Raw genomic sequence first — 115,343 nt, forward strand, 5'->3', positions numbered from 1 at the left:
TGGCCGGCCGTCCTCTCAGACCGGCTACCGATCATCGCCTTGGTGGGCCATTACCCCACCAACTACCTGATAGGACGCAGGCCCATCCACAGGCGGTAGCCCCTGTAAGAGCCACCTTTAATCCCAGCATCATGCGACACCGGGACATCATCCGGTATTAGCACCGATTTCTCGGTGTTATCCCGAACCTGTGGGTAGGTTACCTACGCGTTACTCACCCGTGCGCCGGTCCACGATGTGTATTGCTACACACCGTGTCCCTGACTTGCATGTGTTAGGCACGCCGCCAGCGTTCGCCCTGAGCCACCATCAAACTCTCCGTTGTAAATAAAATTTACAACCGAGAGTCCTGCGGCTCTAATTCATAGAGCCACAAGGGTGAAACTCTGCTAAACTGACCTTAGCTCTGTGCACGCCCTTTTCCAAAGAACACTCTCAAACTTCAGGCAAATATAAATATAATAAATTTTTTCGTCTTTGTCAAGTTTCTCAAACCTGAATCTCTAAAACATCTCTAAAGGCAACCTTAAATATAAATCAAAAAAATCAAAAAGTCAAATTTCGCACAGAACACCAAAATTGCTTTTATAAAACCATTTTTTTATTTTTCGTAAAGCTTTACCAAAACAAAATACAAACAACCGCATCAACACTATGAGCATAAATGAAATCGTCAACGAACTATATGAACTCGCTTGCAACTTATGGTGGACCTACAACCCAAAAGCTCAAAAAATTTTTGAAACGCTCTCACCCCTAACTTGGAAAACCTCAAACCACAATGCTATACAAACCTTAAAGTCAATCTCAAAAGATGAACTCAAAGCAAGATTAGCAAATCCAAACTTCCTAACAGAAGTAGAGAATATACTAAACGAATTCAAAGAATATCTCAACACAAGAAAAAAACTTTCACAAGAAAAATTTCCAGAATTTATAAACAAACCTGTTGCCTACTTTACAGCTGAGTTCGGACTTCACGAATGTTTACCAATTTACTCAGGAGGACTCGGAATTCTATCAGGCGACCACGCAAAGTCAGCAAGCGATATCGGATTGCCTTTCGTCGGCATAAGCTTGTTCTACCGACATGGATATTTTGATCAAAAAATTTCTGAAAACGGATGGCAAATTGAAGAATATAATCCAGTACAACCAAACCTACTACCTATAAAACTTGTCCTAAACAAAAACAACGAACCATTAAAAATCAAACTCAACATCGCACACACGGAAATTTCCGTCCAAGCTTGGGAAATAAATGTAGGAATTTCAAAAATTTACCTACTTGACACAAATCTCCCAGAAAATGACTTTCACTTCAGAGATATAACAAGCAGAGTTTACGGCGGAGATTCAACAACACGAATCTTTCAAGAAATCATTCTCGGCATCGGAGGAGTTAGATTTTTAAAAGCACTTGGCATTGAACCATCCGTATATCATCTAAACGAAGGACATAGCGCATTTCTAACACTTGAACTTCTACGAGAAGAAATCAACAAAGGTAAATCCAAAGAAGAAGCTGAAAGAGCAGTAAAAGAAAAATGTATCTTCACAACTCACACACCTGTCCCAGCTGGACACGATAGATTCACACCAGATCTAATAGAATATGCATTGAGCGAATTTATAAAATCACTCGGATTTTCTATGAAAGAATTTCTCGCATATGGAAGAATCCATCCAGACAACGATCAAGAACCATTCTGTATGACCGTTCTCGCATTGAAATTATCAAGAAACGCAAACGCTGTCAGCGAACTTAACGGAATTGTGAGCAGAAAAATGTGGCAACCGCTTTTTAAAAGCAAATCCGAAAAAGATGTACCAATTGATCATATAACTAACGGAATACACACATTAACATGGCTTAACAGAATTACCTTTGAATTCTGGCGCCGAAAACTCGGAGAAAAATGGTACGAAGAAATTGAAAACCCTAACCTATGGCAAAGCGTCCTTGATGAGAAATTTATCACTGATGAAGAAATATGGGCTATCAGATACGAATTAAGAAGAAACTTAATTGAATTTGTTAGAGAAAAAATCTCCGCTCAACTTTCAAGAATGGGACTTGACTCGAGAATTAACATAAACACGATCCTGTCACCCGATGCACTAACGATCGGTTTTTCAAGAAGATTCGCAACATACAAAAGAGCACCTTTAATTTTTTATGACATGGAAAGAGCGAAAAGAATTTTCAACAACAAAGACAAACCAATTCAAATAATTTTCTCAGGAAAAGCTCATCCAAGAGATGACGCCGGAAAAGAATTCTTGCAAAAAATTGTCCAGATCTCAAAATTACCCGAATTTTACGGCAAAGTTATATTCCTTGAAAATTACGACATGAACATAGCAAGATATCTCGTCTCCGGTTGTGATCTTTGGCTGAATAATCCAAGAAGACCTCTTGAGGCAAGCGGAACAAGCGGGCAAAAAATAATTCTTAATTTCGGGCTCAATTTTAGCGTACTTGATGGATGGTGGCGCGAAGCATATAACGGAAAAAACGGATGGGCTATAGGAAAAGATGAATCGCTTGAAGACCCCAATATCCAAGATAAACTTGACGCAGAATCACTATATCAAACGCTTGAAAATGAAATTATACCAACCTTTTACAATCGTGATGCAAATGGAATTCCCAAAGAATGGATCAAGCGAATAAGGCATTCAATCGCAACCATAACTTACTTTTTTAATACGAACAGAATGGTCCGGGAATACGCAGAAAAATACTATAAATTACCCGCTTTTGCTTATTAGCAATTTATTCAGTATCTTAAGCCATAGATTTCAAACAATTTAGAAAATTTGCCATGGCACGAAGTTTAAATAAAGTTATGCTAATTGGACATCTCGGCGCCGATCCAGAATTAAGATATACCCCAAGCGGTGTCCCAGTTGCTACATTCAGAATTGCAACAAATGAAACATGGCGTGATGCCGACGGGAACTTGCAAGAGCGAACCGAATGGCATACAATAGTCGTATGGAGAAAGCTCGCGGAATTGACAAATGATTTATTAAAGAAAGGAAGCAGAGTTTATGTTGAAGGTCGCATTCAAAGCAGAACTTACGAAGATAAAAACGGAATAAGACGAACTGTAACAGAAATCGTAGCTGATGATATAATTCTGCTTGATTCAAAAACATCTTCTGACTCAAGTTTACAAGCACAACAAAGGGCATCTGCAGTACAAGATACTTCCGAAAATATAACAAACGATGAATTTAAAAGCTCTATTATTCCGCCTGAAATTTTATCCGATGATGAAACTTCACAAAAAGATGATGACTTACCATTTTAATAAAACCCTCATTTGATCCTTATGATGATTTACGATGCGCTTGCTTCTCTGCTTGCCGTTCTGGTGTTATTGATCTTTTCAGGGCTCGTATCCGCATCAGAAGTTTCGCTTTTTTCTCTTCCTTCGGAAACGATAAGAAAATTTGCCAAAAGCAAATCAAAAATTCATAAACTCGCCGCAAAACTCCTTGAAAATCCACAACGACTTCTTGTGACAATTCTGATCTCAAATAACTTTATAAACATCGGAATTGCCCTTCTCTCAACGCTCTTCACATTACGATTAAGTTATGCACTTAACATAAATCCTGAATACGCCCTCTCAGTTAGCATAATACTTACAACCACCCTCGTTCTTTTATTTGGGGAAATTTTTCCAAAATTATTTTCAGCGCAAAACCCGGAAAAAGTGGCGCTTATCGTCTCACCAGTTATAAATTTCTTCTCAATACTTTTCTATCCACTCGTTGAGATCTTCTTAATCATCACAAACGCATTCAAGCGAAAAATTCCAGTTTCAAAATCAAACCTACTGATTGAAGAAATAAAACCTCTAATTGAACTCGGAGGAAAATACGGAATCATAAGAAAAGAGGAAGAGGAAATAATAAAAAACCTGCTTCAATTCCCGACAAAAACAGTCAAAGATGTGATGACATCAAGAGTTGATATGGTCTCAATAGAAATTAACACTGACCTGAACCAGATAATCAAAACTATAAAGGAATCCGGCTTCTCACGCCTCCCAGTGTATCAAGAACAAATTGACAACATAGTTGGAATACTTTACGCAAAAGATATAATTCAATTCATAAGAAACAAAACCGCACGAAAAAAATTTGATATAAAAAAGTTTCTAAGGGAACCGATCTTCGTCCCAGAGACAATGAAGCTGGAAACACTACTTCAAGAATTCAAACAGAAAAAAATGCACATAGCCATAGTCGTTGATGAATTCGGCGGAACCGCAGGACTTGTGACATTGCAGGACATTATAACTGAAATTTTCGGAGAGATAGAAAGAGAAAAAACCGAAGAAAAACACTTTGAAAAGATAAGCGAAAATGAATTTCTACTTGATGCTGGACTTACAATTGAAGAAGTAAACGAACTTCTTGGAATAAATTTGGAAACAACGAAAAGCGACTACGACACCATCGGTGGATTCATACTTGATATAACTGGGAAGATTCCAAAGGAAAAAGATGTTATAAATTATGAAAACCTCCGTTTCACAATTGAAAAAGTTGAAAGCAGAAGAATCAAAAAAGTCAGAATACAAAAACTAAAGGAGCAGGAAAAATGATTAAAAAAATATCACATGTCGCAATCGCAGTTAAAAATCTTGAAGAGGCAATAAGCACATTCTCAAAACTTACTGGGATTGAAAATTATCACATTGAAACAGTTGAAGAACAAAAAGTCCGAGTGGCGATCTTTAAAGTCGGAGAATCAAGGATTGAACTAACAGAACCGACATCACCTGATTCACCAGTTGCAAAATTTATTGAAAAAAGAGGCGAGGGAATCCACCACATAGCTTTTGAAGTTGATGATATTGAAAAAGAGCTTGAAAGAGTCAAAGAAAAAAACTTTCAACTCGTTGATTCAACCCCAAGATACGGCGCAAACAATTGTTTGATAGCATTTATTCATCCGAAATCTGTAAACGGTGTACTGGTTGAACTAACACAGGAGATGTCGGAAAACAAAGATGAGAACAAACGAACTTGAAATAAAAATCCAAAATCTCCCACAACTTCCAGGCGTTTATCAATTTAAAGATGCTAACGGAAAAGTAATCTATGTAGGCAAGGCGAAAAACTTAAAAAACAGAGTGAAAAGTTATTTCGTTAAGTCACAGCCATTTAATCCTAAACTTTCAGCGCTCGTTTCAAAGATCCACGATGTTGATGTTATAGTCACACCTTCTGAAGTGGAAGCCTTAATTCTTGAAGCAAACTTGATAAAGAAGCTCAAACCACGATACAATGTAAGTTTGAAAGATGATAAAAGTTTCCCATACATCGTCGTAACTAACGAACCATTCCCGCGCGTCTTTTCAACAAGAAAAATAAAAATGGACGGCTCGCGCTATTTCGGTCCATATACTGACGCTTATTCACTAAAACAAACATTGAAGCTCATAAGAGACATTTTCATGGTGCGAAGTTGTAAATACCATATTGACGATGATGCGATTCAAAAGAAAAAAATTAAAGTTTGCCTTGACTATCACATAAAAAAATGCGGCGGTCCATGCGAAGGTCTTGTCTCAAAAGAAGAATACAATAAAATGATAGATCAAGTCGTTCAACTTCTTAACGGAAAAATTGACGACCTTGTTGAATCTTTGAAAAAACAGATGGAAAAACTTGCAGAGGAGTTAAAATTTGAGGAAGCAGCAATTTTAAGAGATAAAATTAAAGCACTTGAAATTTACACAGCAAAACAAAGCGTTGTGAGCGTTGAACCAATTGACAGAGATATCTTTGCAGTCGCTTATGAAGATGAAGACGCCTGCGGAGTGTTGTTTAAAGTTAGAGATGGGAAACTTATCGGTAGCCAGCAATTTTTCATGACGGGAGTTGCTTACAAAGAAGAGAAAGAAATACTTGAAACACTGCTAACTCAGTATTACCTAAACTCTGAATATATCCCATCGGAAATTTTGATCCCACAGCAGATTGAAGATCCTCACTCAATAGAGAAATGGCTCTCCGAGAGAAAGAAATCAAATGTAAAGTTAAAAACACCAGAAAACGAGGATGAATCGCGACTTATTTCAATGTGCAAGGTCAACGCAAAGTATCACCTTGACGAATACAGAATTCAAAAGATGAAATCTAAAGAAGAATTCGCTCCCAATGTTTTGAGGTCTTTGCAAAAAGAATTGCACCTTGATAGATTGCCTAAACGAATTGAATGTTTTGATATCTCAAACATTCAAGGTTCAGACATCGTTGCGTCCGTGGTCGTCTTTGAAAATGGGAAACCCAAGAAAAGTGAATATAGAAAGTTTAAAATAAGAAGCGTATCAGGCAAGCCAGATGATTTCGCAAGCATGGAAGAAGTAATTGAAAGAAGATATTCACGGCTTCTGAACGAAGGTGGAAAAATGCCCGATTTAATTGTAATTGATGGTGGCAAAGGTCAACTATCATCAGCAATTAAATCACTTGAAAAACTTGGGATTAAAAATCAACCGATAATAGCGCTTGCAAAAAAATTTGAAGAAATTTACTTTCCGAACATTGACCTTCCGCAGTCATTACCCAAGTCATCCCCTGCTTTACATCTGCTTCAAAGAATAAGAAATGAAGCTCATCGCTTCGCAATTACATTCCATCGGGAAGTCAGGGCAAAACGCACTTTCTCAACCCAGCTTCTTGAAGTTAAAGGAATTGGCGAAAAAAGAGCGAAACTTCTGCTTTCAAAATTTGGATCAATTGAAGGAATTAAACAAGCACCAGTTGAAGAACTTGAAAAAATTCTTGGCAAGACGGTCGCACAAAATTTGAAGGAATTTCTCTCAAAACAATAATCAAGCAAAATGACAGAAATTCAAAAAAGCATAATCAAAACGCTGACTTATTTTTCAATTTTCAAACATCCACTAAAAATAGATGAGCTTCACAGATACCTACTTTTCCAACGCTGTGCGATTGATGATCTTAAAAAGGAAGCGAACGAACTAAAAGATATTGGCAAAATTTTTGAGATAGAGAACTTCTACCTGATTGAAAATGACAAAAACTGGATACTAAACAGATACCACGGCGAAAAACTTGCATCAAAGTTTTGGAAAATCGCACAACTTATGGCTCATCTAATGAAAAGATTTCCATTTGTAAGAGGAATTTTTATCTCTGGCTCCCTTGCGAAATGGAATGTCACAATTCACACAGACATTGACTTTTTCATAATAACAAAACCCAGACGCTTATGGATGACAAGAAGCGCGTTGATAGCATTTAAAAAGATCTTCCTTTTCAACAGCAAAAAGTTTTTCTGTTTAAATTATTTCATCACCGATGACCACCTTGAAATTGAAGACAAGAACATATTCACCGCTATTGAAATTGCTTCTATCAAGCCGATATTTAATTTTGATCTTTACTTGAAATTTCTTGAAGCGAATTCTTGGATAAAAAACTTCGTTCCAAATTTCGTTCCAGCTCAATTACCAAACTTGATTTCAAAGCGATTTCCAGTTTCAAAACTTATTTTAGAAAAACTTGTTGAAATCTCATTTAACAAAAATACAAGCTCGCTTGATGACTTTGACTTGTTTTTAATGAACAAATGGGAAAAAATTTGGCAAAAGAGATATCCACACTTAACAAATGAAGAAAGAGATTTGATGTTTAGGTGCAGACCCTATGTCTCAAAAGCGCATCCAAATAATTTTCAAAACTTCGTTCTCACAAATTACGAAGAAAAATTGAAGATATTTCTGAACGATTCAGCACATAGTTAAACACATTAACAAGCAGATCTATAAAAATTTACTTCATCAACATCGTCTTCTTCACATCCACAAACTTTCCTGCTCTCATAACACAATAATAAACACCACTTGAAAAGTTTGAAGCATTAAACCTATTATACACATGCCATCCTGGTTCAAATCCCCTATCCACAGCAACAGCAAGAATTACCGTTATTTTCTTTAGGACATCAAATTCTATGTTTGTCTCCGCTTCCCGTTGATAACTTTGAGATGAGATCCATAAAATATGCCAGCATTTGCTTCGTTTATTTGACAATTCCAATAAACTTTTCTAAATTTTCTTTGAAACATAAAATAAGAGAATTCCCCGAGATGAAAGATAGAGTCGCACAAATTGTCGTAATTTTTTTACTCGCTTTTCTTTTAACGCTTTGTGAAGTAAATCGGTATTCAAAAGCGCAAGAAGCATATCAGCCGAAAAGCGCATTTAAAATTGGACGCCTAAAATATCGGGGCGGTGGAGATTGGTATAACGATCCGTCCGCTGAAATAAATCTTTTGAAATTTATAAAAGAAAACACCAACATTGATGTTATCCCAGTTTACGAGTTCGTTGACATTTCAAGCGATAACATTTTCTCTTATCCTTTCTTGTTTATGACAGGGCATGGAAATATAACCTTCAACGAAGACGAAGCAAAAAGGTTAAGAACATATCTTGAAAATGGTGGATTTCTTTACGCTGATGACGATTACGGAATGGATAAATCATTCAGAAGAGAAATAAAGAAAGTTTTCCCCGATAAAGAACTCGTTGAATTACCATTTTCTTATGGGCTTTTTAATTGCTATTTCAATTTCCCAAATGGAACGCCGAAAACTCACGAACACGACAATAAACCGCCACAAGCCTTTGGTATCTTTCATAACGGACGACTCGTCGTGCTTTACACCTATGAATCAAATCCGAGCGACGGTTGGGCTGACCCAGAGGTTCATCACGACCCAGAGGAAAAAAGACAAGAAGCACTAAAATTTGGGACAAATATAGTTGTTTGGGCTTTGACAAATTAATCTTCACACAAAAATGAGCGAAATTTATTTAAAGATAAAATCAAAGCTTGAGCGCTTAAGAAAATCCCTTGATCTTGAAGAGGCAAAGATAAAATTTTCCCAATGGCTTGCGGTTGCTGTAATTGTTTTAGCCCTGATCGGCATAATTGAAATGGAATTTTACTTTGATTCGCTGATTAGAAAATTTATCTTCTATTCCCTTGGCTTTGCTTTTGTGTTAAGTTTTTCCTTCTATGTCCTGCCACCGATATTAAAACTTTTTGGATTAATAAGATCAAAAAATGACATTGAACTTGCGAAACTCGTATGGATAAAACATCCAGAGGTTGGAGATAAACTTGTCAACGCACTACAAATTTACGAACAAAAACTCGCTTCAAATGTTATATATTCAACCGAATTAATTGACTCAGCGTTTGCACAACTTGCCGAAGATATCTTGAAAATTGATTGGGATAAAGTTGACACTTCAAAATCAAATAGAAAAATTCTAACATCGCTTTCAATTCTGGGGATTCTTGTCTTAGTTCTTACGCTTTTACCTGATTTCAGAAACTCGTTTGTTAGAATTCTAAACTACGACGAAAAATTTCTAAAACCGAGGGATTACATTGTCAAAGTTGAGCCCGGCGATACAACAATCGCAAAAGGTTCAAATGTCAAGATAAAAATTCACACAATCCCACAGAAACCATCCCTTCCCAATCCGTCAGAAATAGAACTTTACCTTGCGCAAGAAGGCGTGAAAAATTTTGAGAGCAAAAAAATCAAATCCGACGCAATTTCAGCTGGTAAATTTGAATATGAACTTTACAATGTGAGAACACCAATCAAGTATTTTGTTAAGGTCAAAGAATTGGAAACGGAAAAATTCAAAATTGAGGTCATTGAGCGACCGATCGTTAAACTTTTAAAAGTTCAACTTTCCTATCCATCATATACAGGGCTTGCGCCAGTTTATCTTGAGGATAACATCGGAGATATCACTGCAATAACTGGGACGATCGCAAAGTTTGAAATTTTATCAAACAAATCGCTTGATTCTGCGAAAATTGTCTTTAACGACGGTTTCACAACAAACCTCAATGTTTCTGGAACAAACGCAACAGGAAATGTCAAATTATTCCGAAGCGGGACATACTACATTGAACTTAAGAGCAAGGACGGCTTAAAAAATGACCAACCCGTTGAATACAAAGTAAACATAATTCAAGACGAATATCCAAAGGTCCAGATATTGAGACCAGAAAAAAGCATTGATATATCAAGGGATATGCAAGTTGGGATATTGGCAAAGATAAGTGATGACTTTGGTTTTACGAAGCTGCGACTTGCATATAGATTGAGCTTCTCAAGATATGTAAAAGCTTGGGATGAGTTTAAATTCATTGAAATACCGATTAACAAAAACAAGAGCGAGCAAGAGGTCCTGTATGTTTGGGATTTATCTGAACTTGAGCTTGCACCAGATGATGTCGTGAGTTTCTACCTTGAGGTATTTGATAATGACATCGTAAGCGGTCCTAAAGCAACGAAGACAGAAATTTACACAATCAGATTTCCATCTTTACACGAGATCTTAGCGCAAGTTGAGCAATCTCATACTGAAGTTTACCAGGATATGAAGGAAGTTTTTGAGATGGCAAAGAAGTTAAGAAGAGAAATGGACGAAATAGAAAAGGATTTGAAAAAAGGCACTTTCAAAGCCGATTGGCAAAGACAACAACAAATCCAAAACATCGCAAAACAATATGAAGAACTTCAAAAGAAAATAAAAGAAACGGGGCAGAAACTTCAAGATTTAATTCAAAGAATGGAAGAAAACAGATTGCTCTCTCCTGAAACGCTTGAAAAATACCTTGAACTTCAACAGTTGCTAAATCAGCTTGACATACCCGAGCTCAGGGAACTGATGAAAAGATTTGAACAAGCTATGCAAAATTTAAGCCCAGATATGATAAGACAAGCACTTGAGAAATTTCAATTTTCAGAGGAAAACTTCAGAAGAAGCATAGAGAGAACTTTGAACCTTCTCAAGAGAATTCAAGTTGAACAAAAGTTAAACGAGATTTTGAGACAGACGGAACAGTTAATTGAAAAGCAAGAAGAATTAAGAAAAAGAACAGCACAGACGAACCCGGAAAATAAATCCCAACTTAAACAGTTAAGCGATGAGCAAAAAGAACTAAGCAAAGAAATAGAAAAGATTGAGGAAAACCTCCAGAGCTTAAAAGAGAGGATGAACGAGTTTAGGAACGAAATGCCTATTGATTCCCTTGAAAAGATTTTAAATGAAATCAAAGAAAGAAAGTTTGGTGAAAAATTTGAAAAGGCGGGGGAAAGAATAATGTCGGGGAGTTTAAAAGAAGCAACGCAAATGCAATTTGAGCTTTCGCAAGGATTAATGCAAATGCAAAGTGATTTACAATCACTCCAACAACAACTGATGCAAAATCAACAACATCAAATAATTTCAAAGATGCAGAAAATTCAAAATGACTTACTTAATCTCTCAAAAGATCAAGAAGAAATAAAACGAGAAACCCAAACTTCTTCACCTGGCTCTCCGAAGCTTCGGGATCTCGCGCGCCGACAAATGGATTTGCTCACTGGGCTTAACTCCGTAACAGCAGAGATGATTGAACTTTCCCAAAAGACCTTCGCTATAACTCCCGACATGGGGCGCGAAATTGGTTCCGCATTGATGAACATGCACAAGGCAATTGAATCTCTCTCTTCAAGAGATAATTCAAACTCATCAAGATTTCAAAGCGAAGCAATGACTTCACTTAACAAAGCGATAATTCAACTGGGAAATGCAATGCAAGCGCTGATGCAAGGTGGAACTGGCGGCGGATTACAATTCTTATTACAGCAATTAAATCAACTTGCGATGCAACAACTTGGCTTAAATCAAGCTACACAAGAATTAATGCAACAACTCTCGCTCCAACAACAAGCCGAAATGGCAAGATTAGCAGCTCAACAGGAACTTATTCGGAAATCGCTACAAGAACTAATGAAAGAAGCAGAACTTTCCGGAAATAGAAGCAGAATACTTGGGGACTTAAACAAAATCGCAGAAGAAATGAAAGAAGTTGTAAGCGACCTTGAATCAGGAAACCTTAACGAGGAAACTTTGAGAAAACAGGATAGAATACTTTCCCGACTCCTTGATGCACAGCGTTCAATTCATGAGCGTGATTTTGAGAAACAGCGTGAATCAAGACCGGGACAAAACATCACAAGACAAAGCCCAGCGGAATTGAAATTTGACGAAGACAAAGAAAAAATCTTCCAAGATCTCCTCAATTCAATTCGCGAGAATTACCACAGAGATTATGAGACATTGATAAAAAAATACTTTGAACTCCTGCGCTCGCTTCAATAACTTAATCAAAATTTGCTCGCTTTTGCTTACCCATTCCAGCTTTCAAATTCGTTTTTCACCCGATTTATGTTTCACTTTTGCCACTACTTGAATTTTTTGAGACAAATTTAAACCCCACCGACTTTAAAAGTGATTGATTTACAATTCATTATTTTTGGCACGATTTTTTATTCACTTATTCTTAAAAACAAAATTGAAGGCAGAGGTTTTTCAGCGATGCTTGAAATAAGATGGCACGGTCGCGGAGGACAAGGAGCGAAAACAGCAGCAATGTTATTTGCAGAAACCGCAATAGAAGAAGGGAAATATGCCCAAGGTTTCCCCGAATATGGACCGGAAAGGATGGGCGCCCCAGTGAAAGGTTTTACAAGAATTGATGACAAACCGATAAGGATTCACAGTGGAATTGAAAATCCACAAGTCGTTGTTGTGCTCGATCAAACTTTGCTTGAGGCAATTGATGTGACTGAAGGAATGCCTGACGATGGAATTTTAATAATAAACACAGAAAAAAGCCCTGAACAAATTCGCAAGATGTTCGGAATAAAAAAGGGAAAGATTTACACCGTAAACGCAACAAAGATCGCCCTTGACACGATAGGAAGACCTATTCCAAATACCGTAATGCTTGGTGCCTTAATAAAAGTCACAGGTGTGCTTGACCTTGACACATTGTTGAAAAACCTAATTAAAAAGTTCAGAAAAAAATTTAACGACAAGCTCGTAGAAGGAAATATTCAAGCAATAAAAAAAGCATTTGAGGAGGTAAAAGGAGAATGAGCGAACTAAAAAAATGGTTTGAACTGCCCGTCGGAGCAGTGATTGATGAGCCGGGAAACGCAATAAGATACAAAACTGGATCTTGGAGAACATTTAAACCAATACTTGATAAATCAAAATGCAATGATTGTTTAATCTGTTGGATTTATTGCCCTGATAATTCAATTATAGTTCAAGACGGAAAACTCGTTGGATTTGACTATGATCATTGTAAAGGTTGCGGAATATGTGCGGAAGTTTGTCCAGATAAAAGCAAAGCAATAACAATGGTTCTTGAACACGATTAATCAAAAAAATTTTTTATGGAGGTAAAAAATGAAAATAATGGCTTTGACAGGAAATGAAGCTGCTGCTGAAGCAATGAGACAAATTAACCCTGATGTTGTCGCTGCTTATCCAATCACACCTCAAACGGAGTTGATGCACAAATTTGCGGAGTTTGTCGCTGATGGTCTTGTTGATACAGAGATGGTCCTTGTTGAGTCAGAACATAGTGCACTAAGTGCAACGGTTGGGGCAAGCGCAGCAGGAGCAAGAGCAATGACGGCAACCAGCGCTCAAGGGCTAGCTTTGATGTGGGAAATTCTTTACATCGCAGCTGGCCTAAGGTTGCCAATAGTTATGCCTGTGATAAACAGAGCTCTTAGCGCACCTATAAACATTCACGGCGATCACTCCGACACGATGGGAGCGAGGGACTCAGGCTGGATTCAAATTTTCTCCGAAAACGCTCAGGAAGTATATGACAACACGATCATAGCAATAAGAATTGCAGAACATCCAGATATCCTTCTACCTGTCATGATAACGATGGATGGTTTCATAATAAGCCATACTATGGAAAGGGTTGAGGTTCTTGATGACGATGTGGTTAAAAACTTCGTTGGTGAATATGATCCAAAATATAAACTTCTTGACATTAAAAATCCAATAACCGTCGGCCCGCTTGATCTGCAGGATTACTACTTTGAACATAAGAGAGCACAAGCCGAGGCGATGGAAAACGCTTACAAACTTATAAAAGAAATAGATGAGGAATACTACAAAATCAGCGGAAGAAGATATAGATATGTTGAACCCTATGAAATTGATGACGCTGAAATTGTTTTGATATCGCTTGGTTCAACTGCTGGGACGATAAAGGAAGTAATTGACGAATTGAGATTAAAAGGTATGAAAGTTGGAGGATTAAAGATACGAGTTTACAGACCATTTCCAAGGGAAGAGATAAAGGAATTTCTATCAAATGCGCTTGTGGTCGGAGTTATGGATAGATCCATTGCTTTCGGAGCCACTTGCGGTCCTGTTTGCCTTGATGTAAAAGCAACTCTACAAGGTACAAAACTTTCAAATCTTCCAATTGTAGATTACATTTACGGACTTGGCGGAAGAGATGTGACCCCGAAAGATATTGAGAAGATATTTGGAGAACTTGAAAGAATTAAAATTTCAGGCGAGGTTCCAAACCTTCCACGCTATATTGGAGTTCGCGGTGAAGAGGATTATCCAGAGCGAAAACCAAAATTCAAGATCAAAAATTAAGTTATGAATTGAGAAATGGCTAACTTAAAAGAACTTGCACAAAGAGAAGCGAAATTTACAGCAGGACATAGAGCATGTGCTGGCTGTTTACCAGCAGTTGCATTAAGACAAGTGACCCTTTCGGTTAATTATCCGTGTGTTGTTGGTTTTGCTACTGGTTGTATGGAGGTTGTTTCAACTATATTTCCTTACACCGCTTGGACTGTTCCATACATCCATGTTGCATTTGAAAATGTCGCTGCCGTTATGAGTGGCGTTGAATCTGCATATAAAGTTCTAAAAAGAAAAGGAAAAGTAAGTGACGATATAAAGGTCATAGCCTTCGCTGGAGATGGTGGAACTTACGATATCGGTTTCCAAGCTCTTTCTGGAATGGTTGAAAGAGGACACGATATTCTTTACATTTGCTACAACAATGAAGCATACATGAATACCGGAATCCAACGCTCAAGCGCAACTCCATTTGGTGCTCAAACTTCAACAACACCTGTGGGTTCGGTTGAGTTCGGCAAGAAACAATTTCCAAAGGATCTAACTCAGATAATGGCTGCACACAATATCCCATATGTAGCTCAAGCATCGGTTCATAACTGGAAAGATTTAAATATGAAAATTGAAAAGGCATTAAATATCAGGGGACCTAAATTTATAAACATACTTGCACCATGCACGCTTGGATGGCGATACCCGGCGGAGAAAGGAATTGAAATAGCCAAACTTGCTGTAGAAACTTGTGTTTGGCCACTTTATGAAGTTGAAAATGGGAAATACAAAATAAACTACAAGCCAAGGGAGAAAAAACCAGTTGTTGAGTGGCTGAAAAGTCAAGGTAGATTTTCACATCTTTTCAAACCTGAAAATCAACATCTCATAGAAGAAATTCAGAAAGAAGTTGACAGAAGATGGACACATCTTCTTGAATTAGCCAGCGCATGATGCCCTCCCTCCTAATTGACCTACGGTCGCCGCTGCCTCCCGGCGACCTTTTTATTTTTTGAATGTTTAGCAAAAATTAAATTTTTTTAATCATCTTTGATCAAGGATTTTTTGCTTGATTTTTCAACGTAAATAACTTACTTTGAAGATGATAACATAAAAACAAAATCCGTTTACTACTATGCGAACTTTTACAACTTTAGTCGCTTTGATTCTGTTTTTTTCCTACCTTATTTTCGCTCAAGGTAGTGGGACTTACACAGCATCTGTTACAGGGAAAATCGTTGATAATGAGGGCAAACCGATTCCAGATGTTGAGGTTATAGCGAAGAATGTTGAAACTGGCTTCATTAGAGGTGCTATAACAACTGCCGCAGGGATTTATAATATCTTATCTGTGCCGCCAGGAACTTACGAAATTAGCGCCCTCCATGTTGCTTATGGGAAACAGACGAAGATAGTTGAATTAGGAGTTGGTGAAAGAGTTACGGTTAATTTCTCTCTCGTCCCAAAAGAAATTCAAGTAGAAGAAGTTGTAGTAGTTGCTGAAGCAAGAGAATATGAGGTCAAAAAGACAGAACTTTCAACACCATTAAGACCTCAACAAATATCTGAGTTACCAATCAACACACGCAATTTCTTGGAACTTACTGCTCTTGTTCCAGGCTTGAAACCAATCGGTGCGACTTTCGGAAGTGGTTCGTTACAACCAACTTGGATTGGATTTTACTTTGAAGGAACAGAGTTCAAAAACGAAATTGTTGAAGGTGGACTCGCAGGACAGTTTTTAAGCGCAGGAAACCCGTTCCCACTTGATGCTGTGAAAGAAGCAAGAGCTATAACCCAGCTTTACAAAGCAGAATATGCAAAAGCTGCAGGCGGTGTTATAACAGCAGTATCAAAAACAGGAACAAATGAATTCCATGGGACAGCTTTCGTTACATATCGCGATAAGTCGTTAAATACCAGAGGACCTTTTGAAACAACCAAGCCTAATTTCAAACGTTTCCAAACAGGTGTTAGTTTAGGTGGACCAATTGTAAGAGACAAACTTCATTTCTTCGTCTCTTATGAGAGGACATCTATTGACAAGTTCGCAACTGTTGTAACTGGTGAACGCTTTGCTCAATATCGCGGAACCTTCAAAGTACCCTTTGCTGGACATGTCGGATTAGCAAGATTGACATTCCAACCAGCAATTAACCATTATTTTGATTTCACCTATTACGGAAGATTTGATAGAGATATCATTGGAGTTGGTGGTTTATCTGCATATGAAAGAGGTAGAATTTTCTATAATAGGGTTTACAACTATGTTTTGAAACATCAGTTCATAATCTCACCAAACTTAATGAACGAAGCGAGAGTTAATTTCCAACGCTACAATTGGGAAATTGCAAATATATCCCCATTCCCGACGCCAGGGAGAGTTTACCCAAGCGCACTTATAGGTGCCTTCTCTCATGCTCCACAAAATTGGTTTCAAGACAGATATGCGTTTTATAACGACATAACATATACAACTGGTAATCATGTGATAAAAGCTGGGATATCTATTCAAAGATTAAGATACGAAGCAAACCAAAAACTTTTCCTGCATCCAATTTTCTATTTCCGAACCGATGCCGATGCTACTCCATATCAAGCGAGAGTTGGAGTAGGTATTCCAACAGTTGAAAAATGGAACACTCAAATAGGCTTGTATCTCCAAGACGACTGGAATGTCACACCATATTTGACCTTGAATATCGGAATAAGATGGGATTATGAGTCAAATATGATTAATAATGATTTTGCTGTTCCAGACACAATTAGGAGAGATTTGATTGGATTTTTCGGCCCCAAATACTTCTCATCAGGCAAAGATAGAAAACCATATTTGAAAGCATTTCAACCAAGATTTGGAATTTCATATGACATTAGCAAAGAAGGTAAAACGGTAATTTTTGGTGGCGCTGGGGTATACTACGACAGACATGTTTGGAATGTTGCCTCTGATGAAATATTGCGATACACTTGGAAAGTATATTACATTGATTTTCCACCAGTACCTTGGGATGACAAATATTACAATAGAGATAGCCTCTTGACTCTGATTGCAAGAGGTAGAGTTCCTTCACCTGAGATATTCCTTATTCCGAATGATTTGAAACCTCCAATGACTATTCAGTTCAGCATTGGCTTGCGTCAAAGATTCGGAGATGTAGTAACAAGTATAAGCTACACTGGTGTTAGAGGATATAATGGAATAACAACTTACAATGCGAACTGGAGAAATAATTTAACAACTAAGTATGGACCGATTCAGGTTTGGACAGATGCTGGGAATTCCTGGTATGATGCGATTTATTTCACATTAGATAAACCATACAAACCTGGATCGTTTGGTCTAAACATCGCTTACACAGTGTCATGGACATATGACGAATTTGATAACACCATATACTATGGCTATACAAACTACACGAATCCGAATATGTTAACCAAAGCTTTCTCAACGCTTGATGAAAGGCATAGAATTTCAATAAACGGTATAATTGGCCTGCCTTTCGGCTTTAAATTAAGTGGATGGGGAACTTTTGCAACTGGAAGACCTTACTTGGTTATCACAGGAAACGATGACAACAGAGACGGAGTTTTAGGTAATGATTATCCAGCTGGTTTAGGAAGAAATGCCGGGAGAGTCCCAGGTCAAAGATTCATTGCAAAATATGTATTTGCCGAAAGAAACTTCAACTTGCGCCTCTCAAAGGACTTTTCATATCGTGGTGTTACATTGACACTTATGGTTGAAGCTTTCAATGTTTTCAACTGGACGAACTTTGGAAGCTATGTTGGTAATATGAGATCGGCGCTGTTCGGTAAGCCAACAACCGCAGGCGCACCAAGACAAGTTCAACTTGGAACAAGGATCAGCTTCTAAAACAAAAAACCCCGGGTCTTCCCGGGGTTTTTAATTTTTTAACTTACCCTATAACCTGTAAGTTCACGTCTTACCCCTCTTTCATTTCCTGATGCAGGTGTCTCATGTTTTATAGGACCGATCCCAGGAGAAAGCCAAATATAATCTCTTGAGCTGGAAGTTTGAACTACAACTCCCCCAACACTTACTGAACTTGTCATAATCGCTTCAAATTTATATGAAACAAATTTACCAGCAGGAGTTTGAACCTCCTCTTTTTTACTTATGTTTCCCGTTATATTTGCTTTTATATTTAGTGGTAGTTGTTGACCTTGGAAGCTAACCATAATAGTCGTGTCAAGGTTTAAAATAGTATAAGGTTCATTCAAATTCCCGCCCGTTTTTATAAATGGAACCCAGCGTTTATATGTAAATCTGATATCTGGAACACTTAAATCAATCCATGCATAAAGATAGTTGCCTTCAAAATAAACGAAAAGCGTATCAATTTCCACTCTTCTATCTGCATATTTAAATGAGTCAATAACAACAAAAGAATTTTTACCTTGAAATTGCTCTTGTCTAACTATCGTTGTTGATGAAGTGAAATCAGTCCCAGAAATTTTAGCTCCAGCGGTGTCAATTTCATAGCCAGAGTAATACCATACGTTTCCAACTCTTAGTGGGAAAAGATTTGATGGGATTGTTTCAATTGGAGCGGTTGTTTCTTTCTTGCAACCCCAGAAAGAAAAAGTTAGCAAAACCAAAATTGATATCATCAAGTTTATTTTCTTCATAATTTCCCCCTTTAAATTAGTTTTTAAAAATAAAAAAGCGGGCTTAATTGCCCGCTAAATTTTTTCTTAATCAAACTTAAGTGAATCAATGATCTTTTTCACTCTTGAAGCTGAAGCGTGAAGTGCCTGTTTTTCCTCATCAGTGAGCTTTAACTCAATAATTTCTTCAACTCCTTTCCTACCAAGTTTAACAGGAACACCAACAAAAACATCATTTAATTCATACTCGCCTTGGAGTAAAACTGAACACGGGAGAATTCGCTTCTTGTCTTTAACTATTGACTCAACCATTTCAACTATTGCTGCAGCTGGTGCATAATAAGCGCTTCCAGTTTTTAAATAACTTACGATTTCCGCTCCACCTTCGCGTGTTCTCTTGACAAGCTGATCAATCTTTTCCTTTGGCAACAATTCAGAAATTGGAATCCCAGCAACAGTAGTATATCTAACAAGCGGAACCATATCATCACCATGCCCACCGAGGACAAATGCGTAAACATCTTCAACTGATACATTTAATTCCATCGCTATAAATGTCCTAAACCTTGCAGTATCAAGGACACCAGCCATTCCGATCACCCTGTGCCTTTCAAAACCACTTACTTTCCATGCTGTATAAGCCATTACATCAAGTGGATTTGTAACCACTATTATAATTGCGTTTGGCGATTTCTCAATTGATTTTAATGTTGCTTCCTTAACAATTCCAAAATTTGTGTTCAAGAGATCTTCCCTGCTCATTCCAGGCTTTCTGGCAACGCCGGCAGTGATTATAACAATGTCGGAGTTAGCTGTTTCTTCATATCCATTTGTTCCAATAACTTTTACATCAACACCCATTATTGGTGTTGATTCATACATATCAAGTCCTTTGCCCTGAGGAATTCCCTCAACAATATCAACAAGCACAACTTCATTTGCAAGTTCATTATCAACAATTTTTTGTGCAGTCGTTGCACCTACATTTCCAGCTCCTACTATTGTGATTTTCATTTCAATAACCCTCCTAGTTTATTTTAAAGGTGCTAATTGCTCACACCGTCAACCGGATAAACGCTAACGATCTGCTTATCCTTTGTTAGATATTCAAATTTTACAATTCCATCAATTTTAGCAAATAGAGTATAATCTTTGCCCATCCCAACATTCAATCCAGGTTTAAATTTGGTTCCTCTCTGCCTGACAATTATATTTCCTGCTCTTACGAACTCACCACCGAATTTTTTTACACCAAGTCGTTTGGAATTACTATCTCTCCCGTTCTGTGAGGAACCTCCACCTTTTTTATGTGCCATATTAATTCACCTCCTTTTTGTTTTTTTATTTTATCAAACTTGCAACTTTTGATTCAAGTGCAGCAAGTCGCTTGAGCTCAACTTTAAGTCCATTAATTTCTGATTTTAACTCATTTTTAACTAAGTCAATCTTTTCATCAAGACGCTTGATCTCTGAATCAAATTTTGTCTTCAACTCGTTAACACTTGACTTAATCTCTTGAAGCTCCGGGACTATGAGCTCCTGAATTATTTTCTTAACATCAACTTTCGGCATTAACTCTCAAATGAAATTTTATTTATCTCAATTTGAGTGTAATTTTGACGATGTCCTTTTGTTACTTTATAGCCCTTGCGTCGTTTCTTTTTGAAAACAATTATCTTTTCTCCCTTCACATGGTCAAGGATAGTTGCCTCAACAAATGCTCCCGTTATATACGGGTTACCAACATAAGTCTTCCCTTCATCTTGGAGGAGCAAGACAGTTTCAAATTTAACCTTGCTTCCAGGTTCGGCTTCAAGTTTTTGAACGAAAATCTTATCATTCTCCTTTACCTTATACTGATGTCCTCCGATTTTTACAACAGCAAGCATCTTCTCCCTGTTTTTGTTTTGAATCAGATGTGTTTAAATTTAGCAAAACCATTATAAAAAAACAATTCAGGCATCTTTGCTTATCAAACATCTCTTTGTTAATTTTAAATAGGCTAATCAATTAAAACTGAAAATTGGGAAAATGGGAAAGAACATAGTTGCGATCGTAGGAAGACCAAATGTCGGCAAATCAACCCTTTTTAATAGGATAATCGGCGAAAGAGACGCTATTGTTGACCCTAAAAGTGGCGTTACACGGGATAGACACTACGGCACCGCCGAATGGAACGGGAAAAAATTTACCATCATAGACACAGGTGGTTATGTCCCAGATTCGGATGATATATTTGAATCAGCCATAAGAGAACAAGTACAAATCGCAATTGATGAAGCAGATGTTATTATTTTTTTAGTTGATGCGCTATCTGGCGTAACCCCGATTGATATTGAAATTGCAAAAATTTTAAGACAAACGAAGAAAAAAGTAATCCTTGCTGTAAATAAAATTGATAACGAAAAACTTGAAATTCTATCTTCCCAGTTTTATGAACTTGGTCTTGGTGACCCGTTCCCAATCTCCGCTATGCACGGTAGAAAAGTCGGTGATTTTCTTGACGAAGTTGTTAAAGATTTTGTAGAATCAAATGGGCAAGAAGAAGAAAACAAAAACCAAATAAAAGTTGCAATAGTTGGACAACCAAATGTTGGGAAATCATCCTTTGTAAATGCCGTCATAGGTGAAAATAGAATTATCGTAACTGATATCCCAGGAACAACACGCGATTCCATTGATACCGCTTTTAAATATAATGATTCCGAATTCATACTGATAGATACCGCTGGATTGAGGAAAAAAAGTAAAATTAAAGAAAGCATAGAATTTTACAGCGCCATAAGGGCTTTGAAAGCAATTGAAAGATGCGATGTCGCAGTCGTCATGCTTGATGCAACCTGTGGACTTGAAAGACAAGATCTGAGAATTATCGGGGAAGCCGCAGAACTAAAAAAAGGAATTATAATTGCCGTAAATAAATGGGATCTCGTCGAAAAAAATTCAAATACTGCCCTTGAATACGAACACGCTCTTAGAGAAAGATTAAAAGTTTTTGACTATGTCCCAATTATCTTCATTTCTGCCAAGACAAAACAAAGAATCTTCAAAGTTCTTGACCTTGCGAAAATTGTATACGAAGAAAGAAACAAAAGAATAAAAACGAGCGAACTTAACAAAGTTTTATTTCCGATTGTTAAAGAAACTCCACCACCTGCTGTTTCTGGCAAGGAAATAAAAATCAAATATGTAACGCAAGTTAAAACATCCCCTCCAGTATTTGCATTTTTTGCAAACTTTCCAGACGATATTCCAGAACATTATAAAAGATTTCTTGAAAACAAAATTCGCCAACATTTTGGATTTGTAGGTGTGCCGTTGACCATCGTCTTCAAAAAGAAATAATGATTTCATCTCTCTTTACTTTCAACCAGCAATGTCACAGGACCATCGTTTATTATCTCAACTATCATCATTGCTTTGAAAACCCCTGTTTTAACCTTTTCTTCACCAATTGCTTGCTTCAGGTATTCAACGAATTTATTATATAAAATTTCTGCTTCTTCGGCCTTTGATGCTTGTGTGAAATCTGGTCTGTTTCCATATCTTGTGTCTCCGTAAAGAGTAAACTGAGATACAACGAGCGCTTCGCCGTTTATGTCCTTGATAGATAAGTTCATCCTCCTGTTCTCATCATCAAAAATTCTCAAGTTTGCACATTTGTTCGCAAGGTATTTCGCATCTTCCTCAGTGTCCCCATTTTTAACGCCAAGCAAAATCACCATTCCTTTCCCAATTTGACTGTGAATTACTCCATCAATTGTAACGCTTCCGCGAACTACCCTTTGAACAAGCGCTCTCATGTTTTTTCAACTTTTATTTTTGCAACTCTTTCAATCCCAAGATAATCTTTAAAAACCTCAACTTGTTCATAACCCCTCTCAATAAAAATTTTTCTCACATGCTCAAACTGACCATATGCCATCTCTACAAATATAAACCCAACATCGCGAACGATCTCTCTTCCAGATTTTGCAATTCTATCATAAAAACTTAAACCATCCGCCCCATCTGTAATCGCAATTCTTGGTTCAAAAATTTTTATCTCATCTTGTAATTTTTCCACCTCATCAAGCGAAATATAAGGAGGATTTGATACAACTATGTCAAATTGACCTTTGAACTCGTAAACGAAATTTTCATCAAACAAATCAAACCGAACAAATTTTACATTATTAACTTTATTCAAATTCGCATTCTCCGTTGCTATTTCAATTGCTTCGTCGCTTACATCAATACCAACTACATCAACTCTGTCGCCGAGAAACTTCGCCAAGCTTATAGCAATGTTCCCACTCCCCGTCCCTATATCAAGTATGTTAATTTTCCCTTTGTCTTTGAAATTTTCCTTCACAGTTTCAATCACCCTTTCAACAAGAATTTCGGTTTCAGGTCTCGGTATGAAAACAGCGTTCGTAAGCTTAAACTCAAGTCCCATAAATTCAGTCTTACCAATGATGTATTGGATCGGCTCTTTTTTTAATCTCCTTTTTATCAATTCTCTTAAAATCTCAAGTTCGCCTTTGGTCAATGGCTTATCAAAATTTACATATAGATCAACCCGTTTGCATTTAAGGACATGACAAAGCAAAAGCTCAATCGTTAATCTTGCTTCATCAATTCCTTTTTGCTTAAAGTAATTTGTTCCCCAGTTTATTATGTCAATTATTCGCCAAGTTCTCGTTCCGATTTCATTCATTTTTGATTTCTTTCAAAAGTTTAAGAATTCTTGTTGTATGTGAACCATCCCAATAAATTTTCCCACACTTTGGACATTGATAAAACTCATCAAATGATTTCGCGGTTTCCTCAGGGATAAGGTTCATCACGCTTGATTTTTCAACCTCAACAATTTCGGTGTTGCAAATTGAACAGCGCGAAAACAAGTTTGTTTCCGTGTCAAGATTTAATTCCCTTACGATCTCAGTTAACTGCTCTTTAAACCTCTCTGACTTCACGATATAGAAATTTTTAGCACCAAGTTCTTCAGCAATTCTCCTGCTTCGCGTGATAAAGATCCGTCCTTCTTCATTTGCAATCTTTACAAGTTCCTTTGCCGAAAGATTTGGATCATAAATCGTGTCATATCCAATTAATCTTAACCATCTTGCAAGTTTGCCAAGCATAACATCTGCAACGAATTTCATGAATCTGAATTTTTTGTTTTTCAGGTTTAAAAATAAAAAATTAACAATGGATTTGCAACACACTGAATGAAAACTTATCTTCGGAAAAGATGCGAAAAACACACAAAACCGCCATCGTTATAATTCCACCTGAAGATGTATGGACGCCCATTCAAAAAATAAGAAAGCAATACGACAGACAATTCAGAAGATGGATGCCACATATAACTTTAATTTATCCGTTCAGACCTTTTGAAGAATTTGAGAAAGTTTACGCTGAATTTGAAGCTGTATGTAAAGAAATGCAAAGTTTTGAGATTGAGCTCGCGGAGTTTAGATTTTTTAGGCACTATGGTGAAAATTACACCTTGTGGCTTGCGCCTGAACCAAAAGATAAAATTGTAAAGTTACAGGAGAAATTGCAAAACATAGTTCCTGACTGTGATGATGTGCGAAAATTTGAAAATGGCTTTACACCTCACTTAAGCGTTGGGCAAGTTAAAGGAAGAGAGAACCTTGAAAAATTAATAAAAGAACTACAAACTGCGTGGGGAGAGCTGAAGTTTAAGGTTAATTCAATTTTCTTTATTTGGCGCAATGACCCGCCAGATGATGTTTTCAGAGTTTGGAGAGAAGTTAAATTTGGAAATTAAAATCAAGCGAAAGCCCCGACGACATAAAAAATCGGGGCTTCTTGATATTTAAAGCATCTACGAAAGTTCTTTTTTCAATATTCCAAGTTCAATTGAGATTGAGCCGGGACCGAAAACAAGAATTGCGAGCGCACAGGCAAAAAGCGCAAGGTCAAGTTCAGCACCTGTGCCTGGTTTATCCATCGGAGCAATAAGTCCAACTTTAACCTTTACGAGTAAAGTAGCAACGATCATATTAATTGCAATTAAAAGCGCAGCCCATCTTGAGAAAATTCCAAGTATCAAAACGATACCACCGACGAATTCAACCAAGGCAACGATGATAGCAAAAACCTCTGGCAAAGGAACACCGAGCCCTGACAAAAACTTAGCAAAACCCGGAATCCCAAAAACAAACAATTTCGGATAACCATGCGCTATAAAGATAACCCCAAGAATTACTCTTATAATTAACAAAGATATATCCGCCACAACTTTGTTTGAAAGTTTCGTTAACATAGAATTTCCCTCCTTTTATTTTTGTTTTTATATATCAATTGGCCTCTTTTTAACAAGCCGTCCAGTTTGATAATCCTCAATCGCCTGATAAATCTCTGCTTCCGTATTCATCACAAATGGACCCCAGCGAGCAACTGGTTCATTCAACGGCGTCGCACAACCAAGTAAAACAAACGAATTTTCAACTGCTTTAAATTTAATCGCATTACCCGAATTTAACACGGCAAGCTGATGCTGTCTTAACTCCACTCCACTTGGAAACTTTATTTTGCCAACAGAAACAAGACAAAATGAGTTCATATCCTCTTGAACCTCAAATTCAAAATCATTACCCTCATTCAATCTGATATCAAGATATAGAACAGGATAATTAGCCCAGCTTTTTTGAACTTCACCTTCAAACATTCCCGAAAGGAGATTAATCCTAACATCACCATCTCTTAGCTCAGCTGCTTTAAAATTATGATAAAACGGATCGCTCATTTTTTCTCTCGCAGGCAAATTAAGCCAGAGCTGATAACCCCATAACAATCCCTCTTTCATCAAAGGCATTTCAGAATGTATCACACCACTTCCGGCATTCATCCACTGTAATCCACCGGAAGATAATCTTCCAACGCTTCCAGTGCTATCTCTATGTTCAAAGTCGCCGTGCACCATATAGGTCAGTGTTTGGAATCCACGGTGTGGATGTGGAGGAAATCCAGCGATATAATCATTCGGATCTTCGCTCTTGAACTCATCAAGCAGAAGAAACGGATCAAGATAATTTAGATAAGCAGAGCCAATGTATCTTCTCAACCTTACACCAGCCCCATCAACAACCTCTATACTCGGAATAATTTTGCTAACCTCACGATATTTTATTGTTTTCACAAACATATTGCACCTGTTGGTTATTTTGTAAATTTTTTCAAGTATTCAGCAAATTCTTTGACCGTTTGCTTATTAACGCTAAAGTAATGATATTGTCCTTCTTTTCGGACATTAACGAGCTCGCTTTCTTGCAAAAATCTCAAGTGATGCGATATCGTCGGCTGTTTCAATCCGATCTTCTCAGTTATCTCTTTACAACTTATCTCTTTTGATCTTGCTATTAACTCAAAAATTTTACATCTTGTTTCGTCTGAAAGTGCTTTTGCTATTTTTGAAATCTTTAATTTCATCATGTGCTTCTCCAATATACTTTGTGTTTTTTACCAAACTACAATCTCGCTTCATAAAGAAGCCAGCGTGGGCAAATCCAATTTCCAAAGGTTTGATAGATATATAGACAAACATCTATATAAATATAAACAAAAAACCGCCGCAAGTCAAGATCGGAAGTTTAAGTTTACTTTTCTTCAACCTTTGCTTGCCCGCTTACCTTATAGACTACATAGTTTTTCAGATCTTGATCTGCTTCAAATCCATAACCCTGAAGCACCTCGTTTGGCGAGGTTACTTTCACGAAGGCATCTGATCTTACCTTTTTTCTATCGTTGTCCCAAAACAACTTGCTCGTTTCAACCTTCGTCCCCTCGCTTGAAACCGCAATGATATTTCCATATGCCTCAAGATTTCTCGTTCTTTCAATCACCCGCCCACTATCAGCAATAAGGTAGGAAGTATGTTTACCATTTTCATCATAAAAATCAACCCTGAAACCCTGATTCAGAATAGTTATCTCCTGGTCTTGAAAAACCATGATATGATTTGCTTTAACGATTGCTCTGACCTTGCCCGAATCGCTGAAAATTATTGTAGCATCCCACGATTCTTGAGATGGGATTTGTTGATTAGGTAAGTTAATTATTGATGGTTTTAGTTTTTCCTCGCAAGACAAAAACAAGAAAGCAAGAAACGTGATGATCAAAAATTTAATTTTCATTGCTCAACTTCGTTATCTGTTTCGGATGAACTTAATCCCGCTTTGACAAGATCATGAATGTGTATCATCCCGATTGGTTTTTTTTCATCGTCAATTACCACAAGTTGAGTGATGTTGTAAGTCTCCATCTGTTGAAGCGCTGTCACTGCAAGAGCATCTTTTTTTATCGTCTTCGGATTTTTTGTCATCACATCGCCTGCGGTTAGAGCGAAGACATTTTCCGTTCGCTGAAGCAATCTTCTTAAATCCCCATCTGTAATAATCCCGACAAGTTTCCCCTCATCATTAACAACACAAGTTGCCCCAAGTCGTTTTGATGTCATCTCAATGATCGTCTCACGCATCGGCGTTGATATGTGAACGATTGGGACTTCATTACCTGTGACCATAAGTTCTTCAACTTTTAACAGCAATCTTTTTCCAAGATTTCCACCAGGATGGAAAAGAGCGAAATTTTCCTTGGTAAAGTTTCTCTTTTCAAGAAGTGCTATAGCAAGAGCATCTCCCATAGCAAGCGTTGCGGTTGTTGAAGCAGTTGGAGCTAAATTATACGGACAAGCCTCTTCTTTGACGCTAACATTTAAAACATAGTCAGAAACACGCGCAAGTTGAGAATTGAGATTACCGACCATTGAGATAATAGGCACACCAATTCGCTTAAATATCGGAATTAAACGAAGGACCTCAACCGTGTCCCCGCTTTTTGAAATACATATCACCACATCCTCCTTTCTAACCACACCTAGATCGCCATGAATCGCATCAACAGGATGAAGGTAAAGAGCAGGTGTCCCAGTAGAATTCAAAGTTGCAACTATCTTCCTTGCTATGATTCCAGATTTACCAACGCCTGTTATTATCACCCTTCCCTGCGAATTTAAGATCAACTCAACAACTTTCGCGAAATTTTCATCAATCCTCTTCTCAAGTTCAGCAACTGCTGATGCCTCAATTTGTATAACCCTCTTTCCAATTTCAATCACATCTTTTTCAATTACGGTTTGCTCTCTTTCCATAAAACTTCAAACTTTATTTTTTGGTTTTCCTTTTCAAGAAAGAAAACAATCCTTTTTTCTCCTTAACCTCTTCATAAGCCCCAACATCAACTTTTGCGAAAATTTTGCTATAATTTATGAAGGCATTGTTTATATCTGCATCCGAAAACCTGTCTATGTTCTCAAAAATAAAGTTAACATTTAATCCACCCGTTTTATCAATAATTTCTTTCCGTTGTCTTAATAACTCGTTGAAAAAGTTCGTGACAGGAATTATGTAATTTATTCCGGAGTCAATCTCGTGCAGCCAAATTTTCTTGTCCGATGGACTTATAACAAGTATCAAGTTATGCTCGGTTCTTGAAAAAATTTTCACCTCGCGGACAGGTTTCTCAGTACATGGTGAAACATCGCCAGGATTCCAATAAGCATAGCTCCACCTTCTTATCTCAGATACATTTTCCGGAATTGTATCTCCAAGCAGGTTAACTATATCAACCTGGATTTGATTTCTATGCTCTCTATGAATTGAAATTTGAATTCTTGCTTCTCTCATTTCAATTTGACCGAGTGAAATTATGGGTGTGAAAAATGTTTCTTCATCCGGTTTATCGTTTGGTTGTCCAAGGATCAAATTATCGGGTTCAAATCTACCATAACCTATGATCATCATCTCTTTTATCATTTCGCGATAGGCTCTGTATCCGGGCTTATCTTCGGGCAACATCCAAAGTATCCAGTTCCTCTCTCGCTCTGTTAAATCTCTTGGAAATTTTCCGTTGATATTCATTGAGAGTAAAATTTTGGTTTTCAGTTAAATGTAGCAAGACATCGCAAAAAATCAAAGTTGGAGAAATTTTAAACGATTTGACAATGATGAGTGGATTTAATATATTTTTTGAAAAAACGAAAAAGCGAAAATAAATGATTTTCAAGAAGAGAACGCACACCTGCGGTGAATTGAGAGCAAGTGATGTTGGAAAGATTGTCACGCTTAATGGTTGGGTTGATAGAAGAAGAGATCTTGGGGGATTAATTTTCGTTGATTTAAGAGATCGCTACGGAAAAACGCAAATTGTTTTCTCGCCTCAACATAGCCCAGAAGCATACCAAGTTGCGAAAGAATTGAAATCTGAATATGTAATTTCTGTGACAGGTAAGGTGGAAAGAAGACCAAAAGGAGCTGAAAATCCGCACCTTCCAACGGGAGAAATTGACATACTTGCCGATGAAGTGCAAATCTTGAGCAAATCAGAAACACCTCCTTTTCTAATTGAAGACGATATAAATGTTTCCGAAGAACTACGACTAAAATACAGATACCTTGATCTAAGAAGACCTTCAATGCAGGCGAACTTAATAACGAGACATAAAATGGCTCAAATCGTAAGAAAATATTTTGACGAAAACAATTTTCTTGAGATAGAAACATCTTTTCTCGTAAAAAGCACACCCGAAGGGGCAAGAGATTTCCTCGTCCCAAGCAGAATTCATCCTGGGAAATTTTACGCTCTCCCGCAATCGCCACAACTTTACAAACAAATTTTGATGGTCGCAGGCTTTGATAGATATTTTCAAATTGTAAAATGTTTTAGGGACGAAGATTTAAGAGCAGATAGACAACCCGAGTTCACCCAAATTGATGTTGAAATGTCATTTGTCACAGAAGAAGATGTTTTTAATATCGTTGAAGGGTTAATGGTGAAATTATTCAAAGAAATTAAAGGAATTGAAATTCAAACTCCATTTCCGAGAATCCCATATTCAGAAGCAATTCAAACCTATGGAACGGATAAACCTGATTTGAGATTTGATTTAAAAATTGTCAATGTGACGGATATCTTCAGAACGACAGAGTTTAAAGTGTTCAGGGAAGCGATAGAAAACGGCGCTGTTATATGCGGTTTAAATCTTCAAGGATGTGGAAACTATTCAAGGAAACAAATTGATGAACTTTCATCTCTTGCAAAAAGTTTCGGCGCTGGCGGACTTGTGCATTTCAAAGTTGAAAACGGGGAACTTGATTCACCAATTGCAAAATATGTCTCAAGGTTTTCGCTTCAGAGATTAAAAGAAAAAATGAATTCAAAAGATGGCGACTTGATAATCCTTGTTTCCGATAAACCAGAAAAAATTTATTCAATACTTGGGAATCTTCGCCTTGAGCTTGGAAGAAGGTTAAATTTAATTGATGAACAAGATTTTAAACTTGCTTGGATAGTTGATTTCCCACTGCTTGAATGGGATGAGGAGGAAAATCGCTGGGTTTCGGTTCATCATCCATTTACTTCTCCAAAACTTGAAGATATACATCTTCTTGACATAGATCCTGGGAAAGTTCGCGCAAGAGCGTATGACCTTGTGTTAAACGGAAATGAAGTGGCCGGAGGAAGCATAAGAATTCACGACGCAGAACTTCAACAGAAAATCTTTAAACTTCTTGGCATTTCGGAAGATGAAGCTAAGAAAAAGTTTGGCTTTTTAATTGAAGCGTTTAAATACGGACCGCCACCGCATGGAGGAATCGCCTTCGGGTTTGATCGCCTCGTCATGCTTTTCACGGGTATGAAATCAATTCGCGATGTGATCGCATTCCCTAAAACAAGCAGTGCGATCTCACTTATGGATGACGCCCCATCAGAAGTTGATCCAAAACAACTTGATGAACTTCACATCCAGATAAAGAGGGAAGATTGATGAAAAAATACTTCGGAATCCTCGTAAGCCACACTCACTGGGACAGAGCTTGGTACTGGCCATTCCAATTTCTTCGGGCAAGACTGATAGAAACAATTGATCAAATTATTGATGTCCTTGAAAAAGATGACAATTTTAAATGTTTTGTTCTTGATGGCCAAACCATCATAATTGAAGATTACCTTGAGGTAAAACCGGAAAACAAAGAAAAGATAAAAAAGCTTGTCAGCACCGGGAAACTGGTCATAGGTCCGTGGTATGTCTTAATGGATGAATTCCTTGAAAGCCCCGAAGCAATGATAAGAAATCTCATGCTTGGCAGAAAAATCGCAGATGAGTTTGGACAATTAATGAATGAAGGATATATTCCAGATTCATTTGGACACATTGCAAGCCTACCTAAAATTTTATCTGGATTCGGAATTCGTTCTGTAATTTTCACTCGTGGAATGGGAAAGGAATATGAAAAACTTGGCAATGAATTTTGGTGGGAAGCAAATGACGGTAGCAAAATACTCGCAATTTATCAAAGAAATGGATATTGGAATTGCTCCTGCCTCGGATTTGAATATGAATGGGGCGACTATAGATTTGATCAACCTGACTTCAACCTTGCGCTTGAAAAAGTGAAAAAAGAATTTAATTCTTTAAAAAAAGGCGCTAAAACAAAATATATCCTTCTAAATAACGGCACAGATCATGCCCCAATTCAACCTCAAATCCCGAGGATAATTAAATTCCTAAACCAAAATCTCACAGATTTTGAAGTAACTCAAGGAAGCTTTTCGGATTTTGTTAATTCAATCCTCAAATCAAATCCAAAACTTGAAACATTTAGAGGCGAGCTAAACAAAAATTATCATCACCTCATAGTCCAAAGCGTTTACTCAACGAGAATTTACTTAAAACATCAAAATTTCATCTGCCAAAATTTGCTAGAAAAATACGCTGAACCGCTAAGCGCATTTTTATTTACTCAAACTGGCGAGGATTATTCACCGCTTATTTGGACAGCTTGGAAAACGCTTCTCAAAAATCATCCACACGACGACATCTGCGGTTGCGGAATTGACGAAATCCATATGGATATGGAGGATAGGTTCAGGCAAGTAAAACAATTAGCACAATTTATAATTGAAGAAATGGCTTGCAAAATTTCATCAATGATCAACGCTGAAGAAGGTGCGGGAATGATTTTCGTTTATAATCCGCTTAACTTTGAGCGGAAAGAATTAATAAAAGCACAAGTTTTTATTGACGATGAAAACTTGATAGATGGTTTTATTTTGAAAGACGATGCGGGAAACGAAATTTACTTCAATTTTTCATCAAAAGGCAAAGAATTTAAAATGGGGATCCTAAAAGGCGGATTTAAAAATGTTTTTGAGATTGAATTTTTAGCTGTCCTCCCACCAACTGGATATAAAATTTTTCAATTGGTACCAGCGAAAAATAAAGACAGAAAACATAGGTCTTCAAAGTTGAAAACCAACGGCAGGAAGATTGAAAATGAGTTCTTTATAGTCACAGTTAATGACGACGGGACATTAAAAATCAAAGATAAAAGAAACGGAATAACTTACAATGCCCTTAATCTGTTTGAAGACGATGAAGATGCAGGAGACGAATACACTTATTCACGCTCCGAAAAAAGTCAGAAAATTACGAGCACGAACTTCAAACCTAAAATTTCACTCGTTGAAGATACGCCTTTTAAAGCAACGATAATGATAGAATACGATTTGAAACTCCCCAAATCTTTGGATTCTGACTTCAAATCAAGAAGCAGTGAAAAAACGATTTGCAATCTTAAAACTTTTATAACTTTATATGACGGCACTGAAAGAATTGATATAAGAACTGAATTTGAAAATAACGCACGAGACCACAGATTAAGAGTTTTGTTTCCAACAGGAATTAAATCTAAAACGCACTTTGCTGATGGGCATTTTGAAATCCTTGAAAGATTAAATCCATATCTTGACACTGAAGAACTGAACAAGAATGAAAAGCCTTATACAACAAGGCATCAAAATACTTTTGTCTGTCTGCACAATGGCAAGAACGGGCTTATGATCGCAAATCGCGGTTTGCCCGAATATGAAATTTTAGAATCCACGAAAGGGGACATAATAGCATTAACACTTTTGAGATCGGTTGGTCATCTTTCAAGAAAAAGCTTGCACCGAAATCAACAAGCAGGACCACAGATTCAAACGCCAGATGCTCAATGTTTAGGTAAACATATTTTTGAATATTCAATTATCCCAATTGCTGGTGATTTCTTTAAATCAAACGCATATCTCAAAGCCTTTTCATTTGCCTATCCCCCTCTTTCAGTTTTTAAAACAGAGTCATATCCCTACAAAAAAACTTTACCGCCTGTTTTGAGTTTAATTGAAACGGATTCAAAAAGTATGATCTTAAGCTCAATTAAAATTGCCGAGGATAAGGAAGGGATAGTCGTTAGATTTTACAATGTAAGAGATGCTACCGAAAAATTTAAATTAAAAACCTATCGCAGTTTCAAAATTTACAAAGCAGATTTGAAAGAAGACAAGATCAAAGAGATAAAAAGCAATGGAGATAAAGCATCGTTAACCGCCCGGAAGGGCGAAGTCTTAACTTTGTATTTTGCTATTTAACCAAAACTATCTTTATGCTTTTGTTGAAAGTTCCAGCAACGAGCCGACAGAAATAAACTCCTGATGTCACGATTTTTCCATTGTCGTCTTTGCCATCCCAAACAACTTTATGCTTTCCTGCGCCTTTTAAACCTTCAACAAGGGTTTTTACCTCCTGACCGAGCAAATTGTAAATTTTTAAACTTACCCACGAATCAAACGGCACATCAAACTCAATAGTTGTCTCTATGTTAAACGGATTTGGATAGTTTTGATAAAGTTCAAATTTTTTGGGAATTCCCTCATCCTCAGCAACGAAAACTGGGATAGTTGCAACTTCGTTTGAAGGATCACTTTCGTTGTGAAGTTTGTCAAACGCTGTCACGACAAAATAATAAGATTTGTTCGGATCACTAACTTGGACTGAATAACTTATTCTGTTTCCGGCAACAACTGCGACAAGATTTCTTATGTCCGAAATATCAACTGGCGAGGTTTCAGATCTGTAAATTGCATAATATCTAACTGTGTCATTGTCAGACGGAGGTTCAGGATTACTCCATATAAGTTCAAAAGTTCTGTCCGAAATCCTCCTTGCAATTAAATTCAAAGGTGGGTTAGGTCTTATGTTATCAATCCAAGGCATCGGCGGGATAAAAGCATAATACCTATATCTTGAATTTCTCAAACTATCAATCAATCCTTTCAAAAGCAATGATCTATATCTGAAAAATGTATTTCCTTCAACTCCAACTGCTCTGGAAGTATCTATTTGCGCAAGTATTTCTGAAGCGGGCCAGTTTCCAGAACCGGAATCCATTCTATAAGCTGCTGAACCAGCATAAATATGACGGCCATAACTGTTATTTTTCCAATCTCTAACAAGAACATTAAACTTTGGATTAGTTGCAATGTCCCAGTAGATCTGTGGTGAATGATAATCATGTTTACCTTCCATCAGCCATCTTCTTGAATCTTGATAAATTGAACAATATGCTTGCCATCCCGTTGCAACAGGTATTCCAGTTTGGCAAGAGCCGCAATTTTGACTATAAACATAAACACCGTTTGAATCACATATATTTTTATAAATTCCGATAGGAGCTGATCCAACTTTAACCCAAGGTTTTATTCGCTTTATGCTGTCATAAGCTGCTCTGACGAACTTATTTATATTTTCCCTTCTCCAGTCATCTTTGTTTGGATATTCAGTTGCATAAGGTGCGTATGTGCTACTGTCGGGATAATCTGGATTTGGATATCTTATGAAATCAAAATGAATTCCGTCTATATCGTAATTTCGGACCAATTCCATAAGGACATTCAGCAGGTAATTTCTTACCTCTGGTTTTCCCATATCCATCCACCATTCGTTGTTCGGTCTGTAATACTTTGCATAATCAGGATGACGCAAAACCACATGAGGTGGATTTGTCGTTGGGGGAAGAGTTGAATCATCTTTAACTTTCACAACATTCCACCATGCGTGAAATTCCATTCCTCTTTTGTGAGTTTCCTCAATCGCAAATTTTAATGGATCATATCCTGGGTTACGACCAAGTGTTCCTGTTAGAGATGTTGCCCATGGTTCATATTGGCTTGGATAAATTAAATCACCACGAGCGCGGACTTGCATTACAACTATATTGAAATTTGCAGATTTTAAATTATCAAGGATCTGAATCAATTCATTTTTTTGCTGTTGAATTCCACTTGAACTTGTTGCTTTCGCAGTTGGCCAGTCAAGACCGTAAACTGTCGTAAGCCACACTGCGCGAGCTTCTCGCTTCGGATAAACTTGAGCAAAAAGGTTCGCACTTGCAAAGATGGAAAGTAAAATGATAAGTACTTTTCTCATATCGCAAATTTTTTAATTTTTGGATCAAATAAAAAATCAACTGCTTTTTCTATCTCGTCAAAAGAGACATCTTCGCAAAATCGCATCTTTCCAATCTTAACTGGCAAATACATCTTCAATCTCTGTCCAGAGAAAATCTTCTTGTCATATCCAATATGTTTCAAAATCACATCTTTTGCAAGAAGTTTTCGGGGAAAAACTACGCCCGTGTTGAAAACCACCTCGCTTATCCTTGTGAAATCACTTTCGTTTAATATACCTCTTTTCAACGCGATGAAGCTTTCGGCTATCATCCCAAGCATGACCGCTTCGCCATGCTTTAACCTTTTGTAATTCAACCCCGCCTCTATTCCGTGCCCAACCGTATGACCAAAATTTAAAATCATCCTCAATTTCCTCTCCTTCTCATCTTTTTGAACGATGGAAGATTTAACAACGATTGACTTAAAGACGATATCTTCAACGATTTTAAGATCAAGGTTTAAAATTTTCTCAAAACTTGTCTCAACGATCTCAAAAATTTTCGCATCAGCTATCACTCCATATTTCACGATCTCCCCAAAACCACAAATAAACTCACGCTTTGGCAAAGTTTTTAAAAAATTCACATCAGAAAAAACGAAGATCGGATGATAAAACGCGCCTATGAGGTTTTTTCCAAGTTTATGATTTATTCCAACTTTCCCCCCGATTGAGCTATCTACCATTGCAAGAAGTGTGGTCGGAAACTGAATCAAATTAACACCACGAAGATAAATCGCTGACGCAAATCCAGCTAAATCACCGACGACTCCGCCACCGAAAGCAACTATCGTTTCATCCCGACGCAACTTCATTTGAATTAACTGTGTTAAAACCTGAGAAAGGACACTGAAACTTTTGCTCCTTTCACCTGCCCTTACAACAACAACATCAGGACTAAATCCATTCTTTTTCAATATGCTTACGAGTTCGTCAATGTATAACTTCGCAACGATTTCATCCGTTATAATAGCAATGTGCGATTTTACCCCGTGTCTTCTGCAAATTTCCGGGAATTTACCTAAAATCTCCCTTCCGACATAAACAGGATATTTTGTGTTTTTCAAGTTTAAAACAACTTTACGCAATTTTCCCCTCAATCTTTTTTAAAATTTCCTCAACCGTTCTATCAACATCTTTGTCATCAGTTGATATGATGAAGTCAGCTTGCAAGTAGAAAGGTTCCCTTATTTTGAGAAGTGATAAAATCCTTTCAAAAAGTTTGTTTTCAGGCAAAACATCTCCATCTGGATCAAGCAAAAGTGGTCTATCGGTTTTATATTTTACCCTCTGAAGTAAAACTTCTGGTCTTGCTTTTAGATAGATTAAAATGCCCGACTCCTTGACAAGATATAGATTATCCGCAAAGGTTATCGTTCCACCGCCGAGCGCAACGACGAATTTTGAAAGCCTTAAAACCGTTTCAATTAAAATCTTTCGCTCAATGTTTCTGAAATAAATTTCTCCTTTCTCTTGAAATATATCAACTATGCTTTTGCCTTCAATGTTTTCAATTAGTTCATCAATATCAAGAAAATCATATCCGATTTTTTCCGCCAACAGCGGTCCGATCGTGCTTTTACCGCTTGCCATGAAACCGGTCAAAAAAACGAGCGACTTTTTCATAAAGCAGGTACTGATTTCTTTATTCTGTAAATTGATACGATCGCCCTTGAATCCCTGTAATCAATTTCTTTTTCCAAAACTATGTTGTACTTAAAATTTTGCTCGCTTAACATATTAAAAAATTCAGATGAAAAGATTCTGTTCGGATCCGAAAGATAACAAACCGAGTCATCACGCATTGCAATTTCCAAAAGCCGAATCAGATCCGGAAACAAGTTACGCTCATAGATTATATCTGCTCCGATTACAAAATCAAATTTTTCAGAGATGTTCGGATGACGCCAGTCAAGATAGATAAATCTTGCGTTTTCTTCGTTTCCAATGTTTCTTATGTAATTTCTCCTTGCATATTGTAAAGCTATCATCTCATAATCTGTTGCAGTGACTATGGCTTTTTTAAGACCGAGCGCAACGCTCGTAAGTCCAAGCCCACAGCCAAGATCAAGAACTTTTTTACCAGTAAATTCATCACTTTCAAGAATGAACTCGGCAAGAGCAATCGCCGAAGGCCAAACCTCAATCCAAAAAGGAATTTTGTCATTAGATGAATACCTCTCAATGACATCATCAATCGTTTTAGCGTGATCTTTAGCGTCAACAGGTGATTCAATAAAAATTTTCCTATTTGAAATTTCAAATACCAACAAAGCAGATTGCTAGCAAGCTTTTTTGAAAACTTACGAGCGAAATTTATTTCTCAAGCAAAATTTCCCTTAAATACTTCACAGGTGGTGAACCATGTGAAAGCAGACTTTCGTTGAACTCTTTTATCTTGAAATTTTCGCCCTTCAATTTCATATATTCATCTCTCAAAGCCATTATCTCTTGAAATCCTGTGAAATAGCTTGAAAGTTGAGCGGATGTAAGACAGGCTCTTCTCCACTTTCCTTCAGCTTCAGCTCTTTCTTGAAATCCTTCCCTCATCATTAAATCAAGCGCCTCCTCTTGCGTCATATTCCCAGCGTGAATCTTATGATCAAGAATTGAGTTGATTATAACTCTTAAATACCACTTCAAGTGAATCAATTTCATCCTTGGATCGTTATTCAAAATCCCATTTTCAATCAATAATCTTTCTGCGTATACAGCCCAACCTTCAACCATCGTCCCACTCCAAAAGACACTTCTAACTATTGACGGACAACGATTTGAATAATAAAGTTGGACATAATGCCCCGGAATTGCTTCGTGAATGCTTAACTCAAGAAGTGAATAATAATTATACTCCCGAAGATATGATTCAACCTGTTCAGGCGTCCAATCCTCTGGAATTGGAGAAACATTATAAAATGTTTTCATATTTTTCTCAAGAGGGCCAGGCGCTTCAAGTGAAGCGATCGCAACACCACGCTGATATTCAGGAGTTTCACGGACGACAAGAGGTTTACTTTCGTCAAGCGTTAAAAGATCTTTCTCTTTTACGAATTGAGTTAAATAATTTAAATCCGATTTTATTCTATCCATTATCTCAGATGGTTTGGGATGTTCAAGCACGATCTTGTCAAGCACTGCTTTTATAACCGACAATTTATCCTTTCCTCTCGGTTCCTTTCCATAGTAATACTTATAAAGTGGCAATGCGATCTGATACATCTCGTCGTGTGTTTTGCTTTTCTCCTTCTCTGCAAGCGCAAGGATTTCATCTGGGCTTAAACTTGACTTTAAGTAATATCTCATTTTTTTGTAATAAAGCTCTTTGCCGAGACGAAAATCACGATTTGACTTCGGCTTCAATTCATTCTCAAGCCACTTCCCATAATCTTCAAGAGAAGCAACGCCAGCATCAACTGCTTTCCTTAACTCTGTCCTGAGCTCTTCACTTATATTCAAGGTGTCCGCAAACTTTATTAAATCGTTCTTCAAAATGTTTATGTTCCCTCTGTTTTGCCTTATTGCGGTTTCAATATGGATTTGTGGAGCATTTTTGAGATTTTTCTTTGCTTGTTCAACGAAATTTGGTATCTGCTTAACTCTTTCAATTGCGTTCTTCAATCTCTCCTGCGCAGGCGCAAAATCCTGCGTTATCAAATACATTAATCCATCACCGATCACGGAATTATAAATTAACGGATTCCATTCGTGTTCTTTCAATTCCTCAAGATTAAAAATCCGCTCGTCAATTTCTTCAATTAAAATCCGACAATCAATGCTGTTGTCTCGGGAAAGCTTTTTGAGATCAAATTCAGAAAACTTTTCCCTGTATGTTTTCAACCATTCAAGTTTTTCTTTGAGGTTTCTTTCGGAAAAGTCGTCAAGCAAATGATCATACTTATGATATCCAATCCATGTAGCCGAGACAGGATGATATTTGAAATACTCATCCATAAACTTGTTGACAAGTTCAGTGAACCTTTCATCTTCCGTTTTTCTTGCGCAACCGAGGAAAATTAAGATCATAGCGAAAGTTAGAATTGATTTTAACTTCATTTTACGGACTTGACTTTGTTTTAAATTTTTTAAAAAGTGTTAGAACGAATACGATGAAAACAGCAAAGCCTGAGATGTAGATGATTATATCGCCATACTTTGTGTAAAAGGTTTTTTCGTCGTTTATCTTAACAACATCTGCTATTTGCGTCCTTTCATTGAATCGCGTCTTGATTTGCACTCTACCGTATGGATCTATGAAGCCAGATATTCCGCCGTTTGCGCATCTTACGATACTTCTTCTGTTTTCAACCGCCCGCAAAATTGAATATTGAAAATGTTGATACGGTCCAGATGTATTTCCGTACCAGCTATCGTTCGTGATCACAACTAAAAATTGCGCGCCTCTTTTGACGAACTCACGGATAAGGGATGGATAGATTGACTCATAACAAACGCCACCGGAAAACTTTACGATTTCACCATTTCTTCTTTCCATCTCAAAAACAGTTGTATCTTTACCTTTTGCCCAGTTGCTTATCCCAACTCCCCACTGCAACGGTTCAATCAAAAAGTGAAATGTGTCCGCATAAGGCAATCGTTCTCCAAATGGGACAAGTATCATCTTTGCATATTTTTGAATCTTATCCGACTTCGGAAGAAACAATCCCATTGAATTGAAAGCATCATATCTTTGCCCCGTCTCTTTTATCAAATGACTGCTCGGTGGTGCCTGTGATGGATCATCGTAAAATTTTGCATCTGGAAAACCTGTTAAAATTGCAACATTTAAACTGTCAATTTGATTCTTAAACCAGTTGAAATAATAACGATACGGCGAAAGAAGAAAATAATATGTTATCGCGGTCTCTGGATAAACGACAAGTTCAACATCTGGATGCTCGTTAATTATTTTTTTCGTCATTCCCATATAAAGTTCAAGCTGTTCAGCAAGCGTCCCTTCCCACTTAAGCCAAGGATTTATGTCAGGTTGAATTAAACCAACCTTCATTTCTTTAAATGAGACATCGCTTGACTTTTTCAAGACATAAAGCCCGTAAATATCTGGAACGATGTAAATCAAAACACCAACGAAGAAATATCTTAAAGCTGTTTTTGAGAGAAAATCTCTCTGTTTCAAGATCTCCTTGATCCCAAGATAAAGCAAAACATTCACAACGAGAATTAGAAATGAAAGCCCATAAACACCTGTAAATTCAATGAATTGAATCTTTTCAAGATAATATGTCTGCGTGTTCCCAAGCGTAAGCCAAGGGAAAGCAAGCTCGGTCGTGGAACGAAAATACTCAAAAAGAGTATAAGCAAATGGAAAAACTATGAGATGAATTTTCCCACCGAAATTTTTCTTCACAAACATATAAAACCACATCGGCAAAAAGAAGAGAACTGGATGCACTAAAATTAAAAGCACACACCCAACCATCAAAAATGGATCTGCCTCCTTTGACCATCCACCAACCCAGTAAAGAGTGAAAAGATTAAAGAAGAAAAACGCAAGATAAGAATAACGAAAAAGCTGTTTGTAGCTTTCAACTTTGTCAACTAAAAACAAAAGTGGAACAAATCCAACGGTTGCAAAAAATCCTGTCGTCAACGGTGGGAATGAAAGAGATAGCAAAGCGCCCGATGCAAACGAAAGCAAAAATTTCTCGTTAAAAATTTTCTTTCTCAACATTTTTCCCGATTTTGTTTTTCACATAAAACCAAGAGTAAAAAACCACAAATCCCACAACTACACCAAGCACCATCCCAAATACGACATCCGCTGGATAATGGACACCGACATAAATCCTTGAAAACGAAATAACGAAAGCGAAAGAGAAAAGATAAATCGCTAATTTTTTATAAAATTTTGAAATAACCGTTGCAACGGCGAAGCTATTTGTTGCGTGACTTGATGGAAACGATAAACCGCTACCGCATCCAACAAGCAATCTCACATTTTCAAGCTCGTGGCAAGGTCTTATTCTGCCAACCATCGGCTTTATGACATGGCTACTTAATTGATCAGCGATCGCAACCGCAGGTATCAAAAGAAGAGCAAGAATTCTTCCCGTCCTCCCGCCGAAGATAATAAGCCCAAGCCAAATTAAACCTAAAAAGATTCTCAAGTTCATGTCCTTGGTGATAAAAGGCATCAAGACATCAAAAATTGGATTGGCAATTCCACGATTTAGAAAGTAAAAAAGCGCTTTGTCAATTTGTAAAAGTTCCTGAATCAAGACCTCTCCTTTTTACTTTTCAATATACTTCTCAAGATAAAAATTACGATCGCAAGAGTGATAATTGCCGTTACAACTTTGCTATACCCAGAAATTACATCCGCAATAATATGCCAGTTCTCACCGAGAATCTTCCCAGCAGTTACAAGGATTAAATACCAAAGCGATGCACTAATAAACGAAAGCAAGATTGACTTTTTTAGCTCGTATTCCCCAAGCCCGGCGAAGAACGCAACGAAAGCCCTCGTCCCAGCAAGGAACCTATTTATAACGATTAGAAAATATCCATATTTTGCAAATAACATCTCAACTTTTTTCACGCTCTCTGGTTTTATAAATTTGATCTTTCCCTTTTCAATTATCTCATCCCCAAATTTATCACCAATCAGATACATAGTTGCAAAGCCAAGCGTGCTACCTAAAACCGCCGAGATTAGCGTAAGAGAAAAATCTGTCTTGCCAAGCCCCACAAGAGACGCACAAAACACGACAACAACATCGCTCGGCGACGGAGGAAAAATGTTTTCAATATATGCAAAGAAAAAAATCACAAGATAGATCCAAATGTTGTCAATGCTTAAAATAAAGTCAAGTATTTGCTTCGTTTCCATCATTCGTTTTCTTTTGATTTTATCAAGACGACAGCAAAACAAGCGATCGCTTCGCCTTTGCCAGTTGCGTCAAATTTTTCGTTTCTTTTCGGCTTAACCGAAATTTTGTCGGAAGAAATCTCAAGAATTGAGCTTAATTTCTCCCTAATGCTTGGCACAAACGGAGAAAGCTTAACATGTTCAAGAATCACAGTTGAATCAATGTTTGATATTTCAAAACCTTTTTCATCAAGTATCTTTTTTACCTCTTTGAGGAAAATTTCGCTCCTTGCGTCTTTGTATTTTTCATCTGTGTCGGGGAACAACACACCTATGTTTTCAAAGCCAAGAGCTCCGAGAATTGCGTCGCATATCGCATGGATTAACACATCACCGTCAGAATGTCCAAGTGATCCTTTTTCAGATGGAATTTCAATCCCGCCGATGAAAAGTTTTCTACCTTCAACAAGCGGATGTATGTCATAGCCAATTCCGATTTTCAAATCAGAGCCATCCCTTTATTTCAAACGATTTATATTTTGCTTCGTAAGGTTTCCAAGTTATCTGGACATCTTCAACATGTGCATATCTTGGTCCGACTTTTACGAGTTTTATTAATTCCTCCACAAGCGAGCGCTCCCCTTCAACTTCAATTTCAACATCACCATTGCTTAAATTTCTAACCCATCCATATAACCCAAGGTTGTTTGCGTGTTTTTGCACAAACCAACGAAATCCAACTCCTTGGACAATCCCCTTGACGATTATGTGCGCACAGACATAATCGCTGGACATGTTCTTATGAAATTTTTGTTTTTAATCTATCAAGACTGATTTTGAACATCTCTTCAAATTTTTCAATCATTCCACCAAATTGGACGAAATCGCTTTTGCCTCCCCCTCTACCACCAGTTAAATTCAAAACTTCACTTAAAATCTCTTTTAAATCAATTTGGACATCCGCAGATCTCGCCATGATGAAATTCGCTCCATTAAACTTTGCACCAAGCACAGCAACAATTTGTGGATGTTGAATTAATTTTCTCGCGAGAATTTTTAACTCCTCTGGATTTCTATCTTCAAAACTTGCGCTAATTAAGTTTACAGTGCCAACTTTTTCGGAGCTTTTAACGAGAGTTTCCGCTTCAAACTCAATTAATTTTTCCATAAGAAAGTTTATCAACCTTTGCTTTTCTTTCTGCGTTTCAAGAATTTTGCTTACCTGTTCCGACAGCTCAAAATCACGGACACTTAAAAGAGAAACAAGTTCATTTGAAACTTTATTTTTCACCTGATAATCCCTTAACGCTCTGATCCCACAAACAAATTCAACTCTTATCAAACCACCTTTAACTCTTTCCCACCTTTTAACTTTTATCAAACCTATCTCGCCCGTCTTTGAAACATGGGTTCCACCACATGGAGAATAATCAAAATTGCTTACCTCAATAATTCTAATCGTCCCCGATACCTTCGGAGGTTTCCTCAAGGGAAATTTTGAAATTTCGGAATCATTGACGAAATGTATCTTAACATCTCTATTTTCCCACACGATTTGATTCGCGAGAGATTCAACCTCATGGACTTTGTCGTAATTCAAAGAATCAATATCGAGATCAATTGTTCCAACATCGTCGCCAAGTCGCGATGATACAGTTTCAGCGTTCAACAAAATTTCAAAAGCCCGTGAAAGTATATGCTGTCCTGTATGTTGTTGCATATTTGAAAATCTTCTTTCCCAGTCAATTTTACACTCAACTTCACCTGATGGTATGTCACCATCAATCAAATGCAAAATTTCGTCCTCATCCGTCTCAATGACATCAACAACTTTTGAGTTATTGATAAAACCAGTATCGTGCTCTTGTCCGCCAGAGGTTGGATAAAAGTATGTTTTATCAAGAATAATTGCGCTCTGAGCGTTATAAGTTTTGACATCTATGACCTTTGCCCTGAAGCTTGTGGTATAACTATCGGTGTAATAAAGTTTCTGCGTCACGAGAGGACAAATTTTTTTCTTAAATTTAAACAGATAAAATCAATTTTACCAAGTCGGTCTATTTTCGGGATTTGTTAAACTTTGGAGGTTTTACTCAAAGCGATGACTGCCTGCCCCAATGATAATCCCCCATCATTAGGTGGAACTTTTGAATGCGTGTAAACCTCAAAACCAAGTTTCAAAAGTTCTGGGATCGTTTTTTGAACTAACAAAGCGTTCTGAAAAACTCCACCGCTTAAAACTACTTTATTTATTCCAAACTCATTTCTTATCTCTTTTGAAACCTCGCAAATTATGCTTGCGATGGTATTGTGGAACTTGCCAGAAATTTTTGGGATGGGAACGCCATCAAGAATATCCCCGACAATTTGGTCAAATGTTGATTTAAGATTTACTCTCCAAGGTTTTGAATCATTGATTATTTCAAATTTGTAGCTCAAATTTTCGCTTTCGTCCGCAAGCATTTGCAGTTCCATCGCAGCTTGAGCTTCGTAATTGACACTCAACCTAACACCACAAAGAGCAGAGACAGCGTCAAATAATCTACCAACCGCCGATGTTGAAGGTGAATTGATTTTCTTATCTATGATTTGAAGAAGAAGGTTGAACTTATCACCTTTTTCAGTTGTTAAGTTTTTAATAAACGGAATTTCAATGCCAAGGAAATCTTTCCCGAAGAGGTGATAAAGATATGAAACAGCCATTCGCCATGGTTCTTTTATTGCGATCTCGCCGCCGGGCAGTGGCACATATTCAAAATGTGCAACTCTTTCAAACCTTGAAATTTCCGCAACAAGAAATTCACCACCCCAAATTTGCCCGTCTGTCCCAAATCCAGTTCCATCAAATGCGATGCCAATAACTGGTTCAGACAAATTATTCTCTGCCATACAACTGACGATATGAGCGTGATGATGTTGAACGGGAATTTTCACAGGTATGTCAAGATCAAGTGCATATTTTGTTGAAAGATACTCTGGATGCATATCGTATGCAACAACCTTCGGATCAAGATCAAAAAGTTTTTTAAAATGTTCAATTCCTTCAATCAACGATCTCAATGTTGCCCAATTTTCAAGGTCTCCGATATGATGGCTCAAGAAAGCATAATTTCCTTTTAGAAAACAAAATGTGTTTTTCAAATGTCCACCAACAGCAAGAATATGTTCCCTCGCTTCAAATGGGATCTTGACAGGATAAGGGACATATCCACGAGAGCGTCTTATCATCACCGGTTTTCCAGCAATCACAGTCGCCACCGAATCATCACAGCGAATGTGAATCTCACGATTATGAACAAGGAAGAAATCTGCAATATCTTTTAACCTTTCAAAAGCATCATCATCTTTATATGCGATCGGTTCTTCAGTTAAATTACCACTTGTCATAACAAGAGGAATTTTCACCTCTCTTAAAAGCAAATGATGAAGCGGAGTATATGGCAACATAACACCAAGATAGGAATTCCTCGGGGCAACCTCATAAGCAATTGGTGAATTTTCCTTCTTTTTGATTAAGACAATTGGGCGTTGGATTGAAGTCAAAAGTTTTAATTCGGTCTCATCGTATTCACAAATTTTATCAAGCCATTCAACATCCGGGATCATAATTGCGAAAGGTTTCTCAATTCTCATTTTTCTTTTTCTTAACTCGGCAACGGTTTTATTATTTAAAGCATCGCAAGCGAGATGATAACCACCGAGACCTTTTATTGCAACTATAAAACCGCTATGCAGAATTTTTGCCGTTTCTTTTATTGCATCATCGCAACTTACTTCGTTTAAATTTCTGTCAAGAAGTTTAATTTTTGGACCGCAAATGTGGCAGGCGTTTGGTTGAGCGTGAAATCTACGGTTTGCTGGATCATGATACTCACGCTCGCAGTCATCGCACATATTAAAAACCGACATCGTTGTTTTCGCTCTGTCATATGGGACATCAACTATGATTGTAAACCTCGGACCGCAGTTTGTGCAATTTATAAATGGATATCTATAACGCCTATCGGTTGGCTCAAAAAGTTCTCGCAGACAATCATCGCAAGTTGAAACATCGGGGGAGATCAATACAAATTTTTCTTCTCCTGACTTGCTTTTTTCAATGAAAAATTCCTTGTAGCCTTTTATATCAGATGGCTCTGAAATGATTTTTTCAATCAACGAAAGCGGTGGTGCCTTGACTGGAATTGCCTTGATGAACTCATCTATTGCCTCTTCTTCACCCTCAACCTCAATATAAACTCCGCTCGTATCATTGTAGATATAACCTTTCAAGTTAAACTCATTTGCCAGTTTATAGATAAAAGGTCTAAAACCAACGCCTTGGACAATCCCCTCAATGTATATCTTCTTGGCTTTTAACATGTTCTTTGAACTTTTGAAATCTATTTAAAAACCAATTAATCCACGCGTCAATTCCTTCGCCAGTTTTGCATGAGATTGGGAAGATCACAGCCCTCGGATTTACTTCAAGGACATTCTTTTCAAGATCTTTCAATTCAACGCCAGCATATGGCAAAAGATCAATTTTATTTAGCAAAACCACCTCTGTCTCGTGAAACATAAGCGGATATTTTTTCGGTTTTTCTGCGCCTTCAACGACGCTGTAAACCATAACCCTTAAATCCTCACCAAGATAAAACTCCGCCGGACACACAAGATTTCCAACATTTTCAATAAAAAGTATATCAAAGCCATCAAGTTTAAACTCGTGAAGAGCGTTGTGAACCATACGAGCATCAAGATGACAAACATTTCCAGTCGTTATCTGATATGCGGGAATTCCAAGGGATTTTATTCTATCTGAGTCAATTGTTGTTTGAAGATCTCCTTCAATAACGGCGATTGAGAAGTTTTGTTTGATTCGTTTGATCGTTTCCTCAAGCACTGATGTCTTACCAGCGCCTGGTGCCGACATTAAATTAACGACGAAGACGCCCCATTTTCTAAAAAGTTCTTTATTCTCAAGAGCAATTTCCTCGTTTGCTTGTAAAATTTTTGCGCCGACATCAATTTTATGCATTTTTACGCTCCGCTTTTTGGTTTTATTCAATTTCAATATATTCAACTCTCATTTCTCTGCCTGATATGATTTCCATCGGTTCAGCACACTTTGGGCAAAACAAATTAAAATCATCCATTGAATCAAGTACAAATCCACAATTTCTGCAAATTGCTTTAAATCCAACGATTTCAATTTCAAGATCTGCTCCATCAGCTTTTGTCCCAACCTTTGCTATTTCAAACGAAAATTCAAGCGCTTCCTTCACAATTCCCGAAAATTCTCCTATTTGAACTTTTATTTTTTTGATTCTATGCGAATTGTTCTTAAAAGCAACATCTTCCGCAATCTCAATTATGCTTTGGGCAATTGAAAGCTCGTGCACCCTTGAAAAAAGAATTTTTGTTTGATAGAATTTAAAAAATTTCTTTAAACATTGCCAAACTTTACAAACAACGCATTTAGCCACTTTGCTTTTCGCAGTAAATGTAAGTAGATGCCCACTCAATTTCTTAAATCCCCTTCTTGCTTTTATTATCGCTTTTGTTTATATTTTTCAAAGCAAATCCGAAACAAAACCAATGGAGAATATGGCCACAACAGCTGACATTAGAAATGGTTTAAACATAAGATATAATGGCAAAGTCTATACGATTATTGATTTTCAACATGTTAAAAGAGGTCGTGGCGGAGCGTTCGTAAGGGTCAAACTTAAAGATGTCAAAACTGGCAGAATCCTTGATGAGACATTTGATTCCGGAGAAGAAATTGAAATCGTCAGGCTTGATTTCAGAAAGTTTCAATTTTTATATAAAGACGGTGATGAATTTGTGTTTATGGATCTTGAGACATTTGACCAAATTCATGTTCCATCTGATCTTGTAGGTGATAATGCGTTGTTTATGAAAGAAAACGAGACAGTTGACATTCTTTTTGATGGAGATCAGATACTTGGAATTCAACTTCCGACATTTGTTGAGCTTGAGGTTATTGAAACAGAACCAGGTATAAAGGGAGATACAGTGACAAATGTAATGAAGCCAGCGAAACTTGAAACAGGTGCAATTATAAATGTTCCACTCTTTATTGAACAGGGCGAAAAAATCAGAGTTGATACAAGAACTGGCGAGTATGTTGAAAGAGTAAAATAAACTTAAGGAGGCAATCAAAATGGATCTTAATTACATCAAGGAATTAATCAAAGCGGTTGATGAAAGCGGTGTTGAAGAGATTGAGATAGAAATTGAGGGCTCAAAATTAAGGATAAGCAAGAACCGCAGGGGCGAGGTCAATGTTTCTCAAACAGGATCAAATTCTCTTCCAAATTATATCCCAATTCCATTTCCGATTTATTCAACCGGGTTTGCTCAGCCACCTATGGCTATTCCCCAGCAACCCGTTGTATCACCTCAAAGCGTTCCAGCACCAGTTGAAGTGAAAGAAACGAAACCGCAAGAAAAAACAGAAACACCAGCAGTTGAAACAGGCAAAAAGTATCATGAAATAAAATCACCAATAGTTGGCACATTTTATCGTGCTCCAGCTCCAGATGCAGATCCATATGTTAAAGTTGGGGATGAAGTATTCCCTGGTACGGTCCTTTGCATAGTTGAAGCGATGAAACTTATGAACGAGATTGAATCAGATGTCCACGGAATCGTCGCAAAAATACTCGTTGAAAATGCACAACCTGTTGAATATGGTCAACCTCTATTTTTAATTGAATTAATTTAAACAAAAAAATTAGCGGGCTAAAATTGTTCAGGAAAATTCTGATCGCCAATAGAGGTGAAATCGCCTTAAGAATCATCAGAACTTGTAAAGAACTCGGAATAAAAACAGTTGCAGTTTACTCCGAAGCAGATAGATATTCACTTCATGTCAAATTTGCCGATGAAGCAGTTTGCATAGGTCCAGGACCAAGTAAAGAAAGCTACCTCAACATCCCGAGAATAATCGCAGCAGCAGAAATTACGAACGCGGAAGCAATTCACCCAGGATATGGTTTCCTTTCGGAAAATGCTATGTTTGCTGAAATTTGTGAATCATCGGGTATAAAATTTATAGGTCCGACGCCAGATGCAATTGAAGCCATGGGTGATAAGTCGTTAGCGAAGGAAACAATGAAAAAAGCCGGCGTTCCAGTAATCCCAGGAAGTGATGGTGTTGTCAATTCGCTTGAAGAAGCGCGGGAAATTGCTAATGAAATTGGTTATCCGATAATGCTTAAAGCTGCAGCTGGCGGAGGCGGTAAGGGAATGAGAATGGTAAATAGCGATGACGAACTTGAAAATGCATGGCAAACTGCAAGGGCAGAAGCAGAGGCAGCTTTTGGAAATCCAGCACTTTATATTGAAAAGTTTATTGAAAAACCAAGACATATTGAAATTCAAGTCCTCGCAGATGAACACGGAAATGTAATTCACCTCGGTGAAAGAGATTGCTCAATTCAAAGAAGACATCAAAAACTAATTGAGGAATCCCCATCTCCAATCGTAACACCTGAGCTTCGCGAAGCGATGGGACAAGCAGCTGTCAAAGGAGCGAAAAGCGTAAAGTATAGAAACGCTGGAACGATTGAATTCCTCGTTGATAAGGATGGAAACTTCTACTTTATGGAGATGAACACGCGAATTCAGGTTGAACATCCAGTTACGGAAATGGTTTACGGAGTTGATATAGTGCGAGAACAGATCAGAATCGCAGCTGGTGAAAAACTTGGCATAAAGCAGAAAGAATTAAAACCAAATGGCCACGCAATTGAATGCAGGATCAACGCCGAAGATCCTTATAAAGGTTTCAGACCTTCTCCCGGAAAGATAACTGCTCTACATTTCCCAGGCGGTTTCGGTGTAAGGATTGATTCCCACATTTATCAAGAATATGTTGTACCACCATACTATGATTCAATGATAGCGAAATTAATCGTCCACGCTAAATCAAGAGACGAAGCAATCCGAAGAATGTTGAGAGCACTTGAAGAATTCGTAATTGAAGGAATTCACACAACAATTCCTTTTCACATCAAACTTTTGAATTCACCCGAATTTAGAAGTGGAACCGATTACGATACAAAGTTTGTTGACCTCAAATTTAGCATGAACGACTAAAACATAAAAGGAGAAAACCAATGCAGTTCCCAGAAAATTTAAAGTACACAAAAGAACATGAATGGATAAGAATTGAAGACGACTCTATCGGGGTCGTCGGAATAACTGATTACGCACAAAGTGAACTTGGAGATATCGTCTATGTTGATCTTCCAGCAATTGGAAAAACCGTAAAACAACTTGAATCCTTCGGCACCATTGAAGCAGTTAAAGCTGTATCTGATCTCTTTTCCCCCATTTCCGGTGAAATAATTGAAGTGAATGAAAAATTAAAAGATTCACCAGATTTGATCAACAAAGATCCATATGGTGAGGGCTGGATAATTAAAATCAAAATCAAAGATCTCAGCGAACTTGATAACCTTCTCTCTGCAGAAGATTACAGAAAATTAATAGGCAAGTAAAACAACTTTAAAATTTAAGAGGCACATCAAAAATGGGCTTCGTTCCAAACACCGATGAAGACAGACAAGAAATGTTAAAAGCAATCGGGGTTTCATCATTTGAAGAACTAATCTCTGACATCCCACCTGAAATTAGATTGAAAGAAGATTTAAAACTGCCCGAACCGCTTTCTGAATATGAGGTTTTAAAAGAACTCCAAAGCATCTCTGAGAAAAATCTTGATTTAAATCATGCGATCTCTTTTCTTGGTGGCGGTGCTTATGACCATTTCACACCATCAGCTGTCTTCACCATAATAAGTAGATCCGAATTTTACACCGCTTACACACCTTATCAAGCAGAAGTAAGCCAAGGAACACTACAAGCAATATATGAATATCAAACGATGATATGTCGTTTAACTGGGATGGATGTTGCGAACGCTTCAATGTATGATGGCGGAAGTGCACTCGCAGAAGCTGTCCTGCTCGCGCTCGGACATACAGGAAGAAATGAGGTAGTAATCGCTGGGCCAGTTAATCCAAATTATTTAACAGTTGTCCGCACCTATACACATCCAAGAAGAGCAGATATAAAATTGACAAAATTTGATTCGGGGATTTGTGATATTGATGACTTAAAATCAAAAGTCACGGATAAAACTGCCTGCGTCGTCGTCCAGCAACCAAACTTCTTCGGAAACATTGAAAATGTCTTTGAAATTGAAAAGATAACTCATAATGTTGGTGCCTTATTCATAGTTGCTATTGATCCCATATCGCTTGGATTACTTGTTCCACCTGGTGAATATGGCGCCGATGTCGTAGTCGGAGAAGGACAATCGCTTGGGATACCTTTAAGTTTCGGCGGACCTTATCTTGGAATCTTTGCCGTTAAAGAGTTTTTGATCAGAAAAATTCCAGGACGTTTAGCTGGAATTACAATTGACAGAGACGGGGAACGCGGTTTTGCTTTAACTCTTCAAACAAGAGAACAACATATAAGAAGAGAAAAAGCGACATCAAACATTTGCACAAACCAAAGCTTAATGATGCTTGCAGCGACAGTTTACATGGCTTTGATGGGGAAACAAGGATTAAAAGAAGTTGCCACTCTCTGCTTACAAAAAAGCCATTACCTTGCCGAGGAAATCTCAAAAATTAAAGGATTCAAACTCAAATACAATCAACCGTTCTTTAAAGAATTTGTTGTTCAAACACCTGTTCCAGTTTCAAAAATTAAAGAAAAACTACAACCGAAAAAGATTCTTCCTGGGATTGATCTTTCAAAGTTTGATGGCTATGGTGATGGTTTATTAATTGCAGTGACTGAAAAAAGAACGAAGAAGGAAATGGATCTTTTCGTTGAGGAACTGAAAAACCTTGTATGAAACTCGGAATGAATCTTGAATCTTTTCCAGAAGGGGAAGGAATAATTTGTTCAAAAAGTTATCAAATTTCCCCCCTCTCCAGAGAAAGGGGAGGGGAAGTTTTAAATTTTTTATCAGCGGGACGATAGATCCCACTTTTTCAGAAAAATTTTATTATGATGATGCGGTTTGTAATCAATTAACATCATTTCCTGCGAAATGAAAAGATTTTCGGTTATAATTCCAACATTTAACGAAGAAAAGTCGCTCTGCTGGGCTGAAAAAACATTTACGAACGAAATCAAACAAAAATATAACATTGAAATCATAATAAGCGACGGCGGAAGCACAGACGGCACGATTGAGATAGCTAAAAGATTTGCCGACAAAATTATTTTAAATGAAAATAAAGAAAAACAAACCATAGCTCAAGGTAGAAATCTCGGGGCTTTGAGCTCAGACGGAGAAATTTTAATTTTTTTAAACGCTGACACAAAAATTCAAGATATTGATCTATTTTTTAAACTTTGCGATAACCTTATGAAAATGCCAGGAGTTGTTGCTTTGTCTTTTGAAGTTGCGGTATATCCCGAAGAAGAACTTTTCAAAGACAGAGTTTTCCACTGGTTGATTAACAAGTTTTTTGCAATGTTAAATGTCGTAGGGCTTGGAATGGGAAGAGGAGAATGCCATGTGGTAAAGAGGGAAACTTTCTTTGAAGTCAATGGTTATAACGATAAAATCGTCGCTGGTGAAGATTTTGATCTTTATATGCGACTCCGTCGGCTTGGAAAAATTATAAATGTCCACGGCATCAAAATTTACGAATCACCGAGAAGGTATAGAAAATATGGTTATATTCGGACTCTCTCGCTTTGGTTTCTAAACTCAATCTCAATTATATTCTTCAAGAGATCAATCTCAAAAGTTTGGGATGCTGTAAGATGAGAAGATTTCTCCTTATTTTTTTGTTTATTTCTTCAGAAGTTTTTTCGCAAGTTGAAAATGTCCCTATTTCGCATAGAGTTTATCAATTTCTCAAGCGTATGGAGGTTAGGGGGTTAATCAAAAATTTTGACGACGCTTCCTTGCCAATTTCAAGAAACGAGGTCGCAAATTTCTTAAGTGAAATTTACACACAGCGCGAAAAGTTAAGTCCGAAAGAGCAAGGTTATCTTGAACTTTTGCTGATTGAATTTGAAAACGAGCTGAAGCGAGATGATTTCTTTGAGACATCAATTTTAAAAGACGGATTTAAATTTAAAGATGGATTCTTCTCGGACAAAGCAAAGTATCTATATTCCTACAGGGATTCAAATGTTAATTTTTTTGCTGACCTGCTTTTCAATCTTGACACGAGGTTGACTAAAAATTCAAATGTTATTTTAGCCGAAATTGGGGGAAGATTAAGAGGAACTTATGATGGGAAACTTGGTTTTTACCTTCAATCAACCGATGGTCAATCTTTTGGGGATAAAAACCTCGCGCTTGAAGATTTTAGATTGAAACAAAATTACAAATTCAACGAAGAAGGCTCGGTAAATTTTGACTTCACAGATGCGTATATAAAATATCAAACAAAGTATTTAAGTTTTCAACTTGGGAGAGAAGCGATAACACAAGGTTATGGGTTTTCTGGGAAATTATTCGTTTCACAAACCGCGCCGGTTTTTGATTTCTTTAAAATTCGCTTCAAATACAAAGGTGTATCTTACGATTTTGTTCACTCGTGGCTTCTGGGCTCAAAGTTTATGATCTCAGATTCAATTGCAGGTAAAATTACAGTGATAAATTCAAAATATCTCGCAACGCATAGGCTAAATTTCAATTTTTGGGATAAATTTTATTTCGGTGTGTGGGAAGGAGTTATTTACACAAAGCGTTTTATTGAGCTAGCATATCTAAATCCGATAAATTTTTACAAATCTGCAGAGCATTCGCTTCAGGACAGAGACAACGCTCTTTTAGGCTTTGATTTTAAATCAAACATCTTTAGAAATTTCCAAATTTATGGCACGATCTTAATTGACGACATACATTTCCTTAAGCTCGGAAGCGGCTGGTATGGAAACCAACTTGCTTATCAGCTTGGAATTTACTTTGCGAATCTTATAAGCGATGCTGATCTTATATTTGAATATACAAGAATTGAACCTTATGTCTATTCGCACAGATTTAACGAAAACAGCTATTCGCACAACGACTTTCTTTTAGGTCACGAGATAGGTCCGAATTCAGATGATTTTTTCATTAAAATTATTTATCTTTTATCAAAAAGAGCGACCTTGGCGATTTTTGCGGAAAAAATAAGGCACGGGAAAAATCCAATTGTCGGCTCTGACACGATAAATGTCGGTGGTGATTTTAAACTTGGGCATCGCTTATGGGACGCTGAAAAAGTCAAGTTTCTTGATGGAAATGTTGAGAGCAAGATAAGGTTTGGTTTTGATCTGCTTTGGGAGGTGAGGAAAGATATTGTCTTGGGTTTCGGTGCTGGAAAATATGAAAAAAATTTTTTAACTTATTTCAAATTAAAAATAGATTATTAGGAGGTAAAAGGATATGCTTCGGCAAAAGTTCTCCCCGCTTACGATAATAATCGTGCTTTTAATCGGGATAGTGATTGGGGCGAATTTAAATAATTTGCTTTCCAGCGATGATGTCTATGTTCAAATAATGAAGTTAAATGATGTCCTTAACTTAGCACGAAAAAACTATGTTGATAAAATTGACACACAAACTCTTGTTGAAGCAGCTATTGAAGGAATGCTTGAGGTTCTTGATCCGCACTCGGTGTATATTCCCGCAAAAGCAATGGAAAGAGTAAACGAAGATATAAGAGGTAGCTTTGAAGGAATCGGAATTGAATTCACAATCATAAATGACACAATAAATGTTGTCTCTCCAATAGCTGGCGGTCCAAGCGAACAACTTGGAATAATGGCTGGAGATAAAATAATCAAGATAGATGATCAATCAGCAATCGGCCTGAAAAATGAAGATGTCATAAGAAAACTTCGTGGTCCGAAAGGAACGAAGGTTAAGGTTACAATTTTAAGACCTGGTGTCAAGGAACTTTTAGATTTTGTGATAACGAGGGATAAAATTTCAATTTACAGTATTGATGTTGCTGTGATGGTTTCAAAAGACATTGGATATATAAGCATCAACAGGTTCTCCGAAACGACAGATAGAGAGTTCAGAGAAGCGGTTCAAAAGCTTAAATCACAAGGAATGAAAAAACTCATCCTTGACTTACGAAATAATCCAGGTGGGCTTCTATCAGAAGCTGTGAAAATCGCTGATGAATTCCTTCCAAAAGGAAAGTTGATAGTTTATACAAAGGGTCGTCTCCCCGAATATAACGAGGAATTTTACGCAACTTCAGAGGGAACACTTGAAAATGTCCCCGTTATCGTTCTTGTGAATCAAGGTTCAGCTTCTGGAAGCGAAATTGTCGCTGGCGCAATACAGGATTGGGACAGAGGTCTTGTAATTGGCGATACAACCTTTGGAAAGGGACTTGTGCAAAGACAATTCCCGTTAAATGATGGCTCCGCTGTAAGATTAACAACCGCAAGATATTATACTCCGAGCGGTAGATCAATTCAAAAACCTTACGAAGGGAAGAAATATGTTTCATCTGCTGAACCAAGTGCTCGGAAAGATTCAGCTAAAATTGTTTATAACACGAAAATTTTATCTCGCCCTGTTTACGGTGGTGGTGGGATAGTTCCCGATTTCATTGTGCAAACAAAAAGCTTAACAGATTTATCTGTCAACATAAGAAGACAAAATCTGTTCTACATTTTCATTTCAAACTTCATGGACACGAAGGGGAATGAAATAAGAAATAAATATGGCAATAGTTTTGATAACTTCAAGAGAAACTTCCAAATAACGGATGCGATGCTTGACGAATTTAAGAATTTCGTTATCTCAAAAGGGATAAAATGGGACGAGGAACAATATAAACAAGATCTTTCATACATAAGAGCGATCTTGAAAGCTCATGTTGCGAGGTTTATCTGGCGAAACGACGGTTGGTATCCAGTGATGCTTGAAATTGACGAGCAGTTCCAAAAAGCGCTTGAGCTTATGCCTCAGGCTGAGAAACTTTTCGCAAGCACCAAATAAGCTAAACACGCTCCCGCTTGTTGCGGGGGCTTTAAGGTTAAAAATAAATCATGGAGAAGAAATGAAATTTAAACTGACACTATTTCTCATTTTTATTTTGCCATCAATCCTTATCTCACAAGCTCAACAGCAGTATTCAGTTGAAGATGTGATTAAAAAACTTGAAGCAATGGATAACTCACTAAAAGAAAATGTTAATGAATTTCGCAACGAATTTGATCAAAAATTTAACCAAATTACAAAAAGAGTTAGCCAAGTTGAAGCACAAAACCGCGATTTGAGAAATCGCATCATTAAAGTAGACGAAAAAATTTCAGCGCTTGAGAATGGAATCAACGATGTGAAAAAAGGAGTTAGCGAGGTAAATGTAAATGTTAAGGAAGTTTCAACTAAAATTGATGAAAACATTTCAAAGTTTGATGAAATAATTTCAAAACTTGGAGCGAACAGAGCAACGCTCATAGTTGGATTTATCATCGTTATAATTTTATCGGCTGTGATCGCTGTCGGCGTGATGAACCTATCGCGATTAACGAAATCAGTGGAGAAAAACATAATTGATACTTTTGAAAGCTCCGCTGGAAAAATTGAGGTGACCACAAATGATTTAAGAACCATAGTTGATGTTTTAAAACAACAAACAAGCGAAATAGTTGCATATCAAAGGATACTTGAGGAGAGGATAATTTCAGCACAGCAACAGATTGAAGCGAAACTTGAAGAGAAACTCGCAACCAAAAAGAGAACACAAAGAAAGGCAACGAGCTCGGAATAATAGAATCTATGCTATTTATCATTGTTTTAATTTTTGCGCTTTCAACACCTTTTCAGCAAGAATTTGAAAAATTTGACAAGGCATTTAACACATCATTTCTACAAGTCGGAGAAGAACTTGTTTATGAAGTTAAATATCTTTTTTTTAAACTTGGTCAGATAAGGTTCCGAGTTGTTGATAAGTTCGTTGAAAATGGAGTTGAACTTTACAAGGTCAGGGTGAGAGTTGATTCTTATTCAGTTCCCTTTGTTGAAATTCACGCTGATTTTGAAGCGGTTTTTGATTCAAGATTTGTTGCAAAAAGATACCGCAGCGAACAACACGAGCGAAAGTATTATCAAAGCGTTAAATATCAGTTTGTTGAAAATCTGTCTGCTTATGTAGTTGAGAAAAATTATTATAACTTTGAATATAACACGAAAGGGCGTAAGATAGATACCGTTAAAATTTCAACGATGTATTGCGACGGCCCGTCTCTTTTTTATTACGCAAGATCAAATGTAAATCAAACGAAGACATTGGTTGTCCCAACCTTCATTGAAGGGACAAAAGGGATCACAATTATAAACTTTGGCAAGAGAAAGACGAAAATAAAGTTGGATGTTTTAAATAAACCGATTGATGCTTACGAAATAGATGGTAAAGCAAGCTATGTTGGATTTTTTGGTTTAACTGGGGACTTCGTTGGTTGGATAAGCGCAGATGAAAGAGCAATTCCATTAAGAGGTAAATTAAAAGTTTTTGTTGGAAGCGTCGTTGTTGAGCTAAAAAGTTGGAGTGGTCCTTGGAAGGTAGCCCAAAAGAATTAGTAAAAATAAAATAAAACAAAAAACATGAAGATACTACCACATAAAGGCAAATTCCCACAAATTGATGAATCGGTCTTTATAGCCGAAGGCGCTGTGATAATCGGTGATGTCATAATTGAAAAAGATTCAAATATATGGTTCAACGCCGTAATTCGCGGCGATGTGAATTACATAAGAATTGGTGAAAGAACGAACATTCAAGATGGTTGCATTCTTCATGTGACAACAGAAAAATTTCCGTTGATCATTGGGAATGATGTAACAGTCGGACATGGTGCAATTTTACACGGAGCCATAATTCGCGATAGATGCCTAATTGGAATGGGCGCTATAGTCCTTGATGGGGCGGAAGTAAGACCTTATGCTTTCGTTGCAGCTGGCTCGCTCGTAAAACAAGGATTTGTGGTTCCAGAAGGAACACTTGTCGCAGGCGTTCCAGCAAAGGTCGTAAGAGAATTAACGGAAGATGAAAAGAAAGCGATTGAGGAATCAGCTTTACACTATGTTGAACTTTCAAGGGAATATAAGAATTTAAAGGGGGTAAGTTATGAAATTAAAAATTTGGGGTTGTAGGGGTTCTATCCCTACACCAGGAAAGGACACGGTTCGTTACGGGGGGAACACTCCCTGCGTTGAACTTAAACTTAATGATAATGACCTTATCATTCTTGACTCTGGTACAGGGATAAAAAATCTTGGCAACTACTTGATTCGCAAGGGTGAATCCATCAAGGCATATATTATGATAACTCATCCACACTGGGATCATATTCAAGGATTTCCATTTTTCAAACCGCTTTTTATCTCAGGAAATGAATTTACAATAGTTGGTTCGGGAGCAAGGACAAAAACATTAGAGCAAATTGTTGCAGACCAGATGGATAGAGTTTATTTTCCAGTTAGATTAAGCGAATTGAAAGCGACGATAAAATTTTTACAAGTTGGCGAGGAAGAATTTAAAATTTATGATGCGACAGTTCAAACAATCTATGTCAACCATCCAGGATTCACACTTGGATATAGGATAACTTACGATAACAAAACGATTGTATATATAAGCGATAACGAGCCATTTGATAGGGAAATAACGCCATATCTTTTCAACTGGGAAAAAGAAGTTGTGGAAAAATTTGATAAAATTTCAGGAGATCCCAACAAAAGAATTTTTGAATTTGTAAAAGGCGCTGATCTTTTGATTCACGATACAACTTACACTCCTGAAGAATATGTTGAAAAAGTTGGATGGGGACACTCCCATTATCTGTTCACATTGAGAGTTGCCCACGAAGGTGGTGTGAAAAGACTTTTGCTTTTCCATCACGACCATACTCACACGGATAATATGATAGACGAAATCTACGAGCATTGCAAAAACGAAGTCAAAAAGAAAAAATACAAATTTGATCTACTCGTCGCTTCAGAGGGCATGGAAATAAAAATTTAGATTTTCTAATTGATCTACGATGGGCATAAAACGAACGCTATACCTAACACAAGAGGAAAAGAATGAACTACTCAAAATCTTAAATGAAACAGAAGTTAACTCAATCTCCAATCGCAGAGCTAAAGCTGTTCTGTTGAAATCAGAGGGCAAATCGCTGAAAGAAATATCACGAGAAATAGGTCTAACGAAACAAGCTGTTCACAACATAGTAAAACTTTTTGAGAAAAATGGTTTAGATGCAGTTCTACCCAAAAAGCGAGGAAAGAAAGAAAAATTCGCAGAAGAAAAGCAACAAATTATAAACTTAGTTAGTGAGTTTGCCCCTTTTGAATTTGGAATTGAGAAAAGATATTGGACGCTCCGAACAATTGTCAAGGCAATGAAAAAAATTTACAATGTTGAAATATCAGTTGGCTCAGTTCGCAAAATTTTACAAGATAACAGAATCAATCTCAAAGCAATTAGAAATAAATACGCCAAACGAAAACTATCAGATTATCTCAAGGAATAAGTCCCCACATACTTCTATCAAGGCTACGATATTGAATTGCTTCGCTTAAATGTTCAGGTTTTATGTTTTGGCTTCCGGCAAGATCTGCGATTGTCCTTGCAACTTTAAGTATTTTATCGTAAGCACGGGCAGAAAGCCCAAGTTTTGTGATCGCATTTTTCAAAATTAACTCGCCCTCGGGATCAATCTTACAAAACTCACGAATCTCCTTGGTTTGCATATCTGCATTTTTGAAAAGATTCTTTCGCCCTTTAAATCTTTGAAGCTGTATCTCCCTAGCTTTTATTACCCTTTCTCTTATTTGTGATGATGTCTCGCCTGTGGATTTGCTAACGAGTTCAGAGTATTTAACAGCGGGAACTTCAATATGGATGTCAATTCTATCAAGAAGTGGTCCAGAAATTTTTCCCATATATTTTTGAATTTGCGCTGGGGAGCAAGTGCACTGCTGGTATGGATTGCCGAGATTTCCACACGGACACGGATTCATTGCGCAGACGAGCATGAAGTTAGCAGGATATTCAACCGTCATCTTTGTTCTGCTTATAGTGACTTTTTTATCTTCAAGCGGTTGTCTTAAAACTTCAAGAACATTGCGATTAAATTCAGGAAGTTCATCAAGAAATAAAACTCCGTGATGAGCAAGCGAAATTTCACCAGGTCGTGGTATTGTCCCACCTCCAACAAGAGCTGAATCAGAAATTGTGTGATGCGGGGCTCGGAATGGACGCGTTGCAACAAGAGCTGTATCTGGTGGTAGAAGCCCAGCAACTGAATGAATTTTAGTCGTTTCAAGAGCTTCCTCAAGCGTCATTGGTGGTAAAATTGTTGGAAGTCGCTTCGCAAGCATCGTTTTACCACTCCCCGGGGGTCCGATCATTATAACATTATGTCCTCCGGCGGCTGCAACCTCAAGAGCTCGCTTGACATTTTCCTGTCCCTTGACATCTGCGAAATCAATCGTATATCTGCTTTCTTGATTGAAAATCTCATTTATGTCAACTTTGAATGGATTCAAAATTCTATACTCCCCATTCAAAAAATTCACCACTTCTGTTAGCGAACTCATCGGATAAACTTCTATTTCTGAAACTATCGCCGCCTCCTTCGCATTTTCTTTTGGGAGAATTACACCTTTTAAATCAGAATTCCTTGCTAAAATAGCGATCGGAAGAGCACCATGTATTGGTCTCAATGTTCCATCAAGTGCTAATTCTCCAAGAATTATAAATTTATCAAGTATGTCAGATTGAATTTGGTCGGTTGCGGATAAGATTCCAATTGCTATCGGCAAGTCAAAATGTGAACCTTCTTTTTTTACATCAGCTGGTGCTAAATTTACGGTTATTTTCTTGTTTGGAAACTTAAACCCTGAATTTTTAATCGCAGCGTTAACTCTTTCACGACTTTCCTTAACCGAGCTATCTGGCAAGCCAACGATTGTGAACGAAAATAATCCTTGTTCAATGTGAGTTTCTACTTTTACCAAAAACGCATCTATCCCATAAGTTGAAGCGCTCAAAACTTGGGAAAGCATAAGTTTAGATCAAATTTATTTTTAAAATGGAGGCCCGCCCGGCGTAAGCGGCCCTTCAAAAGGTTCTTCCTCAAATTCTCTTCTTGAAATTTCAAGTCGCGCAAATTTTGTTGAATGCTTCAAGAAACTCAATCGCACGCTTCCAATTGGTCCGTTCCTTTGCTTGCTTATGATAATTTCCGCTGTCCCCTCCGTTGGTGCCCCATCTTCATATGCAGTTATCCCATAATATTCAGGTCTATGAACAAAGATAACAACATCTGCATCTTGCTCAAGGCTGTTGTGAACGAATATGTCGTTAGCTAAGAAATTATGATTTTCTTCAATCGTTGCATCATAAACATCTTCAACGCCAAGAGGTTTGATCTCAACAACCTCATCCCAGAAGATGTCATTTTTGGTTTGAGACCTTTGATTCAAATTATTTAAAAGCATCATACCTCTCAATATAACACTATGATTAGGCAAGTTAGAATTCTTGTAAACCATTGCCATCGCCTCACTGAACCTATACAACAAAATCATTTGTTTTAATTTTCTTGCTTCAAATATGTTTTGCCAAATCATCTTTACTTTCGCTTCCTCCTTGCCAAAGTGCTTAATCTTTATCAAAAATTTAACAATGTTTTCATCGCCACGGATATAAACGCGGTAAATTGATATGCTCTTTTTTTGCTCTTTCTCTAAACAGCTTTGAACACCAACTCTTAAAAGAAGATGTTGAACCTGGCGAGCTAAAACCTCGCTTGTTGTTGAGTAGCACATACTTAACAATTCATTTTCGTCATCGTTTAATCTTTCAAAAGAAACATTTCCAGTTGCCTTCAAGAAATGATGTAGAAACAGAGCAATCTTGTTGTTTGAAAGTTTGAAAATACAAGAGGGCAAACCTTTCTCGTTAAACTCAGCAAGATCATAGCCAAGTTTATCAAACCAATTCAAAATAGAAGAAGTTGGTAAATAAATAATCCACCGTCCCTTCTCCTTAGCAACCTTTGGTTTAACACCGAATAAACGCTCAACTATTTGAGTCAAAAACCTTATTGATGAGCTGTTCCCGATGATGTAATGGATTGATCTATCTTTAGCACCAAGCAAATGCGCAAGAAAGATTACTTCATCATCGCTTAAAAATTCATTTTTAATTTCAATGCGAATTTCCTTCGGCAGAGCGATTCGTTCACCGATTTCAAGTTCTTCAAGTGCTTTCCACCCATCAAATGTATAGAAAGGATGGTTTGCTGATGCTTTTATTTCTCTACCCGTGCGCGTCTTCAAAAGATAAACAAGTTTTTTACCACTGTAAAATGCCTTCAAAAGCTTTTTCGGCTCAACATGACCGTGTTCGTTGATGGTTAGCACTTTAAATTTAAGTTTCTTCTCCGCAACTTCTTTTATAGGAATAAGTTCACCTGTTTCAGCATTTAAAATTAAAGTATCCCCTGTAAGACATCCGCTCTCTCTCAAATCAGAAAGCATTGGTCTTTTATCACCTCTTTCCTCAACCGCTCTTCTAAGCTGTGAAAGTGCAATTACTGGAATTTCAAGCTCCTTTGCGAGCGATTTCAGAGACCTTGATATCATTGAAATTTCCCGTTCCCTTGATTCAGCTTTTGGTGATTGCATAAGTTGAAGGTAATCCACAATTATAAGTCCAATATCGTGTTCAGCTTTTAAGCGTCTTGCTTTAGCGCGAAGTTCAAGTGTGCTCAAAGCGGGAGTATCATCAATGAAAATCGGAGCATCGCTTATTCTACCAACAAGTCCAGATATTTTTTGCCACTCCTCTGGAGTTAATCTTCCCGTTCTTAGAGCATGCATATCAACATTTGTTTCCATACAAATTAATCTCAAAGTTATCTGCTCAAGCGACATCTCAAGCGAAAATATACCAACTGGCACTTTACCTTCAACCGCTGCATTCCTTGCGATTGAAAGAGCAAAAGCAGTTTTACCCATCCCAGGTCGTCCAGCAATTATTATCAAATCAGATTTTTGAAAACCACCCGTCAATGCATCAATCTCGGGGAATCCACTTGGAACACCCGTAAGATGCCGTTTTTCGCGATTTATTACCTCATATTTTTCAAGAACCTCCTTTAATGACTTCTTGAGTGTTACAGCTTCAGACTTAAACTTTTCAGCTGAAATCTCAAGCAATTTTTGCTCCGTGAAATCAAGTAATTCAAACGCGTCTGTGTCCTCCTTAAACGCAAGATTTGCGACTATGTTTGACATTCTAATAAGCTCACGAAGGATATATTTGTCGTGAATAACACGCGCATATTCTTGAACATTTGCAGAAGTGGCAACCGCATTTGAGATCTCCGTTAAATACGCAGCACCACCTACTTTTTCAAGCAAACCATTTTTTTTCAATTCTTGAGTTAAAAGAAACAAATCAACTGATTTGCCCGCCGTGAAAAGATCAACGATTGCTCTGTAAATTATTTGATGTTCCTCCTTATAGAAACATTCCGGTTTTAAAATCTCAACTACATTTGGAATACAATCAGGATCAATTATCATCGCAGAAAGAACAGCGATCTCAATTTCCTGCGCTTGAGGTAAGACCTTAGGAACAATTTCCTTTGGTTCTTGGGCAGATGTTAGTTTATAATCTTTGGTTATTTTTTCCAATGGGAACTCTTGTTTCAATCCTTTTTCAATCGCCATACTTTTTAATGCTTTAAATTTTTATTTTGTCAAAAGGATTTCTCTTGCCTTGCGCAAATCTTCAAGAAGTGGTCGTTTCCATTGTTGATTTCTTAAAGCAGCTGCTGGATGATATGTTGCTATCATTTTTATTCCGCGCCATTCAAAAATTTGACCACGAAGCGAGGTAAGAGATGCGTTCGTCTTTAAAAGTGTTTGCACTGGAAAACGCCCAAGCGAAACAATCAATTTTGGCTTTATTATCTCAAGTTGTTTTATAAGATACGGACTACAGGCTTCTATTTCAGATGGTTGTGGATCACGATTTCCCGGCGGACGACATTTGAGGACATTACATATGTAAACTTCATCCCTTCTAAAGCCGACATTCGCAAGGAGTTGATTTAAAAGTTGCCCTGCTCTTCCAACAAACGGCTCACCTTGTAAATCTTCATCGGCTCCAGGAGCTTCACCTATAAAGACAACTTCCGAGTTAGGATTTCCAACACCGAAAACAAAGTTTGTTCTCATTTTACCAAGCGGACACTTAACACAATTTTTAATCTTCCCTTCAAGTTCGCCAAGCGTTTTTGCCTCTATCCAAGTTGGATCAACACCAAACAGCTCATCCGAAGATTTTTCAATCAATTTTTCTTTAGGTCGCTCTTGTTCTTTTTCATCTATTGTTTTGTTCTTCGGTAAAATTATCTCATCTCCAAATAAACTCTCCTGTTGAAGAAAATATCGCTTAGCTTCGTCCAAAACTTTTTTTATTTCATTTTTCATTTCATCGCCTCACCTTTTTTAAAAATCTGTGAAACCTTATCAAGAATTCTATGTCCGACCTCATATTTTGTCATCTTCGGCAAGCTTTCAACTTCACCATCTTTTGAAATTATTGTAACTATGTTTGTGTCATATCCAAAACCCGAACCTTCACCAAGAGTGTTGAGCACGATTAAATCAAGGTTTTTCTCTTTCAGCTTCCGCATAGCGTTATCAACTGCGTTGTCAGTTTCAAGTGCAAAGCCGACCAGCACTTGATTTTTCTTATGCTCACCGAGATACTTAAGTATGTCTTTCGTCTTTTTCAATTTCAATTCAACTACTTCGCCAGATAAATCTTCTTTTTTCAGTTTCTTCTCAAACTTGTAAACAGGTGTATAATCTGCCACTGCAGCTGACATTATAACTACATCAACCTCGTCGTAAAATTTTATCACCGCTTCAAACATTTCATCGGATGTCACGACATCAATTCTTTTCACATTTTTTGGTGTGGCAAGTTGCGTTGGACCTGAAACCAAGATCACCTCTGCACCACGATGCACAGCGGATTTTGCTATCTCAAATCCCATTTTTCCAGTGGACCAATTTCCTATAAAACGCACCGGATCAATCAGTTCATAGGTTGGTCCAGCTGTTATGAGAAATTTTTTACCTTTCAAATCAAATTTCACACCAGCAAAAAACTCTTTAACAAACTCAATTATTTTTTCTGGTTCAGCCATTCTTCCAATTCCAACAAGTCCACTTGCCAGTTCACCCTCCTCTGGATCAATGATTAGATAGCCAAGTTCTTTTAAAGATTTCAAATTTCGCTGCGTTATCTCATTTAAATACATATCAACATCCATCGCTGGGGCAAGCACAACTGGACAGCGCATCGCAAGGACAAGTGATGTTAAAAAATTATCTGCAATACCATTTGCAATTTTTGCAATCGTGTTCGCAGTTGCAGGAGCTATGAGCATAAGATCTGCCCACAAAGCAAGATCAATATGCCAAGTGCGAGCTCCAGTTCCTTGATGACTTGATGTGGGAAACATATCTACAATAACATCGTTCCCAGAAAGAGTTGAAAATGTCAAAGGAGTTACAAATTGCGTAGCGGATGGTGTCATCACAACCTTTACATCAGCGCCGAGCTTTTTCAAACCACGAACAACATAGCAGGTTTTATATGCGGAAATTCCGCCCGTTACGCCAACAATTATCTTCTTGCCTTCAAGCATTTTAACTTTAAAACTTTGTTTAACGAACTAAAAAACAAAATCATCTTTTCGCAATAATATCTAAACCTTTCTTCTACACCACAAATGCGCTCCGCAAAAGATCGCTTGTATCAATCGGTAATCAAAATTTAAAAAATTTTTTTCAAAAATAAAGTCGGAAGTTTAAAACTATGAACACCTCAAAATTTCCGAAGATGTAAAAATATCCGATTTTTAAGATGTCAATTCCCCCTGTTCAAAATTTTAACCGCGAGATCATAAACTTCCATAATTTGAATATCGTTGATATTCCTTGTTTTCGCCCAGATGAAAAATTTATTTTTATTGATCGGTGACCATTGATGTGGATTTGTTGGACCGAACAAAGAAATCACCGGTGTTGATGTCGCCCCCGCAACATGCATTATGCCAGTATCGTTTGTAATGAAAAGATCAATTTGGTCAATTATTGCGACAATCCTGCTTATTTTCTCATTTTTTAAGACGAGATATTCAATTTTTCCGTCAATTTTCTTTATCATTTTTTCAACTGGTTCGTCATCCATCGGTCCAGCTGTTATCAAGGTAAGTGCGTTGAACTCATCGGCAAGTTTAATTGCAAGCGTCCCGAAGTTATCAGCATCCCATCGGTTTTGCACTTTTCCAGCACCGGGATGATAACCAAATACAAATTTAAAATTCTTTCTTTTGCTTAAAAACTTTTTTGCAAATTCTTTATCATCCTCGCCATATGGAATTACATAGCTTAGATCATCCGTATCAATTCCAAATGGTCGCACGATATCAAGATTTCTTTCCGTCTGATGTTTCTTCTCCTCATTTCTCCAGTCAAGATCTATTTGATAATTAAAAAGAAACGCCGTTGGATTTTCTTTTCCATCAAGCGTCGCTGGTCCGATGCGAATTTTCGCTCCAGAAAAGTAAGCAATAAAATTGCTCGTCGTTGATATTGAAACAGTCACTGGAACTATCGCTATGTCAAATCCAGAGCGAAGTTTCCTTACAAAGTCAAAAAATTTTAACGGAGATAGTAAAAATTTTTGTTTATCAAAATTAATTACTTCATCAACAAATGGATTATCTTTCATCACTTCGTAATTTACTGGGCTTGTGATAAGTGTAATTTTAGCATTGGGGAACCTCTGACGAAGTGCTCTCAAAAGTGGGACTGCACAAAGCATATCCCCGAGCTGATTGTGCTGTCTCACGACTAAAATTTTACCAACATTACCGAAATCAACTTTTATCCTTTCCGACTTACTAACCTTTGCTAAAACCTCGGAGTTGAAAAAATTTTTAAAAATGTTAATGAAGAAAAACTTTACTTTTTTGCTTCTGAAGGGATCAATTTTTCGGAGGATCTCGTTGAGCTTTTTCAACTTCGTCATTTTATTTCTTCATAATCAGTGTCTTTCATCTCATTTATTTTTCTCTTTCTTAATTCACTCTCAAGCGCATCAACTTTGCGTTTGTAATGTATAAAAACCTTGTAAAATTTGTAAGCGATATAGATTAACAAAAGCAAAATTAAGAGTCTAATCATCTTTACACCTTATTTTTTTCCCGGATTGTAGTATTCAAGATAGGCTCTTCTCGGGCTTAAAATTTTTTCCATCAGATCCTCAAAATCTTCTCCACTGCCTACAAAATCAATTTCTGTCACATTTATAACAAGGACAGGGGATTTCTTATATTGATTGAAGAAGAACTCATTATACGCTTCCGAAAGTTCACGAATATAATCTTCGCTTATATTTCTTTCAAAGGGTCGCCCGCGCTTTCTTATATTATACATCAACCTTTCAACGCTTGCTTGAAGATAAATCACAAGATCTGGCACAGGTATATTCTTCTCAAGCAAACTTACGAGCATTTCGTAAAGTTTTAGCTCGTCACCTTTCAAGTTGATGTGAGCAAAGATTTTGTCTTTGTCAAAGATATAGTCGGTAATTAAATACTCGTGAAATAAATCTCTTTGTAAAAGTTCCATCTGCTGACGGTATCTGCTCAATAGGAAAAATATCTGGGTCTGAAAGGCGTATCTTTCTCTGTTTTGATAAAATTTCTCAAGAAATGGGTTTTCGTAGTATTGTTCAAGGACAATTTTCGCATTGAGGCGTTCGCCCAACAATTTTGCAAGCGATGTTTTCCCAACCCCAATGACTCCCTCAATTGCTATATACTTTGCTTCTTTCACCTCTGGCTCTATTATGTTTTTTAAATCTATCTTCTCTGGAATGTGAATTATTTTCGTTGTGTCTTTACATTCAATTAAAAGCTCCGATATGCTTTTTTTGAAAACTGGATGGATTGCCTTTGGAGCAATTTCGCCCAGTGGTATGAGAACAAAACGACGGTTATGCATATCCGGATGCGGGATTTGTATTTCATCTGTTGAAATCACAACATCACCATATAGCAGAATATCTATATCAATTTCACGCTCCATCCACCTTTCTCGGGATTGACGACCAAGTATTTTCTCAATTGACTTACATTTCTTGAAAAGCTCAAAAGGACTTAATTCTGTAAGTATCTCCACTACGATATTTATAAACCATGGTTGATCCTTCTTTCCGTACGGCTCGGTTTCATAAAGCGAAGAGATCTTTGTTATCTTTGTCCTGGGAAGTTTTGATAAAGCAACAAGAGCTCTTTGGATATATTTGATCCTATCACCGAGGTTTGAACCTATACCGAGGTATGCGACGGGCATTAGGTTTAATCTCTTTTCATTTCAATTTCAACCTCAACGCAGTCAATGACGCCACCAACAGGTGGAGATGGTTTCCGAACGCGGACAATAACCTTTTGAACCTTTTCAAATTTCTCAATCAAGCCATGTGCAATTTTTGAGGCAAGTGCTTCAATTAAATAAAATTTTCTCTCCGTGATCAAATCCTTCAAAAAATTATAAACCTGTTCATAATCAATCGTACTTCTTAACGAATCAGTCAAAGCAGCTTCGGAAAAATCACAATAAAGATCAACATCAACCTCAAATCTACCGCCCGAATTTTGTTCGGACGCATGAACTCCGTGATAACCGTAGAAGATCGCGTTTTTAATTTTTATTACTCCGGTCGTGCTCATATAAACGATTTCAAATTCTTTTCGGACAGAAAAAATTTTGTCAAAATATATTAAATAAAACTTGCATTTTCAAACCTACCTGAAAGCGCTTAGCAGGAATTCCTCAATCAACAAGAGAGCGTTCAATCATAGTTTTACTTCGTCAAGCAAAGCAATTTTTGAAATTTGAAACACAATTTTTTATCTTTAAAACACAACTTGAACAACGAAAGGTTTTTCTCCTGATGAAAATAAAATTTTATCAGAGCTTAGCTTTGCTGTTGACGATCTCTTATTTTTTAAATTCGCAAGATCTAAACCTTAAGAATAAAAACTATATCTGCCTTTCCGCTGGGCTTGGTGTAAATTACATCAATCTTCCCGATGTTTCTGATTACATCACATCTATAACTGGAAAAAAGATGAGCGAATTTAGCGGTGCACCGGAGCTTTGGTTAACATCTGAATTCAAAATCAGCAAAGACATCTCAATAAAAATTGATTACGCATACACTTTAAAACAATACAATCTTGAAGAGACATCAACAGGCGTTCCGTTAAACTATACTTTAACATACAAAATTCACACCCCGTCGCTGATTTTAAATTACCTTTCTTTTCAACCTCAAGAGATCTACATCATCAAGATTGGAGCTGGCTTTGGCTTCGTAAATGGTTACTTTTCCCAGATCTTGCCTCTTTCAGGAAAAGAGATAAATTACAGAGCAAATGGAGGAATGTTTAAAATTGAAACTGCATTCTCATCACGACTTGACGGAAAAGTTTATGTTCACCTTTCAGCGGATGCCAAATTTGGTTTAACAGAAGAAGCAAGAGATGAGAACAAAAACAAGATAATAATCCGCAAACCATTTGGCGAGGACAGAAACCTAAGATTAAATTTTTTCGGAGTTGCAATTCGCTTCGGATTTAGTTATTATTTTTAAAAACTCACAAGAAACTGAAATGAGCTATTTTGAAAGCTTTTTGCTTGCGATATTACAGGGATTGACGGAATTTTTACCTATAAGCAGCTCTGGACATCTCGTTCTAGCTGAACATCTTTTAGGAGTAAAGAAAACAGGAATTGATTTTGAGGTCTTCGTCCACTTCGGGACGATGTTAAGCGTGCTCGTCATATTTTGGAAAGATATAAAGGAAATTGTAGCGTCTTTCTTTTCAAAAATTTTCCAGGCAAGTAAATTCAAGACGAATTTACAAACCGACGAAAATTTCAAAACCGCAATACTTATACTTTGGGCTTCAATACCAGCTGGAGTCATTGGTGTCTTATTTGAGGAAAAAATTGAAATGCTTTTTCAAAACCCGAGATTAACAGCGATGTTTTTGGTGTTAACTGGATTAGTTCTTTTCTCAACGCGATTTGCGAAAAACAGTCCTGAAAAAGATTTTAATTTCGCCTCGTCATTTTTTGTTGGAATTGCACAAGCATTTGCAATTTTACCTGGAATATCAAGGTCTGGGGCAACTATAAGCGCAGGTATGTTTGCTGGGATAAGTGGAGTAAAAAGTGCAAGATTTTCTTTTCTGCTTTCACTTCCAGCAATCTTTGGAGCAACTTTGCTTAAAACGAAAGAAATAATTGAGTTTTCCCTCTTTGAGAAAATTCCACTGCTTCTTTTTTCCGCTTTCGTTTCCTTCATAACTGGATATATCGCCATAAAGTTTTTATTGAAAGTGATCTCTCGCGGCAACTTCAGCTTGTTTGCCTATTATTGCTTAATCATCGGTTTTCTTGGTTTAATTTTTCTAAAATAAAATCTCAAAACGAAAATGAGAACAACAGCAATTATTCTCGCTTTAATTTTTTCCATCTTTAATCTGCAAGAGAAAAAAGAGGAAAAAGAAGTAGTCGTAATTGAAACGAAATTCGGGAACATAGTTATTGAACTATTTGATGATGTCGCCCCAAAGCATGCCGAAAACTTTAAAAAGCTTGCTCGTGATGGCTTCTACAACGGAACAACATTTCACAGAGTTATTCCCGATTTCGTGATCCAAGGTGGAGATCCACTTTCAAAAGATAATGATAGAAACAATGACGGAAGAGGTGGTCCTGGATACACCCTCCCTGCGGAAATAAAAATGCCACACAAGAAAGGATTTGTTGGAGCTGCAAGGCAACCTGACAGCGTAAACCCTGAGAAAAGATCAAACGGAAGTCAGTTCTATATTTGCTTAAAAGATCTGCCGCATCTTGATGGTAATTACACAGTCTTTGGTAGAGTTATAGAAGGAATGGATGTAGTTGAAAAAATAGCACAAGTTCAAAGAGATCAAAGAGATAACCCAATTGATAGAGTAGAGATGAAAAAAGTTTATGTTAAGAAAATCAAGAGCAAATAATAATCCGTTAAACAAAGGCGGAGGATCATATGGCTCAAGAAGTTGAGGTTCAAAAAGAAGTAAAGTTTGAAGCGAAGCTTGGTCTTTTTGATGCAACGATGATAGTCATGGGTTCAATGATTGGATCAGGGATCTTCATCGCTCCTTCAATTATGGCTGGATATATGCCTGTTCCTCAATTTTTGATATTGCTGTGGATTATAGGAGGAATTTTGACTGCGTTTGGAGCTATAGCATACGGCGAGCTTGCGGGAATGATGCCAAAAGCTGGTGGTCAATATGTCTTCTTGCGCGAAGCATATAATCCATTGCTTGGATTTCTCTATGGATGGACGCTTTTCTTCGTAATTCAAAGTGGTTTCATTGCAGCAGTTGCGATCGCTTTCGCAAAATATCTCGGAGTTTTCATCCCTGCTTTATCAGAGAATAATGTGATACTTAAAATTAACATCTTTGGATGGGATTACACACTGAACAGTGCTCAAATTGTCGGAGTTGGAGTTATAGCATTTTTAACTATCATAAATTCTCTCGGCGTTGTGTTCGGTGCCTTTGTTCAAAATTTATTTACAGTTTCAAAAATTGCTGCGATAGTTGCTTTAGTTATCCTAGCCTTCGCAATTGGAAATGGGAACTGGGCTAATTTTTTTGAAAGTTTTTCTATTGAAAATTTTCAACCTATAGCTCCGCCTGAGGCGCTTTCAATGGGTTTTCTTGCTGCTTTCGCAGTTGCGATGTCAAAAGCTCTTTTCGCCTACGATGCTTGGAACTCTGTTACATTTGCAGCTGAAGAAGTAAAAGAACCTCATAAAACTGTCCCACGCTCGCTTGTCCTTGGGACGATCGGAGTTATGATTGTCTATGTGCTTGCAAATATGGCTTATCTTTACATTGTCCCAATAAGAGAAATGGCAGTTATCCCTGATAATAGGGTCGCCGCTGAAGCAGCAGAACGAATCTTCGGCGTGATCGGAGCACAACTTATTGCAATCGCAATTATGATTTCAACTTTCGGTTGTGATAATGGGATGATACTTGCAGCACCGAGGGTCTACTATGCGATGGCGAAAGATGGTTTATTTTTCAAAGGCGCAGGGAAACTTCATCCAAAATACAAGACACCTGTTAACTCCTTAATACTTCAAGGAATATGGTCAAGTGTTTTAACATTAAGCGGTACATATTCAGCACTTTTAACATATACTGCGTTCACATCGCTTCTTTTCAATGTTTTAACCGTTATGGGACTTTTCATATTGCGAAAGAAATATCCAAATCGTGAAAGACCATATAAAGCATGGGGCTACCCCGTGATCCCAATTTTATATATTCTTGTTGCTGTATTCTTTATAATCTATATCATCGTCGGCGATCCGAAAAGCTCTGGACTTGGTCTATTGCTTGTTCTCATTGGAATTCCAGCTTATGTTTATTGGATAAAAGCAAAGAATAAGCATACATCATAAAATGGAGAAGGAGAAGATTGATTTTGACAAATTACGCCTCGCTGTTAAACATAAAAAATTTTCACCTGTTTATGTCTTTTATGGAAATGAAGAGTTTTTGATTGAGGAATCCATAAAATTGATAATTGAAAACGCATTGGCGGAAGGGCTGCGGGAGTTCAATTTTGATGTCGTCTATGGAAACGAAATTGATACTCAAAACTTGATCTCGCTTCTTCTTCTCCTTCCCGTCATGAGTTCAAAACGAGTTGTCGTGATGCGAAATTCAGAAAAATTTTTAAATAAAATATCACGATCAAAGAAAGAAAAGGAATTTGAAGCATTTATAAACTATCTCAAAAGACCAAATCAAGACACGATTTTCATAATCGTTTTAAGCGAGCCTGACTTTGAAAAAGAAATCTATAAAAAACTATTTGATCTCGCCGATGTCGTTGAGCTGAAAGCACCTTACGATTGGCAAATACCAAGCTGGATCGCAAAAAGAGTTAAAGAACTTGGCGAAATACCTCCGTGGAAAGGGAAAGATATAACAAGCGAGGCTTGTAAACTTCTTCAAGCATATGTTGGAAACTCGCTTCGTGACCTTGATAACGAAATTAAAAAACTTTTCATCTTCACAGAAGAAAAGAAAACGATTGATGTTGAGGATGTAAAACAAGCGGTTGGTTTATCAAGAAACTTCACTGTCTTTGACCTTCAAAGAGCAATTGGAGAGAGGAACTTACAGCTATCAATAACAATAGTAGAACGCATCCTTCAAGCGGGAGAACTACCTCCAGTAATTTTAACAATGCTGACGAGATATTTTATGACGCTTTGGAAATTACACGAATTAATGAAAACAGAAAAAGATCCTAAGAAACTTGCAAACTCGCTCCAACTTAGCCCATATCACATCCGTGAATACATCAACCAACTTAACAAATTTAAAGAAAGCGAGATTAAAAACGCATTCAGATATCTAATTGAGGCAGATGAACTTATAAAAACAGCCCCAATTGATAGCAAGGTAGTGTTAAGTCAGATGGTTTATAAAATAATTTCGCAAAACTCAAACTAAATCAATACCCAACTTTCTTATCAACAACATTTAGCATCTCTCTGCCATTGACATATCTTCTAAAATTCTCAATGAAAAGATTCACAGGTTCTTCCCAATAGTTCGGGAAAAGACCTGAAATATGTGGAGTTATTAAAACATTTCCCATTTCCCAAAGTGGTGAATCAGACGATAATGGTTCTTCTTCAAACACATCAAGCCCTGCCCCGCGAATCCTCCCGCTCCTTAAAGCATTTATCAAAGCTTTCTCATCAACAACCGCTCCACGACCAATGTTGAAAAAATATGGCTTCTTCCTCATCATCTCAAACTCTCTTTCGCCTATTAAGTGATATGTTTCCTCCGTAAGTGGCAAAGCAACAACAATAAAATCAGAATTTTCTAACAAGCGATCAATCTCATCTTTTGTTATAACCTCATCAACATTTTCAACCTCTGCTTTTGTTCTCTTCAACCCAATGACATACATTCCAAACGCTTTTGCAACTTTAGCAATCTGTCGCCCAATGTTACCAAGCCCAAGAATTCCCATCGTCTTTCCATATAAAGATTCAAAATCTTTAGCAATTTGCTTATCCCATTTTTTGAGCTTTTGATTTTCGTAAATTTTATCAAACTTTCGGGTAAGCGTCAAGATCATCCCGAATAAAAATTCCGTCATATGAAATTGATGAATTCCCTTTGAACATGTCAAAATGACATCTGAATTTACAACCTCAGGATAGAGAATCATATCAACACCCGCATATCCCAAATGAACCCAGCGCAAATTTTTAGCTTTAATAAAATGCTCTCTTTTGAAATCACCAAAAATTATCTCAACACTTTCAATTACATTGTCAATTTCCTTTTTCTCTGGATCAAAGACTATATCTGCCTTATCCCCGATTTGTGATATTATTTTTTCAACAAGCGAGGAACGAATTCTGTGAGTGATAATAACTTTTTTCTTCATCGCGATTTGAATTTTTTGGAACGAGGCTATTGCTATAATTTTGAGTAAACCTTTTCTTCCATTTTCACTTTGGATTTGTTGGTCTCAAAATCAAATGACTTAACATAGCTCGTTCTGGCAAAGATGCGATAAGAAGAGCAGTTTGAGCAACATCTTCAGGTTTAAGAACTTTGTCTCTTGACGGTGGATTTGAGCCAGCAACATTTGAAAAGTTGGTATCAACTGAACCTGGACAAAGCGAGGCAACGCGAATATTGTATTCCCTTACCTCATGAATTAATGACTCTGTAAATCCATTTACTGCCCACTTCGTCGCAGAATAAACAGCCATGTTTTTAACCCCAAGAGTCCCAGCGATTGAAGAAATGTTGATTATAACTCCTGAATTTTGCTTCATCATATACGGTAAGACATATTTCGTGAAGAGAAAAACACCACGAAAATTTACCCCGACCATACTATCAAATTCTTCTACCGAAAGATCAACGACTGGCTTATATATTCCAAATCCAGCATTATTCACAAGTATATCAATTTTCCCAAATTCGTCAATTGTCTTTTCAATCACTTTTTTAACATCATCTTCATTTGAAACATCACCTTTAAAGATCAAGCATTTGCCACCTGCTGATTCAATTTCCGATTTTAATTTTTTCAAATCTTCCTCCGTCCTTGCAACGGCTGAAATTTTCGCTCCTTCTCTTGAAAATAACAAAGCAATTGATCTACCGATACCTCTGCTTGCCCCAGTTACAATTGCGACTTTATCGTTTAGGATCATCTTTTGAAACCTTCATTTGTTTTTACATTAAATCTTCGCTTATAAGATGCATAAACTCGTTCCTTGCTTTGACATCTTCCGCAAATACGCCGCGCATTGCACTTGTAGTTGCAACGGAATTTTGTTTTTCAACACCACGCATTATCATACACAGGTGTTTTGCTTCAATTACAACTGCCACACCTTTGGGATTTAAGTATCTATCTAATGTATCTGCGATCTGTTCAGTTAATCTTTCTTGAACTTGAAGCCGACGGCTGAATACTTCAACTATTCTTGGAATTTTGCTTAATCCAACTATTTTGCCATTTGGAATATAAGCTATGTGGACTTTGCCATAGAAAGGAAGAAGATGATGCTCACACAAACTGAAAAAATCAATGTTTTTAACTATAACCATTTCGTTATACTTCTCGCTAAAGATCGCTTTGTTTAAAACCTTTTCTATATCTTCACGATAACCTTTCGTAAGATATTCAAACGCTTTTGCAACACGCATTGGAGTTTTTTCAAGCCCCTCTCTATTCGGATCTTCTCCAAGCTCAATTAATAACTCTCTTATTAGATCAGATATCTTCTTCAAATCTGGCTTTGCGATTACGAGATTTTCATTTTTATTTTCGTTCATGATAATAGCCTCCGAGTTTATTTTTCAATTAAAAACATCCCAGAACCTTTTCATGTTTCAAGAGCACACGAACTTTTTTATCAGATTTAAAATTTATAAATTCTCTTCAAAAGTCAAAACAAAACTCAAGGGGTGACTTGACATGACACCTATAATCATCGCACTAATAATCGCCGCAGGAATCTCAATCTATGGTTCAATCACTGGAAAAACCAAACAGACAATCCCAATATCAATCGCCGTTCTAATAATTGGATTACTCTTTGCTTCAATCGTGACAGTTCCGGCAGGTCATGTCGGTGTGTTGACTTTGTTTGGAAAAGTTGATCCAGAAGAAGTGCCAGAGGGACTACATCTGATAAACCCATTGAAATCGCTTCATGTTATGTCAATTAGAACGCAAGAAATTTTTGAACATGCAGATGTGCCAAGCAAAGAAGGTTTAAGTGTAGGGCTTGAAGTATCGCTACTGTATCGCATTGAACCGACAATGGCAAGTGATATTTACAGGAATATAGGTGAAAACTACGACGCAATTATCATTGTCCCAATGTTAAGGTCAGCGATAAGGAATGTGACAGTTAACCATGAAGCTAAAGATCTTTACACATCTGGTCGTGAGCTAATAGCAGGACAAATCTTCAATGAACTTGACAAGGCGCTCAGAGCAAGGGGGATAATCGTTGAAGCGGTGCTTTTAAGGAAAATCGTTTTACCAGAACAAGTTCAACAAGCAATAAACAATAAACTTGCAGCGGAACAAGAAGCAGAAAGAATGAAATTCGTGATCTTAAGAGAAGAACAGGAGGCGAAACGCAAGAGGATTGAAGCTCAAGGAATTGCCGACTTCCAAAACATCGTCCGCCAAGGGATAGATGAAAGATTATTGAAATGGAAAGCACTTGAAGCTGTAAATGAACTTGCTAAATCTCCAAATACAAAGTTTATAATTCTCGGAGATAAATCGGGACTTCCGATAATAGTTCAACCGTAAAATAAAACAGAGGAGGTCAAAAATGAGCGAGTTTTTTTTCTTAATTGTCCTCTTAATTTTTGTGGGAATTTTGATTTTTCTACTTCGCCAAAATCAAAAATCATCAGAGATATGGAAACAAGAAATCGCAAATTTACGACTTGAATTTGGGCAACAAATTCAGGGAACAGTTCAAAATATAAACTCTCAAATCCAAAACACGACATTTCAACTAAATCAAAAACTTGACAACAGTATTTCTTATTTATCAACATATGTAAATCAGGCAATAACACAAATGGTTGGAACAGTTACAAGCAATCTTCAAACAATAACAGAATCAACAGGACAAGTAAATCAACGACTGGACAACGCTGCAAGAATTATATCTGAGCTTATGAAACAAATTGGAGAAGTAAAAGAAGGTGCAAACCAAATTAAAAGCATCGGGCAAAGTATAGCAAGACTTGAAGACCTTTTCACCTCCCCAAAGTATCGGGGCGGAATTGGCGAAATAATGCTTGAAAACATAATACAAGATATATTGCCGAAAGAATACTATGAGACCCAATTTGAGTTTAAAAACAAAAAAAGAGTTGATGCCATAATCAAAATCAACAACAAAATACTTCCTATTGATTCAAAGTTTCCGCTTGACAATTATAGAAAAATGATAGAGACGAAAGATGAAAACGAAAGGGAAAAAATTAAAAAGGAGTTCTTCAAAGATATCAAGAAGAAAGCGGAAGAAATAGCATCAAGCTACATTCGCCCAGATGAGGACACCTTTGATTTCGCAATTATGTATGTCCCATCCGAAAGCGTATATTACGAGATCATCACAGACGAGGAAAACGAAATTTTAGAATACATGCGCAGCAAAAAAGTCATACCCGTCTCCCCAAGCGTTTTTTACGCTCAATTAAGTGTGTTCAACATGGCTTTTAAAGCGATTCAATTTGAAAAAAATGTTTATCAGATAGTCAACTCGCTGGCGAAACTTCTTATTGAATTTGATAAGATAATAAACGAGTTTGAGACGCTTGGAAAACATATAAACAATGCGCAATCCAAATATTCAGAGGTTGACAAAAAATTAACTCAGTTCGGAAATTACTTTAAGCAAATAGCAGGTCAGGGGATCGTCTCTGACTAAATTTTGAATTTCTCTTAAACAGTTATTAACTTTATGGCAGGTTGGAACACAAAACCAGAATAAAAATGACATTACCAAATCAACTAACAATTTTGAGGATTGTCTTAACCCCGGTCTTCGTTGTTTTATTTCTATCCAAGGATCTTCTATTAAAACAATTATCTCTCCTCGTTTATATCGTTGCAGCACTGACTGATTGGTATGATGGTTGGATAGCCAGAAAATTTGGTTATATAACGCGCTGGGGCAGATTTCTTGATCCACTTGCAGATAAAATTTTAACTTCGTCCGCCTTCATCTCATTTGCCTCGCTTCAACTCGTTGAAGCCTGGATGGTTATCATAATAGTTATTCGTGATATACTTATTACTTTGTTAAGGTCATACGCTGAATTCAAAGATAAACCCGTCATAACCACAAAAGGCGCAAAAGCAAAAACATTTATCCAAATGGTTTTCATTTACTATTTAATGTTTGGATATGTAATCAACTTAAGTTTTGAAGGACTAAATCTTGAACTGTCGCTACTGCATCCAAATTTGATATATTGGAGTATGCTTCTCGTGACTTTGTTAACCTTTTGGACTGGTGTTGCTTACCTTTATGATAATTGGAAAATAATCAAAACCCTTTATGTTTCGGCGGGCAAAAGAGCTTCAGAGTCAGCATAAAATTTCAACCTTTTCAAAGCTTATTGCAACAGGATTTTTCTCCGGTTATTTCCCCATTGCACCAGGGACGGCGGGAAGCGTGATTGCAATTTTAATTTATTGGTTTCTGTTAAATTCAAGTATCCAGCTTTTAATTCTATCTGTTCTATTTCTAATAATTGGGATCTTTACATCTGCTGAATTTGAACGAAAAAATGGGCATGATCCTTCGGTCGTAGTGGTTGATGAAATGGTTGGTATGTGGATATCTCTTCTTTTCATTGAGAAAAAATTTCTAAATGTTTTGATCGCTTTTTTAATTTTCCGAGCAATGGATATAATCAAGCCACCACCAGCAAAAAAGTTTGATCGCATGAGCGGAGGCATCGGAATAATGATAGATGATGTGATCGCTGGAATTTACGCAAACATTTTAACACAAATTATATTGAACATATTTTTGAAATAAAGGCAAGATTCAACAATGAAAGCTGAAATAATAACAATCGGTGATGAACTCCTAATTGGGCAAGTGATAAATACGAACGCAAGCTACATCGGGCGGAAACTTTCCGAGATCGGAATAAGCACAGCAAGAATTGTCTCCGTTGGAGATGATGAAAAAGAAATAATTGAAGAATTAAAGCATGCCTTTGATAACTTTGAGGTCGTTATCCTTACGGGTGGATTAGGACCGACACATGACGATGTAACTAAAAACGCTATTTGTAAATTTTTTAATACAGGACTTGTATTCAATGAAGAAGTTTTTAACCAAGTCAAGGAATTTCTAGCAAAGCGAGGAAGGACTGAAATAAATGAAGCAAACAGGTCTCAGGCATTCGTCCCAGAAAAGGCTAAAATAATAACAAACCATTGGGGAACAGCGCCCGGGTTCTTGTTTGAAGAACAAGGAAAAATCGTAGTAGTAATGCCGGGCGTTCCAAAAGAAATGATTGGAATGATGGAAAACTTCGTGATAAACTACCTTGCACAGAAAGCCACTGGGAATGTGATAAAACAAAAAGTTCTAAAAACAACAGGAATCCCAGAGTCATACCTTTACGAAAAATTAAAAGACACGCTTGATGAAATAAAAAACTTTTGCAAAATCGCATTTTTACCATCAGCTCTTGGCGTCAAGATTAGAATAACGGTTAAAGCAAAAAATCAAAACGAAGCAAATAGATTGATTGAAGAAGCAGAGAAAAGAATTCGTGAAAAGGCCGAAAAATATATTTATGGCGTTGATAACGAAGAGCTTGAAGAAGTTATCGGAAGGTTATTAACCGAAAGGGGCTTAAAACTTGCTGTAGCTGAATCTTGCACTGGTGGCCTAATTGCAGATAGAATTACAAATGTCCCTGGCAGTTCAAAATACTTTGAGCGTGGCGTTGTCGCATACAGCAATGAAGCGAAAGTTCAAATCCTCGGTGTCCCAGAGGAACTTATAAGAAACTTTGGTGCTGTAAGTCGCGAAGTTGCAGAATCAATGGCGGAAGGTGTAAGAAAAATTTCCGGCGCCGATATAGGAATATCAACCACTGGAATTGCAGGCCCAACTGGGGCAACACCAACGAAACCAGTTGGTCTTGTATGGATAGGATACTCCGACAAAAATGAAACTTTTGCAAAAGAGTTTAGATTTGGTGACGATCGCCTTGAAAATAAACAAAGAGCAACACAAATGGCTCTTGAAATTTTGAGAAGAAAATTGCTCGGAATTGAAATATGAAAATAAGAACATTCATCGCTGTTGATGTCCCAGAAAAAATCAAAGATGAAATTTTTGAAATTGAAAAAGAACTTATGAAATCCGCAAGCGAGGGCGTCAAATGGGAAGAAAAAGAAAAATTTCATATAACCTTGAAATTTCTCGGAGATGTAAACGAAGAAGCAATTGATTCAATTTATAAGATCTTGAACGAAAAATTAAACGGCTTTGGAAAGTTCTCTATCATTTACAAAGGAATTGGTGCTTTCCCTGATACTAAAAATCCACGCGTCATATGGATTGGTTGCGAGGACCCAACAGGAAAACTTTTTGAACTTCAGAAAATCGTTGAAGAAAAAATGAGCGAACTTGGTTTTGAAAAAGAAGATAAAGAATATCATCCACATATAACGCTCGGCAGAGTTAAAAAACCTAAAAACATCCATAATTTGATTAAGAAAATAGAAACTATTAATTTTGAAGCAAGGACAGGAGAGGTTGCAGAAGTTCTCATAATGAAAAGCGACCTGAAACCGAGCGGATCAGTTTATACTGTTTTGAAAAAAATCAAACTATAACTATAAAGGAGTGATTCAAAATGGCGGTTGACAGAAATGAAAAACTAAAAATACTTCAAACGACAATTCAGCAAATTGAGAAAGAGTACGGCAAAGGTGCAATAATGCGATTGGGCGAAGGTCCAATTGCAAGGGTTGAAGCAATCCCAACAGGTTCAATCTCACTTGACGCAGCAATTGGAATTGGCGGAGTTCCAAGGGGAAGAATAACCGAGATCTTCGGTCCTGAAGCTTCTGGAAAAACAACACTTTGCCTTCATATAATTGCTGAAGCTCAAAAAAGAGGCGGACTTGCTGCATTCGTTGACGCTGAACACGCACTTGATCTAAATTACGCAAAACGGTTAGGAGTTGATGTAAGTAATTTACTTCTCTCTCAACCTGAATTCGGCGAACAAGCTCTTGAAATAGTTGAAGCTCTTGTCAGAAGTGGAGCTATTGATGTTGTTGTCATTGATTCGGTGGCTGCGCTCGTCCCAAGAGCTGAAGTTGAAGGTGAAATGGGGGATGCAACGATGGGAGCACAAGCGCGCCTAATGTCTCAAGCATTAAGGAAACTCGCATCAGCGATCAGCAAATCAAACACAAGCGTGATCTTCACAAATCAGCTTAGAAGTAAAATTGGAGTAATGTTCGGAAATCCGGAAACAACGACCGGTGGATATGCTCTAAAATTTTACGCAGCTGTCCGCCTTGATATAAGGAAAATTGATGTAATAAAAGAAGGGCAAGAAATAATCGGGAACAGAGTTAGAGTTAAGGTTGTGAAAAATAAGGTTGCCCCTCCATTTAAAGAGGCAGAGTTTGACATAATTTACAACGAAGGGATCTCAAAAATTAACGATCTACTTGATACCGCTGTAAATCTCGGAATAATTCAAAAAAGTGGATCTTGGTACTCATATAAAGATGAACGAATCGGTCAAGGAAGAGACGCTGTTAAAAAGTTCTTTATGGAGAATGAAAATATACTAAAAGAAGTTGAATATCTCGTGCGAGAAAAACTTGGACTTTTGCCCGAACCAACTGAACAAAAAACATCCGAAGCTGAAGAAACAACGGAGGAAGTTCAAGCAGAGACCAAAACAACAAGAAAGAGATAATCATTAAATTCAAATATGCCCATCGTTATAAGTTTAAAACGAAAAAAACGAACAAAGGAATGGTATTTAATTTACCTTAACGATGGGCGCGAGATTTTGTCTTATATTGATTTCATCGTCAAATTTAAAATCAAAACCGGGAAGCAATTAACAGAAGAGCAGATATCTGAAATTAAGTCATCCTCCGAGCTGATACTTGCAAAAGAAATTGCGTATAAATTTCTAAGCTACAAACCAAGGACCCAAAAGGAAGTTGAGGAGCGACTTAAGCAAAAGGGATTTGATAAAAACATAATCTCAAAAGTTATTCAAGAGATAAAGAACTATGGCTTTATAAATGACCTTGAATACGCACGGAATTTCGTTTTTGATCGCTCTAAGTCAAAGACATTCGGCAAATTTGCGCTTAAGCAAATGCTTCTTGCGAAAGGAGTTCCTGCTGATATAATTGAGCAAGTTTTATTAGAAAGAGAAAACATAGTTGATGAATTTGATATCGCATTAGAGCTTGCAAATCAAAAGCTAAAACAACTGAAATCATTTAAAAAGAAAAAACGAGACAGAAACGAACAAAGGCGAAAAATTTACGAATTTCTTGCAAGGCGCGGTTTCAGCTGGGATGTAATAAATCGGACAATGAGGGAAATCTTTGAAGATTTTGAATTTCAAAACTAATTAAACTAAAAAACATGAACGAAAGAATATCTTTCAGACGAGGAATTTTCGTTTTCATTGGGATCCCTGCGCTTACACTTTTGATCGTATGGATCGCCTCCATCGCCATTCATATTTCACTTATTGTGATCTTATCAATTTTTCTGTCCGTTGCACTAAATCCGCTTGTAATATATTTTGAAAGTTTAGGTTTGAAAAAAGTCACTGCTGTATTAGCTGTTTTCGCAAGTTTATTGCTTAGTATCGTTCTCGCTGTTCTCTTTATAATCCCAGCTTTAGTATCTGAATTCAAAACGCTCGCTGAACAATTGCAAAAGGTTCCGCTTGATGCCATAATTGCTACTGCAATTAAAAATTTAAAAGAAAAGATACCTTTACTAAAAGGGCTTGATCTTGAACATAAAATTCAAACGCTTATCGCTGAATATTCACTCAAAGCTGCATCGGCGCTGACATCTGCTATAACGACGGTGTTTGAACTTTTGCTTGCACCGTTTGTTGCGTTTTTTATTTTAAAGGACGGTGAAAGATTTAAGAAGAAAATAATAAGAGCTATCCCGAATAGATATTTTGAAATGGGTTTAAATGTTTTTGACAAAATTGAAGCACAATTGACCGGTTATATTCGCGGACTTGTACTTGAAGCAACAGCGCTCGGGCTCATGGCTGCGATTGGAGCTACAATTCTCGGTGTCAATTTCGCTTTCGTTATTGGTTTAGTTGTCGGGATAGCTAGCTTTGTTCCATACCTTGGTGCTTTCGTTGGAGCTATTCCAGCATTATTAATCTCGGTAGTTCAATTTGGAGATGGAAGAATGATCCTCCCCTTGATCATAATGTTTGTAATCGTTCACTTGATTGATGATCTGATCATTCAACCTCTTGTTTATTCACATTCCGTTGGGATGCACCCTGTTGAAGTTGTATTCGTGCTTTTGATTTTTGGAGAATTATTTGGATTGTTCGGAATGCTGATCGCAATTCCCGTTGAAGCAATAATAAAAGTTTCAGTAAGAGAAATATATTGGGGCTTAACACACTATAAAATCACAAGTGCAAAGTATGAAACTTTTAGAGCTTCCCAAACTTGATAACGAATTAATAGCACAACAGTTGAAAACCTTAAGATTATCAACGGACAAAAAGATCACCGAAGTAGCTGAAGCAACTGGGTATACACCTTCATATATTTCACTGATTGAAAATGGTAAAAGAAATCTTAACTATAAAATTTTGCGCAAGATTTTGCTTTATGGATTTGGTGAAACATTGTCAAGCTTTTTCGCGAAGATACTTGATCACGAAAGCAAGTTTGATACATTTGACGAAGATACTTCACCCGACTTACAAATTTATAAAACCCCATTTAAACTTTATAACGAAGACAAAACAGTTGCAATCCAAATTTTGATACCAACAGATGCATCTCGCGGGATTGAACTCGTTAAAGTTATTCTTTCTGAGGGTTCTATATTTGAAGACGAATTTACAACTAATTTCAAGCTTCAAGGGACTGTTTTAAATGGAATGGTTGAGATTCAACATAACGGACAAAAAACCGAGGTATTGCAAAATGAAAGTTTTTCGCTTCTCGTAAAAACAACATTATATCAACCGAATTCAACAGGGGGCTTTAAAATTTTAAATTTGTCAAAGGGCACATCGGAGATTCTCTTACTTTTTACACCACCTGTATTTTAAAAGCGTCACAGAAAATTTTGCTACATTTTCAAGAATTACTTAACACCGAGTCTCTCTTTAATTAATCTTGCTTCTTGACTTGCCTTTCTTAACTCATTGTAAATTGCCACCGAAAAATCCCGAACTCTTTCTGGTTTCGGATTTGGTTTGTTTAGCTCATCTGTTAAATTTTTGTAATGTAGTTCCGCTCGTTTACAGTAATCATCAAGATATGAGATGTTTCCCTTTACGAGTTCAATTTGTTGCTTGGTGAGTGATTTTTTGAGATTTGCATATGACTCTTTTACATCATTTAAACATTCACCAATTTTTTCGGCGTATTTTTTAGCCACTTCTGGGATAACGGCGTTTTCTCTTTCAACTTCAGCTTTTAAAGCCCCAGCATATCCGCGCACATTCTTGCAACAAGCGTCAAACTCATCAAAGCGCTCTTTCAAGGATTGAGACAGAAGAATGGTAGGAAAAAGAAAGATCAAGATGTGCTTTTTAAGGTGCTTCATATTTCGCCACCTCCTCAAGAAAATTTTTTATGTTATGAATCTTGAAAATCATTTTAAATCAATAATCCGGTCCAAACGAGAAATAATAAACTGGCTTTGAAAAAGAGCCCCAATTGAATCGCCAAGCTATGTCAAGTCGTAGCAAAAGTCCAAATAAGTAAATTCTAAATCCATAACCAGTTCCAATCAATAAATCTTTCGTCAGAGTGCCAGTGAATGGATCTGGTTGATGAAACGCACGCCACGACCTCCACGAATCCCAAGCCGAGCCCATATCAAGAAATATAACTCCCATCAAATTTCTAAAAGCAAGTGGCAAAGCGCCTCCAATGAAATATCTTATCAAAGGAAATCTAAATTCAAGGTTCATAAGTGCAAATTTTGAACCGCTCTGTTCATTATAAACATAGCCACGCAATGGAACTATTGGTCCAGATATGGCTTCAAAGAAGAAAAAGTCAGCAGTATTTTCAATTGGTATGTAATCGTTTTTAATAGCCCAGTTTATCCAAGCATCAACTCCACCAAGCATAAACCGTTGCCTATTTTCACCAGTGCTTCCACCCGCAGTGAATCTAAATGCGATGCTATAATCGCTCCATAAGCGGAAGTATTTTCTATAATCAAAAATCCCCGTCAAAAATTGAATGCTATTAGGTCCAAGCTTTGGGCTTGCATAGATAGAGAAATAATATCTTTCACCGTTTGATGGGAAAATATAACGCCACAAAGAATTGTCGTGAACATAAGTCAACGACGGCATCAAAAGCGTTGAATGTTCCCCTATCTCAGGAAAATCAAGATATTCGCCAACTACACTGTAATATCCAATTCCAAAATCAATTCTTCTAAATTTATCAATCGGATAAGAACCCATAACTGTCCCGCCATATAATCTATACCTGTAAAGGTAATAATACTGGCTACCAACACTGAAAAATCTCGCTATATGGAAAGCTTCAATGCCCCAGTTGATTCTTTTTGGAAGGTAGAAATAAGCAATCGCATAATCGCTATTTTTGAGATCAAACATAAGGCTTGTAATCAAATAAATTTGATGATTTCCAAGCATATCGCTGAACATCATGAAAGCTTCCCCAAGGACACCATAAAATGTGTTATAACTTGCATTTGTGTAAATTAAGTCCGGCGTAAAATTAACTCTATATCTGTAAACTTTATAACGCCCTGACTCATCAAGATTATCTGGAGGAGTTAAATCCACACGAGATCTAATAGACATGGCAATGCTATCCTGCCTAAATATGTCAGCAAAGATGTAGTTTCTGAGATTAACTTTTATATCGCTTCCATAAGGTTGAACTGAAGTCGTATCCGAGGCATTTGATGTTTCCTCTTTTTCAGATTTTTCTGCCTTAGCAAGTTCTCTTTGTTTTTCCTTTAAAAACTCCATTACAAAAACAGTTGGCTCAAGCTCTTGAACATTTAGCTTCCGCTCAAAAGGTTGACGCAAAAGGAAAATATCAAAACCACCATTGTGGAAAGACGCAAACGCAAGCTTTGAACCATCGTATGTTATGGAAAGCTGATAGATCCCACTTAAGGAATTAGTCAAAGGTCTTTCGTTTCCTGTCTCAAGATCTTTCTCATAGATATTATTTATACCATTTCTATCCGAAATGAAAAGGATTTTCTTACCATCTGGCGAAACCACCGGTGATGTTTCATCCCAATAATCTGTATGAGTTATTCGCTTTATCTCTTTGGTTTCAAGGCTAACAGAATAAATATCATATTGATTTGGATCAAAATTATACATCTTGAAATCCTGCGGGATCATGTCCTTTGAGACGAAATCCTTTCTGTCAGAAGAGAAATAAACGAATTTCCCATCGGAAGACCAAACCGGATCAGCATCGCTAAAGATATCATCGGTCAAATTAACGAGAGTTTTATTTGAAAGATCATAAACATAGATGTCCGACTGTCCATGCTTTAGACCGACAAACGCAAGTTTGCTTCCATCTCTGGACCAATCAACTGAAAAGATACCATCAAGATCAAATGTGATCTTTTGATGCTTTTCTGTTTTAACATCAATTATGAAAATTGCATCGCTATCACCACTCTTAACAGCAAGAGCTATCTTGCTACCATCAGGCGACCAAGTCAACCCTGGCGTCAAAAGGTGTAATTCTTCAAAGTTCTTAGTTCTATTTCCCTTCACAACCTTTTTTATAATTCTCCCATCAATTGCAGACATGATAAAAACATCAAAATAATCGTCCCTGTCAGAAATGAAAGCAATTTTATCGCCCGTCGGAGAGATAGCAGGACTCGTGTTATAAAAATTATCACGCTTTGTATGGTCTGTCAATCGTTTGGCAAATTCATCTGGCGATTCTCTCTTTGCAAAATCAGACCAATATAATTTTTTCTGCTCTCTAATCCATCTATCCGAAAGCTCCTTCAAACTCATCCCAAGCGAACTTCTTATTCCTGCCTCAACACTTCTCAACCCTCTGATCCTGTTTATAAGCTCCCCAATTTTCTCATCACCATATTTCCTTGAAATATACCAAAAAACAGATTGACCTCCTCTATACGCAAAATAACCATCAAGATATTCTATCGGTGGGAGATAATCATTTACGGTCGCATCCCTCATAAACATATCTGAATTAACATCCCATCTTAAAGCAGAAAACTCAGGCAAACCCTCAACCAACCACATCGGCAATTGAATTTGAATGTTGTTTATCAAAGCAGATTGAAGCGAACCACCATAAAACATATCATTCATCACCGCATGAACAAGCTCATGATGTATAACATGACGAAACTGCCTATACGAACCTTCAAATGGAACAACAACTCTATTCTTAAATAGCTCGGTCACACCACCAATGCCTTCCTCAAGATACTCTGCAACGACATTTGTCTGCTGAAAATCGTTGTGAGAATTATAAATAATTATCGGAATACGATTTATTATTTCGTATCTCAAGAGTTTACTTATTTTAACATAAGCATCCTCTGCAACTTTCGCTGTATACTCAGCAAGCTCATAACCGCCATCGGTAAAGTAAATATCAAAGTGATCGGTTCGTATGAAATACCAAGTGAAATCTTTATATTGAACCTTGTTTTTTCCAAACGGACCTTGCTGAGCAAGCCCCATTGAAACCAAAAGCATAATTAATGCAAAGTAAATGAAAATACGCTTCATTTCTTAAGCACCTCTTGATTTTAAGTTTTGTTCTAAAAATTCTAATTCTTTTTCAAATCTTTTTGTTCCTACCACAATTTAGCACCAAACTTATTTAAAATTCAACTTATTTGAAAAACAAACCCGAGCCTTCCTGAAAATTTGATGCTTGAACTCTATCCCCAAGTTTAATATTTTTATTTTAAAACGATCATTTTCCTCGCCTCAAAAAATCCATCCATCTGAAGAGTGTAAAAATATATTCCAGACGGTATGTCCTGCGAATAAAATTTTACCTTATGTCTTCCGGCAGGCATTTCTCCCAAATTCATATCCTTCACGACCCGCCCGAGCAAATCGTAAACTGAAATTTTAACCACCGTATTGCGCGGAATTTCAAACTCTATCACCGTCTCTTGATTGAATGGATTTGGATAATTTTGGATAAGACCTGGTTTAAATCCCCCGCCTTTAAAGTCCCTAACGCCCACTATAATCTCAACCCCAAATATCTTTACCTCAACACTATATAAAACAGAAGAGCAAAATTTTACATATAGAATTTTTCTATTCTTGTTAAACCATGCAGATGTAGAATCAGATGAAAATTTAAGCGAATCATCAGCAACGGTAATTTTGATACCATTTACCTTAATTGAATCAAAAGTTCCGATAAGGTTGAATTTCAAAATCCAACATCTTTTGTCAACCATACCATTGAATTGACCTCTTGCTTCACTTATGCGAAAGCTTACTTCATTACCTTGTTTTCTACATTTAAGTTCTGTAAGTGCGAACTCACCATTTTTATATGCCATTGTTTCGCCATCGTCTTCGTAAAGTTCAAATTCAACATCGCCCGGATAGACATCAACGAAAAGAGTGTCGTCTGGAGATTGATTGCTATATCTTTTTATCTTCCCCATTGGAATTATTGATGGAACTCTGATAAATAAAGGTATTTGATCAAGTGGTGCATTGACCCGAATTGTTTTCCCGCCGTTATAAACCTCGCCCGTCCAAAAATTAACCCATAAAGATCCACTTGGTAGGTAAACATCCCACATCCTTTGTCCTGCAACAAAAACAGGCGAAACAAGAATGAAATCGCCAAAAAGATATTCATAACTTAAATTGTAAACATTTACATCATGTGGAAATTCATATAAAACTGGCTTTATAAGAGTTTCACCGTATTTCCAAGTTTTGTAAGCGTAAGTGTAAATATACGGGAGCAACTGATAACGAAGTTGAATATATTTTTTGACTATTCTCTCAATATCTTCCCCAAAAGCCCAAGGTTCAAGTGGTTGCTCATGCCCATGTGGTCTCATGACAGGACAAAATGTTCCAAACTGAATCCATCTGACATAAAGTTCGCCAGTTGTCGTTCCACCAGTAAATCCACCGATATCTGAATTATGATACGGTATACCAGACATAACCATTCCAATTAACATCGGCACTTGAACTTTCAAGCCGTTAAAACTTTTTCTCACATCACCCGACCAAGTTATAACCCCAAAACGCTGAATTCCCGCAAAACCAGATCTTGTTAAATTAAAAATTCTCTTTTCAGGGAAATCACGACGATAGCCATCATATAAAGTTTTCGCCCAAAGAAAATTATAAACATTGTGAACTTTCCTTGCGCTTCCGAGATAATGTTTCAAAAAATCAGGATGATTCTCCGGCTCCCCAAGATCTGTCCAAAAACCTGAAACACCTTCGTCCAAAAGATTTTTGTATTTCTCCCACCACCAAATTTGTGCACTTGGATTTGTAATATCAAGAAGAGAAGAAGGAGTCGCCCAGAAGTTTTGAAAAACATAGCTTCTACCTGATGAATCAAAAGCAAAAAATCTGTTTTGATCAGCAATTGAATAATTAAATGAAGTGAGATTTATATACGGTTCAGAAATGACGATCGTCTTAACACCTTTCGCTTTGAAATCCGCCATCATTCTTACTGGATCACGCCAGTTATTTCTATCCCAAGTCATGTTTCCCATATTTCCCCAACCAAACCAGTAAAGATCAAGGATTATCGCATCAAGCGGGATATTTTTCAATAAGAATGTATTGACGATATTTTCGGTTTCTGTTTGATTTCTGTAACCATATTTGCTTTGTAAAAATCCAAATGACCATCTTGGTGGAATCGGTGGGAAACCCGTAAGCCAAAAATATTTTTTAAGAATTTCTTTAATTGAAGATGCATAAATGAAGTAATAATTCATCTGCCCATCTTCGGTTTTATAATACCAAACCGACTGAATAGAAACGCCGAAATCAAAATAACCAGGAAATGTTATATCAAAATACAAGCCATAATTGTAATTTGATTGAACAAATGGAACATTTATTTGCATCGTCTTTAACGGTGAATCATAGCCAACTATGTGTTGATTGTATGTGCTAAATGCATGCCCTTTTCTGTCAATATCAATTCCCTTTTGCCCAAGCCCATAAAAATGTTCATCCGGTTGAATATCAAAGAAAACATATTTTTCTTTTCCTCTGAAGCCAAATCCGCCTGAGTTCCTTTCTTTCAACAAAAGCTTGCCCGCTTTGTCGTAATAATAAATCCTCAAAGGCGTTTTATCAACCCGAATTAAAATTGAATCCGTTTGAATTAAAAATTTGCTACCCTCATCTCTCATTTCCCACCGCACATCACTGCAACTTTGTAACACAACAAAGGTCGTGTCTTCAACTGCGTTGTTTAAATCCTCAAATAGAGTAACTTTCAAAATATCGCTTCGGATAAACTTAAGTTCAATTGCGCACATCCCAGCGTAAAACCTTATCGTGCTATCGGTTGTAGTGTGCCCTGTGTAATTACCAACAAAGTTTATTTGGCTCAAAGCTACCCACGGGAAAAGTAGAATTAAAATAAACTTTTTTAGCATTTTTCCGAGAATTTTTATTGACGAAATTCGAAGTTCCAAAAACGATATCTTGCTAATCTATCTGTTTTAATTTAAATTAATTTAAGGCGAAACAAAAGTTAAAGATGATGAAGAAAGGCAAAACAGAAAACAAAACCCCGAAATTTAACTCTGACAAATTCATCCTTCTCGTCTCGCTTGCCTACCTTATCATCATGTTAATTTTTTCGCTTGGTTATAGGAAAGTTGGAAACTACGATATAGAAACCGATTTCTTCTGGGATTACGCCGTTGAAGCTAGAAACATCTTGAACGGGATCATAAATGTTGGGGAATTCCGCGGACCAGGATATCCGACGATCGTTGGGCTTTTGTCATTAATAGTTGGAGATATTTTTAAATCTGGATTGATAGTCTCGGCTATTTCATCAGCCCTTGTCATCTTAATAACTTTCAAAACCTTGAAAAGTGTGTTTGACGAGAAAATCGCTCTCGCCGTATCATTGACTATGATTTTTAATCCGACATTTTTGAGATATTCTTATGTCTGCGGAACCGATATGTTTTTTAATCTGCTCGTCTCCTCAGCTGTATTTTTTGCGCTCATCGGTGTTTTAAAGAATAAATTAATCTATCTTTTCCTATCCGGTTTATTTGGTGGGTACGCTTACTTGACAAGATACAACGGAATCTCTTTGCTTATTGGACTTCCTTTAATGATTTTAATTTCAAACCCAGGGAGTTTGAAAAAGGGAATTTTAAAATCAATACTCGCTGTCGCTGGCTACCTTGTTTTCCTTCTCCCATGGTCAATTTATTCCTATATAAAGCGTGGTGAATTTTTTTACAACCGAAATTATCTGAACATCGCGTATGAGATGTATGCAAAAGGGAAAATCCCTTGGGATAATTTCTGGTTTGAAGCATCAAAAGAATACAAATCATTTCTTGATGTTTTTCTTCGCGACCCAGGGCTTTTCGTTGAAAAAGCGATCTTAAATTTCATAGATCACTTCTGGCGTGATTTGACCCAGCTTTGTGGATGGCAGTTTTTAATTTTATTTGCCATCGGTTTAATTATTCTAATAAGCCAAAAGGTTGACAGAGTAAAGCTTGGATACTTTGCTTCAGGATTTACATTTTTCTTGGTGCTCGTTTTCGTGTTTTATAGCGAGAGGTTTTCTATGTACCTTCTCCCTGTCTATCTTTCGGTTTGCTATCAAGTTATCAAGTGGAGAAAAGTAGAAGAAATAAAATATGGCTGGTTAATTGTCATCGCAGTTTTCAATCTAATCTCACTGCCTAAGATTTCTCAAATGATAAAGAGAGATATTCAAAATCAACCATTTGACATACTTCACATAAGGGAACAATTTATATCAAAATTTGGCAACTCTGAAAAAGGTAAAATAATCGTAGCTCGGAAACCTAACATCGCTTACTATTTGAATATGGAGTTTAGACCTTTCCCACTTGTAAATAATTTTGAACAGCTTCACAGCGAATTGATGAGATTGAACGCTTCATATCTTTATTATAGTTGGATTGAATACTATTTCAGAAGGGAGCTTGAAGGGCTTTTTAACTACGCTTCTCCACCGCCGTTTCTTGAGCCCATTGCTGTTTCAGAAGATCCCCCGGCAGTTCTTTACAAGGTGAAAAAATAGTTAATCTTTTTCCTCAGAAGATTTTTTAACTCGTGGAAGTAACGAATCAGGCAAACATCTTTGACGATATTGGATTATCTTCTCAATAACCTCATCAACGCTTTCCTTGACCATGATCTTCTTACCTGTTGTAAGGGCTATGATTGTATCAGGTGAGGCCTCAAGATATTCAATTAATTCTGCGTTGACGACAATTTCTTGTCCATTTAATCTTGTTACTTTGATCATGGTAAATTTTTAATTTGCTTTTTAAAATTTAAACCCCGCCGCGAAGGCGGGGCGTTTATGTTATCGCTTCAAATTAACAATTTCTTGCAAAAATTCATCGCTCGTCGTTATTATTCTCGCGTTCGCTTGAAAACCACGCTGAGCTATTATCATCCTTGTAAATTCTTCGGCAAGATCAACATTGGATTGTTCTAATACTCCTGACATTACCTTTGATTGAATCGCCGAACCTGGCTCATCAATTATCGGTGTTCCAGAGTTTGCAGAGATATCAAACATGTTATCGCCAACCCTCAATAAACCGCTCGGGTTATTAAATGTCGCAACCAGAATCTGTGCGAGAACACGAACTGTTCCGTTTGAAAACACACCTAAAATCTTACCATCTTCATTTACGGAAATTGTGTTCAAAAATCCAAGCCCATATCCATTCTGATCTGCTATTAAACTTGAAGGTCCTTCCATTTGAGTTATCCCGGCGAATTCACCAATTTTTCCAGGATCAATTACTATGTCAAGTATATCGGCAGAATTATCTCCAGGATCAAGCCTCAAAGTTGAGCTTCCATCGTCAAAAAAGAAACTTCTTATTGATCCATCTGAATTAAACACAATTTTACCACTTCCACCAGCAATTATAACTTCCTTCCCGCTGACGGAAGCAGTCCATGACCATTGGTTCGGAGTTGTTGCATCTTTTACGAATTTTAAAGTTATGTTGTGTTTGTTTCCAAGGGAATCATAAACTGTCACAGTAGTTGATGCTTCAACATCTTCCGCCTTTTGAACCTCTAACCAATTACCTGGTCTATTTTCAAAAATTGAGTTAAATCTGTCTCTACCAGTGGATGAAATGTTAAGTTCAGTGATTTCATAAGATTTCCCGCCATCTGCATTTACAACGAGAGCACCTGTGTCTAAATCAATTACAACACCTTTAGGGTTGCTAATCCTAAAAGCATTTTTAATTGCATCAGCAAAATCTTTATATGTTGATGTAGGGCTTACAGAGAAATTAACAGCTGTGATCGCTTTGCCACCGACTTTACCAGCGATTGTAATCGTATCGCCAGCAACAAGTCCAAGATCATTTCCTTGGGCATCTCTAAGTTTGGTTAAAAGATCGTTTGGTCTTGCAACATGGGAAAATTCATCAGAGAATTTACTTGAACCTGCCGTATAACTTCCATTCAACCCAGAGAGAGCAGATTCAAAATTGCGATTGTTACTTGATATCACAACGGACTGGTTAGAAGACGATCTCAAAACAATTCTACCTTCTGAATCAATTGAAGCAGATAGCGAACCAGCAAAGTCATTATTTATTTCCGCAATTAAATCATTCAAAGTATGGAAATTACCATCACCTACTCCTCCATCTTTGCTAACATATGTATATGTTCTAACTTTCGTTCCATCTTGAATAGTTACTGTCGTTGAACCCGAGAGCATACCAGTTATCACTGTATTTGCTGTTCCAGTCGCAAGAAGATTATTTACATCTGAGTTTCCATCTTCAACTGCGTAAAGGCGCGCGCTCCTTAATATGTTACCTTTCGGAATTCCACCGGCATTGAGATTACCGGTAAGTTTTATAACTGATGTTGCTTTAGCTGGTGACTTTTGACCAAAGGGAATCTTTATATCTTCAAGTTTAGCGCCAGGTGGGACAACCCCTGAAGCATCAGCCATTTTACCTTGAACTATTGCACCAGTTGCTGAATCAACCAAATTTCCATTAGCATCAAACCTAAAAGCTCCAGCGCGTGTGAAATAGTTTTTCCCACCTTTTTTCACAATGAAAAATCCATTGCCCTGGATTGCAAGATCTGTCACTTGACCTGTTGTTTCAAGATTTCCCTGTGTGAAAATTGTATCAATTGAGCTTATATTCATTCCAAGCCCAACCTGTAGTGGATTTGTTCCACCAGATTCAGCGGATGGTTGAGTAGCCCCGCGAAGTGTTTGAGCAAATGTTTCACTGAAAGAGACACGAGCAGATTTGAATCCAATAGTGTTAATGTTTGAGATGTTATTTCCGATTACATCCATCATAACTTGATGGTTTCTCAATCCAGAAACGCCCGAGAACAAAGATCTCAAGAATGACATTTTTACCTCCTTAATTTTGTTTTTTTAGTGCTTTTAAATCTCGCCTCAGTCGGTCAGCGAGATTGCGGGGCTCCCTCAACAGCGAGGTCCAGCCCCGTTTTAAATTATTACTGCACCATCAATATTGGTGAAAACATGCTCTCTCATGTTTTCACTATCAACAACGGTTATAACAGTCCTATTCTTAACATTCACAATAAACGCAATATCTCTCAACAAAATTAGCACATCCCTTGTGTTTTTTTGCTCCGCTCGGATCACTGCATCATTTAATAACTTTAACTCCTCATTACTCAATCTGACATCCCTTTCCTCCATTCGTTTCAAAGCATGGTTGGAAAACTTAACCTTTTCAATTTCATCTCTGAGGATATCACTAAATTTAGCTCCAAATTCAGGAATCTTTACACCTACATTCTCTCGCTTTAAAACCTCAACACCACCAATAGGGATGAACGGAACTTTTACGCCATTTATCTCACTTGACATCTTTCCTCCTGTCCTTTATTTCAATTACATCAGCAATGCTGAACTCAATTCCTTTAACCAATATAACAGTGTTATCTTGTTTATATCTCACACCTTCAACTACACCGCTTATGTAAGTATTTACAACCACAGATTTACCATCTTTATCAAATGCCTCAATCTTGATCTTGTAATTTCCCTCTGGTAAGTAATTTCCTTTCTCATCTTTGCCATCCCAATTAAAATCATATCTTCCGCTTTTTTTCTCCCCAACTTTAAAGTTTCTAACAACATTTCCTGCGGAATCAAGGATTTTAATCTCAACCGACTTTGCATCACCTTTTAACTCGTAACCAAAGTCAACCACATCGCCTTGCTCAAGCTTTAAAACATCTCCGTAAACCATCACGCTTTTCCCTATCAAATTCGCTATCAAGGCATTCGTAATTGAGCGATTAGTTGCGTAGCTTGCATTGATGCTTTTTAAAAGATTTGAGTTGATATTGTAAAGTTGTTCAACCGTGCTAAACTGCGCAAGCTGACTTGCAAATTCCGTGCTTTGAATCGGATTTAAAGGATCTTGATAATTAAGCTGCGTTATTAAAAGTTTCAAAAAGTCATCCTTTTCAAGAATTGATTTACCAGAATCTTGAGCATTACCTACGGTTGAAAGCATACCTCCAAGATTTGGGACTGAATTAACCTTTTCCATAATAGCCACCTCCTTAAATTATTGCCTCAATTAAGCTACCGCCATAAATTTTAACGATCTCATTTGAATCAAATATCTTCTTTCGGTTAGATCTTCTATGAAATTTCTCTCGTTCAGGACTTAATGAGTTTAAATCATCGCTCGTAAAACTTCCACCCGCAATCAAAGTTCCAATTTTCTCAAGATTTACATTGTTTGATTCAAGCATCGTTTTCAAATTTTCAAAGCCAGATTCAATTATTTGTTTCGCCTCAAGATTCTTAACCTCAAACAAGATCCTCACTCCCCTCTCACCCTCTGAAATTTTAATAACGACTTCACCGATCTCCTTCGGTTCAACTTTCAAAATGATCACCTCACGATCAATAATATCGCTCTTCAAAACAAAATCTTTCAAAACCTCCGGGATATCTTGAACTTTCACAGGTAAATTAAATTCCCTTGTTCTTATCTCCTGGTCAAAACTTGTGACATTAACAGAGTTGAAGTTTTTCGCAATAATTTTCTCTGCTCCTATATCGTGAGAAATTTCTTTCTTTAACTTAAACGATGAATCAAAATCGTTTTTTGCTTGCTCGTGTTCATGATTTCCCAAAGGTTGAGATTTTTCCAATGCGTTTCTATCATGTTTTATTCTTTCATCTTGAGATTGATGTTCTCCCACTCTCAAGTGAAATTTTTCTCTTTTCGTATTTTCGCTCCCGCTTAAATCCTCCAACAATTTCTTTTCAGATAACATTTGCATTTCATTAAGATCAAAGTGAGTGAACTCACCCAAACGCATTTCTGGCTCTATTGATTCTGGAATTTTGTTGATTTGACCGCTTTCAGAATTTATTACTTGAGAATTTTCGCTTTGCCTTTGCTCCGATCCCATAAAAGCATCAATGTTAAAAAATACAGCTTTTTGAAAGTTCATTTGACGATATACATTGACATTCTCTCCATCAGGGATTTTAAGCTGTGGTCTTTCAAAAGTATCAAAACCCTGGTTCGCAACCCACTTATTCATCAAATGAGTTAATTCTAAAACCAAAAATTCATTCGTTTTGCCTTGTTCAAAAAGTGAATTTATTGCCTCTGTAATTACAGAATTATCATTTCTTGGCTCATGCACCGATCTAATAAGCTGAAAATTGAAATCCGAATTACAAAACTTTTCACCTGTATCTTCAGCTATTTGTTCTACTTGTTTTGTTCCCTCCAAACATTCATACTTAAAAGTATCCTCTCCTCTGCTTGTAAAAAATTGGATTAAGAGCAATCCTAAAATGTCCCCGAAGCTAAGCGTTCCTTGACACTGCGATTTAAAACTTCCTTGGTTTTGACTTAATTTGAAATCATTCAATATGTTAAAAAGAATTAGGTTCATTTTTCGCTGATTTTTGAAAGTTTAATTGCTTTTTTCGCGTTGATTTCAGCAAGTATTTTCGCAGCTTGCCGTCTTTGCATATTTAGAAGGATCGCGAGCGCCTCATCTTCAGGCATGTTTTCAATAATTCTCGCAGCAGATTCTGGCTCCATTACCTCGTAAATTTTTGCAAGTGATTTAATTTTTTCAGATTGTTGATTTGAAACCTGCTGTTGTAACTTTTCAAGGATTAGATCCTTTCTTGCGACTTCCGTCTTGAGATCTTTAACCATCGCATTAAGAACGATTACACTGTCCTTATACTTTTTTAGCTCCATGAGCGTGTTTTCATGCAAATTTTTCAAACTATCAAACTTATAGATTTCAATATACTCAAATCCGATTGAGCTCGTGTCCTCCCAAGCGATTTTAGGAGATTCATCCTTAATATTAACCGAATCAATTACGGCTGGAATTGTCCCTGACCTTGGAATAGGTCTAAAAAGTTCTGGATAAAATCTTGACAGAAGGTACATTCCTTCAAAAATGGTTAAAAAAGAAAAGGTGAAACCGAGTATGTAGCCGAGAATCGTTTTTCCCATATATTATCTGCCAAGTGTTGTCCTGTGTGAAATTGAATCCAGAAGCAATTGTTCTTTTCTTTGAAAATCTTTTAAAATTTCACTGTTAAATTTTTGCTTCAGTTTTTCAATCATCCGCTTGTTTTGATTAGTTTTTATTAAGACATCTCTTTTCTTTTCCTCTTCAATCAAAATTTTCTCAAGCGCATTTTTTTGCTTTTCAACTTGTTCAACGATTGCGTTAAGGTAAGCATATTGAATTTGTAATTCAGCCACTCTGAGCTTTTCTTCAATTTCCATAGTCTCAATTTGCTTGTTTTTTTCCATCTCAAGGTCTTCTAATAATTTTTCGGCATTCTCACGAATTACTTTAATTTCCGTTAAATCCCTTTTGTATTTTTTCTCTTGTATCTGACGGACCTTGAGAACAGGATCAAGTTTAAAGCGAGCCATTTTTCCTCTCAAATTAATTTTGCAAGTTCAATTAAACGATTGATAGAATCCTCAAACTCTGCCCTTTCCTTTGTATCTTGCTTGAGAAATTCTCTTATTTTATCAATTAATTGTAAAGCCTTGTCAATCTTTTGATTGCTTCCACGAACATAAGCTCCAATGTTTATTAAATCTTCAGCTTCCCTGTATGTTGCTAGTATATCAATTACTTTTTCTGCTGATTTCTTATGTTCTGAGCTAATTATATCTGGCATAAGCCTGCTTATGCTTTCAAGAGGTTCAATTGCTGGATAGTGTCCCATATTTGCGAGCTTTCTTGAAAGGACAATATGCCCATCAAGTATTGATCTTGCCGAATCGGCGATTGGCTCGTTAAAGTCGTCGCCCTCAACAAGTACAGTGTAAAGTGCCGTGATGCTTCCTTTTGAGGAAGTTCCAGCGCGTTCAACAAGTTTCGGGAGCAACGCAAAAACAGATGGTGTATAACCTTTCGTTGTTGGTGGTTCCCCAATCGCAAGTCCAACTTCACGCTGAGCCATTGCAACACGAGTTAACGAATCCATCATAAACATAACATCAAAACCTTGATCTCTAAAATATTCAGCAATTGCTGTTGCAACAAGCGCAGCTTTAACTCTTATAAGTGGTGCCTTATCGCTCGTTGCTACCACGACAACACTTTTTAAAAGTCCGGATTCTCCGAGCTCCTTTTCAATGAAATCTCTTACCTCCCTACCTCGCTCACCGATCAAAGCAATTACATTCACATCTGCATTTGTATGTCTTGCAATCATACCCATAAGTGTGCTTTTACCAACGCCACTACCTGCAAAGATTCCAATCCTTTGTCCTTTACCACAAGTAAGAAGCGCATCAATAGCTCTTATGCCAGTTGCTATTGGTTGAGTTATCCTTTTCCTTTCAAGTGGTTCAGGAGGTTGATTGTAAATTGATCTTATCTCATCTGGTTCAATCCAACCTTTTCCGTCAATTGGGCGACCAAGCCCATCTATAATCCTACCAAGCAGCTTTCGTCCAACGGGGATTGAAAAGGTTTTCCCCGTTGCAACTATCTCACTTCCAGGGCTTATTTTATTTATATCACCAAGAGCCATTGAAAGAACACGATTGTTCTTAAATCCCACAACTTCAGCAAGACAAATAGTTTCCTCGTTTCTTGACTTAATAACACAAACTTCTCCAAGCGAAGCAGATGGCCCTACTGATTCAATCACGAGACCAATAACCTGCGTCACTCTACCATTGACTTTAACAAGGTCAAGATGTTCAATTTTATCAAAGTATTTCTTCATTCTCATTTCAAGATTAATCATCCGATGCTTTCAATAAGTGAGTTTTCAATCAATGAAAATTGAGTTGAGATCCTTGCGTCTACGTTTCCAAGCTCGCTCTCAATAATACATCCTCCTTTTTCAATTCCCGGATCGGATTCAATAATAACTTCACTTGATGAGTCAAGAATTTGTAAAAGTTCCGGCTTTAGCTCTCTTATGATCTTTTCATCTTCAGGATTTATTCTCACTTTGATCTTTTCAACACCAACAACTCTTCTAATTGCTTCCCTTACCTGGTTCATAACAAAATCATTATTTTTTTCAATTTCATGCTTAACAATTTTCTCAGCGATCTTCACCGCAAGCGAAACAACGAACATTTCAATTTTTGATCTGAGCGATTCAACTTCGTTATAAAAGCTTTTCAAAAGCTGTTCAAAGAGCGCAATATGTTCAGCCAACTGATTATTAAATTCTTCTCTTAAAATTTTCTCGGCGTCTCTGAAACCTCTTTGATATTCATCTTTTAACCTTACCTCGTACTCACTTTTCATTTGAGATATAACTGCATCAAAATCAATTTTGCTTTCTGCTTCACTTGAACTTTGAAAAGAATCAACTCTCGGCTCTAAATAAACCATTGTTTCATTCTCTACGCTATCCCCACCTGCAGGTTTAAAATCGCCCGCATCATCAAGTTTTAACTCGCTAAATAAAAATCTTTCTCTTTCCAACTGATTTTTTATTACTTTTTTAGTAAACAATGTCCTCATCACCTCCTCTGCCGGCAATTACGATTTCTTGATTTTCTTCAAGTCGTTTTATAACCTCAACGATTCTCATCTGTGCAGCTTCAACTTCACGCAATCGTACTGGTCCCATATATTGAATTTCTTCCTGCAACATCGCAGCTGCTCTTTCGGACATGTTCTTGAAGATTTTCTCTTTTATCTTTTGATCTGCACCCTTTAATGCAAGCGCAAGATCTTTCTTATCTACTTCTCTCAAGATTCGTTGTATGCTTCTATCGTCAATATAGATGATGTCCTCAAAGAGGAACATTAATCTTTTAATTTCATTCGCAAGGTCTGGATCCTGCTCTTCAATTCTTTGCAAGAGCTCCCTTGCTTCCTGCGAGCCAACTTTGTTAAGTATCGCTGCAACAGTCCTTGCTCCACCAGTTGCGCTAACTTCCTGACTCAAAGATGTTTCAGCCATCATATCAACCACATTTTCAAGCTCCGTCAGAATCGTCGGTGAAATTTTACCAAGTTTCGCAATCCTATATACAACTTCAACTCTCAAATCCTCAGGAAATTGATTTATAACTTTTGCTGCCTGCTCAAGCGGGAGATGGGAAAGTATTAAAGCTATTGTCTGTGGATGTTCCTTTTGTAGAAAATTTGCGAGTTGTGTTGCATCTGCCTTCTTTAAAGCCGAAAATCCCTTTATCTGGGTCATTGAATGAACCTTTTCAACTATCTCTGCAGCTTTTTGTGGACCAAGCGATTTCTCAAGTAATGTCTTCGCATATTCAAAACCACCGACAATTATATATTCCTGTGCCCTCATCATTTGAAAAAATTCATCAATCACTGCTTGAACGACAGATGAAGAAATTCCTTCAAGTGAAGATATCTCTATTGCAAGTTGCTCCATCTCATATGGCTCAAGATAACGGAAAACTTTTGAAGCGGTTTCAACATCAAGCGCTAAAAGCAAAATCGCCGCTTTTTGTTTACCGGTTAAATTTTCATATTTCAAATTTAACGCCTTTGCCACTTTCCTTTCTCCTCTTCAAGTAACCAAACTTTAATTAACCTTGTTGCTTGTTCAGAATTTTCACGGATATATTCTACCACCTTCTCTTTAACTTGCTCCTTCCTAACCCTCTCAAATTCAATTTCCTCTTCGCTCATTGGTTCAACTCCTGCAATTTCAGGCTGTTTAAGTACTGGTTGCAATTGAGCTTGAGGAAATTCCTTAACCTCAACAGTGGGTATTTCGGTCCTAACTTTTAACCTACCGAGGAGAGAGAAAATAAGTATAATTGAACCTAATATAGCAAGTCCAAGAACAATTTTTTCAAAAAGATCGCGCCAGTTTTCTTTCTTTTCTTCCTTTTGAACAAATTCAAGCCCTTCCCCAGCCGGCTCAAACGGTATATTAACAACAGAAACTTGGTCATTTCTATCTGGATTGAATCCGACTGCGTTTTTAACTATCTCCGTTAACTTTTGAATTTGCTCCTCATCCCGTGGAACATACTCAACTTTTTTAACACCCCCTGATTCACTGACTTTATAAGTTCCATTTACAAGAACCGCAACAGAAAGCCGTTTTATATTACCTACGCTTTCAACTATTCTTTGAATGGTTCTATTAACTTCATAGTTTGTTATCGTATTCGTTCTTTGAGAGCTTGAACTCGCAAATGTAGAATCAACAGAACTACTCCTTTCTTGCGTTGTTTGTTCACTTCTCACAACCGTTTTATCGGGATCGTATTCTTCAATGGTCTTCTCAACTTGTGTAAAGTCAAGCTCAACATCAACTCTAACTATTGAATTACCATGTCCAAGAACACCATCAAGTAAGCTCTGCACTTTATCCGTTAGATATTGTTCAACACTTCTCTTCAATTCATATTGTTTACTGCTTACCTTTGCAAGTGGATCTGCATCTGAATTATCTGAAAGAAGTTGACCTCGTGAATCAAGTATAGTCACATTTTTAGGCTCAAGCCCTTCTACACTGCTTGCGACAAGATATGCAATGCTTTGGATATTATCGCGACTTAACCTTGCTCCCTGTTTTAGTTTGATTATAACAGATGCGCTTGGTTCCTTTTGATCTTCTTTAAAAAGCACCTTTTCAGGAATGACGATGTGCACTCTTACTGCTTCAACACCTTCAATTTGCAAAATCGTTCTTGCAAGTTCTCCTTCAACCGCGCGTTTGTAATTTATCTTTTGGACGAAATCAGAAACACCGATATTGCTTTTGTCAAAAATTTCATATCCAACTATACTTGAATTTGGCAAACCTTCTCCGGCAAACTGAAGCCGTAACTCATAAACATTTTGTTTTGGGACGAGTATAGTTCTTCCCCCATCCCCTAACTTATAATCAATCTTTCTCTCTTTCAACTTTTCAACGATTTTGCTTGCGTCCTGTGGTTCAAGGTTTGAAAACAAAACGCTATATTCAGGTTCGCGCACCCATGAAATTAAAAGTATAAAACCAACTGCTGAAGCAAGCACAACCCCGATGAGCAAAATTTTCCGAGCAGTTGACAGCTTCGCCCAAAACTCCTTTATCTGAGCAAGTGAGTTCATCGGATTCTAAATTTTTATTTAAACCTGCAAACGCATCAATTCTTTGTAGGCTTCAAGCATCTTATTTCTAACCTCCATCAAAAGTTCAAAGCTTGTCTTTGCTTTTTCAACAGCAATCATAACATCGTGAATATTATCTACCTCCCCAGTTATTGCTTTTTCTATCGCCTCTCCAGCTTCATGTTGAAGCCGATTAACATCGCTTATGAACTCCTTTAAAACATTTTGAAAGCTTTCAACGCTTTCCTTTGCCTTTTCTTTTAACTCGCTCCTGTAGATATCACCAGATGTTATTAAATTGATCTGCCTTAGCATAATAACTTAAACCTTTTTGTTAATTACATGATCCGTTTCAAAAACCAACTCACTTTGCGAATTATACTGACAATATTTTCTTATACCCTCAACGCTTTCTGGAAATAAATTCTCAAAAAACTTGATCTCCTCATCGCTTAAAACTTCCACAGGTCTTGAAATTTTGTTTACTTGAAAGTTATAATTATTAAAATTTGTTACACTCTCAACTTTCATATCTCCAATGCATCCTTTGCCATGTTTTTAGAAGCATTTAAACAAGTTATATTTGCCTCATATGACCGAGCTGCTGAAATCATATCCACCATTTCAACAATGATATTGATATTCGGCATGCGAACATAACCATTTTCATCTGCATCTGGATGTTCAGGATTATAAACAAGTCGTTCAGGGGAATCATCCTCAACGACTTCAGCTCTTACTCCTCTTATCGTGTCCCCAGCTTCTATAAATTCAAATCCGTTTGAAGAGAAATGTTTCTCATTAGTTATATCAAGCCGTATCGTTTCTTTTCTCAAGATATTTCCAAAATTCCCCGCCAATGCCCTCATAACAACCACCTTTCGTTTGTATGGAGTCCCTTCTTCTGTCTTTGTTGTTTCAGCGTTTGCTATGTTCTCGGCGATAGATGTCATCCTTTTTCTCTGTGCACTCAATCCCATCGCACTTATGTTCAAGGACGCAAAAATCCTTTCAATCTTCATAAGCCACCTCCTTTTATGCTTTTTTGAATTCCCCTGAACGACTCAGCAATTAATCTTGAAGCAAGCTTATATCTAATCTGGTTTTTCGCAATCTCAACCATTTCGTAATCAACATCAACATCGTTCACACTACTTGCAATAGGATCAGAGTTATAATCTGAGCTTTTCTGAATGATTTCAGGCTGAATTTCGCTAATATCTTTTACTCCAATTGGGATATGCCTCTCATTGGTTCTTTTTCCTCTTATAAATTCCCTAGATAAGCTTTCACGAAGTTCATCTTCAAACTTAACATCAATTCTTCTATATCCAATTGTCGTTACATTTGCTATATTTGAAGCAAGAGCTCTTTGCCTTAGCGAATAAGCGTCAAGCGCCTTTTCCAAAAGAGGAATTTTCGTTTTGTTAAAGAGAAAAACCTTCAACATATTTAAACCGCTTTTTTATTGTGCATAAAGTTCAAAGCGAATTTCGTCATCCTCAAGATCTTTAAACTTTCTTTCCTTTCTCATCATTACCAAGACTGACAGAAAAACTCCTAAGAAACCGACAATTAGAATCCAGTTTTTCATCTCTGCTTTGCGATTTTTTTAATGACTTTTCAAAAAATCATTAAGCAAAATAAGTGCCAGTTTTAAAATTTCTGTTTTTACGGCAAAATTATATTCACCTATTCAAACTCAGCTGAAGAATATTGCACAAATGCTGAACAATATTAAGCAGCAAATTTTGTTAAAAAAGCGCAAATTTAATAAATTTTTGAAGGATCATCTATCTAAAAAACCAATTTGCTATCATGGAAACAATTCAAAAGACAAATATATCTTTCAAGGGTTTAACTCTGTCAGAGCTTGAAAAACTTGTGGTTGAACTCGGCTGGGAAAAATTTCGGGCAAGACAAATTTTCAAGTGGCTTTACAACAGACAGGTTGATGATTTTCATCAGATGACCGACCTACCGAAACAGTATAGAGACGAACTTGCTCAAATTGGAAAAATAAAAGAATTAAATCTTTTAACATTTGAAAGGTCAAATTGCGATGGCACTATAAAATTTTTATTTGAGTTAAAAGATGGCGAAAAAATTGAAAGTGTGTTAATCCCTGACAAATCTCGTCTCACCCTTTGCGTATCAACTCAAGTTGGATGCCCGATTGATTGCAAGTTTTGCGCAACTGGGGCAATGGGATTTAGACGAAACTTAACAGCAGGCGAAATTATTGATCAAATAATTCAAACGCAAAAATATGCCGATAGGAGAATAACTAACATTGTATTCATGGGAATGGGCGAACCCCTTCTAAATCTGAAAAACCTTTTAAAAGCAATTGATATAATAACAAACGACGACGGGATAAGAATTGGTGCAAGGAAGATAACCGTTTCAACCGTTGGAATTCCAGATAAAATTAAAGAACTTGCTGACACCGGAAAAAAAGTAAAAATAGCACTCTCGCTTCACACACTTGATGAAAAACTGAGGGCACAACTTATTCCGATAGCAAACCGATATCCAATTTCATCCCTAATTGAAGCATTAAAATATTACTACAATAAAGTTGGTTTAAGAGTAACCTACGAATACATTGTCTTCAGTGGTCTAAACGATAGAGATGAAGATGTCAAAAAGCTCGTTGAACTTGCTAAACTTGTCCCATGTAAGATAAATTTATTAAAATTTCATCCAGTTGATTTCATCAGGAAAGATCCGATATTGAAAATTCTTAAACCGTCAAACAAGATTGAAGAATTTGCTCAAAAACTTCGCGAAAATAACATAACTGTTTTCATCAGAAGCAATGCTGGTGAAGACATAAAAGCAGCTTGTGGACAACTTGCAATCCTAAATCAATAAAAATGGAGAACCTCCAATGAAACTTGTACTTTTCGGACCCCCAGGTGTTGGAAAAGGAACTCAAGCACAAATACTTTCCCAAAAACTTAACATCCCTCACATCTCCACAGGGGATATATTAAGAGAAGCGGTCAAAAATCAAACTGAACTTGGTTTAAAAGCAAAATCATATATGGATAAGGGAGAGCTTGTCCCTGACGATATCATGATTGGAATCATAAAAGAAGTATTATCATCTGAGAAATGCAAAAATGGATTTATTCTTGATGGTTTCCCCAGAACACTTGCTCAAGCTGAAGCCCTTGATAAGATTTTTGAAGAACTTAACATAAAGATTGACTATGTTATAAGTTTGGAAGTTGATGATGAAGAAATAATAAAGCGACTTACAAATCGCCGCATTTGTAGAAATTGTGGCGCTGTATATAACCTTCTTATTGACAAAATTCCCGAGGATAGCAAATGTCCAAGGTGTGGCGGAGAACTCTATCAAAGAAGCGATGATAATCCTGAGGTAATAAGAAACAGATTAAAAGTATACAGAGAATCAACACAGGTCGTGCTTGATTACTATGAAAAAAAAGGAATCTTAAAATCAATAAATGGAGTTGGAGATGTAAATTGGATAACTAAAAAAATTTTTGAAAACATTGGCATTAGGCAGGATTCTTAAAATCAAGAAAAGATATTTCCGAAAGATTCCGATTCGCTAAAGCATATCCTAACCTCCGTGAAGGAATGGCGTTCAAAAACTTTCTTCAACTATTAACCATCAACTAATCCCCCCTTGTGTTTAACAAAAACTTTGCTTATAAATAATTTAGGTAGCGCCATAAACATATGTGAATAACCTGTTGATAATTAGATTATTTTGTTTAATAAAAATTTTACCCTAAGATCATCTTTTGACCTTGTTTGACAATGATGTGGATAATTTTCGGTTATCCCCGATAAAACTAATTAAAAATCAATCAAATTATTTGGTTTCAACATGTGGATAACTATGTGAATAAATGTTGATAACCTCCGAAATTGATATCGTCATTTATCAACAAGTTATCCACAATTTTTACAAAAATGTGGATAAGTTAAAAACAAATTTAGGGTTTATTATGATTAAGGATTCAATCTCTTCCGCAGACAAAGACATAATTAAAAATCAATCCGACTTATCTTCAGATAAAAGCACCCCAAATAATGATCAGGATATTTTCAAAAATTCAATAGTGGATACCCACACACAAGATGTAAAAGCGATATGGAACCAATGTCTTGAGATAATTCGCGATAATGTAAATCCATTAAGCTTCAAAACTTGGTTTGAGCCTATCGTTCCTCTTAAAATTGAAGGAAAACAACTTACTATCCAGGTACCCAGCCAATTTTTCTATGAATGGCTTGAGGAACATTATTATAGTTTAATAAAGAAAACGCTTACGAAGGTTCTTGGTGAAGGTGCAAAGCTTGTTTATTCAGTCGTGATGGAAAATTCTTCCCCAGATGAAATAAAAACAACAATTAATCTCCCACCAGCTCCAAAACCAACTTCAAAACCATCTTATCCAATTCAAGTAAAAAGTTCTGTTGAAATTCAACCTTTTGATAGCAATTTAAACCCAAGATATACATTTGATAATTTTGTAAAGGGAGACTGCAATCAATTAGCAAGGGCAGCTGCTCTTGCAGTTGCAAATAATCCAGGTGGGACTTCATTTAATCCACTTGTTATCTATGGAGGTGTTGGACTTGGCAAAACCCATTTAATACAAGCAATTGGAAACTATGTCCTTGCAAATAAAAAAACAATGAGAGTTTATTATGTTTCAAGCGAAAAATTTACAGTTGATTTCGTTGAAGCAATTCAAAAAGATAGAGTCAGTGATTTCTCAAACTTTTATAGAAGTATTGATGTTTTAATCGTTGATGATATTCAATTTTTTGCTGGAAAAGAGAAAACACAGGACAATTTTTTCCATACATTTAACGCCTTGCATCAGGCGAGAAAACAAATTGTGCTTTCGTGTGATAGACCTCCTAAAGAATTAAAAGGGCTTGATGATAGATTGATTTCAAGGTTTCAATGGGGACTAATCGCTGATATTCAACCACCAGATCTTGAGACAAGAATAGCAATTTTAAAGAAAAAAGCAGAGGACAGCGGAATTGAACTCCCACAAGAAGTAATTGAGTATATAGCTGTTCACATAACATCAAACATAAGAGAACTTGAAGGTTGTCTTATAAGTTTACTTGCAAAATCATCTCTTGAAAATAGGAAAATTGATGTTGAATTAGCGAAAGAAGTAGTTAGGACAATCGTAAAAGATACATCTGTAAAGGTCTCAATTGAGGAAATTCAAAGAATTGTATGTGAACATTTTGAAATTCCAACAGATATGTTAAAAGCGAAAACTAGAAAACAAGAAGTTGTGATGGCAAGACAAATTGCGATGTATTTGTGCAAAGAACTTACAGATTCATCACTTAAAACAATCGGTTTACACTTCGGAGGAAGGGATCACAGCACTGTGATACATGCTTGTCAATCAGTTGAAGAAGACATGAAAAAAAGCGAGAAATTTAGAAATCTCGTTGAATCATTGAAAAGAAAAATTGAACTCAACTCAAAGTAATAAACACTGTTGATAACCCTGTGGATAACCTGTGAATTTATGTTAACTCTATGTTGATAATTTAAAAAGTTATCAACATATGCGATGTGGATAACTTAAAGATGTGGATAAAAATAAACTTATCAACAATAGATTAACAATCGTTATTGTGCAGATTTAAAACAATTAAATCCAAAAAGTATCAAAAACTAATCAACTGACAAGAATTTTTAAAAACTTTACATCTACGCGTTATTTTTCTCGCACAAGTTATCAACATATCCACAGCGCTTATTAATAATCCTTTAACTAAAAATAAACTATTTATTAACTGATTCTATTGCCTGAACGATCAAGGGGAAATACCTATCAAGAGCACATTCAACAGAATTCCTTAAATCGCAAACTCCGTCTGGTGTTTGTCTGCATTCTTTACAAATGTTTTCCCTCAAAGCAACAATGTAATCATCCATCTTGTCACTTTTAACTGAGAAAATAATTTTAACAATTTTGGGAAAATACTCCTTAACTCCACACATTGACATCTCCGATATCCTACATACCCCATTCCCATAAGGATCACTATCAATACAGACCCTGCAAACGGTGTTTTGAACAGCTTGCCAATATTTTTCAAGCTCTGGTGTCATAGCCGAATTCTAAATTTTGTTTTACAAAGATATTTTGAAAATTTTTTGATAAAAAACAAAATAAGTTAGGTTAAGCAAAGGCATTGAAAACCGATTTGATTTTAAACTTTCAAATTTTTAACTTGAATAAGTTGAAATCCTCAAAATTGAAAACAAAAAATTCACATAGATGAAGAAAGTATCTTTTTACACAGTTGGCTGTAAGCTGAACTTTGCAGAAACATCAACTATAAGTGAGGAATTTAAAAAACATGGTTTTGAAATAGTTGAGTTTGGAGAACCATCAGATGTTTGCGTTATAAATACATGTTCTGTTACTGAAAATGCGGACAAGGATTGTCGTAGAGCGGTTCGCAAGGCTTTAAAGACATCTCCTAACGCTTTCATAATAGTTACAGGTTGCTATGCTCAACTTCGCCCTGAGGAAATTGCTCAAATTGAGGGTGTTGATTTAATACTTGGTTCAAATGAAAAGTTTAAAATCTTTGATTATGTTAATGATTTTCAAAAAAATTATCATGCACAAATTTTCGTTTCACCGATAACGGAATCTGATGAATTTCACATCGCAAGTTCAACTCCGGCATCCGATAGAACGCGAGCATTTTTAAAGGTTCAAGATGGTTGCGATTATAATTGCTCTTATTGCACAATTCCACTTGCTCGGGGTGAAAGCAGAAGCCCCGAAATTTCTGTGATAGTTGAGAGAGCAAAAATCCTTGCACAGCTTGGATATAAAGAAATTGTATTAAGTGGAGTAAATGTTGGGGATTACGGAAGAAAGATCGGGACAAACCTTTTTGAGCTTGTTAAGGCGCTTGAAAATATAGATGGGATTAAGAGAATTAGAATTAGCTCAATAGAACCGAACCTTTTAACGGAGGAAATGATAGATTATTTCATAAATTCTGAAAAAATTTGTAATCATTTTCACATCCCATTACAAAGTGGAAGTGATGAGATTCTTAAAAAGATGCGAAGAAGATATAACACTGATCTTTATAGAAAAAGAGTTGAATACATCAAAGAAAAAGATCCGGATGCTTGCATAGGTGTTGATGTAATAGTTGGTTTTCCTGGGGAGTCAGAAAAACATTTTGAAGCAACCTACAATTTCATAAAAGAGTTGCCAATTTCTTATCTTCATGTATTTACATACTCCGAAAGACCAAACACCGACGCAATAAATTTACCTAACAAGGTCCCGATGGATGAAAGACATAGAAGAAGCGAAGAATTAAGAAATCTTGGATTGAAAAAGAAGTATAATTTCTATAGACAGATGATAGGTAAAACTTTTGATGTTTTATGGGAGGCGGAGGTTAAAAACGATCAAATCTTCGGCTTCACGAAAAATTATATTAAAGTCAAAACAAAATATAATCCAGATTTGATTAATCAAATTACATCGGTTAAAATCACGGGAATTGAAAATCTAGCTGCAATTTGTGAACTAATTCAAACTAAAATGGAGGTTCATCCATGATTAACAAAAATTTGATAATTTTAACCGCAATTATATCACTCTTTTTATTAACTGGTTGTGGTCCAGCTTACTTGCCCGCAATTTATGATTCAGCTCCGCCAATGTATGTTCCATCTGAAGTGAAAGGTGAAAGTAATTTCATAAGTGGATATTATAATCAAACCGGGGGTTTGTATGAAGGTGAATCAAATAAGTTTTTAAGAGCAAATTTTGCAAGAGCTGTAGGTGGAAGTTGGTATAGATTTTCTGGCTGTGGATTTGCTTATTTCGGTCAATACGATGTAAAAAAATCGGAGGATATTTCTGAAAGAGGGAAAAAATCTTATTTTGGGCTTGGCGGGGATGTTGATGCAAATATCTTTTTACCAATTTCTTTCATTAATGCGGGAATTGGTGTATACGGCGGTTTAGCTACAGAATTTGGGGATTATTCTAAAGTTTGGAGGGAGAATGGAAACTTATTAACTATCTTAATACCATATGCATCTACATATCTTTTCACGCAATTTAATATTACAAAAAGTGATAAACTTACCTTTAGATTTAGTATCGGTTTGCCAGGCGGTCATTCAGTTGGTGTAAGCTATTACAATATAAATTATGGTGGGCTCTGGATTGCATTTCATCCTACTGAGGAGGCAGACGAAATTAGTTTCTCCTCAATTGGTATTTCTATAAATATAAAATGAAAATGTAAACCATACCTTACGCATCTGCGTCAAAATAGTAAAAAAGGATTTATAAGAGATGTTTATGAAAAGATTTGTAGTGACATTCTTTGCTTTACTTTTTCTCTTCACTGTTGTTCTGTTCGCCCAGGAAAGGGGCAGGGGTTATGGGATGTATCTTGAGAGATTGAAACAGGAATTAAATTTAAGCCCTGAACAGATTGCAAAAATTCAGAAAATTCTTGACGCTGCGCAAAAGCAGGCTGAGGCTGACAGAGAAAAGTATCAGGGTAACAGAGATGCTATGATGAAGGCAATGCGTGAGAGATGGGAAAAAATTGATAAAGAAATTGAGTCAGTCTTAACGAAAGATCAAAAAAAGAAATATGAGCAGATAAAGAAAGAACGGCAAGAAAGGATGCGTGAGTGGAGAGGAAGGCCAAGTTAAGATATGTTTTTTAGCTCTATTCCAAGCCCAAAAATAGCAAAATCATACTTCACGGGATCTTCGGGATCTAACTTTCTTAAATTTTCTGTTATTTCTTCTGCTGTTTTCCATGTGTCGGTTTTTCTTTGAGTTAGCCCAAGATCCCGTGAAATTTTTGAAACATGCGTATCAAGTGGAATTATTAATTTTGATTTATCAACCTCGCTCCATAATCCCACATCAACTTGATCTTTTCTCACCATCCATCTTAAGAACATATTAAGGCGCTTGCAAGGGCTATTTTTTTCCGGATCTGGTATGAGTCCACTTACGCTTTTTGGAATCCCATTAAATTTAGGCGGTGGATCAAAAGACAAAATCTCTTTAACGAATCCTGAAAGTGCCTGTTTTATAGTCGGATGTTTTGCGTCGTAGTATTTCAAAAATAAGTTTTTTAATCTCCCGTATTTTTCAAGCGTCTGCTTCAAAAGATAGAATATCACAAGCAGATCTCTTCCTTCAATGTTTCTATATGCGTAGTGGACAAAGCTATCCAACCTTTTCTCATACCAAAATGGATCAAAATTTAAAACGAAATCATATGGTCGGTTCTCCATTAATTCAAACAACTGTTCATTGCTTGATAATATAATTTTCCTATTTCCCATCGCAAGAAGAGAAGCAATGAAACCAGCTATTTCCATATCCTTTGGCTCTGAAAAGCGATGAACAAACTTGACGGGGTCAGAATTTATAAAATCAGGAGTGTTATATTTTTTAAAAAGCCAATCAAGGTAATCCTTGAGCGATGTAAATTCTGGAGGTATTTTGATTTTCATATTAATCTTGAATACTCATTTAATTTTAGCTTCCAAACTTTTACACCACAAAATCTGGGACCCTCCGGACAGGTTGGTTTCACATTTGCGAGATCTCTAATTGAACACGGCGGGAGCAAGAATTTAGCAATCCTTGGGTGAATTTCCGAGATTTGTTGAACTTCTTCAAAAGAGGCGCGCCATATTTCCTCTTGTGCGTTGTAGCAAAGTCGCATCGCATATTTATGATGAAGATTTAAAAGATCTCCTGACTCTGTGAATCTTATACTAACAGCGTTTGGCAGAAGATAAAGGAAAAACTCGGATGAAACACCAAGTTTCTTTAGTTTAGCGATGTTTTCCCAAATTCTTTCCATTGTTTGAGTGTAAATCTTCAAGGCGAGATCGCTTTGAGAAATCAAAGCTGGTGTTATGAAATCTGGTTCGTCATATATTTGGCAACTTAAGATTGGTCTTGATGCTGGTACCATACGATGTCTTTGGTCTTGGGAATCTGCCGTGTGGCTTAATTTCTTTTTAAATGTGTATGAGACATGGAACATTGCTCTTGACAATTTGCTGTGCGTTGTAAGGACGAGTGATTCTGCAAGTATTTTATTTATAGATGGGTTTAAAACAAGATTTATTGCTTCGTCATCACTTAATGCATTTGAGGGTAATCCAAAGATCTCTCTTACAGAACTGGCGAGAATTTTCTCGGCATTTGGTTTATAATCAATCAGGAGCGAGATTTTTCCATCAAGGGATTCGTCAAACTCTTTTGCAAATTCTTTGGAAAAATTTTCTTGGTACGAGTTTTGGGCAAAATTAAATTCTGTTATATCTTTCTCATCAAGTGGTTCTTCAAGTATGATTTTATAATTCGGGTCAACTTTTAAAATTTCATCAACTAATTTTTTCACCACGATTTTTTGTTCAAGTGGGACATCAAATTGGTTACAAAGTTTGTAATATCTTAAAATCGTAACGGCACTTACTGTGTGGTATAAATACGCAAATGTTGCAATCGGGAGGACATATCGCGCGATTTCTTGTGCTTTCCTTTTTATGTCTTTTTTATACTTTTCTTGGTAAAATCTTCTTGCAGGAAATCTTTTATAATATTCATTTTCAACGACGGGGAGTAAAATTTCTGTTAACTTTTTATATGTCTCGTTTTGAAATTCAACGGTTGAGATATAAATCTCAAGAGCTTTTCCATTGAGCGGTGGAACGAAGTAATTCCCTGGTTTTACTTCAACATATCTTTGTGAGACCTGTTCAGAATTGTAAAACGGATGGCTGTGAAGAAACGACCAAATGAATTGTCTTGATATGTTCTCAATCGCAAATTGAAAATGAGCGTGTTGAAATGTTGTATGATGTCCTGCTTCATAAATGCTTTTAGCAAGATCAATATACTTTTCAATCTCAATATCTTCATCTTTTACTATTCCCTTTGAAGAATAACATGTCTTCGCAGTTGCGATCACATTTTTAAATGGTTCGGGAAAGTATTTAACAAGCTTAACGACTGGCTCTGGAGAAAGCGGCTTATCTATCATTATGGTTTATCTTAAATTCAATTTGTGAAATTTTGCTTTAATTTATCAAGCGCTTCCTAAAAAATCAACCCACTTTCATTCAAAAGAGAGGTTTAGAAGAAAACTTGAAGCTTTAGAAAGATTGAGGTTGAATAATACCAATATTCGTCTAATTCATCGCCGAAAAATGCTATGAACCCAAAACCGAGCTCAGCGTTATCAAATGGTGTGTAGGAAATTGCGAAGTTAGTGAAGCCGCTTCCATCATTCAAGTTTTGGTTTAAAGAAAAGGCGAGGGATAATATCGGATTAAGTGTGTATACTGCTGAAGTGAAAATATAGTTTTTGCTTAGGTTGAGTATTTCTCCTTTTATTAATCTTTCAAGTTCGTATTGCGCTTTGTTACTTTTTCCTTCCCCATTGAATTGGTATTCAATTAGAAAATAAAGTTTGTTTGTGAACTGATTATCAAAGCCGAGGATAAATTTTGAAAAATTAGATGAAAAATTTTTTACATCGGTTGAAAAA

General features: G+C 36.9%; 115 protein-coding genes and 1 rRNA gene (1 of these 116 running past the window's edge). 52 read left to right on the forward strand and 64 right to left on the reverse strand.

What is annotated here, in order from left to right; genetic code table 11:
* Positions 1-325: ribosomal RNA gene (locus tag NZ923_00005) — 16S ribosomal RNA — on the reverse strand; the annotation flags it as partial.
* A 329-nt stretch (positions 326-654) separates the two neighbouring features.
* On the opposite strand from NZ923_00005, the gene glgP reads away from it, so the two are divergent.
* The 6 genes from glgP to NZ923_00035 are packed head-to-tail and all read left to right on the forward strand — an operon-like array spanning position 655 to position 7,799.
* Positions 655-2,775, forward strand: coding sequence for an alpha-glucan family phosphorylase (gene glgP / locus NZ923_00010; GenBank protein ID MCS7228399.1), 2,121 nt, complete (start codon positions 655-657; stop codon positions 2,773-2,775).
* 53 nt (positions 2,776-2,828) lie between these two features.
* Entirely contained in the window at positions 2,829-3,320 is a 492-nt protein-coding gene (locus tag NZ923_00015) for a single-stranded DNA-binding protein (protein MCS7228400.1), read from the forward strand.
* A 21-nt stretch (positions 3,321-3,341) separates the two neighbouring features.
* Entirely contained in the window at positions 3,342-4,625 is a 1,284-nt protein-coding gene (locus NZ923_00020; protein MCS7228401.1) for a hemolysin family protein, read from the forward strand.
* The gene (gene mce, locus NZ923_00025; GenBank protein MCS7228402.1) at positions 4,622-5,053 is read left to right on the forward strand and encodes a methylmalonyl-CoA epimerase; all 432 of its coding nucleotides are present in this window, start codon (positions 4,622-4,624) and stop codon (positions 5,051-5,053) included. The genes NZ923_00020 and mce overlap by 4 nt, the downstream gene beginning before the upstream one ends.
* On the forward strand, positions 5,034-6,863 hold the full coding sequence (gene uvrC / locus NZ923_00030) for an excinuclease ABC subunit UvrC (GenBank protein ID MCS7228403.1): 1,830 nt from the start codon (positions 5,034-5,036) through the stop codon (positions 6,861-6,863). The genes mce and uvrC overlap by 20 nt, the downstream gene beginning before the upstream one ends.
* Positions 6,864-6,872: 9 nt before the next feature.
* A complete protein-coding gene (locus NZ923_00035) occupies positions 6,873-7,799 on the forward strand; it encodes a hypothetical protein (protein MCS7228404.1) in 927 nt (308 codons plus the stop codon).
* 28 nt (positions 7,800-7,827) lie between these two features.
* Here the strand turns inward: NZ923_00035 and NZ923_00040 are convergent, their stop codons facing one another.
* Positions 7,828-8,088: a hypothetical protein gene (locus NZ923_00040; GenBank protein ID MCS7228405.1), complete on the reverse strand. Its 261-nt coding sequence runs from the start codon at positions 8,086-8,088 to the stop codon at positions 7,828-7,830.
* A 56-nt stretch (positions 8,089-8,144) separates the two neighbouring features.
* On the opposite strand from NZ923_00040, the gene NZ923_00045 reads away from it, so the two are divergent.
* The 7 genes from NZ923_00045 (at position 8,145) to NZ923_00075 (ending at position 18,418) form a co-directional block, all read left to right on the forward strand.
* Positions 8,145-8,846 (forward strand): DUF4159 domain-containing protein, encoded by a 702-nt coding sequence (locus NZ923_00045; protein ID MCS7228406.1) that lies wholly within the window; start codon positions 8,145-8,147, stop codon positions 8,844-8,846.
* Between the two features lie 13 nt (positions 8,847-8,859).
* On the forward strand, positions 8,860-12,237 hold the full coding sequence (locus NZ923_00050; GenBank protein ID MCS7228407.1) for a hypothetical protein: 3,378 nt from the start codon (positions 8,860-8,862) through the stop codon (positions 12,235-12,237).
* A gap of 216 nt (positions 12,238-12,453) precedes the next feature.
* Positions 12,454-13,017, forward strand: coding sequence for a 2-oxoacid:acceptor oxidoreductase family protein (locus NZ923_00055; protein ID MCS7228408.1), 564 nt, complete (start codon positions 12,454-12,456; stop codon positions 13,015-13,017).
* Positions 13,014-13,304, forward strand: a complete 291-nt coding sequence (gene porD, locus NZ923_00060; GenBank protein ID MCS7228409.1) for a pyruvate synthase subunit PorD — start codon at positions 13,014-13,016, stop codon at positions 13,302-13,304. Before NZ923_00055 ends, porD begins: the two co-directional genes overlap by 4 nt.
* Before the next feature lie 28 nt (positions 13,305-13,332).
* Positions 13,333-14,559 carry a pyruvate ferredoxin oxidoreductase gene (porA, locus tag NZ923_00065; protein ID MCS7228410.1) on the forward strand — a complete coding sequence of 409 codons (1,227 nt, stop codon included), beginning with the start codon at positions 13,333-13,335 and terminating at the stop codon, positions 14,557-14,559.
* Between the two features lie 15 nt (positions 14,560-14,574).
* Positions 14,575-15,495, forward strand: a complete 921-nt coding sequence (gene porB / locus NZ923_00070; GenBank protein MCS7228411.1) for a pyruvate synthase subunit PorB — start codon at positions 14,575-14,577, stop codon at positions 15,493-15,495.
* Positions 15,496-15,676: 181 nt separating this feature from the next.
* The gene (locus NZ923_00075) at positions 15,677-18,418 is read left to right on the forward strand and encodes a TonB-dependent receptor (GenBank protein MCS7228412.1); all 2,742 of its coding nucleotides are present in this window, start codon (positions 15,677-15,679) and stop codon (positions 18,416-18,418) included.
* 38 nt (positions 18,419-18,456) lie between these two features.
* Here NZ923_00075 and NZ923_00080 read toward each other — a convergent pair whose 3' ends face one another.
* The 5 genes from NZ923_00080 to rplU form a co-directional block, all read right to left on the reverse strand.
* Positions 18,457-19,194, reverse strand: coding sequence for a hypothetical protein (locus NZ923_00080; protein MCS7228413.1), 738 nt, complete (start codon positions 19,192-19,194; stop codon positions 18,457-18,459).
* A gap of 66 nt (positions 19,195-19,260) precedes the next feature.
* Positions 19,261-20,187: a malate dehydrogenase gene (gene mdh, locus NZ923_00085; GenBank protein MCS7228414.1), complete on the reverse strand. Its 927-nt coding sequence runs from the start codon at positions 20,185-20,187 to the stop codon at positions 19,261-19,263.
* 32 nt (positions 20,188-20,219) lie between these two features.
* Positions 20,220-20,489, reverse strand: a complete 270-nt coding sequence (rpmA, locus tag NZ923_00090) for a 50S ribosomal protein L27 (GenBank protein MCS7228415.1) — start codon at positions 20,487-20,489, stop codon at positions 20,220-20,222.
* A gap of 25 nt (positions 20,490-20,514) precedes the next feature.
* Positions 20,515-20,745, reverse strand: coding sequence for a gp58-like family protein (locus NZ923_00095; GenBank protein MCS7228416.1), 231 nt, complete (start codon positions 20,743-20,745; stop codon positions 20,515-20,517).
* Entirely contained in the window at positions 20,745-21,062 is a 318-nt protein-coding gene (rplU, locus tag NZ923_00100) for a 50S ribosomal protein L21 (protein ID MCS7228417.1), read from the reverse strand. The genes NZ923_00095 and rplU overlap by 1 nt, the downstream gene beginning before the upstream one ends.
* 142 nt (positions 21,063-21,204) lie before the next feature.
* Between rplU and der the strand changes: the two genes are divergently transcribed.
* The gene (der, locus tag NZ923_00105) at positions 21,205-22,518 is read left to right on the forward strand and encodes a ribosome biogenesis GTPase Der (protein ID MCS7228418.1); all 1,314 of its coding nucleotides are present in this window, start codon (positions 21,205-21,207) and stop codon (positions 22,516-22,518) included.
* Positions 22,519-22,523: 5 nt separating this feature from the next.
* On the opposite strand, the gene dtd is transcribed toward der, so the two are convergent.
* Genes dtd through NZ923_00120 form a run of 3 tightly spaced genes read right to left on the reverse strand, consistent with a single transcriptional unit; the run spans position 22,524 to position 24,320 of the window.
* Positions 22,524-22,976: a D-aminoacyl-tRNA deacylase gene (gene dtd, locus NZ923_00110; protein ID MCS7228419.1), complete on the reverse strand. Its 453-nt coding sequence runs from the start codon at positions 22,974-22,976 to the stop codon at positions 22,524-22,526.
* A complete protein-coding gene (gene prmC / locus NZ923_00115) occupies positions 22,973-23,872 on the reverse strand; it encodes a peptide chain release factor N(5)-glutamine methyltransferase (protein ID MCS7228420.1) in 900 nt (299 codons plus the stop codon). The genes dtd and prmC overlap by 4 nt, the downstream gene beginning before the upstream one ends.
* The gene (locus tag NZ923_00120; protein ID MCS7228421.1) at positions 23,865-24,320 is read right to left on the reverse strand and encodes a Mut7-C RNAse domain-containing protein; all 456 of its coding nucleotides are present in this window, start codon (positions 24,318-24,320) and stop codon (positions 23,865-23,867) included. The genes prmC and NZ923_00120 overlap by 8 nt, the downstream gene beginning before the upstream one ends.
* 89 nt (positions 24,321-24,409) lie before the next feature.
* On the opposite strand from NZ923_00120, the gene NZ923_00125 reads away from it, so the two are divergent.
* Positions 24,410-24,952, forward strand: coding sequence for a 2'-5' RNA ligase family protein (locus NZ923_00125; protein MCS7228422.1), 543 nt, complete (start codon positions 24,410-24,412; stop codon positions 24,950-24,952).
* A gap of 57 nt (positions 24,953-25,009) precedes the next feature.
* Here NZ923_00125 and NZ923_00130 read toward each other — a convergent pair whose 3' ends face one another.
* From NZ923_00130 to NZ923_00155, 6 genes are all read right to left on the reverse strand, one after another.
* Positions 25,010-25,450 (reverse strand): DoxX family protein, encoded by a 441-nt coding sequence (locus NZ923_00130; GenBank protein ID MCS7228423.1) that lies wholly within the window; start codon positions 25,448-25,450, stop codon positions 25,010-25,012.
* Between the two features lie 27 nt (positions 25,451-25,477).
* A complete protein-coding gene (locus NZ923_00135) occupies positions 25,478-26,326 on the reverse strand; it encodes a pirin family protein (protein MCS7228424.1) in 849 nt (282 codons plus the stop codon).
* A gap of 20 nt (positions 26,327-26,346) precedes the next feature.
* Positions 26,347-26,616: a metalloregulator ArsR/SmtB family transcription factor gene (locus tag NZ923_00140; protein ID MCS7228425.1), complete on the reverse strand. Its 270-nt coding sequence runs from the start codon at positions 26,614-26,616 to the stop codon at positions 26,347-26,349.
* Between the two features lie 167 nt (positions 26,617-26,783).
* A complete protein-coding gene (lptC, locus tag NZ923_00145) occupies positions 26,784-27,320 on the reverse strand; it encodes an LPS export ABC transporter periplasmic protein LptC (GenBank protein ID MCS7228426.1) in 537 nt (178 codons plus the stop codon).
* The gene (locus tag NZ923_00150) at positions 27,317-28,336 is read right to left on the reverse strand and encodes a KpsF/GutQ family sugar-phosphate isomerase (GenBank protein MCS7228427.1); all 1,020 of its coding nucleotides are present in this window, start codon (positions 28,334-28,336) and stop codon (positions 27,317-27,319) included. Before NZ923_00150 ends, lptC begins: the two co-directional genes overlap by 4 nt.
* Before the next feature lie 13 nt (positions 28,337-28,349).
* Positions 28,350-29,105, reverse strand: coding sequence for a hypothetical protein (locus NZ923_00155; GenBank protein ID MCS7228428.1), 756 nt, complete (start codon positions 29,103-29,105; stop codon positions 28,350-28,352).
* Between the two features lie 134 nt (positions 29,106-29,239).
* Here NZ923_00155 and aspS point away from each other — a divergent pair, with 134 nt between their 5' ends.
* Positions 29,240-31,012, forward strand: a complete 1,773-nt coding sequence (gene aspS, locus NZ923_00160) for an aspartate--tRNA ligase (GenBank protein ID MCS7228429.1) — start codon at positions 29,240-29,242, stop codon at positions 31,010-31,012.
* On the forward strand, positions 31,012-33,657 hold the full coding sequence (locus tag NZ923_00165) for a glycosyl hydrolase-related protein (GenBank protein MCS7228430.1): 2,646 nt from the start codon (positions 31,012-31,014) through the stop codon (positions 33,655-33,657). Before aspS ends, NZ923_00165 begins: the two co-directional genes overlap by 1 nt.
* Here the strand turns inward: NZ923_00165 and NZ923_00170 are convergent.
* From NZ923_00170 to hypA, 14 genes are all read right to left on the reverse strand, one after another.
* Positions 33,650-35,494, reverse strand: a complete 1,845-nt coding sequence (locus NZ923_00170) for a family 10 glycosylhydrolase (GenBank protein MCS7228431.1) — start codon at positions 35,492-35,494, stop codon at positions 33,650-33,652. The genes NZ923_00165 and NZ923_00170 overlap by 8 nt on opposite strands.
* Positions 35,491-36,603 (reverse strand): 3-dehydroquinate synthase, encoded by a 1,113-nt coding sequence (aroB, locus tag NZ923_00175; GenBank protein ID MCS7228432.1) that lies wholly within the window; start codon positions 36,601-36,603, stop codon positions 35,491-35,493. Before aroB ends, NZ923_00170 begins: the two co-directional genes overlap by 4 nt.
* Positions 36,596-37,141, reverse strand: coding sequence for a shikimate kinase (locus NZ923_00180; GenBank protein ID MCS7228433.1), 546 nt, complete (start codon positions 37,139-37,141; stop codon positions 36,596-36,598). The genes aroB and NZ923_00180 overlap by 8 nt, the downstream gene beginning before the upstream one ends.
* Positions 37,138-37,785, reverse strand: a complete 648-nt coding sequence (locus tag NZ923_00185; protein MCS7228434.1) for a protein N-lysine methyltransferase family protein — start codon at positions 37,783-37,785, stop codon at positions 37,138-37,140. Before NZ923_00185 ends, NZ923_00180 begins: the two co-directional genes overlap by 4 nt.
* A gap of 46 nt (positions 37,786-37,831) precedes the next feature.
* On the reverse strand, positions 37,832-39,568 hold the full coding sequence (locus tag NZ923_00190; protein MCS7228435.1) for a DUF885 domain-containing protein: 1,737 nt from the start codon (positions 39,566-39,568) through the stop codon (positions 37,832-37,834).
* A gap of 1 nt (position 39,569) precedes the next feature.
* Complete coding sequence (gene lnt / locus NZ923_00195) at positions 39,570-41,204, reverse strand: apolipoprotein N-acyltransferase (GenBank protein ID MCS7228436.1); 1,635 nt, start codon at positions 41,202-41,204, stop codon at positions 39,570-39,572.
* Positions 41,182-41,751: a phosphatase PAP2 family protein gene (locus tag NZ923_00200; protein ID MCS7228437.1), complete on the reverse strand. Its 570-nt coding sequence runs from the start codon at positions 41,749-41,751 to the stop codon at positions 41,182-41,184. Before NZ923_00200 ends, lnt begins: the two co-directional genes overlap by 23 nt.
* On the reverse strand, positions 41,748-42,365 hold the full coding sequence (locus NZ923_00205) for a DedA family protein (protein ID MCS7228438.1): 618 nt from the start codon (positions 42,363-42,365) through the stop codon (positions 41,748-41,750). Before NZ923_00205 ends, NZ923_00200 begins: the two co-directional genes overlap by 4 nt.
* Positions 42,362-42,844 (reverse strand): 2-C-methyl-D-erythritol 2,4-cyclodiphosphate synthase, encoded by a 483-nt coding sequence (ispF, locus tag NZ923_00210; protein MCS7228439.1) that lies wholly within the window; start codon positions 42,842-42,844, stop codon positions 42,362-42,364. The genes NZ923_00205 and ispF overlap by 4 nt, the downstream gene beginning before the upstream one ends.
* A gap of 1 nt (position 42,845) precedes the next feature.
* Positions 42,846-43,136 (reverse strand): acylphosphatase, encoded by a 291-nt coding sequence (locus NZ923_00215; protein MCS7228440.1) that lies wholly within the window; start codon positions 43,134-43,136, stop codon positions 42,846-42,848.
* Between the two features lie 4 nt (positions 43,137-43,140).
* On the reverse strand, positions 43,141-44,340 hold the full coding sequence (locus NZ923_00220; GenBank protein MCS7228441.1) for a DHHA1 domain-containing protein: 1,200 nt from the start codon (positions 44,338-44,340) through the stop codon (positions 43,141-43,143).
* Between the two features lie 74 nt (positions 44,341-44,414).
* Positions 44,415-46,703 (reverse strand): carbamoyltransferase HypF, encoded by a 2,289-nt coding sequence (gene hypF / locus NZ923_00225; GenBank protein ID MCS7228442.1) that lies wholly within the window; start codon positions 46,701-46,703, stop codon positions 44,415-44,417.
* On the reverse strand, positions 46,675-47,361 hold the full coding sequence (gene hypB / locus NZ923_00230) for a hydrogenase nickel incorporation protein HypB (GenBank protein MCS7228443.1): 687 nt from the start codon (positions 47,359-47,361) through the stop codon (positions 46,675-46,677). The genes hypF and hypB overlap by 29 nt, the downstream gene beginning before the upstream one ends.
* A gap of 22 nt (positions 47,362-47,383) precedes the next feature.
* Entirely contained in the window at positions 47,384-47,725 is a 342-nt protein-coding gene (gene hypA, locus NZ923_00235) for a hydrogenase maturation nickel metallochaperone HypA (GenBank protein MCS7228444.1), read from the reverse strand.
* Between the two features lie 205 nt (positions 47,726-47,930).
* Between hypA and efp the strand changes: the two genes are divergently transcribed.
* The 13 genes from efp to NZ923_00300 all read left to right on the forward strand — a co-directional run bounded on the left by efp (position 47,931) and on the right by NZ923_00300 (position 59,879).
* Positions 47,931-48,491, forward strand: a complete 561-nt coding sequence (gene efp, locus NZ923_00240) for an elongation factor P (GenBank protein MCS7228445.1) — start codon at positions 47,931-47,933, stop codon at positions 48,489-48,491.
* A 19-nt stretch (positions 48,492-48,510) separates the two neighbouring features.
* A complete protein-coding gene (gene accB, locus NZ923_00245) occupies positions 48,511-49,074 on the forward strand; it encodes an acetyl-CoA carboxylase biotin carboxyl carrier protein (protein ID MCS7228446.1) in 564 nt (187 codons plus the stop codon).
* Between the two features lie 23 nt (positions 49,075-49,097).
* A complete protein-coding gene (gene accC / locus NZ923_00250; protein ID MCS7228447.1) occupies positions 49,098-50,450 on the forward strand; it encodes an acetyl-CoA carboxylase biotin carboxylase subunit in 1,353 nt (450 codons plus the stop codon).
* Positions 50,451-50,470: 20 nt separating this feature from the next.
* The gene (gene gcvH, locus NZ923_00255) at positions 50,471-50,854 is read left to right on the forward strand and encodes a glycine cleavage system protein GcvH (GenBank protein ID MCS7228448.1); all 384 of its coding nucleotides are present in this window, start codon (positions 50,471-50,473) and stop codon (positions 50,852-50,854) included.
* A gap of 32 nt (positions 50,855-50,886) precedes the next feature.
* Positions 50,887-52,224, forward strand: coding sequence for an aminomethyl-transferring glycine dehydrogenase subunit GcvPA (gene gcvPA, locus NZ923_00260; GenBank protein MCS7228449.1), 1,338 nt, complete (start codon positions 50,887-50,889; stop codon positions 52,222-52,224).
* 198 nt (positions 52,225-52,422) lie between these two features.
* The gene (locus NZ923_00265; GenBank protein ID MCS7228450.1) at positions 52,423-53,151 is read left to right on the forward strand and encodes a glycosyltransferase; all 729 of its coding nucleotides are present in this window, start codon (positions 52,423-52,425) and stop codon (positions 53,149-53,151) included.
* Entirely contained in the window at positions 53,148-54,752 is a 1,605-nt protein-coding gene (locus NZ923_00270; GenBank protein MCS7228451.1) for a capsule assembly Wzi family protein, read from the forward strand. Before NZ923_00265 ends, NZ923_00270 begins: the two co-directional genes overlap by 4 nt.
* A 13-nt stretch (positions 54,753-54,765) precedes the next feature.
* Positions 54,766-56,340 (forward strand): S41 family peptidase, encoded by a 1,575-nt coding sequence (locus NZ923_00275; GenBank protein MCS7228452.1) that lies wholly within the window; start codon positions 54,766-54,768, stop codon positions 56,338-56,340.
* A gap of 61 nt (positions 56,341-56,401) precedes the next feature.
* Positions 56,402-57,115 carry a hypothetical protein gene (locus NZ923_00280; protein MCS7228453.1) on the forward strand — a complete coding sequence of 238 codons (714 nt, stop codon included), beginning with the start codon at positions 56,402-56,404 and terminating at the stop codon, positions 57,113-57,115.
* Positions 57,116-57,123: 8 nt separating this feature from the next.
* Positions 57,124-57,924: a DUF3108 domain-containing protein gene (locus NZ923_00285; GenBank protein MCS7228454.1), complete on the forward strand. Its 801-nt coding sequence runs from the start codon at positions 57,124-57,126 to the stop codon at positions 57,922-57,924.
* A 24-nt stretch (positions 57,925-57,948) separates the two neighbouring features.
* Entirely contained in the window at positions 57,949-58,497 is a 549-nt protein-coding gene (locus tag NZ923_00290) for a gamma carbonic anhydrase family protein (protein ID MCS7228455.1), read from the forward strand.
* Positions 58,472-59,368 carry an MBL fold metallo-hydrolase gene (locus NZ923_00295; protein MCS7228456.1) on the forward strand — a complete coding sequence of 299 codons (897 nt, stop codon included), beginning with the start codon at positions 58,472-58,474 and terminating at the stop codon, positions 59,366-59,368. The genes NZ923_00290 and NZ923_00295 overlap by 26 nt, the downstream gene beginning before the upstream one ends.
* A gap of 19 nt (positions 59,369-59,387) precedes the next feature.
* Positions 59,388-59,879, forward strand: coding sequence for a helix-turn-helix domain-containing protein (locus NZ923_00300; protein MCS7228457.1), 492 nt, complete (start codon positions 59,388-59,390; stop codon positions 59,877-59,879).
* Here NZ923_00300 and NZ923_00305 read toward each other — a convergent pair.
* From NZ923_00305 to folB, 8 genes are all read right to left on the reverse strand, one after another.
* Positions 59,869-61,416 (reverse strand): YifB family Mg chelatase-like AAA ATPase, encoded by a 1,548-nt coding sequence (locus NZ923_00305; protein MCS7228458.1) that lies wholly within the window; start codon positions 61,414-61,416, stop codon positions 59,869-59,871. The two genes, NZ923_00300 and NZ923_00305, sit on opposite strands and share 11 nt — an antisense overlap.
* A 21-nt stretch (positions 61,417-61,437) precedes the next feature.
* Complete coding sequence (locus tag NZ923_00310; protein MCS7228459.1) at positions 61,438-64,092, reverse strand: replicative DNA helicase; 2,655 nt, start codon at positions 64,090-64,092, stop codon at positions 61,438-61,440.
* 21 nt (positions 64,093-64,113) lie between these two features.
* Positions 64,114-64,857: a uracil-DNA glycosylase gene (locus tag NZ923_00315; GenBank protein ID MCS7228460.1), complete on the reverse strand. Its 744-nt coding sequence runs from the start codon at positions 64,855-64,857 to the stop codon at positions 64,114-64,116.
* Positions 64,854-66,086, reverse strand: a complete 1,233-nt coding sequence (coaBC, locus tag NZ923_00320) for a bifunctional phosphopantothenoylcysteine decarboxylase/phosphopantothenate--cysteine ligase CoaBC (GenBank protein ID MCS7228461.1) — start codon at positions 66,084-66,086, stop codon at positions 64,854-64,856. Before coaBC ends, NZ923_00315 begins: the two co-directional genes overlap by 4 nt.
* A gap of 221 nt (positions 66,087-66,307) precedes the next feature.
* The gene (locus tag NZ923_00325; GenBank protein ID MCS7228462.1) at positions 66,308-67,474 is read right to left on the reverse strand and encodes a glycosyltransferase family 9 protein; all 1,167 of its coding nucleotides are present in this window, start codon (positions 67,472-67,474) and stop codon (positions 66,308-66,310) included.
* Positions 67,471-67,629 (reverse strand): hypothetical protein, encoded by a 159-nt coding sequence (locus NZ923_00330; GenBank protein MCS7228463.1) that lies wholly within the window; start codon positions 67,627-67,629, stop codon positions 67,471-67,473. Before NZ923_00330 ends, NZ923_00325 begins: the two co-directional genes overlap by 4 nt.
* A 9-nt stretch (positions 67,630-67,638) precedes the next feature.
* The gene (folK, locus tag NZ923_00335; protein MCS7228464.1) at positions 67,639-68,802 is read right to left on the reverse strand and encodes a 2-amino-4-hydroxy-6-hydroxymethyldihydropteridine diphosphokinase; all 1,164 of its coding nucleotides are present in this window, start codon (positions 68,800-68,802) and stop codon (positions 67,639-67,641) included.
* Between the two features lie 5 nt (positions 68,803-68,807).
* Entirely contained in the window at positions 68,808-69,179 is a 372-nt protein-coding gene (gene folB / locus NZ923_00340) for a dihydroneopterin aldolase (protein MCS7228465.1), read from the reverse strand.
* Between the two features lie 224 nt (positions 69,180-69,403).
* Here folB and NZ923_00345 point away from each other — a divergent pair, with 224 nt between their 5' ends.
* Genes NZ923_00345 through holA form a run of 5 tightly spaced genes read left to right on the forward strand, consistent with a single transcriptional unit; the run spans position 69,404 to position 74,054 of the window.
* Positions 69,404-70,105, forward strand: coding sequence for a hypothetical protein (locus NZ923_00345; GenBank protein MCS7228466.1), 702 nt, complete (start codon positions 69,404-69,406; stop codon positions 70,103-70,105).
* A 19-nt stretch (positions 70,106-70,124) separates the two neighbouring features.
* Positions 70,125-70,937, forward strand: coding sequence for an undecaprenyl-diphosphate phosphatase (locus NZ923_00350; GenBank protein ID MCS7228467.1), 813 nt, complete (start codon positions 70,125-70,127; stop codon positions 70,935-70,937).
* A 15-nt stretch (positions 70,938-70,952) separates the two neighbouring features.
* On the forward strand, positions 70,953-71,525 hold the full coding sequence (locus tag NZ923_00355; protein ID MCS7228468.1) for a peptidylprolyl isomerase: 573 nt from the start codon (positions 70,953-70,955) through the stop codon (positions 71,523-71,525).
* 29 nt (positions 71,526-71,554) lie between these two features.
* Entirely contained in the window at positions 71,555-72,991 is a 1,437-nt protein-coding gene (locus NZ923_00360; protein ID MCS7228469.1) for an amino acid permease, read from the forward strand.
* Position 72,992: 1 nt separating this feature from the next.
* Positions 72,993-74,054 carry a DNA polymerase III subunit delta gene (gene holA, locus NZ923_00365; GenBank protein ID MCS7228470.1) on the forward strand — a complete coding sequence of 354 codons (1,062 nt, stop codon included), beginning with the start codon at positions 72,993-72,995 and terminating at the stop codon, positions 74,052-74,054.
* 1 nt (position 74,055) lies between these two features.
* Here the strand turns inward: holA and NZ923_00370 are convergent, their stop codons facing one another.
* From NZ923_00370 to folE, 3 genes are all read right to left on the reverse strand, one after another.
* Positions 74,056-75,009, reverse strand: a complete 954-nt coding sequence (locus NZ923_00370; GenBank protein ID MCS7228471.1) for a D-2-hydroxyacid dehydrogenase — start codon at positions 75,007-75,009, stop codon at positions 74,056-74,058.
* A 64-nt stretch (positions 75,010-75,073) separates the two neighbouring features.
* On the reverse strand, positions 75,074-75,790 hold the full coding sequence (locus NZ923_00375) for an SDR family oxidoreductase (protein ID MCS7228472.1): 717 nt from the start codon (positions 75,788-75,790) through the stop codon (positions 75,074-75,076).
* 22 nt (positions 75,791-75,812) lie between these two features.
* Positions 75,813-76,418, reverse strand: coding sequence for a GTP cyclohydrolase I FolE (folE, locus tag NZ923_00380; protein ID MCS7228473.1), 606 nt, complete (start codon positions 76,416-76,418; stop codon positions 75,813-75,815).
* A gap of 142 nt (positions 76,419-76,560) precedes the next feature.
* On the opposite strand from folE, the gene NZ923_00385 reads away from it, so the two are divergent.
* The 10 genes from NZ923_00385 to NZ923_00430 all read left to right on the forward strand — a co-directional run bounded on the left by NZ923_00385 (position 76,561) and on the right by NZ923_00430 (position 84,968).
* On the forward strand, positions 76,561-77,412 hold the full coding sequence (locus NZ923_00385; protein MCS7228474.1) for a prohibitin family protein: 852 nt from the start codon (positions 76,561-76,563) through the stop codon (positions 77,410-77,412).
* A gap of 22 nt (positions 77,413-77,434) precedes the next feature.
* Complete coding sequence (locus NZ923_00390; protein ID MCS7228475.1) at positions 77,435-78,547, forward strand: DNA recombination protein RmuC; 1,113 nt, start codon at positions 77,435-77,437, stop codon at positions 78,545-78,547.
* Between the two features lie 65 nt (positions 78,548-78,612).
* Positions 78,613-79,218: a CDP-diacylglycerol--glycerol-3-phosphate 3-phosphatidyltransferase gene (pgsA, locus tag NZ923_00395; protein MCS7228476.1), complete on the forward strand. Its 606-nt coding sequence runs from the start codon at positions 78,613-78,615 to the stop codon at positions 79,216-79,218.
* Entirely contained in the window at positions 79,181-79,666 is a 486-nt protein-coding gene (locus tag NZ923_00400) for a phosphatidylglycerophosphatase A (protein ID MCS7228477.1), read from the forward strand. Before pgsA ends, NZ923_00400 begins: the two co-directional genes overlap by 38 nt.
* 15 nt (positions 79,667-79,681) lie before the next feature.
* Entirely contained in the window at positions 79,682-80,932 is a 1,251-nt protein-coding gene (locus NZ923_00405) for a competence/damage-inducible protein A (GenBank protein ID MCS7228478.1), read from the forward strand.
* Entirely contained in the window at positions 80,929-81,489 is a 561-nt protein-coding gene (thpR, locus tag NZ923_00410) for an RNA 2',3'-cyclic phosphodiesterase (GenBank protein ID MCS7228479.1), read from the forward strand. The genes NZ923_00405 and thpR overlap by 4 nt, the downstream gene beginning before the upstream one ends.
* A gap of 20 nt (positions 81,490-81,509) precedes the next feature.
* Positions 81,510-82,592, forward strand: coding sequence for a recombinase RecA (recA, locus tag NZ923_00415; GenBank protein ID MCS7228480.1), 1,083 nt, complete (start codon positions 81,510-81,512; stop codon positions 82,590-82,592).
* 15 nt (positions 82,593-82,607) lie between these two features.
* Entirely contained in the window at positions 82,608-83,267 is a 660-nt protein-coding gene (locus NZ923_00420; GenBank protein MCS7228481.1) for a RecX family transcriptional regulator, read from the forward strand.
* 14 nt (positions 83,268-83,281) lie between these two features.
* Positions 83,282-84,358, forward strand: coding sequence for an AI-2E family transporter (locus NZ923_00425; protein ID MCS7228482.1), 1,077 nt, complete (start codon positions 83,282-83,284; stop codon positions 84,356-84,358).
* Positions 84,330-84,968, forward strand: coding sequence for a helix-turn-helix domain-containing protein (locus NZ923_00430; protein ID MCS7228483.1), 639 nt, complete (start codon positions 84,330-84,332; stop codon positions 84,966-84,968). The genes NZ923_00425 and NZ923_00430 overlap by 29 nt, the downstream gene beginning before the upstream one ends.
* A 35-nt stretch (positions 84,969-85,003) precedes the next feature.
* On the opposite strand, the gene NZ923_00435 is transcribed toward NZ923_00430, so the two are convergent.
* The 3 genes from NZ923_00435 to NZ923_00445 form a co-directional block, all read right to left on the reverse strand.
* On the reverse strand, positions 85,004-85,468 hold the full coding sequence (locus NZ923_00435; protein ID MCS7228484.1) for a hypothetical protein: 465 nt from the start codon (positions 85,466-85,468) through the stop codon (positions 85,004-85,006).
* Positions 85,469-85,526: 58 nt separating this feature from the next.
* Entirely contained in the window at positions 85,527-88,658 is a 3,132-nt protein-coding gene (locus NZ923_00440; GenBank protein MCS7228485.1) for a biopolymer transporter Tol, read from the reverse strand.
* A gap of 176 nt (positions 88,659-88,834) precedes the next feature.
* Positions 88,835-91,549 (reverse strand): DUF5110 domain-containing protein, encoded by a 2,715-nt coding sequence (locus tag NZ923_00445; GenBank protein MCS7228486.1) that lies wholly within the window; start codon positions 91,547-91,549, stop codon positions 88,835-88,837.
* Positions 91,550-91,656: 107 nt separating this feature from the next.
* Between NZ923_00445 and NZ923_00450 the strand changes: the two genes are divergently transcribed.
* The gene (locus tag NZ923_00450; GenBank protein MCS7228487.1) at positions 91,657-93,195 is read left to right on the forward strand and encodes a glycosyltransferase family 39 protein; all 1,539 of its coding nucleotides are present in this window, start codon (positions 91,657-91,659) and stop codon (positions 93,193-93,195) included.
* Here the strand turns inward: NZ923_00450 and NZ923_00455 are convergent, their stop codons facing one another.
* The 16 genes from NZ923_00455 to NZ923_00530 form a co-directional block, all read right to left on the reverse strand.
* Entirely contained in the window at positions 93,196-93,423 is a 228-nt protein-coding gene (locus NZ923_00455) for a flagellar FlbD family protein (protein ID MCS7228488.1), read from the reverse strand.
* 60 nt (positions 93,424-93,483) lie between these two features.
* A complete protein-coding gene (locus tag NZ923_00460) occupies positions 93,484-95,535 on the reverse strand; it encodes a flagellar hook-basal body complex protein (GenBank protein MCS7228489.1) in 2,052 nt (683 codons plus the stop codon).
* A gap of 99 nt (positions 95,536-95,634) precedes the next feature.
* Positions 95,635-96,024, reverse strand: coding sequence for a flagellar protein (locus tag NZ923_00465; protein ID MCS7228490.1), 390 nt, complete (start codon positions 96,022-96,024; stop codon positions 95,635-95,637).
* Positions 96,014-96,715, reverse strand: coding sequence for a flagellar hook assembly protein FlgD (locus tag NZ923_00470; GenBank protein ID MCS7228491.1), 702 nt, complete (start codon positions 96,713-96,715; stop codon positions 96,014-96,016). Before NZ923_00470 ends, NZ923_00465 begins: the two co-directional genes overlap by 11 nt.
* A gap of 13 nt (positions 96,716-96,728) precedes the next feature.
* Positions 96,729-98,087, reverse strand: coding sequence for a hypothetical protein (locus tag NZ923_00475; GenBank protein ID MCS7228492.1), 1,359 nt, complete (start codon positions 98,085-98,087; stop codon positions 96,729-96,731).
* Positions 98,084-98,668: a hypothetical protein gene (locus tag NZ923_00480; GenBank protein ID MCS7228493.1), complete on the reverse strand. Its 585-nt coding sequence runs from the start codon at positions 98,666-98,668 to the stop codon at positions 98,084-98,086. Before NZ923_00480 ends, NZ923_00475 begins: the two co-directional genes overlap by 4 nt.
* Before the next feature lie 3 nt (positions 98,669-98,671).
* Positions 98,672-99,100 carry a flagellar FliJ family protein gene (locus NZ923_00485; GenBank protein ID MCS7228494.1) on the reverse strand — a complete coding sequence of 143 codons (429 nt, stop codon included), beginning with the start codon at positions 99,098-99,100 and terminating at the stop codon, positions 98,672-98,674.
* A gap of 8 nt (positions 99,101-99,108) precedes the next feature.
* Positions 99,109-100,419, reverse strand: a complete 1,311-nt coding sequence (fliI, locus tag NZ923_00490; protein ID MCS7228495.1) for a flagellar protein export ATPase FliI — start codon at positions 100,417-100,419, stop codon at positions 99,109-99,111.
* A gap of 11 nt (positions 100,420-100,430) precedes the next feature.
* Positions 100,431-101,168: a FliH/SctL family protein gene (locus NZ923_00495; protein ID MCS7228496.1), complete on the reverse strand. Its 738-nt coding sequence runs from the start codon at positions 101,166-101,168 to the stop codon at positions 100,431-100,433.
* The gene (gene fliG, locus NZ923_00500) at positions 101,149-102,177 is read right to left on the reverse strand and encodes a flagellar motor switch protein FliG (protein MCS7228497.1); all 1,029 of its coding nucleotides are present in this window, start codon (positions 102,175-102,177) and stop codon (positions 101,149-101,151) included. The genes NZ923_00495 and fliG overlap by 20 nt, the downstream gene beginning before the upstream one ends.
* Positions 102,162-103,733 carry a flagellar basal-body MS-ring/collar protein FliF gene (gene fliF / locus NZ923_00505; GenBank protein MCS7228498.1) on the reverse strand — a complete coding sequence of 524 codons (1,572 nt, stop codon included), beginning with the start codon at positions 103,731-103,733 and terminating at the stop codon, positions 102,162-102,164. Before fliF ends, fliG begins: the two co-directional genes overlap by 16 nt.
* 18 nt (positions 103,734-103,751) lie before the next feature.
* Positions 103,752-104,048 (reverse strand): flagellar hook-basal body complex protein FliE, encoded by a 297-nt coding sequence (gene fliE / locus NZ923_00510; GenBank protein ID MCS7228499.1) that lies wholly within the window; start codon positions 104,046-104,048, stop codon positions 103,752-103,754.
* Positions 104,049-104,054: 6 nt separating this feature from the next.
* On the reverse strand, positions 104,055-104,264 hold the full coding sequence (locus NZ923_00515) for a hypothetical protein (protein ID MCS7228500.1): 210 nt from the start codon (positions 104,262-104,264) through the stop codon (positions 104,055-104,057).
* Positions 104,261-104,755 carry a flagellar basal body rod protein FlgC gene (gene flgC, locus NZ923_00520; GenBank protein ID MCS7228501.1) on the reverse strand — a complete coding sequence of 165 codons (495 nt, stop codon included), beginning with the start codon at positions 104,753-104,755 and terminating at the stop codon, positions 104,261-104,263. The genes NZ923_00515 and flgC overlap by 4 nt, the downstream gene beginning before the upstream one ends.
* Positions 104,752-105,183 carry a flagellar basal body rod protein FlgB gene (gene flgB / locus NZ923_00525; protein MCS7228502.1) on the reverse strand — a complete coding sequence of 144 codons (432 nt, stop codon included), beginning with the start codon at positions 105,181-105,183 and terminating at the stop codon, positions 104,752-104,754. Before flgB ends, flgC begins: the two co-directional genes overlap by 4 nt.
* A 15-nt stretch (positions 105,184-105,198) precedes the next feature.
* Positions 105,199-105,327 carry a hypothetical protein gene (locus tag NZ923_00530; GenBank protein MCS7228503.1) on the reverse strand — a complete coding sequence of 43 codons (129 nt, stop codon included), beginning with the start codon at positions 105,325-105,327 and terminating at the stop codon, positions 105,199-105,201.
* 224 nt (positions 105,328-105,551) lie between these two features.
* Here NZ923_00530 and rlmN point away from each other — a divergent pair, with 224 nt between their 5' ends.
* The 3 genes from rlmN (at position 105,552) to dnaA (ending at position 109,243) form a co-directional block, all read left to right on the forward strand.
* Complete coding sequence (rlmN, locus tag NZ923_00535) at positions 105,552-106,610, forward strand: 23S rRNA (adenine(2503)-C(2))-methyltransferase RlmN (GenBank protein ID MCS7228504.1); 1,059 nt, start codon at positions 105,552-105,554, stop codon at positions 106,608-106,610.
* Positions 106,611-106,626: 16 nt separating this feature from the next.
* Positions 106,627-107,283, forward strand: coding sequence for an adenylate kinase (locus NZ923_00540; GenBank protein MCS7228505.1), 657 nt, complete (start codon positions 106,627-106,629; stop codon positions 107,281-107,283).
* A 340-nt stretch (positions 107,284-107,623) separates the two neighbouring features.
* Positions 107,624-109,243 (forward strand): chromosomal replication initiator protein DnaA, encoded by a 1,620-nt coding sequence (gene dnaA, locus NZ923_00545; GenBank protein ID MCS7228506.1) that lies wholly within the window; start codon positions 107,624-107,626, stop codon positions 109,241-109,243.
* 299 nt (positions 109,244-109,542) lie between these two features.
* Here the strand turns inward: dnaA and NZ923_00550 are convergent, their stop codons facing one another.
* A complete protein-coding gene (locus tag NZ923_00550) occupies positions 109,543-109,872 on the reverse strand; it encodes a hypothetical protein (protein ID MCS7228507.1) in 330 nt (109 codons plus the stop codon).
* A gap of 169 nt (positions 109,873-110,041) precedes the next feature.
* Here NZ923_00550 and mtaB point away from each other — a divergent pair, with 169 nt between their 5' ends.
* The 3 genes from mtaB (at position 110,042) to NZ923_00565 (ending at position 112,474) form a co-directional block, all read left to right on the forward strand.
* On the forward strand, positions 110,042-111,358 hold the full coding sequence (mtaB, locus tag NZ923_00555; protein ID MCS7228508.1) for a tRNA (N(6)-L-threonylcarbamoyladenosine(37)-C(2))-methylthiotransferase MtaB: 1,317 nt from the start codon (positions 110,042-110,044) through the stop codon (positions 111,356-111,358).
* A complete protein-coding gene (locus NZ923_00560) occupies positions 111,355-112,047 on the forward strand; it encodes a hypothetical protein (protein ID MCS7228509.1) in 693 nt (230 codons plus the stop codon). The genes mtaB and NZ923_00560 overlap by 4 nt, the downstream gene beginning before the upstream one ends.
* 64 nt (positions 112,048-112,111) lie before the next feature.
* The gene (locus tag NZ923_00565) at positions 112,112-112,474 is read left to right on the forward strand and encodes a hypothetical protein (GenBank protein MCS7228510.1); all 363 of its coding nucleotides are present in this window, start codon (positions 112,112-112,114) and stop codon (positions 112,472-112,474) included.
* Here NZ923_00565 and NZ923_00570 read toward each other — a convergent pair.
* The 3 genes from NZ923_00570 to NZ923_00580 all read right to left on the reverse strand — a co-directional run.
* On the reverse strand, positions 112,471-113,292 hold the full coding sequence (locus NZ923_00570) for a TIGR02757 family protein (GenBank protein MCS7228511.1): 822 nt from the start codon (positions 113,290-113,292) through the stop codon (positions 112,471-112,473). The two genes, NZ923_00565 and NZ923_00570, sit on opposite strands and share 4 nt — an antisense overlap.
* Positions 113,289-114,836, reverse strand: a complete 1,548-nt coding sequence (locus NZ923_00575) for an FAD-dependent thymidylate synthase (GenBank protein MCS7228512.1) — start codon at positions 114,834-114,836, stop codon at positions 113,289-113,291. Before NZ923_00575 ends, NZ923_00570 begins: the two co-directional genes overlap by 4 nt.
* A gap of 92 nt (positions 114,837-114,928) precedes the next feature.
* Positions 114,929-115,343 carry the final stretch of a hypothetical protein gene (locus NZ923_00580; GenBank protein ID MCS7228513.1) on the reverse strand. Its footprint extends 737 nt past the window's final position, so only the last 415 of its 1,152 coding nucleotides appear in the window; the start codon falls outside the window, past its right edge — the gene reads right to left on this strand; the stop codon is at positions 114,929-114,931.

Source organism: Candidatus Kryptonium sp., assembly GCA_025060635.1.
GTDB lineage: Bacteria > Bacteroidota > Ignavibacteria > Kryptoniales > Kryptoniaceae > Kryptonium.

Excerpts from the sequence above, each read along its gene's own strand:
- folE (MCS7228473.1), bottom strand. The coding sequence starts at position 76,418 with ATGAACGAAAATAAAAATGAAAATCTCGTAATCGCAAAGCCAGATTTG.
- coaBC (MCS7228461.1), bottom strand. The coding sequence starts at position 66,086 with ATGCTTGAAGGCAAGAAGATAATTGTTGGCGTAACGGGCGGAATTTCC.
- NZ923_00305 (MCS7228458.1), bottom strand. The coding sequence starts at position 61,416 with ATGCTTTCCCAAGTTTTGAGCGCTTCAACTTATGGGATAGATGCGTTT.
- NZ923_00475 (MCS7228492.1), bottom strand. The coding sequence starts at position 98,087 with ATGAACCTAATTCTTTTTAACATATTGAATGATTTCAAATTAAGTCAA.
- NZ923_00400 (MCS7228477.1), top strand. The coding sequence starts at position 79,181 with ATGTTTCGGCGGGCAAAAGAGCTTCAGAGTCAGCATAAAATTTCAACC.
- NZ923_00215 (MCS7228440.1), bottom strand. The coding sequence starts at position 43,136 with ATGTCCAGCGATTATGTCTGTGCGCACATAATCGTCAAGGGGATTGTC.
- NZ923_00460 (MCS7228489.1), bottom strand. The coding sequence starts at position 95,535 with ATGTCATTCTTGAGATCTTTGTTCTCGGGCGTTTCTGGATTGAGAAAC.
- NZ923_00480 (MCS7228493.1), bottom strand. The coding sequence starts at position 98,668 with ATGGGAAAAACGATTCTCGGCTACATACTCGGTTTCACCTTTTCTTTT.
- uvrC (MCS7228403.1), top strand. The coding sequence starts at position 5,034 with ATGAGAACAAACGAACTTGAAATAAAAATCCAAAATCTCCCACAACTT.
- NZ923_00310 (MCS7228459.1), bottom strand. The coding sequence starts at position 64,092 with ATGGCGATTGAAAAAGGATTGAAACAAGAGTTCCCATTGGAAAAAATA.
- NZ923_00470 (MCS7228491.1), bottom strand. The coding sequence starts at position 96,715 with ATGGAAAAGGTTAATTCAGTCCCAAATCTTGGAGGTATGCTTTCAACC.
- gcvPA (MCS7228449.1), top strand. The coding sequence starts at position 50,887 with ATGGGCTTCGTTCCAAACACCGATGAAGACAGACAAGAAATGTTAAAA.
- NZ923_00150 (MCS7228427.1), bottom strand. The coding sequence starts at position 28,336 with ATGGAAAGAGAGCAAACCGTAATTGAAAAAGATGTGATTGAAATTGGA.
- NZ923_00405 (MCS7228478.1), top strand. The coding sequence starts at position 79,682 with ATGAAAGCTGAAATAATAACAATCGGTGATGAACTCCTAATTGGGCAA.
- NZ923_00190 (MCS7228435.1), bottom strand. The coding sequence starts at position 39,568 with ATGAAGTTAAAATCAATTCTAACTTTCGCTATGATCTTAATTTTCCTC.
- NZ923_00425 (MCS7228482.1), top strand. The coding sequence starts at position 83,282 with ATGAACGAAAGAATATCTTTCAGACGAGGAATTTTCGTTTTCATTGGG.
- folB (MCS7228465.1), bottom strand. The coding sequence starts at position 69,179 with ATGAGCACGACCGGAGTAATAAAAATTAAAAACGCGATCTTCTACGGT.
- NZ923_00550 (MCS7228507.1), bottom strand. The coding sequence starts at position 109,872 with ATGACACCAGAGCTTGAAAAATATTGGCAAGCTGTTCAAAACACCGTT.
- NZ923_00130 (MCS7228423.1), bottom strand. The coding sequence starts at position 25,450 with ATGTTAACGAAACTTTCAAACAAAGTTGTGGCGGATATATCTTTGTTA.
- recA (MCS7228480.1), top strand. The coding sequence starts at position 81,510 with ATGGCGGTTGACAGAAATGAAAAACTAAAAATACTTCAAACGACAATT.
- NZ923_00565 (MCS7228510.1), top strand. The coding sequence starts at position 112,112 with ATGAAAAGATTTGTAGTGACATTCTTTGCTTTACTTTTTCTCTTCACT.
- NZ923_00205 (MCS7228438.1), bottom strand. The coding sequence starts at position 42,365 with ATGATGGAAACGAAGCAAATACTTGACTTTATTTTAAGCATTGACAAC.
- fliI (MCS7228495.1), bottom strand. The coding sequence starts at position 100,419 with ATGAGAATGAAGAAATACTTTGATAAAATTGAACATCTTGACCTTGTT.
- NZ923_00035 (MCS7228404.1), top strand. The coding sequence starts at position 6,873 with ATGACAGAAATTCAAAAAAGCATAATCAAAACGCTGACTTATTTTTCA.
- porB (MCS7228411.1), top strand. The coding sequence starts at position 14,575 with ATGGCTAACTTAAAAGAACTTGCACAAAGAGAAGCGAAATTTACAGCA.
- NZ923_00350 (MCS7228467.1), top strand. The coding sequence starts at position 70,125 with ATGAGCTATTTTGAAAGCTTTTTGCTTGCGATATTACAGGGATTGACG.
- NZ923_00095 (MCS7228416.1), bottom strand. The coding sequence starts at position 20,745 with ATGCCGAAAGTTGATGTTAAGAAAATAATTCAGGAGCTCATAGTCCCG.
- flgC (MCS7228501.1), bottom strand. The coding sequence starts at position 104,755 with ATGAAGATTGAAAGGATTTTTGCGTCCTTGAACATAAGTGCGATGGGA.
- rpmA (MCS7228415.1), bottom strand. The coding sequence starts at position 20,489 with ATGGCACATAAAAAAGGTGGAGGTTCCTCACAGAACGGGAGAGATAGT.
- NZ923_00440 (MCS7228485.1), bottom strand. The coding sequence starts at position 88,658 with ATGAAGCGTATTTTCATTTACTTTGCATTAATTATGCTTTTGGTTTCA.
- NZ923_00020 (MCS7228401.1), top strand. The coding sequence starts at position 3,342 with ATGATGATTTACGATGCGCTTGCTTCTCTGCTTGCCGTTCTGGTGTTA.
- NZ923_00285 (MCS7228454.1), top strand. The coding sequence starts at position 57,124 with ATGCTATTTATCATTGTTTTAATTTTTGCGCTTTCAACACCTTTTCAG.
- NZ923_00045 (MCS7228406.1), top strand. The coding sequence starts at position 8,145 with ATGAAAGATAGAGTCGCACAAATTGTCGTAATTTTTTTACTCGCTTTT.
- mdh (MCS7228414.1), bottom strand. The coding sequence starts at position 20,187 with ATGAAAATCACAATAGTAGGAGCTGGAAATGTAGGTGCAACGACTGCA.
- NZ923_00300 (MCS7228457.1), top strand. The coding sequence starts at position 59,388 with ATGGGCATAAAACGAACGCTATACCTAACACAAGAGGAAAAGAATGAA.
- thpR (MCS7228479.1), top strand. The coding sequence starts at position 80,929 with ATGAAAATAAGAACATTCATCGCTGTTGATGTCCCAGAAAAAATCAAA.
- NZ923_00165 (MCS7228430.1), top strand. The coding sequence starts at position 31,012 with ATGAAAAAATACTTCGGAATCCTCGTAAGCCACACTCACTGGGACAGA.
- NZ923_00420 (MCS7228481.1), top strand. The coding sequence starts at position 82,608 with ATGCCCATCGTTATAAGTTTAAAACGAAAAAAACGAACAAAGGAATGG.
- NZ923_00370 (MCS7228471.1), bottom strand. The coding sequence starts at position 75,009 with ATGAAGAAAAAAGTTATTATCACTCACAGAATTCGTTCCTCGCTTGTT.
- NZ923_00345 (MCS7228466.1), top strand. The coding sequence starts at position 69,404 with ATGAAAATAAAATTTTATCAGAGCTTAGCTTTGCTGTTGACGATCTCT.
- porA (MCS7228410.1), top strand. The coding sequence starts at position 13,333 with ATGAAAATAATGGCTTTGACAGGAAATGAAGCTGCTGCTGAAGCAATG.
- NZ923_00485 (MCS7228494.1), bottom strand. The coding sequence starts at position 99,100 with ATGGCTCGCTTTAAACTTGATCCTGTTCTCAAGGTCCGTCAGATACAA.
- NZ923_00050 (MCS7228407.1), top strand. The coding sequence starts at position 8,860 with ATGAGCGAAATTTATTTAAAGATAAAATCAAAGCTTGAGCGCTTAAGA.
- flgB (MCS7228502.1), bottom strand. The coding sequence starts at position 105,183 with ATGTTGAAGGTTTTTCTCTTTAACAAAACGAAAATTCCTCTTTTGGAA.
- hypF (MCS7228442.1), bottom strand. The coding sequence starts at position 46,703 with ATGTTAAAAGCCAAGAAGATATACATTGAGGGGATTGTCCAAGGCGTT.
- NZ923_00170 (MCS7228431.1), bottom strand. The coding sequence starts at position 35,494 with ATGAGAAAAGTACTTATCATTTTACTTTCCATCTTTGCAAGTGCGAAC.
- efp (MCS7228445.1), top strand. The coding sequence starts at position 47,931 with ATGGCCACAACAGCTGACATTAGAAATGGTTTAAACATAAGATATAAT.
- glgP (MCS7228399.1), top strand. The coding sequence starts at position 655 with ATGAGCATAAATGAAATCGTCAACGAACTATATGAACTCGCTTGCAAC.
- fliF (MCS7228498.1), bottom strand. The coding sequence starts at position 103,733 with ATGAACTCACTTGCTCAGATAAAGGAGTTTTGGGCGAAGCTGTCAACT.
- NZ923_00290 (MCS7228455.1), top strand. The coding sequence starts at position 57,949 with ATGAAGATACTACCACATAAAGGCAAATTCCCACAAATTGATGAATCG.
- NZ923_00495 (MCS7228496.1), bottom strand. The coding sequence starts at position 101,168 with ATGAGGACATTGTTTACTAAAAAAGTAATAAAAAATCAGTTGGAAAGA.
- NZ923_00055 (MCS7228408.1), top strand. The coding sequence starts at position 12,454 with ATGCTTGAAATAAGATGGCACGGTCGCGGAGGACAAGGAGCGAAAACA.
- pgsA (MCS7228476.1), top strand. The coding sequence starts at position 78,613 with ATGACATTACCAAATCAACTAACAATTTTGAGGATTGTCTTAACCCCG.
- NZ923_00140 (MCS7228425.1), bottom strand. The coding sequence starts at position 26,616 with ATGAAATTAAAGATTTCAAAAATAGCAAAAGCACTTTCAGACGAAACA.
- NZ923_00390 (MCS7228475.1), top strand. The coding sequence starts at position 77,435 with ATGAGCGAGTTTTTTTTCTTAATTGTCCTCTTAATTTTTGTGGGAATT.
- NZ923_00330 (MCS7228463.1), bottom strand. The coding sequence starts at position 67,629 with ATGATTAGACTCTTAATTTTGCTTTTGTTAATCTATATCGCTTACAAA.
- NZ923_00450 (MCS7228487.1), top strand. The coding sequence starts at position 91,657 with ATGAAGAAAGGCAAAACAGAAAACAAAACCCCGAAATTTAACTCTGAC.
- NZ923_00275 (MCS7228452.1), top strand. The coding sequence starts at position 54,766 with ATGCTTCGGCAAAAGTTCTCCCCGCTTACGATAATAATCGTGCTTTTA.
- NZ923_00360 (MCS7228469.1), top strand. The coding sequence starts at position 71,555 with ATGGCTCAAGAAGTTGAGGTTCAAAAAGAAGTAAAGTTTGAAGCGAAG.
- dtd (MCS7228419.1), bottom strand. The coding sequence starts at position 22,976 with ATGAGAGCGCTTGTTCAAAGGGTAGTTCGCGGAAGCGTTACAATTGAT.
- NZ923_00015 (MCS7228400.1), top strand. The coding sequence starts at position 2,829 with ATGGCACGAAGTTTAAATAAAGTTATGCTAATTGGACATCTCGGCGCC.
- NZ923_00560 (MCS7228509.1), top strand. The coding sequence starts at position 111,355 with ATGATTAACAAAAATTTGATAATTTTAACCGCAATTATATCACTCTTT.
- NZ923_00575 (MCS7228512.1), bottom strand. The coding sequence starts at position 114,836 with ATGATAGATAAGCCGCTTTCTCCAGAGCCAGTCGTTAAGCTTGTTAAA.
- lptC (MCS7228426.1), bottom strand. The coding sequence starts at position 27,320 with ATGAAAATTAAATTTTTGATCATCACGTTTCTTGCTTTCTTGTTTTTG.
- NZ923_00570 (MCS7228511.1), bottom strand. The coding sequence starts at position 113,292 with ATGAAAATCAAAATACCTCCAGAATTTACATCGCTCAAGGATTACCTT.
- lnt (MCS7228436.1), bottom strand. The coding sequence starts at position 41,204 with ATGTTGAGAAAGAAAATTTTTAACGAGAAATTTTTGCTTTCGTTTGCA.
- der (MCS7228418.1), top strand. The coding sequence starts at position 21,205 with ATGGGAAAGAACATAGTTGCGATCGTAGGAAGACCAAATGTCGGCAAA.
- NZ923_00120 (MCS7228421.1), bottom strand. The coding sequence starts at position 24,320 with ATGAAATTCGTTGCAGATGTTATGCTTGGCAAACTTGCAAGATGGTTA.
- NZ923_00445 (MCS7228486.1), bottom strand. The coding sequence starts at position 91,549 with ATGCTAAAAAAGTTTATTTTAATTCTACTTTTCCCGTGGGTAGCTTTG.
- hypB (MCS7228443.1), bottom strand. The coding sequence starts at position 47,361 with ATGCATAAAATTGATGTCGGCGCAAAAATTTTACAAGCAAACGAGGAA.
- NZ923_00540 (MCS7228505.1), top strand. The coding sequence starts at position 106,627 with ATGAAACTTGTACTTTTCGGACCCCCAGGTGTTGGAAAAGGAACTCAA.
- NZ923_00325 (MCS7228462.1), bottom strand. The coding sequence starts at position 67,474 with ATGACGAAGTTGAAAAAGCTCAACGAGATCCTCCGAAAAATTGATCCC.
- NZ923_00530 (MCS7228503.1), bottom strand. The coding sequence starts at position 105,327 with ATGAAAAACTGGATTCTAATTGTCGGTTTCTTAGGAGTTTTTCTGTCA.
- dnaA (MCS7228506.1), top strand. The coding sequence starts at position 107,624 with ATGTTGATAACCTCCGAAATTGATATCGTCATTTATCAACAAGTTATC.
- NZ923_00125 (MCS7228422.1), top strand. The coding sequence starts at position 24,410 with ATGCGAAAAACACACAAAACCGCCATCGTTATAATTCCACCTGAAGAT.
- accB (MCS7228446.1), top strand. The coding sequence starts at position 48,511 with ATGGATCTTAATTACATCAAGGAATTAATCAAAGCGGTTGATGAAAGC.
- NZ923_00375 (MCS7228472.1), bottom strand. The coding sequence starts at position 75,790 with ATGATCCTAAACGATAAAGTCGCAATTGTAACTGGGGCAAGCAGAGGT.
- mce (MCS7228402.1), top strand. The coding sequence starts at position 4,622 with ATGATTAAAAAAATATCACATGTCGCAATCGCAGTTAAAAATCTTGAA.
- rplU (MCS7228417.1), bottom strand. The coding sequence starts at position 21,062 with ATGCTTGCTGTTGTAAAAATCGGAGGACATCAGTATAAGGTAAAGGAG.
- NZ923_00270 (MCS7228451.1), top strand. The coding sequence starts at position 53,148 with ATGAGAAGATTTCTCCTTATTTTTTTGTTTATTTCTTCAGAAGTTTTT.
- NZ923_00355 (MCS7228468.1), top strand. The coding sequence starts at position 70,953 with ATGAGAACAACAGCAATTATTCTCGCTTTAATTTTTTCCATCTTTAAT.
- folK (MCS7228464.1), bottom strand. The coding sequence starts at position 68,802 with ATGCCCGTCGCATACCTCGGTATAGGTTCAAACCTCGGTGATAGGATC.
- NZ923_00455 (MCS7228488.1), bottom strand. The coding sequence starts at position 93,423 with ATGATCAAAGTAACAAGATTAAATGGACAAGAAATTGTCGTCAACGCA.
- NZ923_00280 (MCS7228453.1), top strand. The coding sequence starts at position 56,402 with ATGAAATTTAAACTGACACTATTTCTCATTTTTATTTTGCCATCAATC.
- aspS (MCS7228429.1), top strand. The coding sequence starts at position 29,240 with ATGATTTTCAAGAAGAGAACGCACACCTGCGGTGAATTGAGAGCAAGT.
- NZ923_00435 (MCS7228484.1), bottom strand. The coding sequence starts at position 85,468 with ATGAAGCACCTTAAAAAGCACATCTTGATCTTTCTTTTTCCTACCATT.
- NZ923_00315 (MCS7228460.1), bottom strand. The coding sequence starts at position 64,857 with ATGAAAAATGAAATAAAAAAAGTTTTGGACGAAGCTAAGCGATATTTT.
- holA (MCS7228470.1), top strand. The coding sequence starts at position 72,993 with ATGGAGAAGGAGAAGATTGATTTTGACAAATTACGCCTCGCTGTTAAA.
- NZ923_00080 (MCS7228413.1), bottom strand. The coding sequence starts at position 19,194 with ATGAAGAAAATAAACTTGATGATATCAATTTTGGTTTTGCTAACTTTT.
- NZ923_00155 (MCS7228428.1), bottom strand. The coding sequence starts at position 29,105 with ATGAATATCAACGGAAAATTTCCAAGAGATTTAACAGAGCGAGAGAGG.
- mtaB (MCS7228508.1), top strand. The coding sequence starts at position 110,042 with ATGAAGAAAGTATCTTTTTACACAGTTGGCTGTAAGCTGAACTTTGCA.
- NZ923_00515 (MCS7228500.1), bottom strand. The coding sequence starts at position 104,264 with ATGAAAGTTGAGAGTGTAACAAATTTTAATAATTATAACTTTCAAGTA.
- NZ923_00385 (MCS7228474.1), top strand. The coding sequence starts at position 76,561 with ATGACACCTATAATCATCGCACTAATAATCGCCGCAGGAATCTCAATC.
- NZ923_00265 (MCS7228450.1), top strand. The coding sequence starts at position 52,423 with ATGAAAAGATTTTCGGTTATAATTCCAACATTTAACGAAGAAAAGTCG.
- gcvH (MCS7228448.1), top strand. The coding sequence starts at position 50,471 with ATGCAGTTCCCAGAAAATTTAAAGTACACAAAAGAACATGAATGGATA.
- prmC (MCS7228420.1), bottom strand. The coding sequence starts at position 23,872 with ATGAATGAAATCGGAACGAGAACTTGGCGAATAATTGACATAATAAAC.
- NZ923_00180 (MCS7228433.1), bottom strand. The coding sequence starts at position 37,141 with ATGAAAAAGTCGCTCGTTTTTTTGACCGGTTTCATGGCAAGCGGTAAA.
- NZ923_00075 (MCS7228412.1), top strand. The coding sequence starts at position 15,677 with ATGCGAACTTTTACAACTTTAGTCGCTTTGATTCTGTTTTTTTCCTAC.
- fliE (MCS7228499.1), bottom strand. The coding sequence starts at position 104,048 with ATGCTAAGGCAGATCAATTTAATAACATCTGGTGATATCTACAGGAGC.
- porD (MCS7228409.1), top strand. The coding sequence starts at position 13,014 with ATGAGCGAACTAAAAAAATGGTTTGAACTGCCCGTCGGAGCAGTGATT.
- rlmN (MCS7228504.1), top strand. The coding sequence starts at position 105,552 with ATGGAAACAATTCAAAAGACAAATATATCTTTCAAGGGTTTAACTCTG.
- NZ923_00430 (MCS7228483.1), top strand. The coding sequence starts at position 84,330 with ATGAAACTTTTAGAGCTTCCCAAACTTGATAACGAATTAATAGCACAA.
- NZ923_00465 (MCS7228490.1), bottom strand. The coding sequence starts at position 96,024 with ATGTCAAGTGAGATAAATGGCGTAAAAGTTCCGTTCATCCCTATTGGT.
- NZ923_00295 (MCS7228456.1), top strand. The coding sequence starts at position 58,472 with ATGAAATTAAAAATTTGGGGTTGTAGGGGTTCTATCCCTACACCAGGA.